The organism is Variovorax sp. SPNA7 (genome assembly GCF_033807855.1).
GTDB classification, from domain to species: Bacteria; Pseudomonadota; Gammaproteobacteria; order Burkholderiales; family Burkholderiaceae_C; genus Variovorax; species Variovorax beijingensis.
This window is the reverse complement of the sequence record NZ_CP138513.1, coordinates 1,739,534-1,851,108: the sequence shown is the minus strand read 5'-3', so window position 1 is coordinate 1,851,108 and position 111,575 is coordinate 1,739,534. Positions and strand designations below refer to the sequence as shown.

112 protein-coding genes and 1 other RNA gene (2 of these 113 running past the window's edge) are annotated in these 111,575 nt (G+C 66.7%); 66 read left to right on the top strand and 47 right to left on the bottom strand.

Annotated features, from left to right (window positions below; translation table 11 throughout):
* From gudD to RZE77_RS08520, 5 genes are all read right to left on the bottom strand, one after another.
* Positions 1–1,201: the 5' portion of a glucarate dehydratase gene (gudD, locus tag RZE77_RS08540; RefSeq protein WP_319441478.1), read on the bottom strand. Its footprint begins 155 nt before the window's first position; 1,201 of the gene's 1,356 nt are visible here — the first part of the coding sequence; its start codon is at positions 1,199–1,201; the stop codon falls past the left edge of the window.
* A gap of 31 nt (positions 1,202–1,232) precedes the next feature.
* On the bottom strand, positions 1,233–1,685 hold the full coding sequence (locus tag RZE77_RS08535) for a nuclear transport factor 2 family protein (RefSeq protein ID WP_319441477.1): 453 nt from the start codon (positions 1,683–1,685) through the stop codon (positions 1,233–1,235).
* A gap of 47 nt (positions 1,686–1,732) precedes the next feature.
* Complete coding sequence (kdgD, locus tag RZE77_RS08530; protein ID WP_319441476.1) at positions 1,733–2,644, bottom strand: 5-dehydro-4-deoxyglucarate dehydratase; 912 nt, start codon at positions 2,642–2,644, stop codon at positions 1,733–1,735.
* Between the two features lie 43 nt (positions 2,645–2,687).
* On the bottom strand, positions 2,688–3,662 hold the full coding sequence (locus RZE77_RS08525; protein WP_319431091.1) for a Bug family tripartite tricarboxylate transporter substrate binding protein: 975 nt from the start codon (positions 3,660–3,662) through the stop codon (positions 2,688–2,690).
* Between the two features lie 82 nt (positions 3,663–3,744).
* A complete protein-coding gene (locus tag RZE77_RS08520) occupies positions 3,745–4,566 on the bottom strand; it encodes a FadR/GntR family transcriptional regulator (RefSeq protein WP_145741960.1) in 822 nt (273 codons plus the stop codon).
* Positions 4,567–4,627: 61 nt separating this feature from the next.
* Between RZE77_RS08520 and RZE77_RS08515 the strand changes: the two genes are divergently transcribed.
* From RZE77_RS08515 to RZE77_RS08430, 18 genes are all read left to right on the top strand, one after another.
* On the top strand, positions 4,628–5,458 hold the full coding sequence (locus tag RZE77_RS08515; RefSeq protein WP_319441475.1) for an NAD-dependent epimerase/dehydratase family protein: 831 nt from the start codon (positions 4,628–4,630) through the stop codon (positions 5,456–5,458).
* A gap of 8 nt (positions 5,459–5,466) precedes the next feature.
* Entirely contained in the window at positions 5,467–6,366 is a 900-nt protein-coding gene (locus RZE77_RS08510; RefSeq protein ID WP_319441474.1) for an SMP-30/gluconolactonase/LRE family protein, read from the top strand.
* A 35-nt stretch (positions 6,367–6,401) separates the two neighbouring features.
* Entirely contained in the window at positions 6,402–7,370 is a 969-nt protein-coding gene (locus tag RZE77_RS08505) for a TRAP transporter substrate-binding protein (RefSeq protein WP_319441473.1), read from the top strand.
* A 198-nt stretch (positions 7,371–7,568) separates the two neighbouring features.
* Positions 7,569–8,015 (top strand): TRAP transporter small permease, encoded by a 447-nt coding sequence (locus RZE77_RS08500; protein ID WP_319432935.1) that lies wholly within the window; start codon positions 7,569–7,571, stop codon positions 8,013–8,015.
* The gene (locus RZE77_RS08495; protein WP_319431082.1) at positions 8,006–9,304 is read left to right on the top strand and encodes a TRAP transporter large permease; all 1,299 of its coding nucleotides are present in this window, start codon (positions 8,006–8,008) and stop codon (positions 9,302–9,304) included. Before RZE77_RS08500 ends, RZE77_RS08495 begins: the two co-directional genes overlap by 10 nt.
* A gap of 35 nt (positions 9,305–9,339) precedes the next feature.
* A complete protein-coding gene (garD, locus tag RZE77_RS08490) occupies positions 9,340–10,941 on the top strand; it encodes a galactarate dehydratase (protein ID WP_319442324.1) in 1,602 nt (533 codons plus the stop codon).
* Between the two features lie 25 nt (positions 10,942–10,966).
* Entirely contained in the window at positions 10,967–11,728 is a 762-nt protein-coding gene (locus RZE77_RS08485; protein WP_319441472.1) for an SDR family NAD(P)-dependent oxidoreductase, read from the top strand.
* Between the two features lie 61 nt (positions 11,729–11,789).
* Positions 11,790–12,884, top strand: a complete 1,095-nt coding sequence (locus RZE77_RS08480) for a lactonase family protein (protein ID WP_319441471.1) — start codon at positions 11,790–11,792, stop codon at positions 12,882–12,884.
* Between the two features lie 35 nt (positions 12,885–12,919).
* Complete coding sequence (locus RZE77_RS08475; protein WP_319441470.1) at positions 12,920–13,912, top strand: Bug family tripartite tricarboxylate transporter substrate binding protein; 993 nt, start codon at positions 12,920–12,922, stop codon at positions 13,910–13,912.
* A 115-nt stretch (positions 13,913–14,027) separates the two neighbouring features.
* Positions 14,028–14,879, top strand: a complete 852-nt coding sequence (gene asd / locus RZE77_RS08470; RefSeq protein ID WP_319441469.1) for an archaetidylserine decarboxylase — start codon at positions 14,028–14,030, stop codon at positions 14,877–14,879.
* 179 nt (positions 14,880–15,058) lie between these two features.
* Positions 15,059–15,517, top strand: a complete 459-nt coding sequence (locus RZE77_RS08465; RefSeq protein WP_319441468.1) for a winged helix-turn-helix transcriptional regulator — start codon at positions 15,059–15,061, stop codon at positions 15,515–15,517.
* A gap of 98 nt (positions 15,518–15,615) precedes the next feature.
* Positions 15,616–15,966 (top strand): FKBP-type peptidyl-prolyl cis-trans isomerase, encoded by a 351-nt coding sequence (locus RZE77_RS08460; RefSeq protein WP_012746856.1) that lies wholly within the window; start codon positions 15,616–15,618, stop codon positions 15,964–15,966.
* A gap of 194 nt (positions 15,967–16,160) precedes the next feature.
* A complete protein-coding gene (gene grpE, locus RZE77_RS08455) occupies positions 16,161–16,700 on the top strand; it encodes a nucleotide exchange factor GrpE (RefSeq protein ID WP_319441467.1) in 540 nt (179 codons plus the stop codon).
* Between the two features lie 112 nt (positions 16,701–16,812).
* On the top strand, positions 16,813–18,750 hold the full coding sequence (dnaK, locus tag RZE77_RS08450; RefSeq protein ID WP_319441466.1) for a molecular chaperone DnaK: 1,938 nt from the start codon (positions 16,813–16,815) through the stop codon (positions 18,748–18,750).
* A gap of 97 nt (positions 18,751–18,847) precedes the next feature.
* Complete coding sequence (gene dnaJ / locus RZE77_RS08445) at positions 18,848–19,984, top strand: molecular chaperone DnaJ (RefSeq protein ID WP_319441465.1); 1,137 nt, start codon at positions 18,848–18,850, stop codon at positions 19,982–19,984.
* A gap of 660 nt (positions 19,985–20,644) precedes the next feature.
* Complete coding sequence (locus RZE77_RS08440) at positions 20,645–22,567, top strand: PrkA family serine protein kinase (protein WP_012746852.1); 1,923 nt, start codon at positions 20,645–20,647, stop codon at positions 22,565–22,567.
* A gap of 66 nt (positions 22,568–22,633) precedes the next feature.
* Positions 22,634–23,926: a YeaH/YhbH family protein gene (locus tag RZE77_RS08435; protein WP_319441464.1), complete on the top strand. Its 1,293-nt coding sequence runs from the start codon at positions 22,634–22,636 to the stop codon at positions 23,924–23,926.
* On the top strand, positions 23,923–25,470 hold the full coding sequence (locus RZE77_RS08430) for a SpoVR family protein (RefSeq protein WP_319441463.1): 1,548 nt from the start codon (positions 23,923–23,925) through the stop codon (positions 25,468–25,470). The genes RZE77_RS08435 and RZE77_RS08430 overlap by 4 nt, the downstream gene beginning before the upstream one ends.
* 18 nt (positions 25,471–25,488) lie before the next feature.
* Here the strand turns inward: RZE77_RS08430 and aroQ are convergent, their stop codons facing one another.
* Positions 25,489–25,929: a type II 3-dehydroquinate dehydratase gene (gene aroQ / locus RZE77_RS08425; protein WP_319441462.1), complete on the bottom strand. Its 441-nt coding sequence runs from the start codon at positions 25,927–25,929 to the stop codon at positions 25,489–25,491.
* 56 nt (positions 25,930–25,985) lie between these two features.
* Between aroQ and RZE77_RS08420 the strand changes: the two genes are divergently transcribed.
* Genes RZE77_RS08420 through RZE77_RS08375 form a run of 10 tightly spaced genes read left to right on the top strand, consistent with a single transcriptional unit; the run spans position 25,986 to position 33,112 of the window.
* Positions 25,986–26,663: a Rieske 2Fe-2S domain-containing protein gene (locus tag RZE77_RS08420; RefSeq protein ID WP_319441461.1), complete on the top strand. Its 678-nt coding sequence runs from the start codon at positions 25,986–25,988 to the stop codon at positions 26,661–26,663.
* A gap of 13 nt (positions 26,664–26,676) precedes the next feature.
* On the top strand, positions 26,677–27,540 hold the full coding sequence (locus RZE77_RS08415) for an aromatic ring-hydroxylating dioxygenase subunit alpha (protein WP_319441460.1): 864 nt from the start codon (positions 26,677–26,679) through the stop codon (positions 27,538–27,540).
* Positions 27,537–28,175 (top strand): glutathione S-transferase family protein, encoded by a 639-nt coding sequence (locus RZE77_RS08410; protein WP_319441459.1) that lies wholly within the window; start codon positions 27,537–27,539, stop codon positions 28,173–28,175. The genes RZE77_RS08415 and RZE77_RS08410 overlap by 4 nt, the downstream gene beginning before the upstream one ends.
* 41 nt (positions 28,176–28,216) lie before the next feature.
* On the top strand, positions 28,217–29,323 hold the full coding sequence (locus tag RZE77_RS08405) for an S-(hydroxymethyl)glutathione dehydrogenase/class III alcohol dehydrogenase (protein WP_319431047.1): 1,107 nt from the start codon (positions 28,217–28,219) through the stop codon (positions 29,321–29,323).
* A gap of 20 nt (positions 29,324–29,343) precedes the next feature.
* Positions 29,344–30,270 carry an alpha/beta fold hydrolase gene (locus RZE77_RS08400; RefSeq protein WP_319441458.1) on the top strand — a complete coding sequence of 309 codons (927 nt, stop codon included), beginning with the start codon at positions 29,344–29,346 and terminating at the stop codon, positions 30,268–30,270.
* Positions 30,267–31,142: an S-formylglutathione hydrolase gene (gene fghA / locus RZE77_RS08395; protein ID WP_319431043.1), complete on the top strand. Its 876-nt coding sequence runs from the start codon at positions 30,267–30,269 to the stop codon at positions 31,140–31,142. The genes RZE77_RS08400 and fghA overlap by 4 nt, the downstream gene beginning before the upstream one ends.
* A gap of 36 nt (positions 31,143–31,178) precedes the next feature.
* Positions 31,179–31,682 (top strand): GNAT family N-acetyltransferase, encoded by a 504-nt coding sequence (locus RZE77_RS08390; RefSeq protein WP_223262442.1) that lies wholly within the window; start codon positions 31,179–31,181, stop codon positions 31,680–31,682.
* Between the two features lie 26 nt (positions 31,683–31,708).
* A complete protein-coding gene (locus tag RZE77_RS08385) occupies positions 31,709–32,098 on the top strand; it encodes a VOC family protein (RefSeq protein WP_319441457.1) in 390 nt (129 codons plus the stop codon).
* Positions 32,099–32,117: 19 nt separating this feature from the next.
* Positions 32,118–32,504, top strand: coding sequence for a TfoX/Sxy family protein (locus RZE77_RS08380; RefSeq protein WP_319441456.1), 387 nt, complete (start codon positions 32,118–32,120; stop codon positions 32,502–32,504).
* Positions 32,501–33,112 (top strand): 3'-5' exonuclease, encoded by a 612-nt coding sequence (locus RZE77_RS08375; protein WP_319441455.1) that lies wholly within the window; start codon positions 32,501–32,503, stop codon positions 33,110–33,112. The genes RZE77_RS08380 and RZE77_RS08375 overlap by 4 nt, the downstream gene beginning before the upstream one ends.
* Here RZE77_RS08375 and RZE77_RS08370 read toward each other — a convergent pair.
* Together RZE77_RS08370 and RZE77_RS08365 are read right to left on the bottom strand one after the other, a co-directional pair.
* Positions 33,109–33,837 (bottom strand): alpha/beta fold hydrolase, encoded by a 729-nt coding sequence (locus tag RZE77_RS08370; RefSeq protein WP_319441454.1) that lies wholly within the window; start codon positions 33,835–33,837, stop codon positions 33,109–33,111. The two genes, RZE77_RS08375 and RZE77_RS08370, sit on opposite strands and share 4 nt — an antisense overlap.
* 123 nt (positions 33,838–33,960) lie before the next feature.
* Positions 33,961–34,935, bottom strand: a complete 975-nt coding sequence (locus RZE77_RS08365) for an AraC-like ligand-binding domain-containing protein (RefSeq protein ID WP_319441453.1) — start codon at positions 34,933–34,935, stop codon at positions 33,961–33,963.
* 118 nt (positions 34,936–35,053) lie between these two features.
* Between RZE77_RS08365 and gnd the strand changes: the two genes are divergently transcribed.
* Complete coding sequence (gene gnd / locus RZE77_RS08360) at positions 35,054–36,478, top strand: decarboxylating NADP(+)-dependent phosphogluconate dehydrogenase (RefSeq protein ID WP_319441452.1); 1,425 nt, start codon at positions 35,054–35,056, stop codon at positions 36,476–36,478.
* Positions 36,479–36,489: 11 nt separating this feature from the next.
* On the opposite strand, the gene RZE77_RS08355 is transcribed toward gnd, so the two are convergent.
* Together RZE77_RS08355 and RZE77_RS08350 are read right to left on the bottom strand one after the other, a co-directional pair.
* Entirely contained in the window at positions 36,490–36,996 is a 507-nt protein-coding gene (locus RZE77_RS08355) for a gluconokinase (protein WP_319441451.1), read from the bottom strand.
* A 120-nt stretch (positions 36,997–37,116) separates the two neighbouring features.
* Positions 37,117–38,211 (bottom strand): PA0069 family radical SAM protein, encoded by a 1,095-nt coding sequence (locus tag RZE77_RS08350; protein WP_319441450.1) that lies wholly within the window; start codon positions 38,209–38,211, stop codon positions 37,117–37,119.
* A gap of 118 nt (positions 38,212–38,329) precedes the next feature.
* Here RZE77_RS08350 and RZE77_RS08345 point away from each other — a divergent pair, with 118 nt between their 5' ends.
* From RZE77_RS08345 to RZE77_RS08320, 6 genes are read left to right on the top strand one after another with little or no spacing between them, the layout of a single operon-like run.
* A complete protein-coding gene (locus tag RZE77_RS08345) occupies positions 38,330–38,935 on the top strand; it encodes a GbsR/MarR family transcriptional regulator (protein WP_319441449.1) in 606 nt (201 codons plus the stop codon).
* A 58-nt stretch (positions 38,936–38,993) separates the two neighbouring features.
* Positions 38,994–39,419, top strand: coding sequence for a thiol-disulfide oxidoreductase DCC family protein (locus tag RZE77_RS08340; protein ID WP_319441448.1), 426 nt, complete (start codon positions 38,994–38,996; stop codon positions 39,417–39,419).
* Between the two features lie 15 nt (positions 39,420–39,434).
* Positions 39,435–40,409 (top strand): SAM-dependent methyltransferase, encoded by a 975-nt coding sequence (locus RZE77_RS08335; protein ID WP_319441447.1) that lies wholly within the window; start codon positions 39,435–39,437, stop codon positions 40,407–40,409.
* Positions 40,406–41,446 carry an SRPBCC domain-containing protein gene (locus RZE77_RS08330; protein WP_319441446.1) on the top strand — a complete coding sequence of 347 codons (1,041 nt, stop codon included), beginning with the start codon at positions 40,406–40,408 and terminating at the stop codon, positions 41,444–41,446. Before RZE77_RS08335 ends, RZE77_RS08330 begins: the two co-directional genes overlap by 4 nt.
* Positions 41,443–42,069: a DUF4166 domain-containing protein gene (locus RZE77_RS08325; protein ID WP_319441445.1), complete on the top strand. Its 627-nt coding sequence runs from the start codon at positions 41,443–41,445 to the stop codon at positions 42,067–42,069. Before RZE77_RS08330 ends, RZE77_RS08325 begins: the two co-directional genes overlap by 4 nt.
* Before the next feature lie 7 nt (positions 42,070–42,076).
* Entirely contained in the window at positions 42,077–42,424 is a 348-nt protein-coding gene (locus tag RZE77_RS08320) for a DOPA 4,5-dioxygenase family protein (protein ID WP_319441444.1), read from the top strand.
* Positions 42,425–42,428: 4 nt separating this feature from the next.
* Here the strand turns inward: RZE77_RS08320 and RZE77_RS08315 are convergent, their stop codons facing one another.
* The gene (locus tag RZE77_RS08315) at positions 42,429–43,085 is read right to left on the bottom strand and encodes a glutathione S-transferase (RefSeq protein WP_319431011.1); all 657 of its coding nucleotides are present in this window, start codon (positions 43,083–43,085) and stop codon (positions 42,429–42,431) included.
* 98 nt (positions 43,086–43,183) lie between these two features.
* Between RZE77_RS08315 and RZE77_RS08310 the strand changes: the two genes are divergently transcribed.
* Positions 43,184–44,401, top strand: a complete 1,218-nt coding sequence (locus RZE77_RS08310; protein ID WP_319441443.1) for a polyhydroxyalkanoate depolymerase — start codon at positions 43,184–43,186, stop codon at positions 44,399–44,401.
* 23 nt (positions 44,402–44,424) lie between these two features.
* Here the strand turns inward: RZE77_RS08310 and RZE77_RS08305 are convergent, their stop codons facing one another.
* The gene (locus RZE77_RS08305; RefSeq protein ID WP_319441442.1) at positions 44,425–45,381 is read right to left on the bottom strand and encodes a LysR family transcriptional regulator; all 957 of its coding nucleotides are present in this window, start codon (positions 45,379–45,381) and stop codon (positions 44,425–44,427) included.
* An 84-nt stretch (positions 45,382–45,465) separates the two neighbouring features.
* Between RZE77_RS08305 and add the strand changes: the two genes are divergently transcribed.
* Positions 45,466–46,560, top strand: a complete 1,095-nt coding sequence (gene add, locus RZE77_RS08300; RefSeq protein WP_319441441.1) for an adenosine deaminase — start codon at positions 45,466–45,468, stop codon at positions 46,558–46,560.
* A gap of 8 nt (positions 46,561–46,568) precedes the next feature.
* Positions 46,569–47,549: a Bug family tripartite tricarboxylate transporter substrate binding protein gene (locus RZE77_RS08295; RefSeq protein ID WP_319441440.1), complete on the top strand. Its 981-nt coding sequence runs from the start codon at positions 46,569–46,571 to the stop codon at positions 47,547–47,549.
* A 30-nt stretch (positions 47,550–47,579) separates the two neighbouring features.
* Here RZE77_RS08295 and RZE77_RS08290 read toward each other — a convergent pair whose 3' ends face one another.
* Positions 47,580–48,020, bottom strand: coding sequence for a CBS domain-containing protein (locus RZE77_RS08290; RefSeq protein ID WP_055799807.1), 441 nt, complete (start codon positions 48,018–48,020; stop codon positions 47,580–47,582).
* Positions 48,021–48,163: 143 nt separating this feature from the next.
* On the opposite strand from RZE77_RS08290, the gene RZE77_RS08285 reads away from it, so the two are divergent.
* Together RZE77_RS08285 and RZE77_RS08280 are read left to right on the top strand one after the other, a co-directional pair.
* Positions 48,164–49,480: an O-acetylhomoserine aminocarboxypropyltransferase gene (locus tag RZE77_RS08285; RefSeq protein WP_319441439.1), complete on the top strand. Its 1,317-nt coding sequence runs from the start codon at positions 48,164–48,166 to the stop codon at positions 49,478–49,480.
* A 346-nt stretch (positions 49,481–49,826) separates the two neighbouring features.
* Positions 49,827–50,633 (top strand): alpha/beta fold hydrolase, encoded by an 807-nt coding sequence (locus RZE77_RS08280; RefSeq protein WP_319441438.1) that lies wholly within the window; start codon positions 49,827–49,829, stop codon positions 50,631–50,633.
* A gap of 1 nt (position 50,634) precedes the next feature.
* On the opposite strand, the gene RZE77_RS08275 is transcribed toward RZE77_RS08280, so the two are convergent.
* Positions 50,635–51,624, bottom strand: coding sequence for a Bug family tripartite tricarboxylate transporter substrate binding protein (locus RZE77_RS08275; protein WP_319441437.1), 990 nt, complete (start codon positions 51,622–51,624; stop codon positions 50,635–50,637).
* A 23-nt stretch (positions 51,625–51,647) separates the two neighbouring features.
* The gene (locus RZE77_RS08270) at positions 51,648–53,069 is read right to left on the bottom strand and encodes a M20 family metallopeptidase (RefSeq protein ID WP_319441436.1); all 1,422 of its coding nucleotides are present in this window, start codon (positions 53,067–53,069) and stop codon (positions 51,648–51,650) included.
* 111 nt (positions 53,070–53,180) lie between these two features.
* Between RZE77_RS08270 and RZE77_RS08265 the strand changes: the two genes are divergently transcribed.
* Positions 53,181–54,131 (top strand): LysR family transcriptional regulator, encoded by a 951-nt coding sequence (locus tag RZE77_RS08265; RefSeq protein ID WP_319441435.1) that lies wholly within the window; start codon positions 53,181–53,183, stop codon positions 54,129–54,131.
* 3 nt (positions 54,132–54,134) lie between these two features.
* On the opposite strand, the gene RZE77_RS08260 is transcribed toward RZE77_RS08265, so the two are convergent.
* Positions 54,135–54,800: an NAD-dependent epimerase/dehydratase family protein gene (locus tag RZE77_RS08260; RefSeq protein WP_319441434.1), complete on the bottom strand. Its 666-nt coding sequence runs from the start codon at positions 54,798–54,800 to the stop codon at positions 54,135–54,137.
* 14 nt (positions 54,801–54,814) lie between these two features.
* On the bottom strand, positions 54,815–55,198 hold the full coding sequence (locus RZE77_RS08255) for a thioredoxin family protein (protein WP_319441433.1): 384 nt from the start codon (positions 55,196–55,198) through the stop codon (positions 54,815–54,817).
* Positions 55,199–55,299: 101 nt separating this feature from the next.
* Between RZE77_RS08255 and RZE77_RS08250 the strand changes: the two genes are divergently transcribed.
* Positions 55,300–55,638, top strand: a complete 339-nt coding sequence (locus RZE77_RS08250) for an Mpo1-like protein (protein WP_319441432.1) — start codon at positions 55,300–55,302, stop codon at positions 55,636–55,638.
* A 6-nt stretch (positions 55,639–55,644) separates the two neighbouring features.
* Here RZE77_RS08250 and RZE77_RS08245 read toward each other — a convergent pair whose 3' ends face one another.
* Positions 55,645–56,856 (bottom strand): YihY family inner membrane protein, encoded by a 1,212-nt coding sequence (locus tag RZE77_RS08245; RefSeq protein WP_319441431.1) that lies wholly within the window; start codon positions 56,854–56,856, stop codon positions 55,645–55,647.
* A gap of 100 nt (positions 56,857–56,956) precedes the next feature.
* Between RZE77_RS08245 and RZE77_RS08240 the strand changes: the two genes are divergently transcribed.
* Positions 56,957–57,364, top strand: a complete 408-nt coding sequence (locus RZE77_RS08240; protein ID WP_319430983.1) for a DUF2069 domain-containing protein — start codon at positions 56,957–56,959, stop codon at positions 57,362–57,364.
* Positions 57,361–58,794 (top strand): FAD-binding oxidoreductase, encoded by a 1,434-nt coding sequence (locus tag RZE77_RS08235; RefSeq protein ID WP_319441430.1) that lies wholly within the window; start codon positions 57,361–57,363, stop codon positions 58,792–58,794. The genes RZE77_RS08240 and RZE77_RS08235 overlap by 4 nt, the downstream gene beginning before the upstream one ends.
* A gap of 137 nt (positions 58,795–58,931) precedes the next feature.
* On the opposite strand, the gene RZE77_RS08230 is transcribed toward RZE77_RS08235, so the two are convergent.
* Genes RZE77_RS08230 through nthA form a run of 3 tightly spaced genes read right to left on the bottom strand, consistent with a single transcriptional unit; the run spans position 58,932 to position 60,597 of the window.
* On the bottom strand, positions 58,932–59,309 hold the full coding sequence (locus RZE77_RS08230; protein ID WP_319441429.1) for a nitrile hydratase accessory protein: 378 nt from the start codon (positions 59,307–59,309) through the stop codon (positions 58,932–58,934).
* Positions 59,306–59,971, bottom strand: a complete 666-nt coding sequence (gene nthB, locus RZE77_RS08225; RefSeq protein ID WP_319441428.1) for a nitrile hydratase subunit beta — start codon at positions 59,969–59,971, stop codon at positions 59,306–59,308. The genes RZE77_RS08230 and nthB overlap by 4 nt, the downstream gene beginning before the upstream one ends.
* On the bottom strand, positions 59,968–60,597 hold the full coding sequence (gene nthA / locus RZE77_RS08220; protein ID WP_319441427.1) for a nitrile hydratase subunit alpha: 630 nt from the start codon (positions 60,595–60,597) through the stop codon (positions 59,968–59,970). Before nthA ends, nthB begins: the two co-directional genes overlap by 4 nt.
* Positions 60,598–60,633: 36 nt before the next feature.
* Here nthA and RZE77_RS08215 point away from each other — a divergent pair, with 36 nt between their 5' ends.
* The 5 genes from RZE77_RS08215 (at position 60,634) to RZE77_RS08195 (ending at position 64,217) form a co-directional block, all read left to right on the top strand.
* The gene (locus RZE77_RS08215; protein ID WP_018903061.1) at positions 60,634–61,473 is read left to right on the top strand and encodes a thymidylate synthase; all 840 of its coding nucleotides are present in this window, start codon (positions 60,634–60,636) and stop codon (positions 61,471–61,473) included.
* A 15-nt stretch (positions 61,474–61,488) separates the two neighbouring features.
* Positions 61,489–62,193: a cyclodeaminase/cyclohydrolase family protein gene (locus RZE77_RS08210; RefSeq protein WP_319441426.1), complete on the top strand. Its 705-nt coding sequence runs from the start codon at positions 61,489–61,491 to the stop codon at positions 62,191–62,193.
* The gene (locus tag RZE77_RS08205) at positions 62,180–62,695 is read left to right on the top strand and encodes a dihydrofolate reductase (RefSeq protein ID WP_319442323.1); all 516 of its coding nucleotides are present in this window, start codon (positions 62,180–62,182) and stop codon (positions 62,693–62,695) included. The genes RZE77_RS08210 and RZE77_RS08205 overlap by 14 nt, the downstream gene beginning before the upstream one ends.
* Positions 62,692–63,813 carry a phosphatidate phosphatase App1 family protein gene (locus tag RZE77_RS08200; protein WP_319441425.1) on the top strand — a complete coding sequence of 374 codons (1,122 nt, stop codon included), beginning with the start codon at positions 62,692–62,694 and terminating at the stop codon, positions 63,811–63,813. Before RZE77_RS08205 ends, RZE77_RS08200 begins: the two co-directional genes overlap by 4 nt.
* 164 nt (positions 63,814–63,977) lie before the next feature.
* Positions 63,978–64,217, top strand: coding sequence for a hypothetical protein (locus RZE77_RS08195; RefSeq protein WP_145741851.1), 240 nt, complete (start codon positions 63,978–63,980; stop codon positions 64,215–64,217).
* On the opposite strand, the gene ligD is transcribed toward RZE77_RS08195, so the two are convergent.
* The 8 genes from ligD to RZE77_RS08155 all read right to left on the bottom strand — a co-directional run bounded on the left by ligD (position 64,204) and on the right by RZE77_RS08155 (position 73,506).
* The gene (ligD, locus tag RZE77_RS08190) at positions 64,204–66,747 is read right to left on the bottom strand and encodes a DNA ligase D (protein WP_319441424.1); all 2,544 of its coding nucleotides are present in this window, start codon (positions 66,745–66,747) and stop codon (positions 64,204–64,206) included. The genes RZE77_RS08195 and ligD overlap by 14 nt on opposite strands.
* Complete coding sequence (locus tag RZE77_RS08185) at positions 66,726–67,742, bottom strand: lysylphosphatidylglycerol synthase domain-containing protein (protein ID WP_319441423.1); 1,017 nt, start codon at positions 67,740–67,742, stop codon at positions 66,726–66,728. Before RZE77_RS08185 ends, ligD begins: the two co-directional genes overlap by 22 nt.
* Positions 67,739–69,217, bottom strand: a complete 1,479-nt coding sequence (locus RZE77_RS08180) for a hybrid sensor histidine kinase/response regulator (protein ID WP_319441422.1) — start codon at positions 69,215–69,217, stop codon at positions 67,739–67,741. Before RZE77_RS08180 ends, RZE77_RS08185 begins: the two co-directional genes overlap by 4 nt.
* A gap of 65 nt (positions 69,218–69,282) precedes the next feature.
* Complete coding sequence (locus RZE77_RS08175) at positions 69,283–70,788, bottom strand: ATPase domain-containing protein (protein WP_319441421.1); 1,506 nt, start codon at positions 70,786–70,788, stop codon at positions 69,283–69,285.
* Positions 70,789–70,962: 174 nt separating this feature from the next.
* Positions 70,963–71,142, bottom strand: a complete 180-nt coding sequence (locus RZE77_RS08170; RefSeq protein ID WP_319441420.1) for a hypothetical protein — start codon at positions 71,140–71,142, stop codon at positions 70,963–70,965.
* Positions 71,143–71,221: 79 nt separating this feature from the next.
* Positions 71,222–72,178 carry a cation diffusion facilitator family transporter gene (locus RZE77_RS08165; protein ID WP_319441419.1) on the bottom strand — a complete coding sequence of 319 codons (957 nt, stop codon included), beginning with the start codon at positions 72,176–72,178 and terminating at the stop codon, positions 71,222–71,224.
* A gap of 52 nt (positions 72,179–72,230) precedes the next feature.
* Entirely contained in the window at positions 72,231–72,410 is a 180-nt protein-coding gene (locus RZE77_RS08160) for a DUF3606 domain-containing protein (RefSeq protein WP_012746796.1), read from the bottom strand.
* A 157-nt stretch (positions 72,411–72,567) separates the two neighbouring features.
* Positions 72,568–73,506, bottom strand: a complete 939-nt coding sequence (locus tag RZE77_RS08155) for a LysR substrate-binding domain-containing protein (protein WP_319441418.1) — start codon at positions 73,504–73,506, stop codon at positions 72,568–72,570.
* 99 nt (positions 73,507–73,605) lie between these two features.
* Here RZE77_RS08155 and RZE77_RS08150 point away from each other — a divergent pair, with 99 nt between their 5' ends.
* Positions 73,606–74,058, top strand: a complete 453-nt coding sequence (locus RZE77_RS08150; protein ID WP_319441417.1) for a hypothetical protein — start codon at positions 73,606–73,608, stop codon at positions 74,056–74,058.
* Between the two features lie 127 nt (positions 74,059–74,185).
* Here RZE77_RS08150 and RZE77_RS08145 read toward each other — a convergent pair whose 3' ends face one another.
* Complete coding sequence (locus RZE77_RS08145) at positions 74,186–74,965, bottom strand: metallophosphoesterase family protein (protein WP_319441416.1); 780 nt, start codon at positions 74,963–74,965, stop codon at positions 74,186–74,188.
* A 130-nt stretch (positions 74,966–75,095) separates the two neighbouring features.
* On the opposite strand from RZE77_RS08145, the gene RZE77_RS08140 reads away from it, so the two are divergent.
* Positions 75,096–75,965, top strand: a complete 870-nt coding sequence (locus RZE77_RS08140) for a nucleotidyltransferase (protein ID WP_319441415.1) — start codon at positions 75,096–75,098, stop codon at positions 75,963–75,965.
* Here RZE77_RS08140 and RZE77_RS08135 read toward each other — a convergent pair.
* A complete protein-coding gene (locus RZE77_RS08135; RefSeq protein WP_319441414.1) occupies positions 75,962–78,346 on the bottom strand; it encodes a DNA polymerase II in 2,385 nt (794 codons plus the stop codon). The genes RZE77_RS08140 and RZE77_RS08135 overlap by 4 nt on opposite strands.
* A gap of 208 nt (positions 78,347–78,554) precedes the next feature.
* On the opposite strand from RZE77_RS08135, the gene RZE77_RS08130 reads away from it, so the two are divergent.
* The 3 genes from RZE77_RS08130 to RZE77_RS08120 all read left to right on the top strand — a co-directional run bounded on the left by RZE77_RS08130 (position 78,555) and on the right by RZE77_RS08120 (position 81,650).
* Complete coding sequence (locus RZE77_RS08130; protein ID WP_319441413.1) at positions 78,555–80,159, top strand: GGDEF domain-containing protein; 1,605 nt, start codon at positions 78,555–78,557, stop codon at positions 80,157–80,159.
* A gap of 193 nt (positions 80,160–80,352) precedes the next feature.
* On the top strand, positions 80,353–81,138 hold the full coding sequence (xth, locus tag RZE77_RS08125) for an exodeoxyribonuclease III (RefSeq protein ID WP_145741827.1): 786 nt from the start codon (positions 80,353–80,355) through the stop codon (positions 81,136–81,138).
* Between the two features lie 5 nt (positions 81,139–81,143).
* Positions 81,144–81,650, top strand: a complete 507-nt coding sequence (locus RZE77_RS08120; protein ID WP_319441412.1) for a hypothetical protein — start codon at positions 81,144–81,146, stop codon at positions 81,648–81,650.
* 136 nt (positions 81,651–81,786) lie between these two features.
* Here the strand turns inward: RZE77_RS08120 and ntrC are convergent, their stop codons facing one another.
* The 16 genes from ntrC to ompA form a co-directional block, all read right to left on the bottom strand.
* A complete protein-coding gene (ntrC, locus tag RZE77_RS08115; protein WP_319441411.1) occupies positions 81,787–83,319 on the bottom strand; it encodes a nitrogen regulation protein NR(I) in 1,533 nt (510 codons plus the stop codon).
* 23 nt (positions 83,320–83,342) lie between these two features.
* Positions 83,343–84,422, bottom strand: a complete 1,080-nt coding sequence (glnL, locus tag RZE77_RS08110) for a nitrogen regulation protein NR(II) (protein WP_012746777.1) — start codon at positions 84,420–84,422, stop codon at positions 83,343–83,345.
* Between the two features lie 4 nt (positions 84,423–84,426).
* Positions 84,427–84,936: a hypothetical protein gene (locus tag RZE77_RS08105; RefSeq protein WP_319441410.1), complete on the bottom strand. Its 510-nt coding sequence runs from the start codon at positions 84,934–84,936 to the stop codon at positions 84,427–84,429.
* 211 nt (positions 84,937–85,147) lie between these two features.
* On the bottom strand, positions 85,148–86,563 hold the full coding sequence (gene glnA / locus RZE77_RS08100) for a type I glutamate--ammonia ligase (protein ID WP_012746775.1): 1,416 nt from the start codon (positions 86,561–86,563) through the stop codon (positions 85,148–85,150).
* Positions 86,564–86,709: 146 nt separating this feature from the next.
* Positions 86,710–87,510 carry a competence/damage-inducible protein A gene (locus tag RZE77_RS08095; protein ID WP_319441409.1) on the bottom strand — a complete coding sequence of 267 codons (801 nt, stop codon included), beginning with the start codon at positions 87,508–87,510 and terminating at the stop codon, positions 86,710–86,712.
* Positions 87,507–88,391: an EI24 domain-containing protein gene (locus RZE77_RS08090; RefSeq protein WP_319441408.1), complete on the bottom strand. Its 885-nt coding sequence runs from the start codon at positions 88,389–88,391 to the stop codon at positions 87,507–87,509. Before RZE77_RS08090 ends, RZE77_RS08095 begins: the two co-directional genes overlap by 4 nt.
* A gap of 38 nt (positions 88,392–88,429) precedes the next feature.
* Complete coding sequence (locus RZE77_RS08085) at positions 88,430–89,404, bottom strand: sterol desaturase family protein (protein WP_319441407.1); 975 nt, start codon at positions 89,402–89,404, stop codon at positions 88,430–88,432.
* 10 nt (positions 89,405–89,414) lie between these two features.
* On the bottom strand, positions 89,415–90,227 hold the full coding sequence (locus tag RZE77_RS08080; protein ID WP_319441406.1) for a polysaccharide deacetylase family protein: 813 nt from the start codon (positions 90,225–90,227) through the stop codon (positions 89,415–89,417).
* Entirely contained in the window at positions 90,211–91,218 is a 1,008-nt protein-coding gene (locus RZE77_RS08075) for a YncE family protein (RefSeq protein WP_319441405.1), read from the bottom strand. Before RZE77_RS08075 ends, RZE77_RS08080 begins: the two co-directional genes overlap by 17 nt.
* Positions 91,219–91,298: 80 nt before the next feature.
* Entirely contained in the window at positions 91,299–92,048 is a 750-nt protein-coding gene (locus RZE77_RS08070) for a pseudouridine synthase (RefSeq protein WP_319441404.1), read from the bottom strand.
* 54 nt (positions 92,049–92,102) lie between these two features.
* Positions 92,103–93,839 (bottom strand): gamma-glutamyltransferase, encoded by a 1,737-nt coding sequence (gene ggt, locus RZE77_RS08065; RefSeq protein ID WP_319441403.1) that lies wholly within the window; start codon positions 93,837–93,839, stop codon positions 92,103–92,105.
* A gap of 47 nt (positions 93,840–93,886) precedes the next feature.
* Positions 93,887–95,482 (bottom strand): methyltransferase regulatory domain-containing protein, encoded by a 1,596-nt coding sequence (locus RZE77_RS08060; protein WP_319441402.1) that lies wholly within the window; start codon positions 95,480–95,482, stop codon positions 93,887–93,889.
* A gap of 143 nt (positions 95,483–95,625) precedes the next feature.
* Positions 95,626–96,010, bottom strand: a transfer-messenger RNA (tmRNA) gene (ssrA, locus tag RZE77_RS08055).
* A gap of 12 nt (positions 96,011–96,022) precedes the next feature.
* A complete protein-coding gene (locus RZE77_RS08050; RefSeq protein WP_319441401.1) occupies positions 96,023–96,688 on the bottom strand; it encodes an HAD family hydrolase in 666 nt (221 codons plus the stop codon).
* Positions 96,688–97,416 (bottom strand): bifunctional 2-polyprenyl-6-hydroxyphenol methylase/3-demethylubiquinol 3-O-methyltransferase UbiG, encoded by a 729-nt coding sequence (gene ubiG, locus RZE77_RS08045; protein ID WP_319442322.1) that lies wholly within the window; start codon positions 97,414–97,416, stop codon positions 96,688–96,690. Before ubiG ends, RZE77_RS08050 begins: the two co-directional genes overlap by 1 nt.
* A 126-nt stretch (positions 97,417–97,542) precedes the next feature.
* Positions 97,543–98,199, bottom strand: a complete 657-nt coding sequence (gene ompA, locus RZE77_RS08040; RefSeq protein ID WP_319441400.1) for an outer membrane protein OmpA — start codon at positions 98,197–98,199, stop codon at positions 97,543–97,545.
* A gap of 225 nt (positions 98,200–98,424) precedes the next feature.
* Between ompA and gyrA the strand changes: the two genes are divergently transcribed.
* The 12 genes from gyrA to RZE77_RS07980 form a co-directional block, all read left to right on the top strand.
* On the top strand, positions 98,425–101,070 hold the full coding sequence (gene gyrA, locus RZE77_RS08035) for a DNA gyrase subunit A (protein WP_319441399.1): 2,646 nt from the start codon (positions 98,425–98,427) through the stop codon (positions 101,068–101,070).
* Complete coding sequence (locus RZE77_RS08030) at positions 101,067–101,654, top strand: DUF2059 domain-containing protein (RefSeq protein WP_319441398.1); 588 nt, start codon at positions 101,067–101,069, stop codon at positions 101,652–101,654. The genes gyrA and RZE77_RS08030 overlap by 4 nt, the downstream gene beginning before the upstream one ends.
* A 70-nt stretch (positions 101,655–101,724) precedes the next feature.
* A complete protein-coding gene (serC, locus tag RZE77_RS08025; protein ID WP_319442321.1) occupies positions 101,725–102,792 on the top strand; it encodes a 3-phosphoserine/phosphohydroxythreonine transaminase in 1,068 nt (355 codons plus the stop codon).
* Between the two features lie 24 nt (positions 102,793–102,816).
* Positions 102,817–103,938 (top strand): prephenate dehydratase, encoded by a 1,122-nt coding sequence (gene pheA, locus RZE77_RS08020; protein ID WP_319441397.1) that lies wholly within the window; start codon positions 102,817–102,819, stop codon positions 103,936–103,938.
* 14 nt (positions 103,939–103,952) lie between these two features.
* Entirely contained in the window at positions 103,953–104,834 is an 882-nt protein-coding gene (locus RZE77_RS08015) for a prephenate dehydrogenase (protein ID WP_319430892.1), read from the top strand.
* A gap of 1 nt (position 104,835) precedes the next feature.
* The gene (locus RZE77_RS08010; RefSeq protein ID WP_319441396.1) at positions 104,836–106,848 is read left to right on the top strand and encodes a bifunctional 3-phosphoshikimate 1-carboxyvinyltransferase/cytidylate kinase; all 2,013 of its coding nucleotides are present in this window, start codon (positions 104,836–104,838) and stop codon (positions 106,846–106,848) included.
* Between the two features lie 228 nt (positions 106,849–107,076).
* Positions 107,077–108,765, top strand: coding sequence for a 30S ribosomal protein S1 (gene rpsA, locus RZE77_RS08005; RefSeq protein ID WP_012746757.1), 1,689 nt, complete (start codon positions 107,077–107,079; stop codon positions 108,763–108,765).
* 71 nt (positions 108,766–108,836) lie between these two features.
* Positions 108,837–109,151 (top strand): integration host factor subunit beta, encoded by a 315-nt coding sequence (locus RZE77_RS08000; protein ID WP_012746756.1) that lies wholly within the window; start codon positions 108,837–108,839, stop codon positions 109,149–109,151.
* Positions 109,152–109,196: 45 nt separating this feature from the next.
* Complete coding sequence (locus RZE77_RS07995) at positions 109,197–109,535, top strand: LapA family protein (RefSeq protein WP_124956869.1); 339 nt, start codon at positions 109,197–109,199, stop codon at positions 109,533–109,535.
* Positions 109,525–110,703: a lipopolysaccharide assembly protein LapB gene (lapB, locus tag RZE77_RS07990; protein ID WP_319441395.1), complete on the top strand. Its 1,179-nt coding sequence runs from the start codon at positions 109,525–109,527 to the stop codon at positions 110,701–110,703. Before RZE77_RS07995 ends, lapB begins: the two co-directional genes overlap by 11 nt.
* Positions 110,704–110,853: 150 nt before the next feature.
* On the top strand, positions 110,854–111,195 hold the full coding sequence (locus RZE77_RS07985) for a ComEA family DNA-binding protein (RefSeq protein ID WP_319441394.1): 342 nt from the start codon (positions 110,854–110,856) through the stop codon (positions 111,193–111,195).
* 212 nt (positions 111,196–111,407) lie between these two features.
* Positions 111,408–111,575, top strand: partial view of a TRAP transporter substrate-binding protein gene (locus tag RZE77_RS07980; protein ID WP_319441393.1) — the beginning only. 801 nt of this gene lie beyond the right edge of the window; 168 of the gene's 969 nt are visible here — the first part of the coding sequence; the start codon lies at positions 111,408–111,410; its stop codon lies beyond the right edge, outside the window.

Here is a 111,575-nt window from a genome sequence, read left to right as displayed (position 1 = left end):
CGCGCGTGGGCACCGTCACGAAGCCGCCTTCGATCTGCAGCGGCGCCTTGGTCAGGCGCTGACCGTCCTGCCAGATCCAGTGCGTGTCGATGGCCGTGACCTTGCCCGGCGCGGCCGCGGCGACGTGCGTGAACATGGCCAGCGACACATCGAAGTGGTTGTTCGAATGCGAACCCCAGGTCAGGCCCCAGGCCTGGCACAGCTGCGCCACGCGCACCGAGCCCTGCATCGTCCAGAAATGCGGATCGGCCAGCGGAATGTCGACCGACTGCAGCGAGAGGCTGTGCACCATCTCGCGCCAGTCGGTGGCGACCATGTTGGTGGCGGTCGGGAGACCCGTGGCGCGGCGGAACTCGGCCATCACCTCGCGGCCGGAAAACACGCCTTCGGCGCCGCAGGGGTCTTCGGCATAGGCCATGACGCCGTGCAGGTCGCGGCAGAGGCGGATCGCATCCTGCAGCAGCCAGCCGCCGTTCGGGTCGAGCGTGACGCGCGCCTGCGGAAAGCGCTCGTGCAGCGCGCGGATGGCTTCGACTTCTTCCTCGCCGCGCAGCACGCCGCCCTTGAGCTTGAAGTCGGTGAAGCCGTAGCGCGCATGCGTGGCCTCGGCCAGGCGCACGATGGCTTCGGGCGTCATGGTTTCTTCGTGGCGCAGGCGAAACCAGTCGTCGGCGGCGCCGGGGTCGCTCTCGTAGGGCAGGTCGGTCTTCTTGCGGTCGCCCACGTAGAACAGGTAGCCGAGCATCTGCACCGCATCGCGCTGCTGGCCTTCGCCGAGCAGTGCGGCCACCGGCACTTCGAGATGCTGGCCCAGCAGGTCGAGCAATGCCGCCTCGACGGCGGTGACCGCATGGATGGTCACGCGCAGGTCGAAGGTCTGCTGGCCGCGCCCGCCGCTGTCGCGGTTGGCGAAGGCGCTGCGCAGGCTGTTGAGCACGGCGTTGTGGCGGCCGATGGGCTGGCCCACGATGAGGCCGCGCGCATCTTCGAGCGTCTGGCGGATCTTCTCGCCGCCCGGCACTTCGCCGACGCCGGTGTGGCCCGCGCTGTCGGTCAGGATCAGCAGGTTGCGCGTGAAGAACGGGCCGTGCGCGCCGCTCAGGTTCATGAGCATGCTGTCGTGGCCCGCGACGGGCACCACGCGCATGCCGGTGACCACGGGCGCGCCGGAGATGGGAGAAGCGGAGTCTGGAAGTGTCATTTTTTGCGCGAACCCTAAAAGGAAAGTGCTGCTAGATCCGGACGGCCTGGCGGGCCAGCATCTTCCACTCGCCGCCCTGCTTTTGCCAGATGCCGAGGATCTTGAGCGCCACCTTGCCGGGCTTGCCCGAATCGTTGGTGTCGGCTGCGAGCGTGTGGCGCACGATGGCCGTGCGGCCGTCGACCACCTTGATGGTCTGGTCGGTGATCGTGATGCTCACGAAGTCCGATTTGCGATCGACGAGGTCGCCGATGAAGCTGGCCTTGGTGTCGACCTTGCCGCTCGAATGGCCGTAGCTCAGCTCGTCGGCCACCAGCGCGCCAAGGGCGGCTGGCGTGGGGTCCACCATCGCAAGGCGCAGCCGCTCGGCGGCCGCGGCCACGGCTGCCGGCTCGGCCGATGCACCGCCGCCGGCGGGCGCCATCGCGCAGCCCGTGAACAGAACAGCCGATGCGGCAATGAGAAAGAACTTCTTGATGGACATGCCTTGTCTCCGTTGTTGTTTGTTGTCGTCGTTGCCGGCTCGGCCGCTTACTGCGGGCCGAGCGCGTCGATCAGCGCCTTGAGCTGTTCCATCTCGGCGGGCTTGAGGTCCGTGAGCGGCGTGCGCACCGGGCCGGCGTCGTGGCCGACGATCTTGGCACCGGCCTTGACGATGCTCACGGCATAGCCCGGCACGCGGTTGCGCAGATCGAGGTAGGGCATGAAGAAGTTCTTCAGCAGGCGGTGCTGCGTGGGCAGGTCGTCGGCAGCAACGGCCTTGTAGAAGTCCATCGCGGTCTTCGGGATGAAGTTGAAGACGGCCGACGAATACACCGGCGTGCCAAGCGCCTTGTAGGCCGCGGCATAGACCTCGGCCGTGGGCAGGCCGCCCAGGTAGGCGAAGCGGTCGCCCATGCGCTGGTAGATCGCGACCATGGCCTCGATGTCGCCCACGCCGTCCTTGAAGCCGACGAGGTTCGGGTTGCGCTCGGCCAGGGCGGCCAGCGTCTCGGGCTTGAGGCGGCTGGTGGCGCGGTTGTAGACGATCACGCCGAACTTCACGCTCTTGCACACGGCTTCCACGTGCGCGGCCAGGCCTTCCTGGCCGGCTTCGGTCAGGTAGTGCGGCAGCAGCAGGATGCCGTGCGCGCCGGCCTTCTCGGCCGCCTGCGCGCACTGGATCGCGAAGCGCGTGGGGCCGCCGGCACCCGCGATGATCGGCACCACGCCGCGGCAGGTGTCGACCGCGGTCTGGATGATGCCGGGGTACTCGTCGCCCGTCAGCGAGAAGAACTCACCGGTGCCGCCGGCCGCGAACAGCGCGCTCGCGCCGTAGGGAGCGAGCCATTCGAGACGCTGCTCGTAGCCCTTCTTGTTGAAGTCCCCGTTCGCGTCGAAGTCGGTCAACGGGAACGAGAGCAGGCCGGAGCCCATGATGGATTTGAGTTCTTGAGGGTTCATCGAGACACCAATGAGTGAGTTGAAAAATGGAGGCTGGGGGCGTTCAGTCCAGCTTGATGCCGGCGTCGGCGACGACCTTGGCCCAGCGCGCGCGTTCCTTGCCGAAGAACTGCTCTTCCTCGGCCGGCGCCATGGTCACGACCTCGGCGCCCTGCCCCGCAAGGCGCGAGCGGATGTCGGCCGAGCGGATGACGGTGATCAGTTCCTTGTTGAGGCGCTGCACGATGGCGTCGGGCGTGCCCTTGGCCACCCGCACGCCTTGCCAGGTGCCCGACTCGAAGCCGGCCACGCCCTGCTCCGCGATGGTGGGCACTTCGCCGATCAGCGGCATGCGCGTCGACTTCGAAACGCCGAGCACCTTGAGCTTGCCGCTCTGCACATGCGGCAGGGTGGCGAGCATGCCGTTCATCAGGATCTGCGTCTGGCCGGCGACCGTGTCCTGCACCGCCTGCACGCCGCCCTTGTAGGGCACGTACTGCCAGCGCGCTCCGCTCGCGCGCTCGAGCGCCACGCCGGCCAGGTGCGGCGCGCTGCCGGTGGCGGTCACGGCAAAATTGATGTCCGACTTCTTCGACAGCGCAATCAGTTCCTTCAGGTTGCTGGCCTGGACCGACGGATGAACCACCAGCAGGTGCGGCGAATAGGCCAGCATGGTCACGCCGCGCAGGTCTTTCGAAGGATCGAAAGGCAGCTTCGTATAAACAGAGGGGCTGATCGCGAGCGCGCCCACGTCGCACAGCAGCAGCGTGTAGCCGTCGGGCCTGGACTTGGCAACGTAGTCGGCGCCGAGATTGCCGTTGGCGCCGGGCTTGTTCTCGACGATGACCGGCTGGCCGAGCGCTTCCGACAGCTGCTGGCTGATGGAGCGGGCAATGATGTCGGACGAACCGCCCGGCGGGTACGGCACCACGATGCGCACGGGCTTGGACGGCCAGTTGTCGGCGGCATGCACGCCACCGGCCGCAAGCACCCCGCCGCCGAGGGCGCCAAGCATCAGATCACGTCGTTTCAAGCTCATTCTGAGTCTCCTGCTGGGTTGTGTTGTCAGTCATCGTACAACTAGGAATGACGCTTGTCCAGCGTCTGACCGAAATTTCTTCTCAGGAGGCCGCTGGCGGCGTCTTGGCGGCGGCCTGCTGGGCCGCTTCCTGCGCCACGCGCAGCCGCTCGCGGCTGTTGGTCAGGTGGATGCGCATGGCCGCGCGGGCCGATTCGGGATCGCGGCGCGCGATGGCCGCGTAGATTTCTTCGTGCTCGCGGTTCACGCGGCTCAGGTACTCGCCGCGCCGGTCGTAGTTGCGGATGGCGGTGATGCGCGTGCGCGGAATGATCGTGGTGCCCAGGTGGCTCATGATGTCCGCGAAGTACGGATTGCCGGTGGCCTGGGCGATCTGCAGGTGGAAGCGGAAGTCGGGCGCCACGGTGTCCCCCGCCACCGCCACGTTGCGCTCGAAATCGTCGAGCGCCTGGCGCATCGCGAGCAGTTGCTCCTCGGTGCGGCGCGTGGCGGCCAGCCCGGCGGATTCGGTTTCGAGGCTGATGCGCAGCTCGAGCACCGCCAGCACGTCCACCGAGGTGGCGATGTCGGCGGAATCGAGCCGGAACATGCCGGCCGCGCGCGGCTGCAGCACGAAGGTGCCGACACCATGGTGCGTTTCCACCAGCCCCGCGGCCTGCAGCTTGGACAGCGCCTCGCGCACCACGGTGCGGCTGACGCCGAAGGATTGCATGATGGCCGACTCGGTCGGCAGCTTGTCGCCCGGGCGCAGCTGCTGGCTGCGGATCTTCTCGCCCAGGTCCTCGACCAGCCCGTGGGCGAGCCCGCGTGCGCGCGGCCGCGGGCGCCCCACGAAGGGCGTGCCGGCGGCAACTTCTGTCGCCGCGTCGGAAATTGAGGGATTACCCGCAGTCGTCTGGACCATGGTCACGATAATAATCCCGCATTAGTTGTACGACAACAGATAACTTCTCAGGCCAGCAAAAATGTCGACGTCCCATCAAGCCCCCAACACCCCGCTCCACCGGATTCTGCTGACCGGCGCCGCCGGCGGATTGGGCAAGGTCCTGCGCGAACGCCTGCGCCCCTATGCCCGGATCTTGCGCCTGTCCGACATCGCCGCCCTCCCCCCTTCCGAGGGTGCGCACGAAGAAGTCGTGCCCTGTGATCTTTCGGACAAGGCCGCGGTCCACGCACTGGTCGAGGGCTGCAGCGCCATCGTGCACCTGGGCGGCGTTTCGGTCGAGCGCCCTTTCGAGGAAATTCTCGAGGCCAACATCAGGGGCGTCTTCAACGTCTACGAAGCCGCGCGCCGCCACGGCGTGAAGCGCGTGGTGTTCGCGAGCTCCAACCACGTGATCGGCTTCTACAAGCAGGCCGAGCACATCGACGCCCACGCCCAGCGCCGGCCCGACGGCTACTACGGCCTGTCGAAGTCCTTCGGCGAGGACATGGCGCAGTTCTATTTCGACCGCTGGGGCATCGAGACGGTGAGCATCCGCATCGGCTCGTCCTTTCCCGAGCCGCTCAACCGCCGGATGATGAGCACCTGGCTCAGCTACCGCGACCTGACCACGCTGATCGAGAAGTCGCTCTTCACGCCCGAAGTGAAGCACACGGTGGTCTACGGCATGTCCAACAACCGCGATGTCTGGTGGGACAACAGCGCTGCCGCCCACCTGGGCTTCGTGCCGCAGGACAGCTCCGAGGTGTTCCGCGACAAGGTCGAGGCGCAGCCGCCCGTGGCGCCGACCGATCCCAATGCCATCTACCAGGGCGGTGCCTTCACGGCACAGGGCCCGTTCGGCGACCAATGAGGCCCGGCATGCAGGCCGAACTCGTCCTCGACGCACGGTGCGCGACCGGCGAAAGCCCGGTCTGGCGCGCCGATGAACAGGCGCTCTACTGGGTCGACATTCCCGCAAGGCAGCTGCACCGCTGGAGCGCCGCAACCAGCACGCACGACTGCTGGACCGGCGGCGAGATGCTGGCCTGCATCGCCGCGCGCGCCGGCCATCCGGGCGAGTGGATCGCCGGCATGGAAAGCGGGCTGTTCGCCATTGCGGCGCGCGCCGACGGCACCCTGGCCGCGAGCCCCATTGCCGGCGCGGTCCATGCGGAACGCGACATGCGCTTCAACGACGGCCGCTGCGACCGCCAGGGCCGCTTCTGGGCCGGCACCATGCTGATGGACATGGCGGCGGGCCGGGACGTCGGCCGCGTCTACCGCTACCAGGGCGACGTGAATGCCGAAGTCGCGCTGCGCCTGCAGTTCGACCACCTGATCGTGCCGAACGGCCTGGCCTTCAGCCCCGACGGCAAGACCATGTACCTGTCGGACTCGCATCCGGACGTCCAGGCCATCTGGGCCTTCGACTACGACATTGCCACCGGCACGCCGCACGGACGCCGCCTGTTCGTCGACATGAAGCCGCTGCCCGGACGGCCCGACGGCGCCGCCGTCGACGCCGACGGCTGCTACTGGATCTGCGGCAACGACGCCGGGCTCGTCCACCGCTTCACGCCCGAGGGCCGGCTCGACCGCTCCCTTGCCGTGCCCGTGAAGAAACCCGCGATGTGCGCCTTCGGCGGCGCGCAGCTCGACACGCTCTATGTGACATCGATCCGCCCCGGCGGCGATCTGTCCGGCCAACCGCTGGCGGGCGGCGTTTTTGCACTGCGCCCCGGCATCCAGGGTCTGCCGGAACCCGAATGCCGTTTCTGACTGCTTTTTATCCACCAACCCGAAGAGGAAGACAAATGAAATACACCCGCCACCTGATCGCGCTGGCCGCCGGTGCCTGCGCCATGGCTGCGAATGCCGTCGAGTTCCGTTCGGCCGACGTGCACAACAGCGACGAGTACCCCACCGTCGCAGCCGTCAAGCACATGAGCGAACTGCTCGAAAAGCGCAGCAACGGCAAGTACAAGATCAAGGTGTTCAACAAGAGCGCGCTCGGCAGCGAGAAGGAAACGCTCGACCAGGTCAAGATCGGCGCGCTCGAAATGAACCGCGTCAACATCAGCGCGCTGAATTCGATCTGCCCGAAGACGCTGGTGCCGACGATGCCCTTCCTGTTCGACTCGATCGCGCACATGCGCAAGTCGCTCGACGGTCCCATCGGCGACGAGATCCTGCAGGGCTGCGAGAAGGAAGGCCTGGTCGGCCTGGCCTTCTACGACAGCGGCGCGCGTTCGATCTACGCCAAGAAGCCGGTGAAAACGCTGGCCGACGCCAAGGGCCTGAAGATCCGCGTGCAGCAATCCGACCTGTGGGTTGCGCTGGTGAGCGCCATGGGCGCCAACGCCACGCCCATGCCGGCCGGCGAAGTGTTCACCGCGCTCAAGACCGGGCTCATCGACGCGGCGGAAAACAACATTCCCTCCTACGACGGCTTCAAGCACTACGAGGCAGTGAAGTTCTATTCGCGCACCGAACATTCCATGGCACCTGAAATGCTCGTGATGTCGAAGGCGATCTACGACAAGCTCTCCAAGGCCGATCAGGAGCTGTTCCGCTCCACCGCCAAGGAATCGGTCGCCTTCCAGCGCAAGAAGTGGGACGAGCAGGAAGCCAAGTCGCTCGAGGTCGTGACCAAGGGCGGCGCCCAGATCGTTGCCGATGTGGACAAGGCCTCGTTCCGCTCGGCAATGACGCCGGTCTACGCCAAGTTCATCTCGACGCCCGACCTGCAGCGCCTCGTGAAGTCCGTCCAGGACAACAAGTAGCGCGCCCCGCCCTCCCCGCTGCCGGGGAGGGATCTACCCACATTCAGGGAATTGCCCATGACACTGACCGTCCCCGCGGCAGACACGATTGCGACCGGAGCGCCCATCGAGCTCGAAGACCTGGTCAACCCGAACGGCCGGCCTCCGTCCAATCACGCCTATTCGCGCTTCTGCGCGTTCCTGTCGAAGGCCAGCCTGATGCTGGCCGTCGCCATGCTCATCACCATCATCGTCTGCGTCCAGTACCAGGTGGTCGGACGCTACGTGTTCAACGACACGCCGACGTGGGCCGAAGGCCTCGCGCTGCAGCTCGTGCTGTATGTCACCGCGCTCGGCGTGGCCGTTGGCGTGCGGGATGCGGGCCACATCGGGCTCGACTCGCTGGTGGTGCTGCTTCCCGAATCCCTGCGCCTGAAGATCGAAATACTGATCCATGCGCTGGTCGCGCTGTTCGGCGCCATCATGGCCTGGAGCGGCTGGACCTGGACCACGCTCAAGTGGACCGACATCAAGCCCATGATGGGCGTCCCGGTGGGCCTGGACTACCTGGCGCTCGTGATCGCGGGCCTGCTGATCGTGCTTTTCTCGATTGAACATATCGTCGCCCTGCTGCGCGATGAAGAAGTGGTGCCCGCGTGGAACTGACAGTCCTTTCTCTCGTTTTCCTGGTGCTGCTGGTGCTGGGCGTGCCGGTCGCGTTCTCGATCGGCCTGGCTTCCGTCGCGACGGTGCTCTATGCGGGCCTGCCCGTGGCCGTGGTGTTCCAGAAGATGGTCGGCGGCATGCAGATCTTCTCGTTCCTGGCGATCCCGTTCTTCGTGTTCGCCGGCGAGCTGATGCTCTATGGCGGCATCGCGCAGCGCATCGTGCGCTTTGCCAACAGCCTGGTGGGCCACGTGCGCGGCGGCCTGGGCATGAGCAACGTGATCGGCTGTACGCTCTTCGGCGGCGTGGCCGGCTCGCCGGTGGCCGACGTCTCGGCCATGGGCTCGGTGATGATCCCGCTGATGAAGAAGGAAGGCTACGACGCCGACTACGCGGTCAACGTCACGACGCATGCCGCCCTGGTGGGCGCCCTGATGCCCACCTCGCACAACCTGATCATCTTCACGCTCGCAACCACCGGCATCGCGTCGGTGAGCGTGCTGAGCCTGATCCTCGCGGGCCTGATTCCCGCGCTGCTGCTCACGCTGTGCAACCTGGGCGCCGCCTACTACGTGGCCATCCGCCGCGGCTATCCGATCCGCGGCGCGTTTCCAGGCTGGGGCGAAGTGCTTGCCGCATTCATCGGCGCGCTGCCGGGCCTGATGATCGTCGCGATCATCCTGGTGGGCATCCTGTCGGGCGTGTTCACCGCCACCGAGTCGGCGGCAACCGCGGTGCTGTGGGCACTGGGCGTCACGGTGCTCGTCTACCGGTCCCTGAGCCGCAAGGACTTTTTCAAGGCCTGCGCCAAGGCCTGCAAGACGACCGGCGTGGTGCTGCTGCTGATCGGCATTTCCTCGGCCTTCGGCTACTTCATGGCCCTGTACGAAGTGCCGCAGAAGACCGGTGAGCTCATGACCAGCGTCTCGAGCGATCCGTGGGTCATCTTCCTGATGATCAACGTGCTGCTGTTCGTCCTCGGAACCTTCCTGGACATGGCCGCGACGATCCTGATCTGCACGCCCATCTTCCTGCCCATTGCCATGCAGTTCGGCATGAGCCCGGTGCAGTTCGGCATCGTCATGCTGATCAACTGCGCGCTCGGCCTCAACACGCCGCCGGTCGGCACCACGCAGTTCATAGGCTGTGCGATCGGAGGCGTGTCGGTCGGGCAGGTGATGCGGTCGATCTGGCCGTTCTACGGCGCCCTGCTGATCTGCCTGATGCTCGTGACCTACGTGCCGGCGTTCTCGATGTGGCTGCCTGACCTCGTCAACGCGGCCAAGTGACGGCAAAGACCAGCAACGCGGAGTTCTTCGTTCCCATGGCCGACTCATCCTCTTCCCCCGCGGTGCGCCCGCCACACCGCATCCACATGCATGCGGCGGACAACGTCGCCATCGTGGCCAACGACGGCGGCCTGAAGGCTGGCGCCACCTTCGCCGACGGCCTGGTGCTGGTGGACAACGTGCCGCAGGGCCACAAGGTCGCGCTCACCGACCTGGCCGAGGGCGACGCCGTCGTCCGCTACAACGTGGTGATCGGCTACGCGCTGAAAGCCATTGCGCGCGGCAGCTGGGTGCACGAACGCCTGCTGAAGATGCCCGCCGCGCGCGAGCTCGAAGGCCTGCCGATCGCCACCGTCAAGCCGCCCGCGCAACCGCCGCTCGAGGGCTACACCTTCGAGGGCTACCGCAACCTCGACGGCTCGGTGGGCACGCGCAACATCCTCGCCATCACGCAGACCGTGCAGTGCGTGGCAGGCGTGGTCGACTTCGCGGTGCAGCGCATCAAGGCCGAGCTGCTGCCGAAATATCCCAACGTCGACGACGTGGTGGGCCTCTCGCACAGCTACGGCTGCGGCGTGGCGATCGATGCGCCCGACGCCATCATCCCGATCCGCACGCTGCGCAACATCAGCCTCAACCCGAACTTCGGCGGCGAGGTGATGGTCATCAGCCTGGGATGCGAGAAGCTGCAGCCCGAGCGCCTGCTGCCGCCGGGCAGCATCGCGCTGGTGGACGAGCGCAGCGTGGCCGACGTCGGCACCACGGCCGACAGCAAGCTCGACGTGGTGTGCCTGCAGGACGATGCGCACGTCGGCTTCATGTCGATGGTCGACTCGATCCTGCGGCAGGCCGAAGAGCATCTGGAGCGGCTCAATGCCCGCCGGCGCGAGACCGTGCCCGCGAGCGAGCTGGTGGTGGGCGTGCAGTGCGGCGGCAGCGATGCGTTCTCGGGCGTCACCGCCAATCCGGCCGTGGGCTTTTGCACCGACCTGCTGGTGCGCGCCGGCGCCACCGTGATGTTCTCGGAAGTGACCGAGGTGCGCGACGGCATCGACCAGCTCACCTCGCGCGCAACCACGCCTGAAGTAGCCGAAGCCATGATCCGCGAGATGGCCTGGTACGACGCCTACCTGGACCGCGGCCGCGTCGACCGCAGCGCCAACACCACGCCGGGCAACAAGAAGGGCGGACTCTCGAACATCGTCGAAAAGGCGATGGGCTCGATCGTCAAGAGCGGCAGCGCGCCGATCTCGGGCGTGGTTTCGCCGGGCGAGAAGGCCAGGCAGAAGGGCCTGCTCTATGCCGCCACGCCCGCCAGCGACTTCATCTGCGGCACGCTGCAGCTGGCCGCCGGCATGAACCTGCACGTGTTCACCACCGGCCGCGGCACGCCCTACGGCCTGGCTGAGGTGCCGGTGATCAAGGTGGCCACGCGCAGCGACCTGGCGCGCCGCTGGCACGACCTGATGGACGTGAACGCGGGCCGCATCGCCGACGGCGACGCCACCATCGAGGACATCGGCTGGGAGATGTTCCGCCTGATGCTCGACGTGGCCAGCGGCCGCAAGAAAACCTGGGCCGAACAGTGGAAGCTGCACAACGCGCTGGTGCTGTTCAACCCGGCTCCCGTGACCTGAACCACCGACCTCGAAAGGAACACCCATGGAAGACCTCAAGGGCAAGACAGCGCTCGTCACCGGCGCCAGCACCGGCATCGGTGCCGCCGTGGCCATTGCGTTCGCCGCGCGCGGCATGCGCGTGGCGGTGCACTACAACAGCTCGGCCGACGCCGCCAACCAGGTCGTCGAGACCATCCGCAAGGCCGGCGGCGACGCCTTTGCGCTGCAGGCCGACGTGCGCGACACCGCCGCCATCCGCGAATGCGTCAAGCAGACGGCATCGCGCTTCGGCCGCATCGACGTGCTGGTGAACAACGCCGGCAGCCTGGTCAAGCGCGTGCCCATCGCCGAGTTCGACGATGCGCTGTTCGACGAAGTGATGCACATCAACGCACGCTCCGTGCTCGCTTTTGCGCGCGAGGTGGTGCCGCTGATGCGCACCCACGGCGGCGGCAACATCATCAACGTGACCTCGGTCGCGGCGCGCACCGGCGGCGGGCCCGGCGCCTACCTGTATGCGGGCTCCAAGGGCTTCGTGAGCACCGCGACGCACGGGCTCGCCCGGGAACTCGTCGGCGACAGGATCCGCGTGAACGCCGTGGCACCGGGCGTCATCCAGACGCCGTTCCAGGACCGCTTCTCGACGCCCGCAATGCTGGAAGCGTTCCGCACCGCCATCCCCATGGGCCGCATCGGCTCGCCTGACGAATGCGTGGGCGCCTTCCTCTACCTGGCTTCGGAGCAGCTCTCGGGCTACGTGACCGGCCAGGTGATCGAAGTGAACGGCGGGCAGTACATGCCCTGACGCGGAAACGCCCTCTTCTCGAGGCTTGCAACAACAAATCGACAACAGAGACAACACCCTGATGAAAAGAAAAACGTTGCTTGGCGTTCCCCGAGCGGTCCGCTTCGGCATCGCCCTGCTGTCTGCCGTTGCGGGCCACGCCTCGGCCGCCACCTGGGTCTACGTTTCCAACGCCGACAGCCAGGAGATCTCTGTGCTCGAGCTGGACCGCGCGCAAGGCGTGCTCAAGCCCGTGCAAGCGCTCAACGTCGGCGGCACGGTCATGCCGATGGCGGTGAGCCCCGACAAGCGCGTGCTGTATGCCGCGCTGCGCTCGCAGCCGTTCCGCGTGGTCAGCATGTCGATCGACGCGGCCACCGGCAAGCTGCAGAAACTCGGCGAGGCGCCGCTGGCCGACAGCATGGCCAACATCGGCCTTGACGCGAGCGGCAAGTGGCTCTTCGCGGCTTCCTACCAGGGCGGCAAGATCTCGGTCAACGCCATCGGCAAGGACGGCGCGGCGGGCGCCATCCAGCAGTTGGTGCAGACCGGGCCGAATGCGCATGCGGTCCGCGCCGATACGAGCAACCGCTTCGTGCTCGCCACCAGCCTGGGCGGCGACAACGTGTCGAGCTGGCGCTTCGATGCGGACAAAGGGCTGCTGTCGGCCAATGATCCGCCGCTGACCATGAGCACCGCCAAATCGGGGCCGCGCCACTTCGTCTGGGACAAGGCGCAGCGGCACGTCTACCTGCTGAACGAGCTCGATGCGAGCCTGCATGTGTACGCATGGGACGCCGCGCGCGGCACGCTCAAGCTCGAGCAAAGCACCACCGTGCTGCCGGCCGGCTTCACGGGCAAGCCGTGGGCGGCCGACCTGCACCTGACGCCCGATGGGCGCTACCTGTACGCCTCGGAGCGCACGTCGAGCACGCTTTCGGCCTTCCGGGTGGACGCGTCCACCGGACAGCTGAAGCCGCTCGGCCAGACGCCGACCGAGAAAACGCCGCGCGGCTTCGCGATCGATTCGAGCGGCCGCTATCTGATTGCCGCCGGGCAGGAGTCGCACAGCGCTGCGCTGTACGCCATCGACCCGGCCACCGGCGCACTGGGCAAGCCCTCGCGCATCAGCGTGGGCAAGAACCCGAACTGGATCGAAATCGTCGACGCACCGTGACGACGACCCGCAACATCATCAAAGGAGATATCGCCATGCAACGCCGCACACTGATTCGCACCGCCCTCGCCTCTTCGCTCGCCGCGGGCCTGCCCGCTTTCGCGCAGGGCCCCGGCAACTGGCCCACGGGCAAGGCCATCACCTACCTCGTGCCGTTTCCCGCGGGCGGCACCACCGACGTGCTGGCCCGCCTGATCGGCCAGAAGCTCGGCACCGCGCTGGGCACGAGCGTGATCATCGACAACAAGGGCGGTGCCGGCGGCAGCGTGGGCTCCGAGATCGGCTCGCGCGCGGCGCCCGACGGCTTCACGATGGTGGGCGGCACGATCAGCTCGCACGCGATCAACGTGAGCCTGTACCCGAAGCTCGGCTACGACCCGCAGAAATCGTTTGCCCCGGTGACGCTGATCGGCACCAACCCGCTGGTGCTGGTGGTGAACCAGGCCAGCCCCTACAAGACGCTGAAGGACGTGCTGGAAGCCAGCAAGACCAAGTCGGGCGGGCTCTCGTCGGCCTCGGCCGGCACGGGCACCTCGCAGCACCTGTCGCTCGAACTGCTGGCGTTCAAGTCGGGCGTGAAGTTCACGCACATTCCCTACAAGGGCAGCGGCCCGGCGATCCAGGACGTGATCGGCGGCCAGGTCGACATGATGTTCGACACCTCGGTGGTGGCAGGCCCGCACGTGCAGAGCGGCAAGCTGCGCGCCATTGCCGTGACCTCGGCCAAGCGCCTGGCCTCGATGCCCGACGTGCCGACGGTTGCGGAGTCCGGCATCGCGGGCCTGCAGGACTTCGAGGTGCTGTCGTGGCAGGCGATCTTCGTGCCCGCGGGCACGCCGGCGCCCGTCGTCGACCGGCTGCACACCGAGATCCGCAAGATCCTTGCAACGCCCGAGATGCAGGAAAAGCTCAAGGGCTTCGGCATGGAGCCGGCCGACCTCAGCACGGCAAAGATCGCGGCCTTCCAGAAGGCCGAGGTCGAAAAGTGGGCGCAGGTGATCAAGGCCGCGGGCATCAAGGCGGACTGACGCCAGCCGGGAAACGGCGCGCCGGATACAAGGGAAGCCTCCTACGTCCGGCCCGCCGGGCGCTTTATAGAATGCCCCTCCGATTCGCACTCCAGGCATTCCAGGCCTCCCACACGTGTCCGACCGCTCTGCCGTACTGCCCCAATACCTGTTCCCCAAGCAGGCCCTGACGAACTTCGCCGGCTGGGTCGCGGGCAAGGAACGCGGCGCCGTCACCACATGGATCATCCGGCGCTTCGTTGCCAAGTACGGCGTCGACATGGGCGAGGCGCTCGAATCCGACATCAACCACTACAAGAGCTTCAACCAGTTCTTCACGCGCGCGCTCAAGCCCGGCGTGCGGCCTCTTGCGCAGGCCGACCTCGTGTGCCCGGTGGACGGCGCAATCAGCCAGTTCGGAGCCATCGAGGGCGACCAGATCTTCCAGGCCAAGGGCCACAACTACAGCACCACCGCGCTGGTCGGCGGCGACGCGGTGCTCGCGGCGCGCTTCGCGCACGGCAGCTTCGCCACGCTGTACCTGAGCCCGAAGGACTACCACCGCATCCACATGCCCTGCGACGGGCGCCTGGTGCGCATGATCCACGTGCCCGGCGACCTGTTCTCGGTCAACCCGGTCACGGCGCGCGGCGTGCCCGGGCTGTTCGCGCGCAACGAGCGCGTGGTGTGCGTCTTCGAATCGGCGCACGGGCCCTTCGTGCTGGTGCTGGTGGGTGCCACCATCGTCGGCAGCATGGCCACCGTGTGGCACGGCGTGGTCAATCCGCCGCGCGGCGGCGAGCTGCGCGAATGGCACTACGCCGATCAGCAGATCGTGCTCGGGCAGGGCGAGGAGATGGGCCGCTTCCTGCTCGGCTCCACCGTCGTCATGCTGTTCCCGCCACCCCCGCTGGCCTTCAACGCCGACTGGGCACCCACCCGGCCGGTCCGGCTGGGCGAAGCCATGGCCAATTTCGCAAATTTGTGAAGCTTTGTCTCACGGCCCGCATGCAGCATGCACCCGTAGCTATAAAACTAGTAGCATCGTGATCCTTGCGCTATAGTCGCCGACGCAACGCGCGGTCCCTGATAGCGAGCCAACAAGAACGCGAGGCACCGGCCCTGCCCAGGACCGATGGCCCGCCCAGCCCCGAGGAGATGATGTCGATGAGTACCAAGGAAAACGCAGCCGTCAGCCAGCTGCTTGCGCTTCTCGAGGCCCGCTACGCGCTTCGCGTGCTCTGGGCGCTGCGCGACGGCCATGCCCAGACCTTCCGGCTGCTGCAGGACAGCGTCGGCAGCATCACCCCCAACACGCTCAACACCCGCATCAAGGAACTGCGCGAGGCCGGCCTCGTGAGCCACGGCGGCGATGGCTACAGCCTCACCGTGAGCGGGCAGGACCTCCTCAAGAGGCTCTCGGACCTGCAGGCCTTCGCGGGCAAATGGCAGCTGGGCCAGGTCAAGAAGGCCGCGGCACCTGCAGCACCGGCGCCTGCCGCGCCTTCATCGTCTTCGCCTTCGGCCCCTCCTTCTTCTTCCTCTTCCCCGGGCGCACCGCCCTCTGCCCCGCCTGCTGCGCCGTCCCCGCCCTCCTCCGTCCCGCCTCTTGACACTGGCAATTGAGCAGGCCGGCCGGGCCGCTGCCGGGCGTCGGTAAACTCCGCGCCTTCGGTCCGTTTATCCATCCACCTTCCATCCCATTGACGCAAGGAGCGTTCAACATGCCTACCACTCCCTCCGGCCTGCAATACGAAGACACCACCGTGGGCGACGGCGCAGAAGCCAAGGCCGGCCAGCACGTGCATGTGCACTACACCGGCTGGCTCTACAACGACGGCGTGCAAGGCGCCAAGTTCGACTCGAGCCGCGACCGCAACGACCCGTTCGCGTTCTCGCTGGGCGCAGGCCAGGTCATCAAGGGCTGGGACGAAGGCGTTGCCGGCATGAAGATCGGCGGCAAGCGCACGCTGATCATTCCCGCTTCGCTGGGCTACGGCGCACGCGGCGCGGGCGGCGTGATTCCCCCGAACGCCACCCTGAAGTTCGACGTCGAACTGCTCGACGCACACTGATCGTTCCCAAGCCAGGACTTGGCACGAAGGCCCGATTGCGGGCCTTTTTCATGCCTCCGCGGTCTCTTTTGCCGCATTTTTTCGCTTGAAAAGCCCCTGACCAGCCCCAAGTGGCTGGCTATCGTTTGTTTCCCGGCCCCCCGCCGGTTCTTTGAAAAATGTCTGACCCGCAACAATCCGCACAGAATTCGCAAATGCTGCAAGGCGAGCCAAGCCCCGAAGAACTGGAAGCCGCACAGGCTGCCAACGAAGCGGAGGCGCAGGACGCGCTGGCCGCGGCCCAGGGCGAACTCGCTGCCCTGCAGGCCAAGAACGCCGAACTGTCCGACCAGTACCTGCGCGCCCAGGCCGACGTGCAGAACGCCCGCCGCCGCGCCGACGACGAAATCACCAAGGCGCGCAAGTTCGCGGTCGAAGCCTTTGCCGAGAGCCTGCTGCCGGTGACCGACAGCCTCGAAGCCGGCCTGGCCATCAAGGACGCCACGCCCGAACAGATCCGCGAAGGCGCCGAAGCCACGCTGCGCCAGCTCAAGAGCGCGCTCGAGCGCAACAAGGTGATCGAGGTGGCCCCGGCCCCCGGCGCCAAGTTCGACCCGCACCAGCACCAGGCCATCTCGGTGGTGCCCGCTCCCGAGCAGGAACCCAACACCGTGGTGAGCGTGCTCCAGAAGGGCTACACCATCAACGACCGCGTGCTGCGCCCCGCGCTGGTCACGGTCAGCGCCCCCAGGTAAGCGGCGCCGTACACACGATTCCCACAGGAAATCCCCGCTTCATACCTTGAATCGCGCCGGGTTATCCACAAGTTCATAACAACATACTTTTCAGGCTTTCAGGAGTAAGAACATGGCAAAGATCATCGGCATCGACCTCGGCACCACCAACTCGTGCGTGTCGATCATGGAAGGCAACACCACGCGTGTGATCGAGAACTCGGAAGGTGCGCGCACCACGCCGTCGATCGTGGCCTACCAGGAAGACGGCGAAGTGCTGGTCGGTGCCTCGGCCAAGCGCCAGGCCGTGACCAATCCCAAGAACACGCTGTACGCGATCAAGCGCCTGATCGGCCGCAAGTTCGAGGAGAAGGAAGTCCAGAAGGACATCGACCTCATGCCCTACACCATCGCGAAGGCCGACAACGGCGACGCGTGGGTGGAAGTGCGCGGCAAGAAGATCGCGCCCCAGCAGGTCAGCGCCGACATCCTGCGCAAGATGAAGAAGACCGCCGAAGACTATCTCGGCGAAGCCGTGACCGAAGCCGTGATCACGGTGCCGGCCTACTTCAACGACGCGCAGCGCCAGGCCACCAAGGACGCCGGCCGCATTGCGGGCCTGGACGTCAAGCGCATCATCAACGAGCCCACCGCCGCGGCCCTGGCCTTTGGCCTGGACAAGCAGGACAAGGCCGACCGCAAGATCGCCGTGTATGACCTGGGCGGCGGCACCTTCGACGTGTCGATCATCGAAATCGCGGACGTCGACGGCGAGAAGCAGTTCGAAGTGCTGTCGACCAACGGCGACACCTTCCTGGGCGGCGAAGACTTCGACCAGCGCATCATCGACTACATCATTGCCGAGTTCAAGAAAGAGCAAGGCGTGGACCTGGGCAAGGACGTGCTCGCGCTGCAGCGCCTGAAGGAAGCCGCCGAAAAGGCCAAGATCGAGCTGTCGAACAGCGCGCAGACCGACATCAACCTGCCCTACATCACGGCCGACGCCTCGGGTCCGAAGCACCTGAACATCAAGCTCACGCGCGCCAAGCTCGAAAGCCTGGTCGACGAGCTGGTCGAGCGCACCATCGCGCCCTGCCGCCTGGCCATCAAGGACGCCGGCATCAGCGTGTCGGACATCAACGACGTGATCCTGGTCGGCGGCATGACCCGCATGCCCAAGGTGCAGGAAAAAGTGAAGGCCTTCTTCGGCAAGGAGCCGCGCAAGGACGTGAACCCCGATGAGGCCGTGGCCGTCGGCGCCGCCATCCAGGGCCAGGTGCTCTCGGGCGACCGCAAGGACGTGCTGCTGCTGGACGTGACCCCGCTGTCGCTGGGCATCGAGACCATGGGCGGCGTGATGACCAAGATGATCACGAAGAACACCACGATCCCGACGAAGTTCGCGCAGACCTTCTCCACCGCCGAGGACAACCAGCCGGCCGTGACCATCAAGGTGTTCCAGGGCGAGCGCGAGATCGCCTCGGGCAACAAGCTGCTCGGCGAATTCAACCTCGAAGGCATTCCGCCGGCCTCGCGCGGCACGCCGCAGATCGAGGTGAGCTTCGACATCGACGCCAACGGCATCCTGCACGTGGGCGCCAAGGACAAGGGCACCGGCAAGGAAAACAAGATCACCATCAAGGCGAACTCGGGCCTGTCGGAAGACGAGATCCAGAAGATGGTGAAGGACGCCGAGCTCAACGCGGCCGAGGACAAGAAGAAGGTCGAGCTCGTGCAGGCCCGCAACCAGGGCGAAGCCATGGTGCACAGCGTGAAGAAGTCGCTCGGCGAGCACGGCGCGAGCCTGGACGCCGGCGAGAAGGAAAAGATCGAAGCCGCGATCAAGGACCTGGAAGAAACCCTCAAGGGCGAGGACAAGGCCGCGATCGAGGAAAAGACCAACACGCTGATGACCGCCAGCCAGAAGCTCGGCGAAAAGATGTATGCCGATGCGCAGGCCGCGGCAGGCGCCGCCGGCGGCCCGGGTGCCGCTGCTGGCCCGGAAGCTGCAAGCGCCCCGGCCGACGACAACGTGGTCGACGCCGAGGTCAAGGAAGTCAAGAAGGGCTGATCCTCAGTCCTTCGAACGAGGCTGGACCACCTGACCGGGTGTTCCAGCCTTTCTCGCTTCAAGTTACGGCTTCCCGCCCGCCCCGACCGAACCAGCCATGGCCACAAAACGCGACTACTACGAAACCCTCGGCGTTCCCAAGAACGCGAGCGAGGAGGAAATCAAGAAGGCTTATCGCAAGCTTGCGATGAAGCACCACCCGGACCGCAACCACGGCGACACCACCAAGGACGCCGAGTCCAAGTTCAAGGAGGTCAAGGAAGCCTACGAAATGCTGTCCGACGCGCAAAAGCGCGCGGCCTACGACCAGTACGGCCACGCCGGCGTCGACCCCAACATGCGCGGCGGCCCCGGCGCTGAGGGCTTCGGCGGCTTTGCAGAGGCCTTTGGCGACATCTTCGGCGACGTGTTCGGCGGCGCGCGCGGGCGCACCAGCGGCGGGCGCCAGGTGTTCCGCGGCAGCGACCTGAGCTATGCGATGGAAGTCACGCTGGAAGAAGCGGCCGAAGGCAAGGAAGCGCAGATCCGCATCCCCAGCTGGGACGACTGCGGCACCTGCAAGGGCACCGGCGCCAAGCCCGGCACCAAGCCCATCACCTGCACCACCTGCCACGGCGCCGGCGCCGTGCAGATGCGCCAGGGCTTCTTCAGCGTGCAGCAGACCTGCCCCACCTGCCACGGCAGCGGCAAGATCATTCCCGAGCCCTGCACCGTGTGCCATGGCCAGGGCAAGATCAAGAACAACAAGACGCTCGAGGTCAAGATCCCGGCCGGCATCGACGACGGCATGCGCATCCGCAGCACCGGCAACGGCGAACCGGGCACCAACGGCGGACCGCCCGGCGACCTGTACATCGAGATCCGCCTCAAGAAGCACGAGCTGTTCGAGCGCGACGGCGACGACCTGCACTGTGTGGTGCCCGTCAGCGTGACCACCGCGGCGCTGGGCGGCGAGATCAGCGTGCCCACGCTCAAGGGCGCCGCCGCCATCGACATTCCCGATGGCACCCAGAGCGGCAAGCAGTTCCGCCTGCGCGGCAAGGGCATCAAGGGTGTGCGCTCCAGCTATCCGGGCGACCTGTACTGCCACGTGCGCGTCGAAACGCCGGTCAAGCTCACCGAGCACCAGCGCAAGCTGCTCAAGGAGCTCGACGAATCGCTCAAGAAGGGCGGCGACAAGCACAGCCCGACCGACAAGGGCTGGTTCGACAAGGCCAAGGAATTCTTCAGCTGAAGGCCCGGCGCTGCCGATTCCCCTGTCTTTTCAAGTAGTTAGAAAGCCGCGGCACGGACTCGCTTCGATGCCGCCCTGCTTCGCGCACGCGAACGGTGCCTGCCGACCCCGTTCGGTGCCGCGCACCATGACGACACCGCCTCGGAACCTCGCCGACCACGCCTTGGCGCGCTTTCCCACGCCCACATGCGCGAGGTGCCCATCAAAAGATGGCGCAAGGATTGCTTTTATATATTTTGCGATTGAGCAATAAACCTAAACACGACCTGGCGCGTTATTGGTGTGTAACCGTTTTGAGCCGCCGGGGGCTCATTAGGAGGTGCTTTCGCCGGAAAAGATGCAATGACTGCATATGCCGATCGCCATAGGTATTTTCACTGGGCGGCAGGGTGGCGCTGAGTTCGATAGCCCGAACCCTGAAATTTAGCTGGAATTGCCAAATGCTGCGGGTTTTTCTCAGGAACTTTACTCGGCACTGTGGTTCTGATTTAACAAAGAATTTTCCGGGTGCACTCTTTGCTTTATGCTGTTTGTGCAGATGGAGATTAAGGGAGTTTCGATGGCTTGCAGCCATGGGCGGTACACCTTTAAAAAGTTGCTACGCGTTGCGGCTGCTGGCTTCGGGTCCAATAAACCCGCAGACCTGATGGAGGCGTGACCATGGATGTGATCAGCAACTTTGCCGCCCGTTACGAGCGCACCCGCGAGGAAGTCCTCTCGCTGCAGGACTTCCTGGATATCTGCAAACGCGACCCCACCGCGTATGCCACCGCGTCCGAGCGGATGCTCAAGGCCATCGGCGAACCCGAGCTGGTCGACACGCGCAACGATTCCCGGCTTTCGCGGATCTTCGCGAACAAGGTCATCAAGATCTACCCCGCGTTCAAGGAGTTCTACGGCATGGAGGACGCCATCGAGCAGGTGGTGTCGTACTTCAGGCATGCCGCCCAGGGCCTCGAGGAAAAGAAACAGATCCTCTATCTGCTCGGCCCCGTCGGTGGCGGCAAGAGCTCGATCGCCGAGCGCCTGAAGCAGCTCATGGAGCATGTGCCCTTCTATGCCATCCAGGGTTCGCCGGTCAACGAGACGCCGCTGGGCCTCTTCGATGCCGCCGAAGACGGCGAGATCCTCGAGAAGGAATACGGCATCCCGCGGCGCTACCTGAACCGCATCCTCTCGCCCTGGGCCGTGAAGCGGCTCGAGGAGTACGGCGGCGACATCCGCCAGTTCAAGGTGGTCAAGCGCTACCCGTCGGTGCTGCGCCAGATCGCCGTGGCCAAGACCGAGCCGGGCGACGAGAACAACCAGGACATCTCCTCGCTGGTCGGCAAGATCGACATCCGCAAGCTCGAGACCTACGCCCAGGACGACCCCGACGCCTACGCCTATTCGGGCGGCCTCTGCCTGGCCAACCAGGGCCTGCTGGAGTTCGTGGAAATGTTCAAGGCGCCCATCAAGGTGCTGCACCCGCTGCTCACGGCCACGCAGGAAAGCAACTTCAAGGGCACCGAGGGCTTCGGTGCCATTCCGTTCGACGGCATCGTGCTGGCACACAGCAACGAGAGCGAATGGAAGGCTTTCCGCAACAACAAGAACAACGAGGCTTTCCTCGACCGCATCTACATCGTCAAGGTGCCCTACTGCCTGCGCGCCTCCGAAGAAATCAAGATCTACGAGAAGCTGGTGCGCAACTCGTCGCTCGCCAAGGCGCCCTGCGCCCCCGGCACGCTGCGCATGATGGCCCAGCTCTCGGTGCTCACGCGGCTGAAGGAGCCCGAGAACTCCAGCATCTACAGCAAGATGCAGGTCTACGACGGCGAGAACCTCAAGGACACCGACCCCAAGGCCAAGTCGATCCAGGAATACCGCGACTACGCCGGCGTCGACGAAGGCATGAGCGGCGTCTCGACCCGCTTCGCGTTCAAGATCATCTCGAAGGTGTTCAACTTCGACAGCTCCGAGGTGGCGGCCAACCCGGTGCACCTGATGTACGTGCTCGAGCAGCAGATCGAGCGCGAGCAGTTTCCGCCGGAAACCGAGCAGAAGTACATCAGCTACATCAAGGAGCTGCTGGCGCCGCGCTATGCCGAGTTCATCGGCAAGGAAATCCAGACCGCCTACCTGGAAAGCTACAGCGAGTACGGCCAGAACATCTTCGACCGCTACGTCACCTATGCCGACTACTGGATCCAGGACCAGGAGTTCCGCGACGTGGACACCGGCGAAGTGTTCGACCGCGCCTCGCTCAACGCCGAACTCGAGAAGATCGAGCGGCCCGCAGGCATCGGCAATCCGAAGGACTTCCGCAACGAGATCGTCAACTTCGTGCTGCGCGCGCGCGCCGGCAACGCCGGTCGCAATCCGGCATGGACCAGCTACGAGAAGCTGCGCGCGGTGATCGAGAAGAAGATGTTCTCCAACACCGAGGAACTCCTGCCGGTGATCAGCTTCAACACCAAGAGCAGCGCCGACGAGCAGAAGAAGCACGAGGACTTCGTGACCCGCATGGTCGAGAAAGGCTATACGGCCAAGCAGGTCCGCCTGCTCTGCGAGTGGTACCTGCGCGTGCGCAAGAGTTCATAGCGGCAGTTCACAGCGGCGGGGCCCCCAAGGCTTCGCCCCCTTTTTGCAAGGAGCTTTGACAACATCGTGGCCATCCTGCAGCAGATCATCGACCGCCGGCTTTCGGGCAAGAACAAGTCCATTGGCAACCGCGAGCGCTTCCTCAGGCGCTACCGAGGGCAGATCCAGGAGGCCGTGCGGCGCGCGGTCAGCGGGCGCAACATCCGCGAACTGGAGCAAGGCGAAGATGTCACCCTGCCGCGCCACGACGTGTCCGAACCCGTCTTCGGCCATGCGCGCGGCGGCGACCGCGAGTACGTGCATCCGGGCAACCAGGAATACCTGAAGGGCGATCGCATTGCGCGTCCGGAGGGGCAGGCCGGCGGCGGCTCGGGAAGCGGCGAGGCCGGAGACAGCGGCGAAGGCGAGGACGACTTCGTGTTCCGCCTCACGCGCGAGGAGTTCATGCGCGTGTTCTTCGACGACCTGGCGCTGCCGCACCTCATTCGCACCCAGATCGCCGAGGTGCCCGAATGGAAGAGCCACCGGGCCGGCTTCACGAGCGACGGATCGCCCAACAACCTGCACGTGGTGCGCTCGATGCGCGGCGCCCTGGCGCGGCGCATTGCGCTGGGCGGCGAGCCGCGCAAGGAGCTGCGCCGCCTGGAGACGCACCTGCTGCACCTGCGGCAGCATCCGCAGGCCGATCAGCCCCTGATCCAGAAGGAAATCCTCGAGACCGAGGAGCGGATCGCCGAACTGCGCCGAACCTCGCGCCATGTGCCCTACATCGACCCGATCGACCTGCGCTACCGCAACCGGGTAAAGACGCCCGTGCCCAGCGCCAAGGCCGTGATGTTCTGCCTCATGGACGTGTCGGGATCGATGGACGAGGCGCGCAAGGACATGGCCAAGCGCTTCTTCATGCTGCTCTACATGTTCCTCACGCGCCACTACGAGACCATCGACCTGGTGTTCCTGCGCCACCACACGCAGGCGCAGGAAGTCACCGAGGAAGAGTTCTTCCATGCCACCGAAACGGGCGGCACCGTGGTGTCGAGCGCGCTGGTGCTGATGGACGAGATCATCAAGGCGCGCTACCCGAGCGGCGAATGGAACGTCTACGGTGCGCAGGCGAGCGACGGCGACAACTGGCACCAGGACAGCGGGCGCTGCCGCGAGCTGCTGGTCGACCACATCCTTCCTGTGGTGCGCTACTACGCCTATGTGCAGGTGGCCGAGACCGAGCAGAACCTGTGGCAGGAATACGCACAGCTCGAAGGCATCGAGCCCAATTTTGCGATGCGCAAGGTATCGGACGCGCGGGACATCTATCCCGTCTTCCGCGACCTCTTCAAGAAGGAGGGAGTGCCCGCATGACCTCCGACCACCCTCCCCTCGAGCGCGGCACCGAGCGCCTGGAGCGCCTGCCCAGTCCGTCGGACTGGACCTTCGATCTCATCGAAACTTACCACACCGAGATCGCGAAAACGGCCAGGAGCTTCGGCCTGGACGTGTATCCCAACCAGCTCGAGGTGATCACCGCCGAGCAGATGATGGATGCCTACGCCAGCGTCGGCATGCCCATGATCTATCGCCACTGGTCGTACGGCAAGCAGTTCATCGCCACCGAGAAGAACTACCGCCGCGGCCACATGGGGCTGGCCTACGAGATCGTCATCAACTCGGACCCCTGCATTGCCTACCTGATGGAAGAGAACACCATGGCCATGCAGGCCCTGGTGATCGCGCATGCGGCCTATGGCCACAACAGCTTCTTCAAGGGCAACTACCTGTTCCGGATGTGGACCGATGCGTCCTCGATCATCGACTACCTCGTCTATGCGCGGCACTACATCGCCGAGTGCGAGGAACGGCACGGCCTCGATGCGGTGGAGCAGCTGCTCGACTCCTGCCATGCGCTGATGAACTACGGCGTCGACCGCTACCGCCGCCCGCAGAAGCGCTCGCTGGCGCAGGAAGGCACGCAGCGCGCCGAACGCGAGCGCTACATGCAGCAGCAGGTCAACGACCTCTGGCGCACCCTGCCGCGCAAGAGCGAACACACCACCGAGTCCGACTCGTCCCGCCGCTTCCCCTCGGAGCCGCAGGAGAACCTGCTCTACTTCATCGAGAAGAATGCCGCGCTGCTCGAGCCCTGGCAGCGCGAGGTGGTGCGCATCGTGCGCAAGATCGCGCAGTATTTCTATCCGCAGCGCCAGACCCAGGTCATGAACGAGGGCTGGGCCACGTTCTGGCACTACACCCTGCTGAACACCATGTACGACCGCGGCCAGCTCGCCGACGGCTTCATGATGGAGTGGCTCAGCTCGCACACCGGCGTGATCTTCCAGCCGCCCGTCGGGCATCGCGCCTACAGCGGCATCAATCCCTATGCGCTGGGCTTCTCGATGTTCACCGAGCTGCGGCGCATCTGCGAAAAGCCCACCGAGGAAGACCGCCGCTGGTTCCCCGACTTTGCAGGCACCGAATGGGTCAAGACGCTCGACTACGCCATGCGCAACTTCAAGGACGAAAGCTTTATCGGCCAGTTCCTGAGCCCCAAGACCATGCGCGATTTCAGGCTGTTCGCGATCCGCGACCACCAGAGCGAGCCCGAGCTCGAGGTGTCCGCCATCCACGACGACAGCGGCTACCACGCGCTGCGCGAATCGCTGTCACGCCAGTACGACATCAGCAGCAGGGAGCCCGACATCCAGGTGTGGAACGTCAACATGCGCGGCGACCGCGCGCTGACGCTGCGCCACACGCAGCGCAACAACCTGCCGTTGCACGACGATGCCGAAGAAGTGCTGAAGCACGTCGCGCGTCTGTGGGGCTTCGACGTGCACCTGGAAAGCGTCGACGCCCAGGGCCACATCAGCCGCAGCTGGAAGGCCGTCGCGCCGCGGCAAACCGACTGATCGGCCGCAGCACCGGGCTCAGGGCACCAGCGCCGCGATGGCCAACGCGTAGCCCTTCACGCCAAGACCCACGATGATGCCGCGCGCCGCGGGCGAGATGTACGAGCGGTGGCGGAACTCCTCGCGCGCGTGCACGTTGGAGATGTGCAGTTCGATCAGCGGCACGCTCGCGCCCTTGATGGCGTCGTGCAGCGCGATCGAGGTGTGGGTGTAGGCGCCCGGGTTCATCACCACGCCCAGCATGTGGCCCGCGGCCACCTCGCGGCCGGCCTCGTGGATCCAGTCGATCAGCACGCCCTCGTGGTTCGACTGGCGGCATTCGATCTCCACGCCGTGCTTCGCGCCGGCCTCCTGGCACAGGCGCTCGACGTCGGCCAGCGTGTCGCGTCCGTATTGCTCGGGCTCGCGGGTGCCGAGCAGGTTGAGATTGGGGCCGTTGAGGACGAGTATTTTCTTCATGGTGAATGAGCAACGTGCGATGCCGCCATTATGGTTGCGCTAAGGTGGCGCGCATCATGAGCACAGACAGCATTTCAACCTGGCACCCGGTGGCCGCCTCGGCCGAGCTGCGCCCCGGCGCCAACATCGTCGCGGGCTTTGCCGAAGGCCAGGAACTCGCCCTCTGGCGTTCGGCCAGCGGCGCCGCGCAGGCCTGGGAAAACCGCTGCCCGCACCGCAGCGTGCGCTTCACGCTGGGGCTGGTGGTGCAGGACCGCCTCGCCTGCGCGTACCACGGCTGGCAGTACGACGCCGGAAGCGGCCAGTGCGCGAGCATTCCCGCCCATCCCGGCATGCCGGCGCCGCGCAATGTGTGCGCGAAGCTGTTCCACGCCGCCGAGGCGGCCGGCATGCTGTGGGTGAGCCTCGCGGCCGCGGCGCCGCCTTCTCCGCCGCCGGGCAATGCCGTGCCGGCCGGCTGGTCGTTCTGCCGCATCCTCTGCGTGCGCGCCGGCGCGGCCCGCGTGCGCGATGCGCTCACGGCGCGCGGGTTCAGGGCAGAGGCGCCGCTTGCTTTGTGCGGCGCTCTCGGCGAGGTCGATGCCGCCGCACTGGTGCTCGATGCGCAGCCACGGCTGGCCTTCATTCACCTCTGGACGCCCGCCGCACCCGGCAGCGACGCCATGAAGAAGCTGCACGTCGCCGCGCGCGCCCTGCGCGGCGAAATCGAAGAACAACAGCAGCCGGAAGCCTGACCGGAAGAACCCCATGCCCTTCATCACCGATGACCCCAACATGCTCGACGACTGGCTGGTCGCCGGCCCCGCGGCCGCGCTCGCCGGCAGCTCCGAAGCGCGGCCCCGTGCGGTTCGCCTGCTCGGTGAGACGCTGCAGTTGTGGACCGATGCCGCCGGCATGCCGCAATGCCGGCTCGGCGCGCAGGCGCTCTCGGTCCAGGCGCGCCATGGCTATCTCTGGGTCTGCCCCGGTGGCCGACCCGCACGGCCGCTGTTCGACTTTCCCGAATACGGCGAACCCGGGCGCCGCATCGTCGATTGCGGCGCGATCGGCGTGGCGGTATCGGGCTTGCGCGTGATCGAGAACTTCCTCGACATGGCGCACTTCCCCTTCGTGCACGCCGGCTTCCTGGGCCAGGTGCCGCACACCGAGGTGGCGAAATACCAGGTGCAGGTCGATCCCGCCACGCACGAGATCTGGGCCACCGATTGCCGCTTCTGGCAGCCCCGCGCCTCGGCCGCCCACGGCAGCGGGAGCGAGGTGCTCTACAAGTACCGGGTGATGCAGCCGCTCTCGGCCATGCTCTACAAGTCGAGCGCGCGCGCCGACGAGCTCGATGCCATCGGCCTGTTCCTCCAGCCGCTGGACGACGAGCACGTGATCGCCCACACGCTGCTGGCCTGTTACGACGACACATCCACCGATGCCGAGCTCATCGCGTTCCAGCAGACGATCTTCGGGCAGGACAAGCCGATCCTGGAGAACCACGCCTTCAAGCGCATGCCACTCGAAGGCCGCGCCGAAACGCCGACGCGGGGCGACACCTCCTCCGTCACCTACCGGCGCTGGCTGCGCGAGCGCGGCATGCGCTTTGGCGTGAGGCAGGCGGCATGATCCGGCTCTACGACTACGCCCTGTCGGGCAACTGCTTCAAGGTGCGGCAGATGCTCGCCTGGCTCGGCATCGACCACCAGCGCGTGCCGGTCGACTTTCATCCGGGCCGCGAGCACCGGTCGGCCGCGTTCCTGGCGCACGTCAATCCGCTGGGCCAGCTTCCGGTGATCGACGACGAGGGCTTCGTGCTGCGCGACGCGCAGGCCATCCTCGTCTATCTCGCGAGCAAGCATGACGCCGAGGGCCGCTGGTACCCCGCCGATCCACAGCTGCGCGGCCAGGTCGCGATGTGGTTCGCGATTGCCGACGAGCTCACCCGCACCGCCTCGGCCGCGCGGCTGCACGATGCCTTCGGCTACGAGAACATCGACGTCGAGGCCTGCCGGCGCGGTGCGCATGCGATCTTCCGCCTGCTGGACGACCACCTGGCCGAGCGCGCCAGCGAGGGCCGGCAGTGGCTGGCCGGCCCGCATTCGACCGTGGCCGACCTGGCCTGCTTTCCCTATGCGGCGCTGGCCGGCGAAGGCGGCATTTCGCTGGACGAATACCCCGCCCTGCGACACTGGATCTGGAACTTCCGCCACCTGCCCGGCTTCATCGGAATGTCGGGTATCTTTGCCACCGGGGCGGCCTGAACGCCCGCCTCGCTATCCTTGTCCCTTTGCCCTGAAGCGCCATGAAAACCAAAGCTGCCGTCGCCTGGAAATCCGGAGCCCCGCTCACCATCGAAACCGTCGACCTCGAAGGACCGAAATTCGGCGAGGTGCTGGTCGAGATCAAGGCCACGGGCATCTGCCACACCGACTACTACACGCTCTCGGGCGCCGACCCCGAAGGCATCTTCCCGGCCATCCTCGGCCATGAGGGTGCGGGCATCGTGGTCGACGTAGGCCCCGGCGTCACCACGCTGAAAAAGGGCGACCACGTCATTCCGCTCTACACGCCCGAATGCCGCCAGTGCAAGTTCTGCCTGTCGCGCAAGACCAACCTCTGCCAGCTGATCCGCGGCACGCAGGGCAAGGGCCTGATGCCCGACGCCACCAGCCGCTTCAGCCTGGACGGCAAGCCCATCTTCCACTACATGGGCACCAGCACCTTCAGCAACTACACCGTCGCCCCCGAGATCTCGCTGGCCAAGATCCGCGAGGACGCGCCGTTCGACAAGGTCTGCTACATCGGCTGCGGCGTGACCACCGGCATCGGCGCGGTGATCTTCACGGCCAAGGTGGAAGCCGGCGCCAACGTGGTGGTGTTCGGCCTCGGCGGCATCGGCCTCAACGTGATCCAGGGCGCCAGGATGGTGGGCGCCGACAAGATCATCGGCGTCGACCTGAACCCCGAGCGCGAGGCCATGGCGCGCAAGTTCGGCATGACGCACTTCCTCAACCCGAAGGAGCACGAGAACATCGTCGATGCGATCGTGCAGCTGACCGACGGCGGCGCCGACTACAGCTTCGAGTGCATCGGCAACACCAAGGTGATGCGCCAGGCGCTCGAATGCACGCACAAGGGCTGGGGCCGCAGCATCATCATCGGCGTGGCCGAGGCCGGCGCGGAGATCAGCACGCGGCCGTTCCAGCTGGTCACGGGCCGCAAGTGGGAAGGCTCGGCCTTCGGCGGCGCGCGCGGGCGCACCGACGTGCCGAAGATCGTCGACTGGTACATGGAAGGCAAGATCAACATCGACGACCTGATCACCCACACCATGCCGCTCGAAGACATCAACAAGGGCTTCGACCTGATGAAGCGCGGCGAGTCGATCCGCGGCGTGGTGCTTTACTGAACTCGAGGAGAGCGCCCGCCATGAACCGCATGGAACCCCTGCGCAAGATCGAAGCGGGCGTCCTCGAGATCGCCTATTACGAAACGGGGCCTTCGGGCGGTCCGCCCGTGCTGCTGATGCATGGCTTTCCGTACGACATCCACACCTACGCGGAAGTCGCGCCGATGCTCGCCGCAGAGGGCTGCCGCGTGATCATCCCGTACATGCGCGGCTACGGTGCCACCCGCTTCCTCCGCGACGCCACGCCGCGCTCGGGCGAACAGGCGGCGTTCGGCGCCGACCTGCTCGCGCTGCTCGACGCGCTGGAGATCGAACGCGCGGTGCTCGCCGGCTACGACTGGGGCGGCCGCGCCGCCTGCGTGGTCGCGGCGCTGTGGCCCGAGCGCTGCGCGGGCCTGGTTTCGCTCAACAGCTACAACATCCAGAACATCGCCAGGGCGATGGAGCCGGACACGCCCGAAAACGAGCACAGCCTCTGGTACCAGTACTACTTCCACAGCGAGCGCGGCCGCGCCGGGCTCGCGAAGGACCGCAGGGCGCTCACGCGGCTGCTGTGGCGGCTCTGGTCGCCGACCTGGAAGTTCGACGAGGCCACCTTCGAGCGCAGCGCCGCGGCCTTCGACCATCCTGATTTCGTCGAGGTGGTGATCCACTCGTACCGGCATCGCTTCGGCCTGGTTGCAGGCGACCCGGCCTACGCGGACATCGAGCGCCGGCTGGCCGCGCAACCCACGATCACCGTGCCCGCCATCACCTTCGACGGCATCGACGACGGCGTGCGGCCGCCCGCCGATGCCTCGGCCCATGCGCAGCGCTTCAGCGGCCCGCGCTCGCACCGCCTGGTGCCCGGCGCGGGCCACAACCTGCCGCAGGAGGCGCCGCGCATCTTTGCCGACGCCGTGCTCGAACTCGTGCCCGCCTTGCTGCACCACAACACCTCCCGATGACCGACACCCTCAAGACCCTTTCCGAGCACCATGCCTTCGGCGGCGTGCAGAGCTTCCACGAGCATGCCTCGCACGAGATCGGCTTGCCGATGCGCTTTTCGGTCTACCTGCCGCCGCAGGCCGCGCAAGAGCGCGTGCCGGCCCTGCTCTACCTTGCGGGGCTGACCTGCAACGAGGAAACCTTTGCAGTGAAGGCCGGCGCGCAGCGCATGGCCGCCAGCCTGGGCCTGGCGCTGATCGCGCCCGACACCAGCCCGCGCGGCAGCATCGCCGAAAACCTGCCCGGCGCCACCGCCCACTGGGACTTCGGCGTTGGCGCGGGCTTTTACCTCGACGCCACCGAATCGCCCTGGTCCACCCACTGGCGCATGGAAAGCTGGATCGTGCATGAGCTGCTGCCATTGGTGGGGCGGCACTTTGCCATCGACGACCAGCACCTGGGCATCTTCGGCCATTCGATGGGCGGCCACGGCGCGCTCACGCTGGCGCTGCGGCATCCGGGGCGCTTCAAGTCGCTGTCGGCCTTTGCGCCCATCTGCGCGCCCACGCAATGCCCGTGGGGCCAGAAGGCGTTCGGCGGCTACCTGGGCGAGCCCGGCGGCGACCGTGCGCAATGGCTCGCGCACGACGCCAGCGCGCTCATGAAGTCGCAGACCGCCGCGCCCTATCCGCAAGGCATATTGATCGACCAGGGGCTGGCCGACAAATTCCTGGCCGAGCAGCTGTACCCCGAAGCCTTCGAGGCCGCCTGCTTTGCCGCCGGCCAGCCGCTCACGCTGCGCCGCCATGCGGGCTACGACCACGGCTACTACTTCATCCAGACCTTCATGGCGGACCACATCGCGCACCACGCGCAGACGCTGCGCGGCTGATCGACCGCCGCCCACGGGCGGCTTATCATGGGGCGCATGTCCGCAGCACAGATTCCCGCCTTCCAGTTGCGGTCCCGCGACGGCGCCGCCGAAGAGAGCCTGGCGCTGGCCGGCATCTGGCGCCGCGCCTGGATTGCGGCCAACCGGAATGCCGCCGTCATCGAGCCGATCACGCATTGGCTGCGGCGCGTGCAAACCGAATTCGTGCCGCCCGCCGACGTGGTGCTGGCCGAGCGCGAAGGCCAGGTGCTCGCCTTCATGGTGCTGCTGGTGCGGCGCGAATACGTGGCGCAGCTGTTCGTCGAGCCGCATCTTCGCAACCAGGGCCTCGGGCAGGCGCTGCTCGACGAAGCCAGCGTGCGCATGCCGCTCGGATGGAAGCTCCATGTGGCCACCAGCAACACCGCGGCGCAGCGCTTCTACGAACGCTACGGCCTGGTGCGCGGCGCGGTCGACCGGCACCCGGCCAGTGGGCGCGAACGGGTCGCCTACCATTGGTATCCGGCAAGCCCGCCGCGGCAGCCGCGTCGCACCGGCTGAGCGCCTTCTTTCCCTTCCCTTTCTCCATGCGCATCGATCACATCGCCCTCTGGACCACCGATCTCGAACGCTGCAAGCGCTTCTACGTCGACTATTTCGGTGCCACGGCCGGGGCGGGCTATGCCAATCCGGCCAAGGGCTTTGCCTCTTGCTTTCTGAGCCTGGGCGACGGTGCGCGCATCGAGGCCATGACCACCCGCACGCTCTCGCCGGTGCCCGCCGAACCCGGCGCCCAGCGCATGGGCTGGACGCACCTCGCCATCAGCGTGGGTTCGGAGGCTGCCGTCGATGAACTGACGCAGCGGCTCGAGTCGGACGGCTATCCGCTGCTCGACGGCCCGCGCCGCACCGGCGACGGCTACTACGAGAGCGTGGTGCTCGACCCCGACGGCAACCGCATCGAGATCACCGCATGAGCCGCACAAAGCCTGCCCGATGAGCGAATTCGTACAGAGCCTGCACGAAGTCTTCGAGCGCCTCGGCCGCATCGAAACGCGCCGCATGTTCGGCGGCCACGGCGTCTGGCACGAAGGCCGCATGATCGCGCTCGTTGCCAAGGACACGCTCTACCTCAAGTCCGATGCCGGCAGCGCCGAGCATTTCGACAAGCTGGACCTGCCGCCCTTCACCTATATGCGCGAAGGCAAGGCCATGCCGATGTCGTACCGGCTCGCGCCGGCCGATCTTTTCGAAGACCGCGAGGAAGCCGCGCTCTGGGGCCGCCGCGCCTACGAAGCCGCCCTGCGTTCGGGCCAGCCGCCGAAGAAGAAAACCGCAAAGAAAGCCCCAGTGAAGAAAAAAAAGAAAGCAGCCGCCTCGTGAGCGACAACCCTCCCGCGTTGCCGCCCCTTCCCGAACGCGAGCAGATCGCGCTGCTCGAACCCTTCGAGGGCCTGGGCCTGAAAGACATCGTGGTCGTTTCCACGCTGCAGGACGCCGAGCATGCTGCCGCCGAATTGCTTTCCGCCGGCATCGCGGGCTTCGACACCGAATCCAAGCCCACCTTCGCGAAGAACGAGGTCTCGGGCGGCCCGCACGTGGTGCAGTTCGCAACGCGCGAAACGGCCTGGCTGTTCCAGCTGCACCGCACCGAATGCAACCCGGTGGTTGCAACGCTGATTGCTTCCACCGAACTGCGCAAGGTCGGCTTCGGCCTTTCGACCGATCTCACGCTGATACGCAACCGCCTCAACATCGAGCCGAAGGCAGTGTTCGACATCGACAGCGAGTTCCGCCACCGCGGCTACCGCAAGTCGGTGGGCGTGAAAGCCGCCGTGGCGCTGGTCTTCAACCGGCGCTTCGTGAAGTCGCGCAAGGCGACCACCTCGAACTGGGCCAACAGGCAGCTGACCGAAGCGCAGATGCGCTACGCGGCCAACGACGCCTATGCATCGATCCGCGTGTTCGATGCGCTGTTCGCCAAGCCCTAGTCCCGCCCCGCCTCCAGGATCGCCTGCGCCAGCCGCTGCGGGTTCGAGAAGAACATCTCGTGGCTGCCGGGGCATTCCACCAGCCTGAACAAGCCGAGCCGCTCCGACAGGCGCGGATGCCACGGCAAGCCGTGCGGCATGGCCGTGTCCTGCAGGCAGTTGAGGTACGACTTGCCGATCTGCAGCGCCGCCAGCGGCTCGCGCAGCCGGATCTTGTCGGTGAAGGTGCGGTAGGGATGCGGGTTCAGCCGCTCGTAGCTGGCCTGCGCGAGCGGCAGGTCTGCATCGTTGATGAAGGCTTCGCGCCAGACCTCGAACGGCAGGCTCACCGCGTTGCCGTTGGCTGCGGCCACGGCGTCGAACATCGCGACATAGTGCGGGGGCACCATGTCGTTGAGCGATTCGCCATCGAGCGGCACAAAGGCATTGACGTAGACCAGGCGCCGCAGCCGCTGCGCGATGCGGTCCGCCACGCCCGAGATCACCATGCCGCCGTAGCTGTGGCCCACCAGGCGAACCTCCATCAGGTCCCGTTCCTCGATGAAGCGAACAGCCGAGTCGATCGCATCGGCCAGGCTGGTGCGCGAGCGGTCGTCGCCGGCGCGGTTGCCCGCGAGCGTGGGGCAATGCACGCGGTGGCCGGCCTCGCGCAGGCCGGCGGCCACCGCCTCCATCTCGGCCCCGGTGTGCCAGGCGCCATGGATCAGGACATAGGTGTCGGACATGGGTGTCTCCTTCTTTATCGTCGTCGTTGAACTGGGACGACTTTAGGAAACACGGGGCGGCGCGAATGGCCGCTCGCTGCCAGGCACATGGCCGATTTGCGCCTGCGCTGCCTTGCTTTTGCCTCAGCGCTGGCGCCGCAAGGCACCCGGCGTCATGCCGAGATGCCGGCTGAATTGGCGAACGAAGTGGGACGCGTCGGCGAGCCCGACGCGCAAGCCGATTTCCGCGATGCTCAGGCGATCGAAGCGCGCATCGCCGAGCATGCGCCGCGCCACCTGCATGCGAAAGCCGGTCAGCGCGGCGGCGAAGGTGGTCGCCCCTTCGCTCAGGCAGCGGTGCAGGCTGCGCTCCGAGATGCCCAGTCCGCGCGCCACGCTGGCAGCCGTCAGGCCGGGCTCGGCGTGGCGTTCGCGCGTGGCGTCGAGCACACGGCGGCGCAGCGCGGCACGGGCGCTTTCGCCGGGCGCGGCCGGCCCGCCCGCTTCGCACCCGCTGCCTGCGGCAAGTGCGAGCAGCCCGCCAAGATGATCGGTCAGCAACGCGGCGGGCAGCGGCGGCTTCAAGGCGCCCTGCGGAGAAAGCTGCTGCGCAAAACCGCTCAGCACGCGGCCCCAGCCGGACTGCCCGTCGATGCGCCGCGCCACCTGGCCGCCGGCATCGGGGAGCCACGACTCGACCCACGCGGTCGGCAGTTCGAGCGACAGCGTATCGGCGGACTGGAGCAGGTGAAGTTCATAGCAGCGCCGCGAATCGACCAGCACCAGGTCGCCCGGCAGCATGCGCGCCGAGCGGCCGTCCTGCACGGCGACCCAGGGCGAATCGGTCTTGCACAGCAGGTAGTAGTAGTTGCTGCGGCTCTGGGCAATGGCCCGGCGCCTGCGGTACACGTCCTGCGCGCTGCCGCGGACCCGGTTCACGCCAACGGCACCCAGCGGTGCAGATTCGAGCGTGGCGCCAAAGCTGCCGGCCAGGCAGCTGGTCACGTCCATCTCGAGAAAGCCTTCGCACACCGCGCCGATCCAGTAGTCCAGCCGCTGCGCCGGGGGCACCGCGTCGGTGGACCAGGTGTGGACCGCAGGCGAGGCATTTGCGTTCATCGCGCCAACATACCCAAGCCGCGCGCGCTTGCCAAGCGGGTATAGACGCCCTCCCACGCAGCGCCGCGGCGCCCCCGGCACAATGCCCGTCACATCCACCGCAGACGAAAGAAGGGCCATGAGCGACAACAAAAGCGATTTCGGATTGATCGGCCTGGCCGTGATGGGCCAGAACCTGGTGCTGAACGTGGAAAGCCGCGGCTTCCAGGTCAGCGTCTACAACCGCACCGAAGCCACCACCGAGGCCTTCGTGGCCGCCAACCCCGGCAAGAAGCTGGTCGGCGCGAAGACGCTGGAGGAATTCGTGCAGAGCCTGGCCCGGCCGCGCAAGATCCAGATCATGGTGAAGGCCGGCGCACCGGTCGACCAGGTCATCGAGCAGCTGATCCCGCTGCTCGACCAGGACGACATCGTGATCGACGGCGGCAACAGCCTCTACACCGACACCGAGCGCCGCGACGCCTATCTCCAGACCAAGGGCCTGCGCTTCATCGGCGCGGGCGTGTCGGGCGGCGAGGAAGGCGCGCGCAAGGGTCCGTCGATCATGCCGGGCGGCCCGCTCTCCACCTGGGAAGTGATGAAGCCGATCTTCGAGAGCATCGCGGCCAAGGTCGACGGCGAGCCCTGCGTGATCCACATCGGCCCCGGCGGCGCGGGCCACTACGTGAAGATGGTGCACAACGGCATCGAGTACGGCGACATGCAGCTGATCTGCGAGGCCTACAGCCTGTTCAAGGCGGCCGGCTTCAGCACCGACGAGATGGCCGCGGTCTTCAACGAATGGAACGAGGGCGAGCTGCAGAGCTACCTGATCCAGATCACCGCCAAGGCGCTCGAGCAGAAGGACCCGGAGACCGGCCAGCCGATCGTCGAGCTCATTCTCGACAAGGCCGGCCAGAAAGGCACGGGGCAGTGGACGCTCGTCAACGCGGCCGAGAACGCGGTGGTCATCAGCACCATCAACGCCGCCGTGGAGGCGCGCGTGCTGTCGTCGCAGAAGAAGGCGCGAATGGCGGCCAGCAAGCTGCTGCAGGGGCCGAAGGTCGAACTCTCGCTCGACAAGAAGGCGCTGGTCGCCAAGGTCCACGACGCGCTCTATGCCTCGAAGGTGGTCAGCTACACGCAGGGCTTCGACCTGATCCAGACCATGGGCGAGAAGAAGGAGTGGAAGCTCGACCTCGCCCGCATCGCGGCCATCTGGCGCGGCGGCTGCATCATCCGCGCGCGCTTCCTGAACCGCATCACCGACGCCTACCGCGCCGACCCGTCACTGGGCAACCTGATGCTCGACCCCTTCTTCAAGGACCTGCTCAACCGCACGCAGCAGAATTGGCGCGAGGTGGTGGCGCTGGCGGTGGGCAACGGCATTCCGGTGCCGGCGTTCAGCGCCTCGCTCGCCTACTACGACAGCTACCGCACCGAGCGGCTGCCCGCGAACCTGCTGCAGGCGCAGCGGGACTTCTTCGGGGCCCACACCTATGAGCGCGTGGACAAGCCGGCCGGCGAGTTCTTCCACACCAACTGGCCGGAAGTCATCGGCTGACTCTTTACAGATCAGCCTGCCGGCAACCAGGCCTTCACCTGCCCGACCAGCACCCCCAGCGGCTCGGTTGCGTCGACTGCGAGCACGCCCGGCTCGCCGACCGGTGACTCCAGCGTCGCAAACTGGTTGGCCACCAGGCTTGCGGGAAACGTGTGCTCGCCCGCGCCGGCCCGCGCGGCCACGCGGCGTTCGGATTCGGCGCGTTCGATCTCCATGAACACGAAGCGCAGGCCCGGCACGGCCGCGCGCAGCTGCTCCCGGTAGCTGCGCTTGAGCGCGGAGCAGGTCAGCACCGCGCCCTGCGGCGCAGCGGCCAGCTTCTGCCCGAGCGTCGCGAGCCAGCCGGCGCGGTCCGCGTCGGTCAGCGCGATGCCGCGGCTCATCTTCTCGACATTGGCCGGCGGGTGGTAGTCGTCGCCCTCGATCAGCGGCAGCCCGAACCCCACCGCCAGCGCGGCCCCGAGGCTCGATTTGCCGCAGCCCGAAACACCCATCACGACCAGCCATAGCCCGTTCATACATACCCTTCTTGATGAAATCGCGGAGATATTCTCCGCGCATCGGCGGAACTTGAATCCGCTTCCTCATGATTCAGCGCTTTTTCGCCGCCCGGGCAGGCACTACCCCCGCGACCGACCCTAGAACAGGCTGCCCTGCCCCGCTGCGCCAGGTGGCCGGAACGCGCCGAGGTCGAGTGCAATGCGCTCGCGGTTGAAGCCGATGCGGTTCGCCGCCTTCTCGAAGCGCTGGCGGATCAGGTCGGCCCAGAGGCCGGAGCCCTTCATGCGCGTGGCGAAGTCGGCGTCGTAGTCCTTGCCGCCGCGCATCTCGTGGATGCGCGCCATGATGCGGTCCGCGCGCTGCGGGTAGTGCAGCTCGAGCCATTGCTTGAAGAGCGGCGCCACCTCCCAGGGCAGCCGGATCACCGTGTAGAAGGCGTTGCGCGCACCGGCGGCCCAGGCGGCTTCGAGCACCTGTTCCATGTCTTCGTTGACGAAGGGAATCTGCGGCGCCACGCTCACGCCCACCGGCACGCCCGCCTCGGCCAGCGTGCGTATGGTGCGCAGCCGCCGGTGCGGCGCGGCGGCGCGCGGCTCCAGCTTGCGGGCCAGCTCGCCGTCGAGCGTGGTCACGGTGATGTACACCGCGGCCAGGTGCTCGGCGGCCATGGGCGCGATCAGGTCGAGGTCGCGCTCCACCGCGCTCGACTTCGTGACAAGCGCAAACGGATGCCGCGTTTCCTGCAGCAGCTCGATCACCGAACGGGTGAGCCGCAGTTCGCGCTCGATGGGCTGGTAGCAGTCGGTGGCGGTGCCGATCGCGATGTGGCTGGGCCGGTAGCTCCTGCGGCCGAGCTCGGCACGCAGCACCTCGACGATGTTGCGCTTGGCGATGAGCTTGGTCTCGAAGTCGAGCCCCGGCGAGAGATTGAGATAGCTGTGCGTGGGCCGTGCAAAGCAGTAGATGCAGCCATGCTCGCAGCCGCGGTAGGGGTTGAGCGAACGGTCGAAGGAAATATCGGGCGAGTCGTTTTCGTTGAGCACCGACTTCACGTCCTCGAAGCGCACTTCGGTGGCGAGCGGCGGCAGTTCCTCGGCTTCGGCCGCGCCTTCTTCGAGCGTGCCCCAGCCGTCGTCGAAGGCATTGCGCTCGTCGCGCGAAAAGCGGTGCGCGAGGTGCGTGGCCGCGCCGCGGCCCTTGATGGCATGGAGGGGGATCCGGGCGGCCGGCATGGCAGGTCCTTTCTCTCGAATACTGTATGTTTACACAGTATTCCAAAGCTTTTCCGCAGGCAAGCTGATTTTTAATTTCTCTCTTGACAGAAATTTCTAAAATCCTAGACTTCGAGGCATGGAACTCACCGACATCCAACGCAAGTTCGTTCTCCACTGGGGAGAAATGGGCTCCATGTGGGGCGTCAACCGCACGGTCTCGCAGATCCATGCGCTGCTGTTCGCGCATGGCAAGCCCATGCATGCGGAAGAGCTCTCCGACACGCTGGGCGTGGCCCGCTCCAACGTGAGCAACAGCCTGAAGGAACTGCAGGCCTGGAACCTCGTGCGCGTGACGCACATCCTGGGCGACCGGCGCGACTATTTCGAAACCAGCGTCGACGTCTGGGAGCTGTTCCGCACCGTGGTGCGCGAGCGCAAGGAGCGCGAGTTCGACCCGACCATCCGCGTGCTGCGCGAGATCGTCTCCAGCCCCGACTTCCAGAAGGAGCCCGCCGATGCGCAGGACCGCATCCGCTCCACCATGGACCTCATGAGCAAGCTCGCCACCTGGGCCGACGAAATGCTGCGGCTCTCTCCCGGCACGCTCGACAAGGTGCTGACGCTCGGGGCCAGCGTGCAGAAGTTCGTTCGCGGCGATGCGCCGCCGGCGCCAACTCCCGCGGCACCCAGGAAGGACGGCGATGACCCCGATGCCCACCACGCCAGCCTGCCGATGATCTGAGCCGCTCTTTTTTTGCCCCATCATTTCTGTTTTGACAGAAACAACGAAAACAAACCTCATGCCCGCCCTCGCCGCCTACCCGCTGACCGTCTACTTCGATGCCACCTGCGCCTTGTGCACGGCAGAAATGAACGCAATGAAGAGGCGCGATGCCGCGGCCCGCCTGAACCTCGTCGACTGCTCGCCCGCCGGCTTCGATGCCGGCCCGGCTCCGCGCGAGGCGCTGATGACCGCCATCCACGCCGTCGACGCCGGGGGGCAGCTGTTCGTGGGCGTTCCCGCCATCCGCGCCTGCCGCGATGCGGTCGGGCTGCCGAGCGGCAGCTTCCTGCTCGACCTGCCGCTGCTCGCGCCGCTGGCCGACCGCGCCTATGCGGTGCTCGCGCGCAACCGCTACCGGCTGCCGCGCTGGCTGGTGGCCCTGCTCGCGGGCAAGGCTGCGCGCTCATCCCGCACCTGCGCCGGCGGCAATTGCCGGATCTGAAAAAAAGGAGCTCTCGTGACCAAGGTCTTCCAGCCCGATTTCCGTCCCTCCGATGCCCGGACTGCGCCTCCGGCATCCGCGGCGCCCAAAGCCTCCATCACCAAGGCCGACACGCAGGACTATTTCACCGAGGTGGCCGACGACTACCGCGCATGGAGCCCCAGCTACAACATGCACTTCGGCTTCTGGCGGCTCGGGCTGAATCCGCTGCGGCGCGAAGGCATGCTGGTGGAAATGAACCGCGCCGTCGGCCGCGCGCTCAAGCTCGACCAGCCCCGGCCGGCGCACGAAAGCGCGCAGCGCCGCTGCGTCGTCGACCTCGGCTGCGGCGCCGGCGCCACCGCGCGCACGCTGGTGGGCGACGATCCGTCGCTGTTTGCCGTCACGGTCACCAACGTGGCCGTGCAGAACAGCATCGCCCTGCGGCTCGATGCCGGTGCCGGCGTGGCCGACCGCATGGCGCACATCGAAGCCGACTACACGCGCACCGGCCTGCCCACCGCACAGGCCGATGGCGCCTGGGCCGTGGAAAGCGCCTGCTACGCGAGCGGCACGGCCAAGGCCGATTTCGTGCGCGAGGCGGCCCGGCTGCTGAAGCCCGGCGCGCGGCTCGCGGTGATCGACGGCTTCCTGCTGCGCGAGAAGCCCGGCCGCAGCGCCGGCTGGCTGCACCGCCTGTGGGCCGACAGCTGGGCCGTGCCCACGCTGGCGGTGCGGGACGATTTCGTCGCCGCGCTGCGCGACCACGGCTTCGACGACATCGAGGTGCGGTCGCTGCGCTGGCGCGTGGCGCCCAGTGCGCTGCACATCCCGGTGCTGGCCACGCGCTTCGCGCTGGCCGAACTCTGGAAGGCGCGCGGGCGGCTCAGCCCCTGGCGCCGCAAGCACATCGTGGCCAGCTATTGCGCGCTGGTGCTGGGCCTTTTCTGGCGCGATTTCGACTACTGCATGGTGACGGCCAAGCGCAGCGAGGAGAAGCAATTTTCATGAGCAACGAATCCCGCCAAGCCACGCCCCACGAACTCCCGTCCACCGGCGCGCAGATGCGCGACATGCCCCGGCGCCGCATGCCTTTCGCGTGGTTCTGGCCCCTGCTCGCCGGCGCGGCGGCCGCGCTGGTGCTGCGCATTGCCTTCAGCGGCCTGCCGGGCCAGCGCTTCTCGGCCATGCTGGGTTCGTTCATCTACCTCGCTCCCGCGGTGTGCGGCGCGGTCACGGTCTACATGGCCGAGCGCATCGAGCGGCGCAGCTGGGGCTACTACATCTGGGCGCCGTGGGTCTCGACCGCGCTGTTCGTCGTCGGCACGCTGCTGGTCTTCATCGAAGGGATGATCTGCGCGGTGGTGATCGTTCCCCTCTTCAGCGTCATGGGCAGCCTCGGCGGGCTCGCGATGGGCATCGTCTGCCGCGTGACCGACTGGCCCAGGCCGGCGCTCTACGGCTTCGCGGTGCTGCCGCTCGCACTGGGCGCCGTCGAGCCACACTGGCCCAACCCCGAGCAGATCTCGGGCACCTCGCGCACGCTCTTCATTGCCGCGCCTGCCGAACGCGTGTGGCATGAGCTCAACAATGCGCAGGGCATCCGCCCGGGCGAAGTCGGCGATGCCTGGGCCTACCGCATCGGCGTGCCGATGCCGGTGGCGGGCGTGACCGAAGACACGCCCGAGGGCCGCGTGCGCAAGGTGCAATGGCAGAAGGACGTGCACTTCGACGAGATCATCACCGAGTGGCAGCCGCTGCAGCGCGTGAAGTGGCGCTACCGCTTCTCGCCCGACTCCTTTCCCGCCGGCGCGCTGGACGACCACGTGGTGATCGGCGGCCACTATTTCGACCTGCGCGACTCGGCCTACACGCTCACGCCGCGCGATGGCGGCACGGAGCTTCGCATCGATGTTTCCTGGCGCGTGAGCACGCGCTTCAACTGGTATGCCGACCGCGTGGCGCAGTTCCTGCTGGGCGACTTCTCCGAGCACATCCTGCGCTTCTACAAGGCGCGCAGCGAAACGGCAGCGGCGGCGGCCGCATGAAGGACACGCGTCCCGTCTTCCAGCAGGTGCTCGGCCCTGGCTGGGACCAGCTCGGCGACGTGATCCGCCGGCACTACGCCATGGCACCGTTCTCGAACGCCCACGTGTGCGTGCGCGGCACGATGGACGAAGTGCATCACGCACCCTGGGCGCGCCTGCTGATGCCGTTCGGCCGCCTGTTCGGCGCACTCGTCCCCTACACCGGCACCGGCGTACCGATCGAAGTGCACTACCGCTGCCGCCCCGGCAACGCGCTCCTGTACTGGGACCGCATCTTCAGCTTCGAGGGCCGCGCGCCGTTTCACTTCCGCTCGCACATGGCGCATGCGGCCAGGAGCGCCGGCGAGGTGATCGAGTACGTGCGCTTCGGCATCGGCATGCGCCTGGCCGTGAGCGCGGAAGAAGGCGCGCTGGTGTTCCGCGACCTCGGCTACATCTGGCGCCTTGGCAGGCTGCGCCTGCCGCTGCCGCTGCCGCTCGGCCTGCTGCTGGGCACCGCCTACGTCGAGGAGCGGCCCGACCCGCACGATGCCGACCGCTTCACCATGAAGATGGTGCTGCGCCACCGCTGGTTCGGCGACGTGTTCCGCTACAGCGGGCGCTTCCGGTTGGGTCCACAATGACCGGACCATGCCGCGCCGCCCCGAAAACCTCTATCCGCAATACCACGCCCACGTCTACTTCGGCCCCGCCACGGTGGCGCAGGCCCGGCAGCTGTGCGAAGAGGCGGGCCGCGAACTGATGGTGGTGGTCGGCCGCGTGCACGAACGGCTGGTGGGCCCCCACACGCGCTGGAGCTGCCAGCTGGCGTTCGACGCGGCGGAGTTCGACCAAGTGATCGAATGGCTCGAGGCGCATCGCAACGGCCTCGACATCTTCGTGCACGGCGTCACGGGCGACGACTTTGCCGACCACACGGCGCATGCGATGTGGCTCGGCGAGGAGAACCCCCTCGACCTGCGGATGTTCCGGCGTTAGGTGTTCAGAACTCCGCGTCGAGCTCGTCGATTTCCTCGGGCTCTTCCTTCGCGGCGGCCACCCACTCCTGCATGGCGGGCAGGTCCATCACGCGCTTGCAGTAGGCGGCGCAGGCGCTGTCGAGCGGCACGTCGTAGCTCAGGAAGCGCGTGACCACCGGCGCATACATCGCGTCGGCCATGCCCGGCTGCTTGCCGAACAGGAACGGGCCGCCGTAGGTCTTGAGGCATTCGCGCCAGATGGCGACGATCCGGTCGATGTCGGCCTGCGCGCGCGACCAGATCTTGAAGCCGCGAAAGTGGGCCTTGATGTTCATCGGCAATGCGCCGCGCATGGAGGCGAAGCCCGAATGCATCTCGCCGCAGATGGCGCGGCAGTGCGCGCGGGCCTGGATGTCGGCCGGCAGCAGCCCGCCCTTGGGCTTGATCTCGTTCAGGTATTCGCCGATGGCCAGCGTGTCCCACACCTTGACGCCGCCGTGCTGCAGCGAGGGCACCAGCATCGACGACGAGAGCAGCAGCATCTCGGCCTTCATGGCCGGATCGTCGGGCGGGATGATCTTCTCGCTGAAGTCGAGCCCGGCCAGCCTGCACATCAGCCAGCCGCGCAGTGCCCAGGCGCCGTAGTTCTTGCTGCTGATCGTGAGAACGGGTTTGGCCATCGTGGATCTCCTTGACGGGCTGCCGGTGCCGGTTGGCACCCATGGGGCGTGCAAGGCCTGTGCCACCGCTTGGCCCGCAACTTGCCTGTACTACTTTCATGTTGTACCGGGCCTACCAGAACCAAGCCGACCTGCTCTCGCCCTCCCGGCTCGCAGCCCAGTACCTCGGCCGGGCCCTCTGGAAGGACGGCACCGACCGCACCATGATGCGGCGCATGGCCGCACAGTTCGAAGTGTTTTCGCGCATGCGGCTGACCCATTCGCGCCCCGACTACGGCATTGCCAGCGTGCCGGTCGATGGCGTGGAAACCGCGGTGCACGAGGAAAAAACGCTGGTCTCGCCCTTCGGCACGCTGCTGCATTTCCGCAAGGACACGCAGGCCGTGCACCCGCCCGTGCTGCTGGTCGCACCACTGTCGGGCCATTTCGCGACGCTGCTGCGCGAAACCGTGCGCACCCTGCTGCGCGACCACGACGTGTACCTGACCGACTGGCACAACGCGCGCGACGTGCCGCTGTGGCATGGCGGCTTCAGCCTGGACGACTACACGCTGCAGCTCATCCGGTTTCTCGAAGCCGTCGGTCCCGGCGTGCACATGGTCGCGGTCTGCCAGCCCTGCGTGTCCGCGCTGGCGGCCACGGCGCTGATGGCCGAGGACGACAACCCCGCCACGCCGCGCAGCCTCACGCTCATGGCCGGCCCGGTCGATTGCCGCATCAACCCCACGGGGGTGAACGAGCTCGCCAACAGCAAGCCGATCGAGTGGTTCCGCCGCAACCTCATCAGCCATGTGCCGTGGCCGCATGCCGGCATGATGCGGCGCGTGTACCCGGGCTTCCTGCAGCTCACGGCCTTCCTGAGCATGAACCCCGAGCGCCACAAGAAACAGTTCCAGGACATGGTCCGCCACCTGGTCGAGGGCGACACCGAGAAGGCCCGCACCATCGGCACCTTCTACGACGAGTACCTGGCGGTGAACGACCTGCCGGCCGAGTTCTACCTGGAGACCGTGGAGCGCGTGTTCCAGACCTACGACCTGCCGCGCGGTGTGCTCACCGTGGGCGACCGCACGGTGAACCCGGCGGCCATCCGCCGCACCGCGCTGCTCACGGTGGAAGGCGAGCGCGATGACATCTGCTCGGTCGGCCAGACGGTGGCAGCGCAAGACCTCTGCACCGGCATCCGGCCCTACCTCAAGGCGCATCACCTGCAGGCCGGCGTGGGGCACTACGGCGTTTTCAGCGGCAGCAAGTGGAACGCGCAGATCTACCCGCGCGTGCGCGAGACCATCCACGCCGCGGCCGAGCTGCATTGAGCCTTCGGGTCGAATGCCCGGCTTCAGCGCCGGCTGCGCCGCTCCTTCGAGGCCACGCGCCGCACCGTCGCTTCGCCGGCCTGCGGCAGCCGCTCGCGCAGGAACGCGATCAGTTCCTGCGCCGCCACGTTGCGCATCGGCCCCGGCAAGTAGGCCAGCACCACGCGGCGCTCGACGCGCGGCTTCAAGAGCGGCAGCACCACCAGTTCGGGGTCGCGCAGCAGCGCGGTGTAGAGCCGCGGCATCAAGCCCAGCGCCTGGCCGCTGCGCACCAGCGCATAGAGCGTTTCGGAATAGCTCACGCGGTAGGGCTCGGGGCCTTGCTCGAACTGCGCGCGCGCCGGGTTGCCGAGCGCCGGCATGCTGCCGCTCTCGAACAGCACCAGCCGCTCCTTGCCGATGGCCTCCCAGCTCGCGTCCCCGGCCGCCGCCAGCGCATGACCGCGGCGCACCACCAGCACCAGCGGATCGCGGAACAGGTCGACGCAGGCCAGCCCGCCCGGTGGCTCGGTGATGGCGGCCAACGCCATGTCGAGCTGGCCGCTGCGCAGCTCGGCCAGCAAGGTGGTCGAAGGCGCATCGCGCCAGGCGATTTCGAGCTTGCGCTCGCCGGCCTGGAGGAACTCGCTGGCCGCGGCCGTCACGCGCGCACTGGCCGACGGAATCACGCCCACGCGCACGAAGGCCCGGCCGCGCTGCACGGTGCTTTCGATGTCGCGCAGCGCCACCTCGAAGGTGTTGACCAGGAAATCGGTGCGCGCCAGCACCTCGGCGCCCACCGGCGTGAGCTCGAGACGGTGGGTGGAGCGGGTCAGCAGCTCGGCGCCGAGCAGCTTCTCCATTTGCTTGATCGCGTTGCTCAGCGCCGGCTGGGTGATGGCCAGCCGGCGCGCGGCGCGGCCGAAGTGCCCTTCTTCCACCAGCACCGAGAAGAACTGAAGCTGGCGCAGGGTGAGCGCGCGGAGCGGCAAGGAGGCCATGGCGTTCTGGTTATCGATTCGATGAATCAAATTATAGAAATTCAAAATTTTGCTTATGAGGCGCCCTTGCCTAGACTGGCCGGCATGACCCGCCCCGCCTCGCCGCCCTTCACGCTGGAATCCATGCTGCAAGCGATTCCCAAGGTGGAGCTGCATTGCCACCTGTTCGGCACGGTGCGCCACGAAACCTTCAAGCAGCTCAACCATCGCGCCGGCTCGCCGCTCGCGGCCGAGGAGATCGAAGGCTTCTACACGCGCGGGGAAAAGCCGGTCGGCGTGCTGCGCGTGCTGCGCGCACTCGACGCGCAGCTGGTGCGCAGCCCCGGTGACCTCTACCAGCTGACGCGCGAATACCTCGAGGACGCGGCGGCCCACAACGTGCGCTACGCCGAATTCTTCTGGAATCCGACCGGCACGGTGCACGGCTCGGGCATCGCCTACCCGATGGCGCAGAGCGCGATCGTGCGCGCGATCCATGACGCGCAGCAGGAGTTCGGCATCACCGGCCGGCTCATCGCCGCCATCGACCGCGAGGCCAGCCCCGAGGCCGCCGTCGAGATGGTGGAGTGGGTCAAGGCGCACCGCTGCGACGAGGTGATCGGCATCGGCATCGACTACCGCGAAGTCGACCGGCCACCCGAACTCTTCGCCCAGGCCTACGCCGAGGCGCGGCGCGCGGGACTCAAGGCCACCGCGCATGCGGGCGAGTTCGGCATGCCGTGGACCAACGTGCGCACCGCGCTCGAGGTGCTGCAGGTGGACCGCATCGACCACGGCTACACGGTGGTCGACCAGCCCGATTTCGCGCGCCAGTGCGCCGAGCGCGGCGTGATCTTCACCGTGGTGCCTACCAATTCCTACTACCTGCGCACGCTGCCCCCGGAGCGCTGGGCGCTCGACCACCCCATCCGCCGCATGCCCGGCCTGGGCCTGCGCATCCATCCCAATACCGACGACCCGACGCTGCACAAGGTCACGCCCACCCAGGCCTGGCTGATGATGGCGCGCGACTTCGGCTTCGGGCTGGACGAGCTGCGCGGCTTCATGCACAACGGGCTCGACGGCGCATGGATCGACGATACGCAACGCCGCGCCTGGCGCACGCAATGGAGCCGCGAGTTCGACACGCTGCGCGCCGGCCTTGCGCCAGCGCCGCAGCATCCCGCCCACCCGCAATGAACCACGCCATGAACAACCCTCGCCGCCTTCTTCTTGCCGCCGCCCTCTGCTCGATGCTGCCGATTGCGGCCCTCGCACAGGGCGCCTGGCCCGCCGCCAAGCCGATCACGCTGATCGTTCCCTACACCGCGGGCGGCAGCGTGGACGTCAACGCGCGCCTCGTCGCCACGCGGCTGGGCGAGCGGCTGAAGCAGTCGGTCGTGATCGAGAACGTGAGCGGCGCGGGCGGCGCCATCGGCGTGGCCAAGGCCGTGAACGCGGCACCGGACGGCTACACGCTGGTGGTCGGGCCCGACAGCGCGATTGCCATCGGGCGGCTGGTCAACCCTTCGGCCTTCAAGTTCGATCCGCTCAAGGACCTGGCGCCGGTCGGCATGCTCAACACCGCGCCGATGGTGCTGGTGGCGCGGCCCGGCCTGGAGGCCCAGACCTATGCCGACTTCGTGAAGCTCGCCAAGGCCAAGCCCGGCGCCTACAACTACGCCACCTCAGGCGTGGGCACGGTGCTGCAGCTGGCGATGGAACTGCTCAAGCAGCGCAGCGGCGTCTTCGTGACCCATGTGCCCTACCGCGGCGGTGCCCAGATTGCCACCGACGTGATCGGCAACCAGGTCGACCTGGCGATGCTGGTCAGCACCAGCGCCATTCCGCACGTGAACGGCAACCGCCTGAAGGCGCTCGGCATCACCGGCAGCCAGCGCCTCGCCGCGCTGCCCAATGTGCCCACCTTCAGCGAGATGCCGGGCCTGAAGGGCTACGACATGGTGAGCTGGACCGGCATCTTCGCCCCCGCCCGCACGCCGCCGGCCGTCGTGGCCCGCCTCAACCAGGAATTGAACGCCGTGCTCGCCGAGGAGCAGGTGCGGGCCAAGCTCAACGAGCAGGGCGCCCTGCCCGGCAGCGGCACGCCCGAGCAGTTCGGCCAGTTCGTCCAGGCCGAATACGCCCGCAATCAGAAGATCGTGCAGTCGGCCAATATCAAGGAATAAGCCCGCCGGCTGGAGCCTGAGCGCGGCTGGTTACTGTTCTTCGGGCCAGTCGCGGATGTAGGCCTTGAGCATCTTGTTCTCGAAGTTCTGGCTGTCCACCACCGCCTTGGCCACGTCGTAGAAGCTGATCACGCCCATCAGCATGCGCTTGTCCATCACGGGCATGTAGCGCGCGTGGCGCTCCAGCATGATGCGGCGGATTTCGTCGAGGTCGGTTTCGAGCGTGCAGGTCACGGGCGCATCGTCCATGGCCTTGCGCACCAGCGTGCCGCCCACCTGGCCGCCGTTGTCGACGATGGCCAGGATCACTTCCCTGAAGGTGAGCATGCCGACCAGGTCGCCGTGTTCCATGACCACCAGGGAGCCGATGTCCTTTTCCGCCATGGTGTTGACGGCTTCGGCCAGCAGGTCGTCAGGCGTGATGGTGAAGAGCGTGTTGCCCTTGACGCGAAGGATGTCGCTGACTTTCATCGTGTGCTCCTCTCGGAAATCGTTCTCGGCGGCGGTGCCGATTTGAATATAGCCCACAATCGGCGCCGACTCCCACGCCCATGTTGCGCGCGCATGATTAGCAGACGTAACGGGGCATTGCGAACGAACCCAGAAAGGCTCCCATGCCCGGCTATTCCGACCCCGGCTTCGACACCCTGGCGCTGCATGCCGGCGCCGCGCCCGACCCCGCCACCGGCGCGCGGGCGGTGCCGATCCACCTCACCACCTCCTTCGTCTTCGAGTCGAGCGACCATGCGGCGGCGCTCTTCAACCTGGAGCGCGCGGGCCACGTCTACTCGCGCATCAGCAACCCGACCAACGCGGTGCTCGAACAGCGCGTCTCGGCGCTCGAAGGCGGCATCGGCGCCATTGCCACCGCCAGCGGCCAGGCCGCGCTGCACCTGTCGATCGCCACGCTCATGGGCGCGGGCTCCCACATCGTGGCCAGCACCGCGCTCTACGGCGGCTCGCAGAACCTGCTGCACTACACGATGCGGCGCTTCGGCATCGAGACCACCTTCGTGAAGCCCGGCGACCTGGATGGCTGGCGCGCCGCGATCCGGCCCGAAACCAAGCTCCTGTTCGGCGAAACCGTGGGCAACCCGGGCCTGGACGTGCTCGACATCCCGGCCGTGAGCGACATCGCCCACGCAGCCGGCGTGCCGCTGCTGGTCGATTCCACGCTCACCTCGCCCTATCTCATCAAGCCCTTCGACTGGGGTGCCGACCTGGTCTACCACTCGGCCACCAAGTTCCTTTCGGGCCATGGCACGGTGATTGGCGGGGTGGTGGTCGACGGCGGCAGCTTCGACTGGGAAAAATCGGGCAAATTCGCCGAACTGACCCAGGCCTACGACGGCTTTCACAACATGGTCTTCAGCGAGGAAAGCACAGTCGGCGCGTTCCTGCTGCGCGCGCGGCGCGAAGGGCTGCGCGACTTCGGCGCCTCGATGAGCCCGCACACCGCGTGGCTGATCCTGCAGGGCATCGAGACGCTGCCGCTGCGCATGGAGCGCCACATCGACAACACGCAGAAGGTGGTCGAGTTTCTCGCGAGCCACTCTTTCGTGTCGCGCGTGGGGCATCCGCTGATCGAATCGCATCCGAGCCATGCGCTGGCGCAGAAGCTGTTGCGCCACGGCGCACGCGGCGCCGGTGCGGTGTTCAGCTTCGACATCAAGGGCAGCCGCGCGCAGGGCAAGGCGTTCATCGAGGCGCTGAAGCTCTTCAGCCACCTGGCGAACGTGGGCGATTGCCGCAGCCTGGTGATCCATCCGGCGAGCACCACGCACTTCCGCATGACCGACGAGGCGCTGGCGGGGGCCGGAATTTCCCAGGGGACGATCCGTCTGTCGATCGGGCTCGAGGATCCGGCCGATTTGATCGACGACCTGAAGCGTGCGCTCAAGGCTGCGGAAAAGGCGGGGGCTTCGGCATGACGGCTTGCTTTTCTTTGCGTCGCGTTGTGTTTGACGTGTCTTGTTCAGGGCGCGCTCCCGCCGATGGGGTACCTTGCTCCGCGAATGTCCTCCGGCCTTCGGCCTCCCCCTTGATTTCGCTGCGCAAGGCACCCCATCGACGGGAGCGTTGGACAGAGCAGTCGTTGATCAGCGGTACACCAGCGGCGTGCCCAGGTGCACAGAGCATCGGGTGCACCCCGCAGCGAAATAAAGGAGGAGGCCGAAGGCCGGGGGACATTCGCGGAGGGGAGTACCCGGTGATCTGTGCACGCGCCCTGAACAAACAGCGCCAAGAACAAAAACACCGCCCCGTGGAGCAACTGACATGAACTACACCGTCAACAGCCACACCACCTACTGCTACACCGGCGGCAAGGCCTTCGATGCGAACAAGCCGACCGTGGTCTTCATCCACGGCGTGCTCAACGACCACAGCGTGTGGATCCTGCAGAGCCGCTGGTTCGCCAACCACGGCTGGAACGTGCTGGCCGTCGACCTGCCCGGCCACTGCAGGAGCGAAGGCCCACCGCCCGCGAGCGTGGAAGACGCGGCGCAGTTCGTCATCGCGCTGCTCGACGCGGCCGGCGTGCAGAAGGCCGCGCTCGTGGGCCACAGCTTCGGCTCGCTGATTGCGCTCGAGGCCGCCTCGCGTGCGCCCGAACGGGTGACGCATCTTGCGCTGGTGGGCACCGCCTACCCCATGACCGTGTCGCCCGCGCTGCTCGACGGCGCGCTCAATGATCCGCAGCGCGCCATCGCGATGGTCAACACCTTCTCGCATTCGCTGCTCGCGCCGCCGCCCTCTTCGCTCGGGCCCGGCACCTGGCTCTACGGCAGCTCGCGCGCGCTGATGCGGCGCGTGCTCGCGAGCAACCGTGACGCCAACGTGTTCCACATCGGCTTCAAGGCCTGCAACGACTATGCGAACGGCGAAAAAGCGATTGAAGCCGTGCAGTGCCCCGTGCTGTTCCTGCTCGGCGATGCCGACCAGATGACGCCGCCGCGCGCCACCAAGGCGCTCGTCGGCAAGGCCAGGCAGAGCAAGGTGGTGACCGTGCATGCGGGCCATTCGCTGATGAGCGAAGCGCCCGACGAAGTGCTGTTCGCGCTGCGCGACTTCGTGGCGGCCTGAGCTACTCCGCCACGATCCCCGCGCGGTGCGCGAGCGCACGGTAGCGCGAGATCTCGCCTTCCATCTGCGTGCGGAATGCCGCCGCACCGATCGCCACCGGCTCCATGCCCTGCGCGCGCAGCTGCGCCTGCAGGGCCGGGCTGCCCATCGTGGCCGTGACCGCGCGTGTGAGTTTGTCGAGCACCGGTGCCGGCGTGCGCGCCGGCGCGGCAAAGCCGTACCAGGCGTCGAAGGTGGCATCGGGCAGCCCCTGCTCGGCCAGGGTGCGCACCTCGGGCAGCATGCTCGAGCGCGCCGCACCCACGATGCCCAAAGCGCGCAGCTTGCCCGAGCGCACATGCGGCGCCACGGCCGCCACGGTGTCGATGCCGACCTCGATCTCGCCGCCGATCACCGCCATCGAACCCTGGCTGCTGCCCTTGTACGGAATGTCCTGCAACTGGATGCCCGCGGCCAGCGCGAGCAGTTCGCCCGCGAGGTGCGGCCCCGAGCCGGCGCCGAAGGTGGCGTAGCGGATGCTCTTCGGCTTGGCCTTGGCGGCGGCGATGAGTTCGGGCAGCGAGCGCCAGGGCGTGCCTGCCCCCACCACCAGCACCAGCGGCGTGTGCGCAACGATGGCAATGGGCGCGAGGTCGCGCACCGGGTCGTAGGGCAGCCTGGCGCGCAGCGCGGGGTTCACGCTGTAGCTGGTGGAGCCCGAGAGCAGCAGCGTGTAGCCGTCGGGCGCGGCCTTGGCGACGGCGTCGGTGCCGATGATGGTGGCGGCGCCCGGCTTGTTGTCGACGATCACGGGCTGGCCGAGCCGCTCCGACAGGCCCTGCCCCATCGCGCGCGCGACGATGTCGGTGCCACCGCCCGGCGGAAAGGGCACGACCAGCTTCACGGGTCTGTCGGGCCAGTTGGCCTGCGCGAGCGCGGGCGCATGGAAGGCGACGAGCGCCGAAGCGCAGACCAGCAGGCCACGGAGCCGATGGAAGAGAGCAGTTTTCATTGGGGTTCGTCCAGGAAGAAAAATCAGGCGGCCGCGGCGTGCGGTGTTTTACCGGCGGCCCACGGCGCGAGCCCCGGCTCGCCCAGGTCCCAGTAGAGGCCGGCCATGATCTGCAAGCCCTCGCGCGCCAGCGGCGCCAGCAGGTGCTCGTTGGGCGCGTGCTGCGCACAGGCCGGGTACGAATGCGGCACCCACAGCGTGGGCAGCCCGAGCAGATCGGCGAACACGTCGTTCGGCAGCGAGCCCGCGAGGTTCGGCAGCAGGTCGACGCGCTGGCCGCTGCTCTCCTCGATGGAGCGGCGGGCCCAGTCGACCCAGGGGTTTTCCACGTCGAGCCGCGTGGCCGCGCCTTCCAGCGTGACCTTCACTTCCACATCGCCGAAGCCATGCGCATCGAGGTGGGCGCGCACGATGCTCGCGAGCTCGCGCCACGGCGTTCCGACCACGAAGCGCAGTTGGCAATGCGCCACCGCCTCGGGCGGAATCGCATTGACGGGCCGCTGCGGCGAGCCGGCGCCGAGCGCGAGCACCTCGATCGTGTTCCACGCCACCAGCCGCTCGGCCGGGCTCAGGCCGGGCTCGCCCCAGTTTTCGTCGAGCGTGGGATCGTCCGTGCCGCCGCCGATCGCAATATTGACCAGCGCCTCGCGCACGCCCGGCGGAATTCCAGGCGGTCGCAAGGCCTCGACCAGGATGCGCCCGCGCGCGTCCACCAGCGACGCGACTGCATGGCTCAGCACGGTGCCCGGATTGGCAAGCACGCCGCCCCAGTTGCCCGAGTGGTAGCCCCGCGCCCTGGCGCGCAGCCGCAGGCTGAAGTTGACGGCACCGCGCGAGCCCAGGAACAGCGTGGGCCGCTCGGCGCTCACGCGCGGCCCGTCGCTGGCGATGAACAGGTCGGCGCGCAGCCGGTCGCGCTGCTGCTCGCACACCGCGTGCAGGCCCGGCGACGCGGCCTCTTCGCCGGTCTCGATGAGCCAGGTGATGTTGTAGCCCAGGCGCCCGCCGCGCGCGCGCAGCGCGGCCACCAGCCCGCCGAGTGCGATGCTGTGCTGGCCCTTGTTGTCGGCCGTGCCGCGCCCGTACCAGCGGTCGCCGCGCACGGTGAGCGCCCAGGGGCCGAGGCCTTCGTCCCAGTGCGCGTCCTGCCCGCTCACCACGTCGCCATGGCCGTAGCTCAGCACGGTGGGCAATGCAGGGTCTTCGATGCGGCGCGCGATCAGGAAGGGCCCGCCGCCGGCCGCCGGGTTCTCGACGATCTCGCATTCGAAACCCAGCGCGGCCAGCGGCGGCACCAGCTCGTCGCGCAGGTAGGCGCCGAGGGCGGGCGTGGCGGCGCCGGTGTCGCTCTCGGTGCGGAAGGCGACGCGCCGCTGCAGGTCGGCAAAGAAGCCGCCGTCGTCGAAATAGGCGGCGGCAGCGGCAAGGCTCTCGGTACGTTGCATGAGGGGATTTCCTGTTGGCGTGGGATGCAGCAAGTACAAGGCCTGCAGGGCAATGCTTCCAGCACCGATTTCGCAAGCTACCATTGCCTTCAAGGCAACGCTTCATCAGCCATGGCACCACCGCTCCTCAGCATTCCGATGCGCCATTTCCTCGAAGTGGCGCGCAGCGGCTCGGTCAGCCAGGCCGCGGCGCGGCTGTTCGTGGCCTCGTCGGCGGTCAGCCGGCAGATCGCCAAGCTCGAGGACAGCCTGGGCACGCCGCTGTTCGAGCGCCATGCCCGGGGCATGGCGCTCACCGCGGCAGGCGAGCGGCTCGCGGCGCACCTGCGCAATGCGCAGCTCGACATCGAGCAGGTCATCGAGCAGGTGCGCGACCTCGGCGGACGCAGCGCGCACCGCATCCGCATGGCCTGCACCGAGGGGTTCGCGGCGCACTTCATGCCGCAGGTCATGCGCAGCTTCGAGTCGGCACATCCGGGCACGCAGCTCGAGCTCCACGTGGGCTCGCCCGACGGCGTGAGCGCGCTGCTCGCGCGCGGCGAGGCGGACATCGCACTCAAGTACGTGGTGGCGCCCGAGCCCGGCCTGAAGATCGAGCATTCGGCCAATGCGCCGGTGTTCGCGGTGCTGCGCCCCGACCATCCGCTGGCGCGCCAGCGCGTGGTTTCCGTGGCGGACGCCGTGCGCTATCCGCTGGCCATGGGCGACAAGGGCGTGACCGCGCGGCAGCTGTTCGACCAGGCGTGCAGCCTGCAGGGCCTGCAGTACCGCGCGATCTTCGTCAGCAATTTTTCATCGGTGCTGCTGCCGCTCTTGCGCACGCCGGACGTGATGCTGTCGGGGCACCTCACGGTCACGCACCTGATCGACGCGGGCACGGTGGTGGCGCGCCCGTTCGCCGAGGCGCCGCTGCAGCAGCGGCAACTGCAGGTGCTGGCACTCGAAGGCCGCACGCTCACGCCGCTGGCGCAGGAGTTCGTGCGGCACCTGGTGCACGCCATTGCCAGCGCGGGCCGGCGCAAACTGGGCCGCGCGCGTTCCAGCTCGCCCGCGGCGGCCTGAGCCTCAGCGGCCCAGCGCGTTGATGTCGGCCGGGTCGAGCAGCACCTTCGGCGCGCCGTGCCGCGTCACGGCCAGCATGGCGCGGCCGACCTTCTCGGTGGTCGTCACCTTGCCGGGCCAGAGCCGGTAGGCCAGCCCGAGCACCGGCTTGAGCACCATGATCGCGGCCTGGTAGAGCGGCGTCTTCGAACGCACGCCATGCAGCGGCTGGATCATGCCGGGGCGGAACATGTAGGCGGCCCTGAACGGCAGCTTCAGCAAGGCGTTTTCGGTCGCGCCCTTCACGCGCGCCCACATGCGGCCTCCGCGCTCGCTGCTGTCGGTGCCCGCACCCGTCACGTAGGTGAAGGTCATGCCAGGGTTGAGCCGCGCGAGCACGGTGGCGGCGGCCATCGTGAGGTCGTAGGTGATGCGCTTGTAGTCGGCCTCCTTCATGCCGACCGCCGACACGCCGAGGCAGAAGAAGCAGGCATCGAAGCCCTGCAGTTGCAGCTCGACACCGCTGTAGTCGGTCATGTCCGGAATGACCAGGTCCTGCAGCTTCGGGTGCTGCTGCCCGGTGGCCCTGCGGCCGACCGCGACCACGCGGGCCACGTCGGGCGCAAGCAGGCATTCGCGCAGCACGCCCTGCCCCACCATGCCGGTGGCGCCGAAGATCAGGATGTTCATGGCGAAGGGCGCGGTCAGACCGCGAACTCGTCAGGACGCTTCTCGAGCACCGCCAGCAGCAGGTCGACGTCGAGGCTGGAAGGCTGCGGCGCCTGCAGCGCGCCGAGCATGCGCGAGAGCGTCTCGGCATGCGGCAGCAGCGGGCCCAGGAAGCGGGTGCCGTCGGCGCCGGCGATCAGCAGCGTGGGAAAGGTCTCGACGTCGAAGGCGTCGGCAATCTCGGCGTGGTCCTCGATATCGACCCAGGCGAAGCGGAACTGCGGATGCGCCCGCGCCACCTGCTCGAGCAGCGGCCGGTAGTCGCGGCAAGTGCCGCACCATTCGGCGCACAGGCACACGACCCACGGCGCATCGCTGGCCGGCTCGGCGGAAACGGGGGCGGCAGGAAGGGCGCTCAAGGTTGATGCGGTGGAGGTGTGAATACGAAGCCGCGGTGGTGCGGCCCAAAGGTCGTGGCTATTATGGACAAAGCGCCTCCGGCGTTCAGGAGACCCGCACGATGAACACCACGACTGCCCCGGAATCTGCTGTCGATCCGCGACGTTTCAAGAGTTTCGCGGAGTTCTATCCCTTCTACCTGAGCGAGCACGCCAACCGCACCTGCCGGCGCCTGCACTTCGCGGGCACGACGATCTCGCTGCTGTGCCTGGTGGCGCTGGCCGCCACGCTCAACCCGCTCTGGCTGCTGGCCGGGCTGGTCGCGGGCTACGGCTTTGCCTGGGTCGGGCACTTCGGCTTCGAGAAGAACAGGCCGGCCTCGTTCAAGCGCCCGCTCTACAGCTTCATGGGCGACTGGGCGATGTACCGCGACATCTGGCTGGGCAAGGTCAAGATCTGACGACTATCAAATCAGGAGCACGTCGCCCAGGCGCAGCGAGTGCAGCGGGCCTTTGCGCCAGAGGTCTTCGAGCGGTTCGGCGCGCGGCATCAGCAACTCCCTGAGCAGCGGCTCGATCGGCGTGGACGGATCGGCCAGCAGCACGTAGCGCGGATCTTCGTTGGCGGTTTCCTCGGCGAGCGGCGCGATCCAGTCCAGCGCCACCAGCGTTTCGAGCACCGGCACCACCTGCAGCGCATCGACCCGCATGCGCGTGACGAGTTCGATGGCGCCCATGCCCTTGGCCGGCGTGGCGCGCGCCCGCGCCAGGTGCTGCAGCACCTCCATGGCCAGCTGCAACGGCCAGCCGGCCCGCCCGCCCCGGCGCGCCACGCCGGTCAGCAGGCTCGGCAGGTAGGCCGCGATGACCGCGCCCAGCAGCACGATCACCCAGGCCACGTAGATCCACACCAGCAGGATCGGCACGGTGGCAAAGGCGCCGTAGAGCACCGAATAGGTCGGCACCAGGCTCAGGTAGTAGCCCAGCACACGCTTGGCGATCTCGATGGCGGCCGCCACGAAGATGCCGCCGGCCCAGGCATGCGACCAGCGCACGTTGGTGTTGGGCACGTAGTGATAGAGCGAGGCCATGCCGGCTGCGAGCAGCACGAATTCGAAGGTGTCGAAGAACAGCTTGAGGATGCTGCCGCCCACCACGTCGCGCGATGCCGCGAACACGTACGAGGTGGTCGAGAGGCTCACCGCCAGGATCAGCGGCCCGAGCGTGATCGCGGCCCAGTAGATCAGCACGCGCTGCGCAAAGGGCCGGGGCGAACGCACGCGCCAGATGTTGTTGAGCGTCTTGTCGATGGTGAGGATCAGCGCAATGGCGGTGATCAGGAGCACCACCAGGCCCGCGATGCCCAGGCCGCCCGCCTTGCTCGAGAACTGGTTCAGGTAGCCCAGCACCTGGCGCGCGATGTTGTCGGGAATCAGGCTCTCGATGAGCCAGCGCTGCAGCCGCCCCTGCAGCTTGGCGAACATCGGGAACACGGTGAAGAGCGCCAGCGCCACCGTGAAGAACGGCACCATCGCAATGGTGGTGGTGAAGGTGAGGCTGCTGGCCGTGAGGCCGAGCCGGTCTTCGCGGAAACGCTCGCCCAGCACCGCCGCGGTGTTGCCCCACGGAAAGCGCGAAAGATCCCTCCAGAGCTGACGACGATTCATGGCCGGTATCATAAGAACCCGAATCCTTCCCTCGTCTTCGCGCACTTCGTGTCGCCGTGGTCTCCGCTCGAAAAAGCCGGCCCGGCCAACCCGGTTCCGCGGTGTTCTGCCCATGACAACCATCACGCCGCAAGCCTCTTCTTCCGTCAGCGCCACCCGCTGGCTTGCCGTGGGCAGCCTTGCCGGCCTGATCGTGCTGGGCCTGGCCTGGGAGCTGTGGCTCGCGCCGCTGCGGCCGGGTGGCTCGCTGCTGGCGCTCAAGGTGCTGCCGCTGGTCATTCCGCTCGCGGGGCTCTACAAGAACCGCATGTACACCTACCGCTGGGTCAGCCTGATGATCTGGCTCTATTTCACCGAGGGCGTGGTGCGCGCCTGGAGCGACACCAATGGCGTGGGGCAGGTGCTCGCGCTCGTCGAGGTGCTGCTGTGCCTCGCGCTCTTCACGGCCTGCGCATTGCACGTCAGGCTGCGCCTGCGCAACGCCAAGGCGGCCCGCCAACTGGAGGTTTCCAACCCATGACGATTTCTTCTTCCGCTCCCTTGATCGAACAGCTGCGTGCCATCGTCGGTGCGCAGCACGTGCTGAACGAGGGCGACCTCACGGCCTACGAACAAGACTGGCGCAAGCGCGCGCGCGGCAAGTCGCTGGCCGTGGTGCGGCCGGCCAATGCGCAGCAGGTGGCCGACGTGGTCAAGGCCTGCGCCGCAGCCGGCACGGCCATCGTGCCGCAGGGCGGCAACACCGGCCTGGCCGTGGGCTCCATTCCCGACGACAGCGGCACGCAGGTGGTGCTGAGCCTGCAGCGGCTGAACGCCATCCGCACCATCGACGCCGCCAACCTCACGATGACGGTGGAAGCCGGCTGTATCCTGCAGACGCTGCAGGAGGCGGCCGAGAAGCAGGGCTTCCTGTTCCCGCTGAGCCTTGCGGCCGAGGGCAGCTGCACCATCGGCGGCAACCTTGCGACCAATGCCGGCGGCACGCAGGTGGTGCGCTACGGCAACACGCGCGAGCTGTGCCTGGGCCTCGAAGTGGTCACGCCGCAGGGCGAGATCTGGGAAGGCACCAGCGGCCTGCGCAAGGACAACACCGGCTACGACCTGCGCGACCTGATGATCGGCAGCGAAGGCACGCTGGGCATCATCACCGCGGCCACCATGAAGCTCTACCCGCTGCCCGCCGCGCAGCTCACGGCCTGGGCCGCGGTGCCCTCGCTCGACCACGCGGTCACGCTGCTGGGCCTTGCGCACAAACAGCTGGGCTCGGGCCTCACGGGCTTCGAGGTGATGGGCCGGTTTGCATTGAGCCTGGTCGACAAGCACATGCCGCAGCTGCGCGTGCCCTTCATCGGCGACGAGGCCGTGCCGTACTGTGTGCTGCTCGAGAACTCCGACAGCGAATCCGAAGACCATGCGCGTTCGCGCTTCGAGGCGCTGCTCGAAACGGCTTTCGAAGACGGCTGCGTGACCGACGCGGTGGTGGCCGAGAACCTCGCGCAGGCGCACCAGCTCTGGCACATCCGCGAGAGCATTCCGCTCGCGCAGGCCGAAGAAGGCCTGAACATCAAGCACGACATCTCGATTCCCGTGTCGCGCATTCCGGCCTTCGTGGCGGAAACCGACGCGCTGCTGGCGCGCGAGATTGCCGGCGTGCGGTTGGTGAACTTCGGCCACCTGGGCGACGGCAACCTGCACTACAACGTGCAGGCGCCCGAGAACATCGACACCAAGGCCTTCCTGAAGAACGAGGAAGAGCGCATCAACACACTGGTGTACGACGCGGTCGAGAAGTTCGGCGGCTCGTTCTCGGCCGAGCATGGCGTGGGTTCGCTCAAGGTCGACAAGCTCGAGAAGCACAAGTCGCCGGTGGCGCTGGAGATGATGCGCGCGATCAAGCGCGGGCTCGATCCGAAGAACATCCTGAACCCCGGCCGCGTGATCCGCGTCTAGGCATTTGTATTTCTCCCTCCCCTCCCGGGGGAGGGCCGGGGTGGGGGCACGCGGCCTTCGATTCAGCGCTGCTCCGAATGCGGGCGCAGCCCCCATCCCCGCCTTCCTCCAGAGGGGGAAGGAGCAAGACAAAAAACTCAGCCCGAAAAGTCCTCGCCGCGCAGCTCGATCGGCTGCCCGTGCGGCGTGCGGTCCGCGGCGTGGTCCCAGGCGTGGCGGTAGCGCGCAAGTTCGTCTTCGGAGCTGGCGCCCTTGCGTGCGACCAGGCTTTCGAGCGCGGCGAGCCAGTGGCGGTAATAGGTGTTGCCGTTGTCCGGGTCGCCCGCGGCCTGCGCGGCCGCAATCTGCGCGGCAAGCACTTCGGCCCATTCAACCCAGGTGAACAGGCCGCGCTCGTGCAGCGCCAGCGTCATCGCGAAAGCCTGGGCCTCCCACGGTGCGTTGAACACCGGCCCGTCGGCATCGCGCGGCATGCCGGGGGCGATCGCGAGCGGTGGTGGCATGCAGCTCTTCATGCGGCGGGCTCCAGGTAGCTTTCCCAGGCGTCGACCGACACCGCCAGGTTCTGGCGCGGCGCGCCTTCGCCCCAGAGCTCGGCCTCGTCGAAGACCACGGTGTAGAGCCACTGCGGCTGCTCGCCCAGGCCCTGCGCATGGGCGTCGGCGAACACATGCGCGCCATGCACATGCTCGATCACGCCGCGCTTGCCCTGCACGTAGCCCGGCAGCCGCGTGTGGTGGTCGACCTTGCCGGGGCGCATGCGCACCGGCTGGCCGACGGCAAAGCGCGCCGGCGCCGGCTCGGGACGCTGGGTGGGCGAGCCCTTGGCCAGTGCGGACTGAACGCTGGCGGCCTGCAGCACACGCGCGACCGGTGCCGCGGGATGGCGCATCTCGCCGGATGCGAGCTCATCCGGAGCGACCTGTCCGCGCTGCAGCATCAGCTGCTCCAGTGCACCGAGCCAGATCTGGTAGTAACTCAGGTTTCCGTAGTTGGGCAAGGTCTCGCGCACGGCGCGGCTCGCATCGATGTTCCAGGAGCCGGTCGCGCCCATGGCAAGCGTGAGCGCCAGCGCACGTGGCTCCCACGCGGCATGGAACAGCTCGCCCTCGGGTTCGGGCGTGACCGGGCCGAAACCGGGCTGGCCGCCAAGGTCGGCATGCGTGACATAGCTCATGCGGCACTCCCTGGCATTGCGGGTGCTTCCACCCGCCGCGTGCCGATCATCGAATCGCGCGTGACCAGCGCGGCAAGCTCTTCTTCGCTCAGGCCTTCGGTGCCTTGCGGGCGCTGCGGGATCACCAGGTAGCGCACCTCGGCGGTCGAATCCCAGACCCGGATGCGCGTCGATTCGGGCAGCACCGTGCCGAAATCGGCCAGCACGCCGCGCGGGTCCTTCACGGCCCGCGAGCGGTACGGCGCGCTCTTGTACCACGTGGGCGGCAGGCCGAGCACCGGCCAGGGATAGCAGCTGCACAGGGTGCAAACGACCATGTGGTGCTGCTCGGCGGTGTTCTCCACCGCCACCATGTGTTCGCCTTGGCGGCCGGTGTAGCCCAGCGAGGCGATGGCGGCCGTGGCATCCTTCAGCAGCCAGTCGTGGAACGCTTGGTCGACCCAGGCCCTGGCCACCACGCGCGCGCCGTTGCGCGGGCCGATGCGGGTCTGGTAGGTATCGATCAGCACGTCGAGCGCGGCCGGATCGATGTAGCCCTTGTGGGTGAGCACGCTCTCGAGCGCCCGCACGCGCAGGTCCATTTCGCCGAGTTCGCTGTGTTCGTGGGAGTGGTCATGGCCGGTCATCGGCCAATGCTAGCGCCGCCCCGTAAAATTCCCAACATGACCTCGCCCGCCCGCCCCGTCCGCTCCCAGTACGAAGACTTCATGCGCCATGTCGATACCCATGGCGTCCACAAGAGCGACCGCACCGGCACGGGCACCAAGAGCGTGTTCGGCCACCAGATGCGCTTCGACCTGAACGAAGGCTTCCCGCTGGTGACCACCAAGAAGGTGCACCTGCGGTCCATCATCCAGGAACTGCTGTGGTTCCTGACCGGCTCCAGCAACAACAACTGGCTCAAGGAGCGCGGCGTCACCATCTGGGACGAGTGGGCGCGCGAGGACGGCGACCTGGGCCCGGTGTACGGCGTGCAGTGGCGCAGCTGGCCCACGCCGGACGGCGGCCACATCGACCAGATCTCCGAAGTCATCAAGACCCTGAAGACCAACCCCGATTCGCGCCGCATCATCGTGAGCGCATGGAACGTGGCCGAACTCTCGAAGATGGCGCTCATGCCCTGCCATGCCTTCTTCCAGTTCTACGTAGCGCCGCCGCAGGCACCGGGCGAGCGCGGCAAGCTGAGCTGCCAGCTCTACCAGCGCAGCGCCGACATCTTCCTGGGCGTGCCCTTCAACATCGCGAGCTACGCGCTGCTCACGCACATGGTGGCGCAGCAGTGCGATCTCGACGTGGGCGACTTCATCTGGACCGGCGGCGACTGCCACATCTACAGCAACCATGCCGAGCAGGTGGCGCTGCAGCTCAGCCGCACGCCCTACCCGTATCCCACGCTCCACATCAAGCGCAAGCCGGCCTCGATCTTCGACTACCAGTACGAAGACTTCGAGGTGCTCGACTACCGGCACCACGATCCCATCAAGGCGCCCGTGGCGGTGTAGAGTGAGCGAAAAAGAATGGTCCAGGAAAACCTGCTACTACTACCGACTCGGCAGCTACTGGATCAATTCGGAGCCGGAAATCCGACTCCGGGATCGGGATCTGCCGCAGCGCTAAGTGGACTCCTCGGGTGCAAGCTAGGGCAAACAGTCTGTTCAATCTCGCTTAAAAAGCCAGAACTCCAGCCAGACTGGCCAACGCTGAAATACCTGCACGACCGACTGACGAATGAGTTCGAGCCGACCTTAGCTGAGTTTTTTCAGAAGGACTCTGAGCTCTTCGATCAGCTCATAAGTCTCCGTCGCCTTAGAGATCAAGAAGTCGATCCCGTGAAAAAGAGGCGCTACAGAGATGACGCACTTGCGAAGCAGCGGGATTCAACAGAGGCGGCACTAAGCATTGCCGGAACCTGCATCACACTTGCAGAAATAAATCTCCAAGTCTTTCAGACTGGATGGAAAACCGTTCGTGGCGACTCCGGTGCAGCAATCAGCTGCGCCTTGTCAGGAGTTTCCGCATCATTGTTCGCTTCCTATTTGAACCTGAAAGATTTTCGAGATAGTGAATGGCTGCGAAACACAAAACAGAATGCAGACGACCTGTTCACGCGATTTCGCGAAACACAAACTAAGCTGGTGACCTTGGCATTCGGACTTCAAGAGGAAGCCGAACGAACACTGGCATCGGATCAACTTTCCCTACCCCTTGATGACGAGAGTTAACCTCATTCTTGCGCGTGCAACCAATGGCGTCATTGGCCACAAGGGCATGCTGCCATGGCATCTGCCTGAGGATCTTGCGCACTTTAGGCAGCAGACCATGGGTGCTCCTGTGATCATGGGCCGCAAAACATGGGACTCATTGCCGCCGCGCTTTCGCCCGCTACCGGGCCGGCAGAACATAGTGGTAACGCGGCAGATCGACTTCCAGGCCGAGGGGGCACTCCTCGCAGGGAGCCTACGCGAAGCGGTAGCGCTGTGCGAGGCATTAAAACACCCCGAGGTGTGGGTGATCGGCGGCGCGCAGATCTACGCTGAAGCCGAACCGCTCGCGCAGCGCGCGGTCGTGACCGAGCTCGCGCACGACTACGAAGGCGATGCGCATGCGCCGGAACTCTCCCCCACCGCCTGGCGCGAAACCAAGCGCGAATCGCATGTCTCGGCGAAGGAGGGCCTCAACTACAGCTTCGTGACCTACGAACGCATCGCGCCATCGAAGGCATGAACGCAGACGAGCCGCGCGCCACTGCCCCGCCGCTGCGGCGCCGCTCCCTCGTGGCCGGCGCCGCATTGCTTTGCGGGCTTGCACCTGTGCAGGCGCTGCGGGCGGCCGAGCGGCTCGACCCCGACGAGGAAGCGCTCTTCATTCCCGGCACCGCGCGCCCTACCGCCGATGGCCGGCTCGAAGTCGACATCCACGCCTGGGTCTACGAACCCGAGCGCCGCTGGGGCCTGAATGCCGCGTTCGCGCACTACCTGGGCCTCAACCTGAAGAAGCTCTCGCCCGCGGCGCGGCTGCGCTTCAACCAGCACACCGCGCTGTTCCACGCCGAGTCGGAAGAAGGCAAGGTGTTCGAACTCGACTTCGACGACAGCGCCGCGCGCGTGGCCACGCCGCCTTCGGGCGCAGACGGCCGCATGAACATGCGCATCGTCATCGACGCGCCCCGCATCTCGCCTTCGGACGAGTGGCTGAAGTTCCATGCCGTGACCGGGCCCGGCGAACTGCTGCATCGCTTCAGGGGCGAGGCACTGATCGTTCCCGCGCAGGGCCTGTCGATCATTTCGGACATCGACGACACCATCAAGCGCACCCAGGTGCGCGACCGGCGCGAGATGCTGCTGAACACGTTTGCGCGGCGCTTCGAGGCGGCACCCGGCATGGCGGCGTACTACCGCGCGCTGGCCAAGGCGCCCGACACGCGCTTCCACTATCTTTCGGCCAGCCCGATACAGCTGTACCGCGCGCTCGCCGATTTCCTTCGCGATGCGGACTTTCCCTTGGGCAGCATGCACCTGCGCGAAAGCACGACCTGGCGCACGCTCATTCCCGGCGATCAGGATTCGCGCACGCACAAGCTCGGCGTGATCGAGCGCCTGCTGGCCGACTTTCCGCAGCGCCGATTCATGCTGGTGGGCGATTCGGGCGAGAGCGATCCCGAGATCTACGGGCAGGTCGTTCGCGCCCATCCCGGCCGCATCGACAGCATCGCGATACGCGACGTGACCGGCGAGGACAGCCGCGCCGAGCGCTATGCGGCCGCCTTCGAAGGCGTGGCGCCCGGCCTCTGGCAGATTCTTTCCCCCGACCGGCCCCCGGCACCGATCCAGCTGGCAAGGTGAGCGCCCGGCGCCGAAACATCATCGGCACCTTGGTTTCCAGCACAGGAGACAAAAGAACACTTAGGTACACATTGGAAAGTCGTGCGCATCGCAGGGATTAGGCAGAACTGTGATTTTTTCCGCAGAATGTTTGCTCCACACCATCCCAGACAAGGAGACGGCCCATGTCCATGGAGTTTCTTCGAGTCATCGCCGAGCAGAAATTGCCATACGTCGTCCACACGCCAGCCGACATCGACAGGCTGCGCGTGCTGCGTGCGGCCGAGCTGGTGACCGCTTTCATTCCGCCGTCCAGCCACGCGCCGGACGACCGGGCGATACGCCAGCTCGCCCAGGTGGAATCGATCACCGCCAAGGGCAAGCTGGCGCTGAACAAGGCCACCTCGGCCTTCATCGAACTCTGAACCCCAGCAGCTTCATCGCGGCCCCCGGACTCTTTGCAGCCTTGGCGTACCCGACCCACGGATCGTTGCCGCGGTCGAGCCGGGCATGGATGTTCCGCAGGGTCCACTGCGCGCCGCTCGCGAGCGTGGGAACCTCCTGCCATTCCACCGGCACCGACACGCCCATGCCGGGGCGCGCCCGCACCGACCAGGCGCAGATGGTGGTCGCGCCGAAGCCGTTGCGCAGGTAGTCGATGAAGATGCGGCCGACGCGGTTGCTCGGCCCGCTCTTGGCGACGAACATCTGCGGCAGGGTGCGCGCCATGTGCCGCACGATGGCCTGCGAGAAATCCTTGATGGTGTCCCAGTCGTACTGCCGCCTGAGCGGCACCACCACGTGCAGCCCCTTGCCGCCGCTGGTCTTGCAGAACGGCGCCAGGCCCAGTTCGTCGAGCACCACGCGCATCAGCTCCGCCGCCTGCAGCACCATGGGCCAGCCGACGCCCTCGCCCGGGTCGAGGTCGAAGGTCATGCGGTCGGGCTTGCCGATGAGCGTCTTCACGCCGTTCCAGGTATGGAATTCGACGACGTTCATCTGCGCCGCACTCAGCAGCCCGAGCGGCCCCGCCACCTCGATCAGCTCGGGGTGCTCCGGCCACAGCGCCGCATCGAGCTGCCGCACGCCGGCCATCTGCCCCAGCTCGAGATGCTTCTGGAAGAACAGCTGCCCCTTGATGCCCTGCGGCGCGCGCACGAACGACACGGGCCGGCCCTTCAGGTGCGGCATCATCAGCGGCGCGACCAGGCCGTAGAAGCGCACCACCTCCACCTTGGTGATGCCGGTCGACGGATCGACCACGCGGTCGGCATGCGAGACCTTGAAGTTGGCGGGCATGGTGGCGGCGGGCTCGGGCTCGGGCTCCGTTTCGCGGTCGGTGCCCGCCTGGTGAACCGGCTTCTCGCGGACGATGGCTTTGGCGGGCTTGTCCGAACGCACGCTGTGGAACACCGGATGCCGCACGTGCCCATCCTTCGTCCATTCGGAAAACGTGACCTCGGCCAGCAGCACCGGCTTGACCCAGTGCGCGCGTCGGTCGTTTTCGGTCGGGTTCTTGAACGGCCGCTCGTCGATGCCGAGCGGCTTGAGCCTCTCGAGCATGTCGGCGAGCGTCCGGCCGTTGAAGCCCGCGCCCACCGCGCCTGCGTAGAAGAGGTCGCCCTTGTCGTCGTGCACGCCGATCAGCAGTGCGCCGATGCCCACGCGCGAGCCCTTGGGATCGGTATAGCCGCCGATGACGAACTCCTGCCGCTGCGAGCACTTGAGCTTGATCCAGTCGGGCGAGCGGCGCGAGGCATAGGTGCTGTTCTTGCGCTTTCCGATCACGCCTTCGAGCCCGATCTTGCAGGCCGAGGCGACGATGTCCTCGGGCGGCGCATCGAAGATTTCGCTGAAGCGGATTTCGGGCGGCGCCTTGGCAAGCAGTGCCTGCAGCAGGCCGCGCCGCTCCACCAGCGGCACGCCGGTGAGATCGAAGCCGCCGTAGTACGGCAGGTCGAACAGGAAGTAGACGATGTGGCGCGTGTTCTCGCTGTCGAAGGCGTTCTGCAGGGCCTGGAAGTCCGTGCCGCCGGACTCGTTGAGCACCACGATCTCGCCATCGAGCCAGCCCGGCGCGAGCTTCATGCGCTCGATCGCGCGCACCAGGTGCGGCATGCGGCCGCTCCAGTCATGGCCGTTGCGCGTGACGAGCTGCACGCCGCCTTTCGCATCGATGCGCGCGAGCAAGCGGTAGCCGTCGAACTTGATCTCGTAGAACCAGTTCTCGGGATCGGGCGGCGGGCCATCGACCAGCGTGGCGAGCAGCGGCGAGAGCTTGGCGGGCATGGCGGCCTTCACCGCATCGGCGGGCATGCCGCGGGCCGATGCCTTGCCGCCGCGCTTTTTGGCCGGCGCGGCCGGCGCCTCGGCGGGCGCCGAGACCGCCGCAGCGGGCATCGGCATCTGGGCCACGCTGTCCGGGAACTGGTCGACCACGCTGAACTCCGCGGCCGGGCGGGCGTACTCGTCGTGCTCCTTGATCAAGAGCCACGCGTCCTGCTTGCCATCGGCCTTGCCGTGCATGCGTACCAGCGTCCACTTGCCGCGCAGCTTGTAGCCATGCAACTCGAACTTGAGGCGCCCCGCCTTGTAGCCCTTGCGCGGGTCGCCGATGGGCGTCCAGCTGCCCTTGTCCCAGATGATCACCTTGCCCGCGCCGTACTGCCGGGGCGGTATCTCGCCCTCGAACTGGTTGTAGGCAATGGGATGGTCTTCCACATGCACGGCCATGCGCTTGTCGTGCGTGTCGTAGCTCGGGCCCTTGGGCACTGCCCAGCTTTTCATGGTGCCATCGAGCTCGATGCGGAAGTCGTAGTGCAGCCGCGTGGCCCAGTGCTTCTGCACCACGAACTGCAGCACGCCGGGCGCCGATGCGCCGCCTTCCGCGGGCTCGGGTGTGGCGCCGAAGTTGCGCTTTTCCTTGTAGCGCTTCAGGGGGTTTGCGCGCGCCATGGTGTGTCGGCCTCCGTGTCCAGCGGATGGCTTGCCGCGTAGCGTTCGAGCAACAGGTAGAGCACCAGGCCGCCGATCAGCGGCAGCAGGTAGTAGAGCGCGCGGTAGGCCAGCACGGCCCCCATCAGCGCGCCCTGGCGCACGGTGCCTGAGAGCAGCGCCAGGTAGACGGCCTCGAGCACGCCGAGCCCGGCCGGAATCGGCGTGATCACGCCGACGATGGACGCGGCCAGCAGCACGCTCAGCGTGGTGGCGTACGGCACCTGCCGGCCCAGCAGCAGGTACATCGCGCAGCCCATCAGTGCCCAGTTGACGGTGGAGAGCGTGAGCTGGACGACCGCAAGCTGCGCCGAGGGGAGCCTCACCCGCCGCCCCCTCAGCTGCCACTGCCGCCCGCGCGAAAAAGCGCAGGCCAGCACGTACGCCGCCGCGAGAAGAATCATCAGCACGCCCAGCGCGCGCAGCGCGTCCGCCCCGATGTTCGCCTGGCGCGGCGGCGTGATGATGCCCGCGGCGAACAGGCCGCCGGCCAGCAGCCCGTAGCCGAGCCAGTTGGTGGCCAGGCTCACGCCGACCACCTGCGCCACCACGGCTTCGTCGAGGCCGGCGCGCGCATAGAGCCGGGCACGCATCGCAATCCCGCCGACCAGCGAACCCAGGTTGAGGTTGAAGGCATAGCTCGTCACCGCAATGGCCCAGGTGCGCCAGCGCGGCACCCGGTGGCGCGTGTGCCGTCGGCCGATGAGGTCGAAGCATCCGTAGAGCGCATGGCTCGCGGTTGCGATGGCCCAGACCCCCAGCAGCAGCATCGCCGGATAGCGCTGCAGCGCCTCCCATGCGCCGGCCCAGTCGACCTTGTGCGCATGCGACAGCAGCAGGCCGAGCACCGCGAGCCCCAGCAGCGGCAGCAGCCAACGGCGGCAGCGGCGCCAGAGCGACGGCTTGCCGGCCGGCGGGTCCGCCGCCGAAAGCGTGGTCGACGCGTCGTGGTTCATGGCGGCACCAGGGTGGAAATCAGTGCCGGCAGGTCAAGCGGCTTGAGCAGATGGTGGTCGAACCCGGCCATCGCGATGCGCTCCTTGTCGCCGTGCTGGCCCCAGCCGGTCAGTGCGACGAGGACCAAGCCGGCCAGCGCGGGATCGGCGCGCAGCCGCGTTGCAAGCTCGCAGCCGTCCATGCCCGGCATGCCGATGTCGAGGATCGCGAGCCCGGGCGCCGGACCCTCGGCCACCATGCGCAGCGCAGCATCGCCGCTGTAGGCCACGCGCGTCGTGGCGCCCATCGAGCGCAGCAGCTCGCCCAGCGCATCGGCCGCGTCCCGGTTGTCGTCGACGATCAGCACCGTGCCCGGCAACGAGGCCGGCCAGCCGCGAACGGCCGGTGCCGGCGACGCGGGCACGCCGCCCTCGACGTGGGCGAGCGGCAGGCGCACGCAGAACATCGCGCCCTGGCCCAGGCCCGCGCTGGTTGCCTCGACGCTGCCGCCATGGAGTTCGACCAGGCTCTTCACCAGCGTGAGGCCGATGCCCAGGCCGCCCTGCGCTGCCTTGGAGGTGCCGCTCACCTGCACGAACATCTCGAAGATCGACTTCAGCATGTCCGGTGCAATGCCGGTGCCGTTGTCCCAGACCTCGACCACGGCGTCTCGCCCTTCCTGGCGCAGCACGATGCGGATCTTTCCGCCGGGCGCGGTGTACTTGGCCGCGTTGTTGAGCAGGTTGGAGAACACCTGCGTCAGGCGAACACCGTCGCCGCGCACGACGATCGGCTCGCTGCACAGCTGCGTGCTCAGCGTGTGCCTGGCGCCTTCGAGCAGCGGCCGGCTCAGCTCGATGGCGTCCTCGATCACCGCTTCGAGCGCCACCGTCTCCATGCGCAGCTCGATCTTGCCGCGCGTGATGCGCGAGACCTCCATCAGGTCGTTCACGAGCCGCACCATGTGGTCGATCTGCCGCCCCATGAGCTCGTAGTAGCGCCGGGCCTCCGCCGGTTCGTGCGGCTTGCGCGTCAGGAGCGTGAGCGCGGTGCTCATCGGCGCGAGCGGGTTGCGCAACTCGTGCGCCAGCGTTGCAAGGAACTCGGTCTTGCGCTGGTCCGATTCGCGCAGGCCATCGAGCAGCTCGCGCAGCTGGTACTGCCGGTTGCGCGCCCTGAGCGCCGTGCGGACCGTGCTGATCAGCGAGGCCACGCGCATCGGCCGTTCGATCACGGTGACGTTCGCGAGCCGGTCCATGGCCTTGACGATGACGGGCGAGTCCGCGCCCTGGCGCGCAAGAACGAGCACCGGCAGATCGGACCACGGCGGCTGCGAGCCCAGCGCTTCGGCCAGCGCGGCCGCGGCCGGATCGGCCAGCACTTCTTCGGCCAGCATGATGGCGCCGGCGCCTCCCTCGAGCCCCCGCACGAGCTCGCACAGGCTGTCGCAGGTGTGGGCCGCAATCTGTGCGCGGGCCAGTACGGCGCTTGCCATGAGGGCGTCCCTGGAGGTTGCGGTTCGCAACAGGATGCGCTGCTCGGCGGATGCGGCGGGCGGGCTCACGATGCGTGCTGCGCGCCGTCGGTGGGAACGGGGATGCCCGTCAGGATGCCCCTGAAATGACGCAGCGGCTCGCCCACTTTGAGGCCCGTGGCGGTCATCGAGAAATCGCGGATGCTGCGCTCGTGCGCGCCGCCGCGCTTCTTCAGCACCGAGATCGCCTGGCGCACTTCGCCCTCCAGCTCGAAGTAGCGAAGCAGCACCACCGCGTCCGCCAGGTAGCTCGCATCCACGGGCGTCTTCATCTGCATGCCGATGAGGCCATGCTGCGCGCCCACCAGCAGCGTGGCAACGCCGGCCTGGCCCAGATAGGAAAGCAGCTCGTGCAGTTGCACGATCAGGAAGCGCTCGTCGGGCATGGCGTTGAGGTAGCCGTTGAGGCTGTCGATCACCACCACCGCCGCACCGCACTCCACCACCGCCAGCCGGATCAGGTGCACGAACTCGCCGGGCGAGAGCTCGGCGGGATCGACCTGCCGCACCTTGATGCGGCCGGATTCGATGTATGGCCCCAGGTCCATGCCCATGCTTTCGCAGCGCGTGCGCAGCGTGTGGATGCTCTCGTCGAAGATGAAGAGGGCCGCGCATTCGCCGCGCTGCGCCGCGGCCAGCGCGAACTGCACCGCCACCGTCGATTTTCCCGTGCCCGGCGCGCCGACGAACAGCGTGCTGGTGCCGCGTTCCAGGCCGCCTCCCAGCAGCGTGTCGAGCGCCTCCAGGCCGCTGGGAATGCGCGCCGGCGCCACTGCCGGGGCCGAAGGATGCTCGGAAGCGACCAGGCGCGGAAAGACGCGCAGGCCGCCGCGCTCGATGCGGTAGTCGTGGTAGCCGCCGCGGAACTGCTGGCCGCGGTATTTGCTGACCACCAGCCGGCGCCGCGCGGCGCCGTAGTCGGAGCTGATCTGCTCGAGCCGGATCACCGCATGGGCAATGCTCTGCACCTGCAGGTCGTGCTTCATGGCGGTCATGTCGTCCAGCAGCAGCACCGTGCACTGGCGGCCCGCGAAGAACTGCTTGAGCGCGAGGATCTGCCGCCGGTAGCGCAGCGAGCTGCCGGCCAGCAGGCGCAGTTCGGACAGCGAGTCGAACACCACGCGCGAAGGCTTGAGCACATCGACGTCCGAGAGGATGCGGAGGGTCGTCTCGCTGAGCTCGACCTCGGACGGATGGAACATCGTGTATTGCTCGTCGGGCTCGAGCGCGGCCTCGGACGGAAGCATCTCGCGCACCTCGATGCCGCTCAGGTCCCAGCCATGGGAACGCGCCACGCCCCTGAGCTCCTGCGCGGTTTCCGACAAGGTGACATACAGCACCGACTCGCCGCGCTTCACGCCTTCGATCAGGAATTGAAGCGCGATGGTGGTCTTGCCGGCGCCCGGCGTGCCCTCGACCAGGTAGAGGCGGTTGGACGTGAGCCCGCCGCCAAGAACATCGTCGAGGCCGGGAACACCGACTTTCATCAGGCCGTCCTGGGTGGACGGCACGGCCGTACCGTCGAGCTTCATTTCTTCTTCCTCCATCGTTGGGCAGACAGTCCTTTCTGCCCTGTTCTGCTTGCGATCTGCTGGCGCAAGGATTTTTATCAAGAGGCGCGGCCCCAGGGTTGTAGGGCATCACCCTTCTTCGGGACAAGACAACGCCACTGCGCCGCGGCTGCCGCGCGCGGGCCGCGGAAGGCCTCAGGACTTGTCGGGCGTCTTGCGTTCGGCATCACCCGGCTCCTCGAGCTTCTTGTTGTCGACCTTCTTCATCAGTTCCTCGCCCTCGGTGTCCTTGCCGTCGGTGGGCACGGATTCCTCCTGGGTGATCTCCGGTTCGTCGTGGGAGCGCTCGCGGCGCTTCGGCGGTGGCTTGTTCATGGCTGGCAACCTCCTGGATGAGCCCCGACAGTGGAGTGCCTGCCGCACGGGAGTGCTCAGGCAATGGCGGCAGCGGTCGTCAGCCAACGCCGACGATCCCGCCTGCCCGCGCGGAAGCCGCGTCTTCTTCCACGGGCGCCTCGCTCGCCTCGATGAAGAGCCGCCTGATCATCGGGAAGCGCCCGCGCACCTGCTGCTCGATCGCCGCGATGGCATCGGCCGCGTCACCGGTAGCCGTGCCTTCCCTGAAATTGAGGTCGACCACGACCAGAACTTCGTCGGGGCCGATGTACATCGACAGCACATGGCCGACGTCCTGCACGCTGGGCTGTTCCATGGCCAGGCTGCGGATGGCCCGCGCGGTCTCCGGGCGGATGCCCTCGCCGATCAGCAGCCCGCGGGCCTGGCCGATCAGCAACACCGCCACGCCGGCCAGCAGCAGCCCGATCACCACCGAGGCCGCGCCGTCGAGCGCCGGCATGCCGAGCCGGTGGCTGAAGTAGATGCCCAGCGCCGCCACCGCCAGCCCGGCCAGCGCCGCCGAATCCTCGGCCAGCACGGTGTAGGTGGTGGGATCCTTGCTCCGCCCGAGCGCGCGCCAGAACGGAGCCCCGCGCGACTGGGCGCGGAACTGCCGCAGCGCAACCAGGAAGCTCGCGCCTTCGAACAATGCGGCAAGGCCCAGCACCACGTAGTTCCAGCCCGGATCGCGCATCGGCTCCGGCTTGCGGATGTGCTGGATGCCCTCGTAGAACGACACGCCGCCGCCCAGCCCGAAGATCAGCACCGCGACGATCAGGCTCCAGAAGTACAGCTCCTTGCCGTGGCCGAAGGGATGCTCGGGTGTCGCGGGCCGCTGGCTCAGCCGGATGCCCACCAGCAGCAGAACGCCGTTGAAGGTGTCGACCGCCGAATGGATGCCTTCGGACAGCATGGCCGAACTGCCGGTGATGCCGGCCACCGTGAACTTGGTGGCGGCAATGGCCACATTGGCCGCGATGGCGCCGTAGATCGCAAGCTTCGATTCGGCGGCCATCAGGGGTTCGGACGGCGGTGCGCCGCTCGGCCCTTGCGTTCAGCCCCGGCCTTCAGGGAAGGCCAAGGTAGATCCGCAGATCGTCCTTCATGGTCCCCGCCGACGCGACCGCCATGCGCAGGCGGGCCTCGCTGACGCCGAAGCACTTCGTCCAGTAGTCGACCTCTTTCAGGTCGGTGATGTCGATTCGCTCGTCGTCCTGTGGGACGCGGATCTCCATGTCGTCCGGCATCGCGGGATCTCCAGGTGGGTTGGAGACGGAAGTTTCACCGCCCGGGGAAGCCGCCATGCCAGCCGGAAGCCATGGCTGATGCAGGACATGTTCTACATGCTGTCGTCTGCCGCGGTTTCGGGATGTTTCATGAACGCGCGAGCTGCCGCGCTGCCGATCACTCCCTGGCGCGGGGCTTGAGCAGATTTGCGAGTGCCTTCTGGTCTTCGGCCAGTTGCATGCGCATGAGCTGGAGCACTCGCAAGGCGAGGCCGGACAGCGGCTGTCCGGGCGGCAGCACCAGCACGCCCGCAAAGGAAACCTCCAGCGACAGCGGGCGGACGACCAGGCCGCGCTGCGCGTACTCGAGTGCGGTGACCGGGTTCACGACACCGATGCCCATGCCACTCAGCGCCATCTCGCACACGCTCGCCGCGTAGGGGGTTTCGACCAGCACGCTCAGTCCCACGTTGCGCTCCGCCAGCGCTCGCTCGAGCCGCCGCCGCGATGCGTCCTCCGGGTTGAGCGCAAGGAACGGCTCTTCCGCGAGCTGATGCGGCTGGATCGTCCTGGCCTTGGTCAGCCGGTGCTTCGCATGCATGACCACCACGCCGGGAAAGCGCGCGAACTCGGAATGCTCCAGGCCGGTGGTGGGCATCTCGTCGGCCATCAGTCCGAAGTCGACCTGGCGGCCCAGCACGGCCTCGTGCACCTCCCGCGAGCTGAGCACCTGCAGCGAGATCTGGGGACGGTCTTCGGAATCGCGGCGCTCGGACACCAGCCGCGAGAGCACGCGGGGCACGAAGCTCAGGCCGAAGGCCGGATAGACCGCCATGCGCAGCGTGTTGACGCCGAAGCGCTTGAGGCTGCGCATGCGGTGCTCGATGCTGCTCAGCCCCACGAAGACGCGCTCGACCTCGGTCAGCAAGGCCTGCGCTTCGGGCGTCGGATGCAGGCGGCCGCGCAGCCGGCGGAACAGCGCGAATCCGGCCGCTTCCTCGAGCCTGCGCAGCGACTGGCTGATGGCGGGCTGCGTCACGCCCAGGAGCGCGGCCGCCTTGCTCGCCGAGCCGACGGACATCACGGAGCGGAAGACCTCGATCTCGCGGAGCAACATATAACGACCGCTTATGGACAAAGAATTTCAGGCGTGATCCGGATTATCTCCTTCGTCCTAGAGTTGCTCACTTCAGCCACCCCCTCCTGGAGAAGCGACATGAAACTTCCAACCGTTCTCGCGTTGACCGCGCTGGTCCTGGCCCTGCCCGCGTCGGCACACGATTTTTCGGCTGACATCGGCAAGTTCAACACCATCTCGGCGACCCGCAAGCCCGACAGCGAGCAGGCCCTCGCCGCAAAGCTCGCATTCGAGCGCGCGCAGGCCGAGATGGAGCAGTCGGACGTGAAGATGCTGCTGCGCATCCGCTCGATGACCAACGCGGGCCTGCGCGCGCTCGGCGAGCAGCCGGCCCTGCTCACCAGCGAATACAAGCGCCTCGAGGCCGCGCTGGCCCATCCGAAGACGAACGATCCGGCCAAGATCGCCGCGGCCAGGGAAAGCTTCGCCCGGCTGTCCGCGGAGATGAAGGTCTACACCGACCTCGAGAACATGGCCGTCGACCAGATGAAGCAGGCCCTGCGGCTCATCGAATCCGCGCCGGCGCACTGACCTCGCCGGCGCCGCAAGGACGCTGCCCGGCCGCTGCGCGCGCTGTCTGTCCACGGTGTAGATCGGCCGCTTGGATCGGCGTCGGCCTCGACTCCCGTCGATGCGGCAGGTGGAGCGAAACCGCGGCCTATGTCGCCGCCAGTTCCGCTTCTTCCCCGGCCGGCTCGCGCGGCAGCTCGTACAGGAAGAAAGGCGGCGCGTCGGGCCGGCGGCGCTGCAGCAGGGGCTTGGCAACGTTGTAGACCGGCACGCCGTTGATGGTTCGCCCCTCCAGCGTGCCGCGGTGCGCGTGGCCGTGGAACACCGCATCCATCGGATAGCGCAGCAACGGCTCCTCCAGGCGGCTGCTGCCCAGGAACGGAAAGATCTCCACCGGCTCGCCCTGCACGGTGCCAGCGATCGGCGCGTAGTGCAGCAATGCAATGCGGCGCCGGGTGCGCAGCTTGGCCAGTGCCGATTCCAGCTTCATCGCCTCGTTGAGCGCCTCCTGCACGAACAGCTTGATCGCCGGTTCGCCCCAGGCCCCCAGCGAACCGCGTCCGAAGCCGCCGGCAAAGCCCTTGGCACCGGCAATGCCCACGCCTTCGATCTCGCAGGCCCCTCCATCGAGCACGCTCACGCCTGCATGCGTGAGCGCCTCGGTCACCAGTTCGGGCGTGCCGGATTCGTAGTCGTGGTTGCCCAGGACGGCGACGATGGGGATGGGAACGGCCCCCAGCTCTTCGGCCAGGACCTTGGCTTCCTCCGCGGTGCCGTAGTCGGTGAGATCGCCGCACAGCAGCAGCGCGTCGGCCTCGTCGGCGGCCTGCGCGAAGAAGCTGCGCAGCGTGCCTGCCGCGTCCTTGTGGACATGGATGTCGCCGACCGCGGCGAACCGGACATGGGAAGAAGATTTCGGATTGGGCATCGCAAGAAGGCTGCGCCCGGATGCCGCTGGCCGTGATCGGCCTCATCCTGCGACGGCTGTAGGCGCTTGCCGACGACCGGTGGGGCCGTTTGCTCCGAGCCCGCCTGCGGGCCGGCTCTACATTGCCTGAATGAAGCCCACGACCGACCTCGCGCTTTCGCTGGAAGAAGCAGAAGAAGTCGAACCCCGCGTGGCCGACTTCTACCGGCACACGCTGCGCGCACTGAACGATGCGGGCATTCCTTTCCTGGTCGGGGGCGCCTTCGCGCATGCCTGCCACACCGGCATCCGCCGATCGACCAAGGACCTGGACCTGTTCATCCGCCGCGCGGATTACGAACGCATCGCGCAGCTGATGCGGCAGCACGGCCGGCGCACCGAGATGAGCTACCCGCACTGGCTGGCCAAGGTGCACGACGGGCAGGAGTTCATCGACCTGATCTTCAACTCCGGCAACGGTCTCATGCCTGTGGACGAGCGCTGGTTCCGCGACAACCGCCGCACCGAGATCCTGGGCGTGCCGGTGCTCATTGCCAATGTGGAAGACAGCCTGCTGACCAAGGCCTTCATCATGGAGCGCGAGCGCTACGACGGCGGCGACATCGCCCACCTGCTGCAGGCCAACGCCGAGCAGCTGGACTGGTCCAGCCTGCTGGAGCGCTTTGGCCCGCATTGGCGGGTGCTGCTGGCCCATCTGACGTTGTTCGGCTACATCTACCCCCGCGAGCGGCAGCGCATTCCCGGCTGGGTGCTGGAGCGGCTGATGGCACGCCTGGCCGAAGAAATGCGAGAGCCGGCGGCCCTGAACGAGAACATATGCGCCGGCACCCTCTTGTCGCGCGAGCAGTACCTTCACGACGTCGAGCAATTGGGCTACGTGGACGGCCGCCTCACCTCCGCCAGCACCATGACGGCCGAAGACGTGGCCGCCTGGACCGAGGCCATCCCGGCCGGAAGATCGCAGGAAGACCAGGCGCTCGGAAGGCCTGACCCGGTCTAGAAGAGTCCGCGCTGCGAAGTCGTCAAGGCCATGAAGCTCTCTCCAATGGGCAGAAGAATGGCGTCGGCAATCGGCTGGAGCTGCCGGGTGAGATAGTGTTCGTAGTCGATGCGCGAATGGCGGGTTTCCAGCGGTTCCGGCCCGTTCTGCGTCATCACGTATTGGATCCAGCCGCCTTTCTGATACTGCTTGGGCCGGCCGACCCGCCCGTTGTGTTCGTCGGCGATGCGGGCGGCCCGGACCTGCGGCGGCACGTTGACCAGGTAGGCGTCGAGCCGATGGCGCAGGCGCTTGCGGTAGATGAGCAGGTCGTCCTTGGCGCCCGCCAGTGTCGACCTTGCATAGTCGGTCACGAACTCCTTGTAGGGCTCGCCCTGGAAGATGCGTGAAAGCAGGCCCTCCTGGAACTGCCGCGCGAGCGGGGTCCAGTCGCTGCGCGCCATTTCCAGGCCGCGGTACACCATCTCCTCCTTGCCGGCGGCATCGGCACTGAGGCCGGCGTAGCGTTTCTTGCTGCCGACCTCCGAGCCGCGGATTGTGGGCATGAAGAACTTCCTGTAGTGGGTGTCGACCTCGATCTCGAGAAAGCTCTCCAGGCCCTGCTCGTCGCGCAGCGTGCGCGTCCACCAACCGTTGATGTCGGCTGCCAGGCTGGCCGCGACGGCGTGCGCCTCCTCGTTGGTGTGGGTGCGCTTGAGCCAGATGAAGATGGAGTCGGTGTCGCCATAGATGGCCTCGTAGCCCCGCTGCTCCACGAATTCGCGCGTGAGCTTCATCATCTCGTGCCCGCGAAGGGTGATGGCGGACACCAGCTTGGGGTTGAAGAACCGGCACTCGGCCGCGCCCAGCACGCCGGCGAAGGAGTTCATGAGCAGCTTCAGTGCTTGCGACAGCGGTTCGTTCTTCGCTCGCTTGGCCTCGTCCCGGGCGCGCCAGAGGGTGGTCACGATCGCGGGCAGGCAGTGCCTGTCGCGCGAAAAGACGGTGCCTTGGGGTCCCTTGACGAGCGTCGCCGGTTCGCCAGTGTTCGAGCCCTCGACGAGCCCCACCGGATCGACCAGGAAGGTCCGGATGATCGAAGGGTAGAGGCTCTTGTAGTCCAGCACCACGACGGAGTCGTAGAACCCCGGCTTCGAGTCCATCACGTAGCCGCCGGGATAGGCCTTGCTCGGAATCTCTCCCACATTCGGCGCCACGTAGCCGAGGCGATGCATCCGCGGCAGGTAGTGGTGGCTGAACGCGGCAATGGAGCCGCCGAAGTGGTCGGCCTGCAGGCCCGTGGTCTGAGCGCGCTCCATCACGAACTGCAGCAGCCTGGCCTTGTCGAAGATGCGCAGGACCAGCTCGCAGTCCCGGATGTTGTAGAGCGCGAGCGCGGGCTTGTCTTGCTGGTAGCGCCGCTCGATCTCGGCCATCTTGTCGTACTCGTCGCCGATGGCCTTGCCTTCTCCGAGCAGCGCTTGCGAGACGGTCTCGAGGCTGAAGGACGGAAAGCTCCACACCGCGGCCCTGAGCGCGTCAATGCCGTCGATGACGACCCGGCCCGGCGTAGGCGCGAACAGGTAGCCCTGCTTGCCCGGATGGGTTCGCCATTCGATGGGGCGGCGTTCCCGCCCCAGGAGCAGCGGCACGCCACAGTCATTGGCTGTCTTCTGCAGCACGCGCAGGTCGAACTGGATCACGTTCCAGCCGATGATGACGTCGGGGTCGTTCCGCTCGAACCAATCGTTGAGCTTCTCGATCATGGCCTGGCGGGACGGGCAATAGATGAGCGAGAAAGCCGCGGGCTCACTCGGTTCAGGGGACGCGTCCGATGGCGGCTCGCCCAGCATGAAGACGACACGCTCCGGCGTGCCGTCCAGCGCGATGGAATAGAGCGCTTCGTCCTGGCTCGTCTCGATGTCCAGCGACACAAGCTTCAGCACGGGCCGGAATTCCGGCGCGGGCTTGAGTTTGCAGTCGACGATGGCAGCGCGCTCTGCCCGCCCTCCTTCCACCCGCACGCCGGCGGTGATGAAGCGTTCCATCAGGTAGCGGTCGTGCGGGCGCACGTCGGCTTCGAGCAGGGGAATGTCCTGTGCCTGGAGGGCGCGTGCCAGCCGGCCAAGCTGGCGGAAGTGCTTCGCATAGACACCGAGGACCGCTTCCTGCTGGAAGGTCTTGAGCTCGAGTTCGCGCAGCTGCACACCCGGCATGGCCGCAAGGTGGGCTTCGACCGCCGCCCTGTGCCGGGCGGCGACGAACGCGACGCTGCTGCGGGAGGTCAGGACCACTTTCCTCGGTCCCGAATCGGTCGCCAGCCAGTACTCGATCTCTGTGCCGGCAGGCGCGTCACGCCAGTGGCGCGTGAGGATGAAGCCCTTGAGTTCGGTGGATGTCACGAGAGCTTGAAAGAATCGGGCAAGGTGGGAGGGCGGACTTGGGCACTGGCGATTTTCCCCTGGCGTGATCGATGTTGCGCACGGGGTCCGCGCGTCTGCAGGCAACGGACCATCGGCTACAGTTGGCACGCAGCTGCATGCGGCCGGAACCCATCGAACCGCTGCCAGCGCCAACCGTCTTCCCGGACCACGTGAAGTCAGGTCTTCGATGAAAAAGGTCATGTCGCCCACCTCGCCCGAGACTGCTCCGGATACTTCCACTGATCCATGGCCGGCGACCGACGCGAACGCTCTTGCGCGCAAAACGGACGCGCAAAGAAGTCGCGTCATCTACGGTACTACTTTGTTTGTAGTCTTTGTGTGCGTGGCATTGCTGGTCATGAACGCATGGCTGGTCGTTCGCGCGCGCACGGCGGAAAACGAGCAGATCGCGCGGGCGAATTCCAACCTCGCACGCGCGGTCAGCCAGCAGGTCGACAGCACTGTGGCCCTGGCCGAGCACATCATCTCGGGCATCGTCTTCGAACTCGAGCGCGCGGACATCACGCCCGACGCGCTGCAGCGCCTTCAACCGGTCCTCGTGAACCATGCCTCCGAAGTCCAGGCCATCAAGGGGCTCTTCATCTACGACGAGCAAGGCCGCTGGCTGGTCTATTCCGATGCATCTCCGGCGGGTACTCGAAACAACTCGGACCGCGAGTATTTCATTCACCACAAGACCAACCCAAGCGTACGCACGCTGATCAGCGGCCCGATCGTGAGCCGCTCTTCGGGCGAGTGGGTGATTCCGGTGTCGCGGAGGATCAATGATCCGGACGGCAACTTCGCCGGCGTGGTGCTGGTCACGCTCAGCGTCAAGCACCTGCTGAGCGTCCTGGACCGCTTTCAGATTGGCGAGCAAGGAGCGATTGCGCTGTTCGGGACGGATCAGCTCCTGGTTCGCAGGCCCTTCAGGGAAGCCGACCTGGGCAGGCGCAATACGGACACGCCGTTGCAGCAGCGTTTCCGGGCCGCGCGCTCGGGCACCGTCGAGGGGAGATCAGCGATCGATGGCGTGACACGGATCATCAGCTTCGAGCACTTGCTGGACTATCCGCTCTTCGTCACGGTTGCCGTGGGCGAGGACGAGGCGCTGCGGGAATGGAAATCCGCATCGATCTATCAAACGGCCTGGGTGGTTCTCTTGTGCCTGGTCGTCGGCGTGTCGGGCCGCTATCTGATTCGCTCGATGCGCAGACGGCTGGTCGCCGAGCTGCATTTGCGAAATGCCCGGGACGCCTTGACGGAAGCGAATGAGCGGCTGGAGCATCTTGCGCAGGAAGACGGGCTGACGGGCCTGGCCAACCGCCGCTACTTCGACGCCCGCCTGGTGCTCAACTTTCAACAGGCGCTGGCAAGCCAAACGGCACTGGCGGTCGTCATGGTCGACGTCGACGAATTCAAGAAATACAACGATCTGTACGGCCACCTGGAAGGCGACGACTGCTTGCAGCGGGTCGCACAGGCACTGCGCTCGGCCGTGTGGCGCTCGGGCGATCTTGTCGCACGCTACGGGGGCGAGGAAATGGTTTTGCTGTTGCCCGCGACGGACGCCGAAGGTGCGCTCGAGGTTGCGCAAAGGGCGCGGCTGGCCGTGGTCGACTTGCAAATTCTGCATGCGGCATCAGCGCTGGGTACCGTGTCCGTGAGCCTTGGCGTGGCAGCCGGGGTTCCACAGCCCGGCAGCACGCCGTTTGAACTGCTGAGAGCCGCGGACGAAGCGCTCTACCTTGCCAAGCAAGAGGGGCGAAACACGGTCAGGGTGCACGATTGACCGGTTAGCGGCTGCGTCGCCGCCAGATACCTCGACTGATCGACGAGCGGCGAGAGGAGTTCGACGCTTTTGCTAAGCTGGTCAGCTCTGTGCCCCCCGGCAAAAGCGCAGCGAAGCATAAGACGGATACGCACCGAAACGGCGCCGAGAGCACGGGAAAAAGCCTTTTAAAATCAACAGCTTAGAATATTTCATGAAAATTGCCACCTGGAATGTCAACTCCCTGACTGCCCGCCTGCAGCATGTGCTCGACTGGCTGATTGCCAACCCGGTCGACGTGCTGTGCCTGCAGGAGCTCAAGATGAGCGACGACAAATTCCCGCTCGACGTGCTCAAGTCGGCCGGCTACGAGGCCGCCGTGTTCGGGCAGAAAACCTACAACGGCGTCGCCATCCTGAGCCTCGCGCCGATGCGCGACGTGGCAAGGAACATCGGCGGCTTCACCGACGACCAGTCCCGCGTGATCGCCGCCACCGTCGAGACGCCGGCGGGTCCGCTGCGCATCGTGAACGGCTACTTCGTCAATGGGCAGGCGCCGGGCACCGACAAGTTCGAATACAAGATGGGATGGCTGCGCGCCCTGCGCGAATGGCTGCGTGCGGAAATGGCCGCCCATCCGAACCTGGTGCTTCTGGGCGACTTCAACATCGCGCCGGAAGACCGTGACAGCTTCGACCCCGTGGGCCTGGCGGAAACCATCCATCACACGACCGAGGAGCGCGAGCATTTCAAGGCCCTGCTCCAGCTGGGCCTGGTCGACAGCTTCCGCCTTTTCGAGCAGCCCGAGAAAAGCTTTTCGTGGTGGGACTACCGGATGCTCGGTTACCAGAAGAACCGCGGCCTGCGCATCGACCACATCCTGGTGAGCGAGCCGCTGGTGCCGCGCGCCAAGGGCTGCATCATCGACCGCGTGCCGCGCAAGTGGGAAAAGCCGAGCGACCACGCCCCGGTGGTGCTCGATCTCGACCAGGGAATTTGATGACCATGACCATCCGCACACTCACGATCATTGCGGCGGCGCTCGCGCTCACCGCCTGTTCCGCATTCAAGACCGCGGACAAGGCCGGCGACGGCAAGTCGTCCACCTCCGCCACCGACGAGGTGCCCGGCACCCGGGGCGACGTGCCCACCGTGCGGCTGATCACCGCGCAGACGCCTGCCGTGCGGGCCTATCGCAAGACCGGGGCGCGCCAGATCTACAAGGCCTACCCGCAGCGCATCTACAAGGGAAAGATTCCCCCGCTGGTCTATGCGGTGGTGGTGGTCGAGACCGACCTCGATGCCGAAGGCAACGTCAGGAACGTCACCTTCAGCCGCGTGCCGGGCCATGCGCCCGAGGTGCCCGGAAAGATTGCGGAACTCATCAAGGCGGCGTCGCCGCTGCCGAGCCCCGGGCGCCTGGGCGGCCACACCTATGTGGACACCTGGCTCTGGGACAAGAGCGGCAACTTCCAGCTCGACTCGCTGACGCTGGGGCAGCGCAGCCGGTAAATAGGCTCACCCCCAGTCTTCGCGCACTTCGTGTCGCTGCGCCAACCCCCTACCGGGGGCAACACCGGCGGCCCGGCCAAGCCGGTTCCGCGGTGTTCCTGGAAGGGGCCCAGCCGCCCTCTCTGTCTGAGGCCGCCTACTCGATCCCGAGTTCCTGGATCTTGCGGGTAATGGTGTTGCGGCCGATGCCCAGCTTCTGAGCGGCTTCGATCCGGCGGCCGCGTGTGTTGGCCAGCGCCGTGAGGATCAGCCGCGATTCGAAGCGGCGCGACAGTACGTCCCAGACGTCGGTGCGCCCGGCCGCGAGCAGCGCCTGGGCTTCGATCTCCAGGCCGCTCTCCCAGCTGCTCGCGCCCACCAGGCCTTCAGTGGCTTCCGGTGCAGCGCCGCTCGCCGGTGCCGCTTCGCGCTCGAAGCTGGGCGATGGCTGCACCGCGGCTTGCATGGGGGGCGCCGCCGCGGCGGTCGTTTCCGCGGCCTGCGCGGGCGCGCCGGCGGCCGCGGCCATGACTTCGGGCGGCAGGTCCTTGGCCTCGATCAATTGGGCCGGTGCCATCACGGTCAGCCAATGGCAGATGTTCTCGAGCTGGCGCACGTTGCCCGGAAAGCTGAACGAAGCCAGCTTGGCCAGGGCCGCATCTGAAATGCGCTTGGGTTCGACGCCGAGCTGGCGCGCGCTCACCTGCAGAAAGTGGCGCGTGAGCGCCGGCACGTCTTCGCCGCGCTCGCGCAGCGCCGGCAGGCGCAGGCGAATCACGTTGAGGCGGTGGAACAGGTCTTCGCGGAAGCCGCCGAGCTTCACGCGCTGCTCGAGGTCCTGGTGCGTGGCCGCGATCACGCGCACGTTGGCCTTGACCGAGTTGTGGCCGCCCACGCGATAGAAGTGCCCGTCGCTCAGCACGCGCAAGAGGCGCGTCTGCAGGTCGAAGGGCATGTCGCCGATCTCGTCGAGAAAGAGCGTACCGCCCTCGGCCTGTTCGAAGCGGCCGCGCCGCATGGTCTGCGCGCCGGTGAAGGCGCCGCGCTCATGGCCGAAGAGCTCGCTCTCGAGCAGGTCCTTGGGGATGGCCGCGGTGTTGATGGCCACGAAGGGGCCGTTGGCGCGCGGCGAATGCTTGTGCAGCGCGCGCGCCACCAGTTCCTTGCCCGAGCCCGATTCGCCGGTGATGAGCACCGTGACGTTGCTTTGCGAGAGCCGGCCGATGGCGCGGAACACGTCCTGCATGGCGGGCGCCTGGCCCAGCATTTCGGGCGCGGCGACCATGCGCTCCTCGGCCACTTCCTCGCGCTGGCTTTCGTCGACGGCGCGGCGGATCAGCTCGACGGCGCGCGGCAGGTCGAAGGGCTTGGGCAGGTATTCGAAGGCACCGCCCTGGAACGCCGAGACGGCGCTGTCGAGGTCGGAAAACGCCGTCATGATGATGACGGGCAGGCCCGGGTGCTTGGCCTTGATCTTGTCGAGCAGGTCGAGCCCGGAACCGCCGGGCATGCGGATGTCGCTCACCAGGACCTGGGGGCCCTGCTGTTCGTCGTCGTCGGCGAGTTCGAGGGCGGCCAGCACCTCGCGCGTGTTGGTGAAGCTGCGCGTGGGCAGGTCTTCGCGCAAAAGGGCCTTCTCCAGCACGAAGCGGATCGATTGGTCGTCATCAACTATCCAGATCGGCTTCATGCATCTCCTTGTTGCCGTGGCTGCTAGGGCAGCGGTATCAATATCTTGAAATCGGTTCGGCCCGGGACGCTGTCGCACTCGATCACGCCGTGATGCTGTTGCACAAAAGTTTGCGCAAGCGTCAACCCAAGCCCTGTCCCGCCTTCCCTGCCCGATACGAGCGGATAGAAGATGCGGTCCTTGATCGTGTCCGGCACACCCGGTCCATTGTCGATGACATGCAATTCCAGTGCCAATCGATACCACTGCTTGTTGAATATCACCTGCCGGGCGATGCGGGTCTTGAAAGTGATCTGCGCATCGCCCGCGGCGCGGCGCTCGGCCAGGGCCTGCGCCGCGTTGTGCACGATGTTGAGCGTGGCCTGGATGAGCTGCTCGCGGTCGCCGCGGAATTCGGGAATCGACACGTCGAAGTCGCGCTCGATGTGCAGGTCGCGCGGAAACTCCGCAAGAATGACCGAGCGCACGCGCTCGCAGACTTCGTGGATGTTCACGTCGCCCACCACGTGCGGGCGCCGGTGCGGTGCCAGCAGCCGGTCGACCAGCGTCTGCAGCCGATCGGCTTCGTGGATGATGACCTGGGTGTATTCGATGAGGTCGCGCGACTCGACCTCCATCTGCAGCAATTGCGCCGCGCCGCGGATGCCGCCAAGGGGGTTCTTGATCTCGTGCGCGAGATTGCGGATGAGCTCCTTGTTGGCCTGCGCCTGGTCGAGCAGGCGCTCCTCGCGGTCCTGGCGCACCTGCTGCTCGAGCGGCGACATCTCGATGATGAGCTCGCCCGTCTTGTCGCCCTGCGCCAGAGTGACCTGCACCGGCATCAGTTCATGATTGACGCGGCGCAGAAAGGCCTCGTAGCGCAGCGTGGCGAAGTCGTTGCTGCGCGCACCGTCGATGGCGGTGCGAAGCACGTGCGGCTCGTGAAAGCAGGCACCGAACTGAGAGCCTTCGAGCGTGCGGCGCGACGTGCCCAGCGCATCTTCGAGGGCCGCATTGGCAAACAGCACCGAACCGTTGGTGCTGACCACCGCGATCAGCGTGGACAGCAGGTCGAAGGACTGAAAGCGCGGAGTGGCGCCGGCCGCCTTCTTCCCGAACGCCATGGCTCTACTGCTTGGCCGGCAGGCGGCCGAGTTCGCGGCGGATGCCCGCGATGTCGCTCTCGTTGCGGGCCAGCTCTGCCTTCATTTCGGCCACGCGATCGAGATACTTCTGGTAGTTGCGGCCTTCGCTGCCCTGCTTCTCGGGCTCGCCGTTGTTGTATTCCTTCTTGAGCTCGGCCTGTCGCGCCTCGGCCTTCTTGAGCTCGGATTCGAGCACCGAGCGGGCTTCGCCGTCGCGTGCGCGCTGGTCGACGCCCTCGACGCGCGGACTGCCCGCAGGCGCACGGGAGGCAGCCGGAGCCGAACTGCCGCCGGCCGAACCACCGCCCGACGGCTTGGTGGTGCCCTGCACGACCGTGACGTTGCCGCCTTCCATGACCTTGCAGCCCTTTTGCTGGGCGATGGTCGAATTGTTGGTGTATTCATTGCCACAGCGCCACACGCGCTCCTGGGCGAGCGCGGGCAAGGCGACCAACAATGAACCGGCCAGGAAAATGAGGGAAGCAGTCTTCATGAGAATCGATGATGGCGCAACAAAGGTGCATTTTCCTGCAATTCGACGCCACTGGTGACAAGATGTTCCGAGCCAAGCAAAAAGGACGGCCAAGCCGTCCTTTTCGATTCCCTTCCAGCAACACCGCGGAACCGGCTCTGCCGGGCCGCCGGTGTTGCCCCCTAGAGGGGGAGGCGGCTACACGAAGTGAGCCGCTTCGGGGGTGGGCCAATTACAGCGAGTAGTACATGTCGAACTCGACCGGATGGGTCGCCATGCGGAAGCGCGTGACTTCCTGCATCTTCAGTTCGATGTACGCGTCGATGTACGCATCGGTGAACACGCCACCCTTGGTCAGGAACGCACGGTCCTTGTCGAGGTATTCCAGGGCCTGGTCGAGGCTGTGGCACACGGTCGGGATCAGCGCGTCTTCTTCCGGCGGCAGGTGGTACAGGTCCTTGCTGGCGGCTTCGCCCGGATGGATCTTGTTTTCCACGCCGTCGAGGCCGGCCATCAGAAGCGCCGCGAAACCGAGGTACGGGTTCATCAGCGGATCGGGGAAGCGCGCTTCGACGCGGCGACCCTTCGGGTTGGCCACGAACGGGATGCGAATCGAGGCCGAGCGATTCTTGGCCGAGTAGGCCAGCTTCACCGGGGCTTCGAAGCCGGGCACCAGGCGCTTGTAGCTGTTGGTGCCGGGGTTCGTGATGGCGTTCAGGGCACGGGCGTGCTTGATGATGCCGCCGATGTAGTGCAGCGCGAAGTCCGACAGGCCTGCATAGCCGTCGCCGGCGAACAGGTTCTTGCCGTCCTTCCAGACCGACTGGTGCACGTGCATGCCGGAGCCGTTGTCGCCGACGATGGGCTTGGGCATGAAGGTGGCGGTCTTGCCGTAGGCGTGGGCCACGTTGTGGATCACGTACTTCTGCAGCTGGACCCAGTCGGCGCGCTGCACCAGCGTGCTGAACTTGGTGCCCAGTTCCATCTGGCCGGCGTTGGCCACTTCATGGTGATGCACTTCGACCGGGATGCCGAGCGATTCGAGCACCAGGCACATTTCCGAGCGCATGTCCTGGAAGCTGTCGACCGGGGGAACCGGGAAATAGCCGCCCTTGACGGCCGGACGATGGCCGGTGTTGCCGTGCTCGTATTCCTTGTCGGTGTTCCACGAGGCTTCTTCGGAGTCGATCTTCACGAAGCAGCCCGACATGTCGTTCTTCCAGCGCACGCCGTCGAACACGAAGAATTCGGGTTCCGGACCGAAGTAGGCGGTGTCGCCCAGGCCCGAGGCCTTCATGTAGGCCTCGGCGCGCTTGGCGAGCGAGCGCGGATCGCGCTCGTAGGCCTTGCCGTCGGCGGGGTCGATCACGTCGCAGGTCAGGATCAGCGTCGTTTCTTCGAAGAAGGGGTCGATGTTGGCGGTGTTCGGGTCGGGCATGAGCTGCATGTCCGAAGCCTCGATTCCCTTCCAGCCAGCGATGGACGAGCCGTCGAAAGCGTGGCCCGAAGTGAATTTGTCTTCATCGAAAGCCGAGACGGGCACGGTCACGTGCTGCTCTTTGCCGCGGGTGTCGGTGAAGCGGAAGTCGATGAACTTGACCTCGTTTTCCTTGACGAGCTTGAGTACATCGGCGACGGTCTTTGCCATCAGTTTCTCCTGAGTTGGATGGTGGTTAGGAATACAGGGACGGAGGATGCAGTTTCTATGCCATTGTCGCCGCTCACGCAGAGGCTTCGACGGCGGGCGCAAACCCCAAAAAAAGGCGAATAATCACCAAATTGGTGCAATAAAAACTATCGCACCAATTCCGGGCCAAGCCTCGCATCATAGGCGTGCAGGCCCTCGATGAGTTGCGCGTAGGCGGCATCCAGGCGAACGGGGTCGCCTTTCACGCCAAGTTCGATGTGGCGGCCGTATTCGGGATGGTCGACGCTCGGCAGGCTGAAGACCTTGATGCCGGCGTGCGCCGCTTCGATGGCCTGCATCAGCGGCGTGAGCGTTGCCTCCATGGCACCAAAGACGATGACCGACTTCTCGGCCGACTGCCCGCTGGTGAACATGTGCGCATAGCGGCTGTCGAGCACCGATTCGATCATCGGCCAGGCCATGACCGGAAAGCCCGGCACGAAATGGACGTGCTCGACGCTGAAGCCCGGAATCTTGTTGTACGGATTGCGGATGATCGCAGCGCCCTTCGGGAACACGCCCATGTTAAGGCGGTGAACGTTGTCGGGCCGGTCGGGTTCGTAGGCAATGCCCTGCTCGCGCGCGGTGTCCTGCATGCGCTCGCGGATCAGCAGTTCGGCTTCGGGGTGCAGCTCCAGCGGCACCCGCAGGGCCTGCGCGGCGCACTGCCGCGTGTGGTCGTCCGGCGTGGCGCCGATGCCGCCGGTCGAAAAGACGATGTCGCCCGAGCTGAAGGCCCGGCCGAGGGCGGCGGTGATGCGCGTGGGCTCGTCGCCGACGTACTCGGCCCAGCCGAGCTGCAGGCCGCGTGCCGCGAGCAGTTCGATGACCTTGGGCATGTGCTTGTCAGCACGCTTGCCCGACAAGATTTCGTCGCCGACGACGATCAGGCCGAATGCACGGGTCATGGGGATTTCCATTGGGAGAGAAGGGCCTGGTCGGCCTCGGTCGCGGGTGGGCCGTCGGATGGGCCGGAAGAAGCATCGGCGGCGCCGCGCTGCGCCCGCAGTTGCGCCAGCGCATCAAGGCAGTAATGGCCGAACCAGAGCGCCGAGAACGCAAACACCAGCGTGTAGATCCAGATCGCGAGCGGCACCAGCACGAAGAAGGCGGCGGCAAACAGCAGGCCGGAGGCCCAGACGATGCTGGGCGCCGCGCCCAGGTAGCCGCACAGCACGCCGATGCACAGCAGCGGCAGCCGGTGCGTGCGCAGGAGCGCGGCGCGCTCTTCGGGGCTTGCGTGGTCGGCCAGCGCGTCGAAGCTCATCACCCGGTAGGTGAGCCAGCCCCAGATCAGCGGAGGCAGGATCAGCACGAGCGGAGGAATGAGCCAGAGCGGCATCGACACCACGAGCGCGAGCAGCGCCAGCAGCGTGAGGCCGAGCGATCGCGCCACGCTGCCGAAGAAGGACGCGCCCTTCTTGCGTTCGAGCGCGGGAAAGCGGCGGTGCGCCACCAGCGCCGTGAGCGGGGGCGCCATGAGGCCGGCCACGATCAGCAGCGAAACCACCACGATCAGCGGCGTGGCGGCAAACACCACCACCAGCGGCGCCAGCACGGCCGTGACATCGCCTGAAAAGAGCCGCCCGATCCAGCCCCAGAAGCTCGACAGCAGGGGCCAGGCGTCGAGCGCCTCACGGGTCCACGCAACGGTCGCGTCCCAGTAGAAATAGCCGAAGCCTGCGGCCAGCAGCACCATCAGGCCCAGCGGCAGCAGCGAGAGCACGATCACGCGCGGCAGCATGCAATAGGCGACCGCGCGCCAGAAGGAATCGAGGAGCAGGCGCATTGGGTGCGAGGATAACCGGCCCGGTTCGGCCCCGGCGCTCAGCCGCGGCCGACCATCCGCCTCAGCCCGAGCCATTGCTGGGTCCAGAAGCCGCGCCCGTAGTCGCGCAGCCGGCCGTCCGCGCCGGGCTCGACCTGGTCGCGGATGCCGGTGGGGTCGTAGCGCTCCTCGAAGTTCGCGGTGCGAAAGAGCATGTCCCACCACGGCAGCAGGACGCCGAAATTGCACCCGCCCAGCGTGTGCGCGCCCCGCGATTCATGGCCCAGCCCGATGCTGTGGTGCAGCCTGTGGAAGCGCGGGCTGATCCACAGCCGCTCGCCGATGGCACCGAAACCGAGCTTCAGGTTGGCGTGCTGCAGGCTTTCGCTGAGCTGCGTGAACGCCACGAAGGCGATGAACTGCCCCGGCGCCACGCCGATCAGCTGCGCGACGATGACGATGAGCGTGTCATGGACGATGTCGTCGAGCAGGTGGTTGCGGTCGTCGCTCCACATCGTCATCTGGCGCTGCGAATGGTGCAGCGAATGCAGGCCCCACCACCACCTGAACTGGTGCTGGCCGCGATGGATCCAGTAGCCCACGAAGTCGAGCACCACGAGATAGATCGCAAAAGCCACCCACGGCACGTCGGTGACGCCGGGCCAGGCCTCGTCGAGATGGAAAGTGCCCCAGCCCGCAATGCGCAGAACACCGATGGCCTCGTCGAAGAGCGGCTCGAGCGTGAAGAACATCGCCAGCCGGAACAGGCCCAGCCGATGGATCAGCGTGTAGAGCACGTCGATGCGGATCGCGCGGCGGTCGGTGACGGGCTCGACGGCGCGCCAGCGCTGCAGCGGACCGATGACCGCGAGCAGCACCACGACCTGGATCAGCCCGACCAGCAGCCAGCCGGTGGCGTCGAAGGCGTCTTCGGTCCAGCCGCCCAGGCCCGCCGCAAACACCAGCGGCTGGACCAGTGTCTCGAAGAACCAGCCCTGCAGCGCGGAAAAAGCGTCCGTCAACCGATCGATCACGGTGGCAGCCTCAGGGGTGGGACGCGATCCAGGCGCGGTATTGCGGATGCTGGCGCAGCGTCTCGAAGCAGAAGCCCTTGGCCTTGAGGCCGACGATCAGCGGTTCGAGGTTGGCCGGCGCCCACGGATCCTTGCGCGACCAGATGCCCAGGTGCGCGAGCAGGATGTCGCCGGGGCGGATGGTTTCCAGCGCCTGCGAAAGGAGCTTCTCATTGCTGAACTTCTCGCTCGGCAGCTCGTCGCCCAGGAAACCGGCCGGCGACCATCCCACGTGCTCGAAGCCGCAGGCCTTGGCCGCCGCGAGCAGCCGGGGCGAGGTCTTGCCGCCTGGCGCGCGGAACAGCGGCAGCGGCTTCTTGCCGGTAATGAGGGCCAGCCGCTCGGAAGCCTTGCTGATGTTGGCGCAGTATTCGGCCGCGCTCCAGGTGAACTCGCGTCCGGCCAATGCGCCCGCCGAAGGCTTGATGCGGAAGCTCGGCGCCACGCCCTTGAGGTCGCCGCGCCAGTACGCGTGGTCGTAGGTGTGCGAGGCGAATTCGTTGCCTTCGGCCGCCCTCGCCTTCCACCACGGCGCCCAATGGCTGTCGAGGCTGTCGCCGTCGGTCTGGGTGCGCTCGGCGGCGGCAAAGAAGGTGACGCGGACGTTCTGGCGCTTGAGCACATCGGCCACCAGCGGGGCCACGCCCATGTGGCCGGTGTCGAAGGTCAGGTAGACCGGCTTCTCGCAGGACGCCCCCTGCTGCGCCCAGGCAGCCGGCACCGCCGCCAGGGCGATCGCCAGCAGGGCCGCGGCCCGGCTGGCGCGGCTAGATGCGCTTGGCATGGTCCAGCGTCCAGACGCCGTGCGGCGAGCGGCCGACGTTGACCTGGCGCACGAGCTTGTTGTTCACCAGGTCCACCACGCTGAGCTTCTTGGCCCAGCGCGAGGTGACATACAGCGTCTTGCCGTCGGCCGACACGTCCATGCAGTCGGGACCGCCGGGCACCGGGTAGACGGCGCCGACCTTCAGCGTCGCCAGGTCGATCCGGCTGATGGTGTTGGCCACCCGGTTGCTCACGAACACGCTCTTGCCGTCGCCGGCCGAGCGGAAGGCATGGGCGCCCTTGCCGGTCGGGATCTTGCCGACCAGCTTGGGCTCGGCGCCGGCCACGTCGAACACCTGCACGCCGTCGCTGCCGGTCAGGCCCACGAGCAGGGTCTTGTCGTTGTGGATGCCGAAGATGTCGGCCGGCATGGCGCCGGTGGCCACGCGCCAGCGGATCGTCTGCGTGGGCAGGTCGATGGCGATCAGCTCGTCGCTGTCCTGCATGGTCACGTAGGCGATGGTGCTGGTGTTGTCGATCCAGATGTGGCTGGGCGTCTTGCCCGATGCGATGCGCTTGGCGAGCTTCAGGTCCTTGCCGTCCCAGCGGTAGATGTCGACGTGGTTCAGGCGGTTGGCCGCGGTGACGAACCACTTCATGTCGCGCGAAAACTGCAGCTGGTAGGGATCGATGATGCCGTAGACCACGCGCTGCACTTCGGCCGTCCTGGGGTTCAGGAAAGTGAGCGAATCACCCGCCGAATTGGCCACGATGACCGACTTTTCGTCGGGCGTCATGTAGATGTGATGCGGCTCCTTGCCGGTGGCGATGCGCTGCTTTTCGGTCCAGTCGGTCGGACTGATCACGCTGACGCTGGCGTCCAGCGAATTGAGCACGAAGATCGGCGGGGCTTCGGGCGGCGCGGCGGTGGCGGCTTGCGCCAGCCAGACCGTGAGGCATGAAAACAGGAAGGCCGGAAAGCGGCCATTCGGTCGGGCAGGAAATCGCAAGGGAAGGTTCCGAGAGAGAGCTGGGAATCTTAACGGCCGCGCCTGAAGACTGGCTGACCGGGAAGACGCGCTTTCTGCCCTTATTTCGGCGCTTTCGGAGGCTTGGCGGGTGCCCGCAGCGCCGCGACCTGCTCGGCCGTGAGCCAGCGCCACTGGCCGGCCGCCAGGTCGCCTGGCAGCGCCAGGTCGCCGATGCGGGAGCGGTGCAGGCCCTCGACCCGGTTGCCGACCGCCGCCAGCATGCGCTTGACCTGGTGGTACTTGCCCTCGGTCAGCGTCAGCCGCAGGTGCAGCGGGCTGTCGGACTCGCAGGCGGCCGCGCGCACCGGTTTCGGATCGTCGTCGAGCACCACGCCGGCCAGCAGCTTCTCGATCTGGGCCGCGTCCACCGGGTGCTTGGCCGTGACCTCGTAGACCTTGGGCACATGGTGCTTGGGCGAGCCCATCTTGTGGATGAACTGGCCGTCGTCCGTCAGCAGCAGCAGCCCCGTGGTGTCCTGGTCGAGCCGGCCGATGGCCTGCACGCCCTGCACCGCGCCCTTGTTGGGCCGAAGCCGCAGCGGCGACGGCAGCAGCGTGTAGATGCTCGGGTAGGTCGAGGGCTTCTGCGAGCACTCGGTGCCCGCGGGCTTGTGCAGCATCAGGTAGGCCTTCTCGTGATAGGCCCACTCGGTGCCCTGCACGGTGAACAGCAGGCCTTCGGGATCGAGGTCGGCAAAGGGGTCGGTCACGGCCGCGCCGGCAATGCTCACGTGGCCTTGCTGGACCAGGCCCGCGCACACGCGGCGGGTGCCGAAACCCTGGGAATAAAGAATGTCTTGCAGGTGCATGGAAAAGAAAAAGGCGGCCGCGCCAGAGTAGCGCGACCGCCCGAGTGTGCAGGATCAGTAGCCGGCAGCCAGGCCCGTGTTGCGGCGCGGATCGTTCGCGCCGTAGAAGCGGTTGGCGCCCACCGGCTTGCCGCCCAGCGATGGCGCGCCGACGATGATCGCCGCCATGTGGTTGGCCGGCTGCGGCACGCCGAGGTTGTGGCCCATGTCGGTCAGGATCTTGCGAGTGTCGGGGCTGATCGCGAAGGTCTCGACGTTGGTCACGTCAGGCAGCCATTGCTGGTGGAAGCGCGGCGCATCGACGGCTTCCTGCACGTTCATGCCGTAGTCGACCACGTTCAGGATGGTGTGCAGCACCGCCGTGATGATGCGGCTGCCGCCGGGCGTGCCGACCACGAACACCGGCTTGCCGTCCTTCGAGACGATGGTCGGGCTCATCGAGCTCAGCGGACGCTTGCCCGGAGCGATGGCATTGGCCTCGCCCTGCACCAGGCCGTACATGTTGGGCACGCCGATCTTCGCGGTGAAGTCGTCCATCTCGTTGTTCAGCAGCACGCCGGTCTTGTCGGCCGTGACCTTGGCGCCGAACCAGTCGTTGAGCGTGTAGGTGACCGACACCGCGTTGCCCTGCTGGTCGGTGATCGAATAGTGCGTCGTATTGCTGCCTTCGTGCGGCGCGACGCCGGGCTTGATGTCCTTGGAGACGCCGGCCTTCTTCGGGTCGATGGCGGCGCGGATCTTCTCGGCGTAGCCCTTATCGAGCAGGCGCTCGAGCGGGTTCTTCACGAAGTCCGGGTCGCCCAGGTAGCTGTTGCGGTCCACGTAGGCATGGCGCATGGCCTCGATCTGGTAGTGCACCGCCTCGGCGGAGCGAAAGCCCAGATCCTTGAGCGGATAGCCCTCGAGGATGTTGAGCATCTCGCAGATGATCACGCCGCCCGAGCTCGGCGGCGGCGCCGACACCACGCGATAGCCGCGGTAGTCGCACTCCACCGGCGCGAGCTCGCGCGTCTTGTACTGGTCGAGGTCGGCCTGCGTGATGATGCCCTTGCCGGCCTGGCTCGATGCCACGATCGCCTGCCCGACCCAGCCCTTGTAGAACCCGTCGACGCCCTTGGCACTGACTGCGCGCAACGTCTTGGCAAGGTCTTTCTGCACCAGCTTCTGGCCGACCGCGAAGGGCTCGCCCTTGTTCAGGAAGATGGCGCCGGAAACCGGGTCCTTCTTGAAATCGTTGGTGGAGGTGCGCAGCATGTCGACATCGCCCTGCTCCAGCGCAAAGCCCTTTTCGGCCAGCTGGATCGAGGGCGCGATCAGCTCGGCCCGTTTCATGGTGCCGTATTTCTCGCGCGCGTATTCCATGCCCGACACCGTGCCCGGCACGCCGACGGCAAGATGGCCGTTGGTGCTCAGGCCCTTGATGACGTTGCCGTCCTTGTCGAGGTACATGTTGGCCGTGGCGGCCAGCGGGGCCTTCTCGCGGAAGTCGAGGAAAGTCTTGCGGCCATCGGCCAGCTGCACGGTCATGAAGCCGCCGCCGCCCAGGTTGCCTGCCGCCGGGTAGACCACCGCCAGCGCGTAGCCCACGGCCACCGCCGCATCGACGGCATTGCCGCCGCGCTTGAGCACATCGACGCCGACCTTGGTGGCCAGGTGCTGCGCGCTCACGACCATGCCGTGCTCGGCCGCGACCGGCGCCTGCGACGCGGCATTCGAGGCGCTTGCGCCCGCGAGCAGGAGCGCCGCAGCTACCGCAGCGCGCAGGGTCGGAGTCCAGTGGAGATTGCGCATGGGTGGATTTCCTCTTTTGAGTTCGATGGGAACGGTAACGGTAACGGTCACGCGACGAGCAGCGCCTTGCGCCGCAAGGCCGCCAGGCCAAGCACCACCTGCTGGAGCGCGAATTCCTTCAGCGCCGAAGCTTCAGCCAGCGGCTTGTCGTTCTGGATGAAACGCAGGCGGCCGGCGCCCACTTCGTCCGCCAGGTGGTCGGCCAGCATGCCGTGCGAATGCGCGCCATCGAGCAGCGGCAGCAGGCAGCGCTCGAGCGCGGAAAGCCCCACGGGTTCGTGCCACTGGTTGCAGACATTGGCCGAGCTTCCGGCCGACAACGCCAGGCCGGGCGCATTGCGCACTGACGGCAGCGCCCGCGGCAGGGCAGAGACCTCCGCGGCGGCGTGCACCGGCGCGCGCCGGACGCGCACGGCGCCGAGGATCACCAGTTCCTCGAGCATCGACAGCACCGCCGGCTCGACCGACGAACGCGGCCCGCCCAGCAGCGCGAGTACCGCGGCCACCAGCCGCTCGAACGGCACGCTGGCCGGGTAATGCGCTTCGAGCACCTGCGCCAGGGCCTTGTGCACCGGCAGCCGCAGCGTCACCGTCAGGTTGCGCAGCGCATTGCATGGCTGCTCGCGCGCATCGAGCGTCAGCGCGCTGCCGTCTGCAGCGGAGAACACGCCGGCAAACTCGAAGCCGCGAATGCGGGCCGGGTCGAGCCGGTAGCGGATGTCCCCGGCCCGGCCCTGCTTCACCAGCAGGGTCTGGCGGAACGTGCGATTGACCAGGAAGTCGAGATACTGCTCCATCAGGATCTGGCTGCCGCCGCATTCGCGCAGCAGCGGCTCGCGAACCTTCTCGCCGTAGTTCTGGACGAACATCGTCGATGGTTCCGCCTCTGCCAGGTAGCTGAGGCCATTCGCCTCGGCGCGCGCCGCGAACTCCTTGAAATAGCAAGGCGCGTTGCAGGGCTCGAGAAACTCGTGCAGCAGGTAGGAGCCGTTGGCACCGCGCACGATCGGCATCGTTTCCTCGAGCGTCTTGCCGAGCACGCTGCCGGGACGGGCCGACTGCTCGAGGAATTCGAGCATGCCGCGCGCATAGGACAGCTTTTCTTCCGGCGTGTCGCGCGGGCCGCCGCGCAGGATCATCGCGTCTCGCACGATCTCCCTCGCCTTCCAGCCCGGGTACACGTTGTAGCTGACATAGGCGACGCCATCGGGCGCCAGGTTCTCCGAGCACACGCGCAGGATCGCGTCCTGCACCGGCCCGGGCACCCAGCTGTAGACGCCGTGGCAGATGATGTAGTCGAACTGGCCGAACGATGCATCGACCTCCGCCAGATTGAAGGCCCGCAGTTCGACATTCGGCAGCCCGGCGCGCGCGATGGCTTCGCGGCCCTGCTCGACCTGTACCGTCGACAGATCGAGGCCCAGGGCGCTGGCTTCGGGGTGGCGCGCCGCAAACGGAATCAGGTTGCCGCCGGCCGCGCAGCCGAGCTCCAGCACGCGCGCCGTGGACGGCGCCGGTGCCTCGAGGCCGAACAGGAAGGCAATGGCCTCCAGGTGCTCGACGGTAGTTTGCGGGAATGGGTGCGACTCATAAGGCACCGCGTCGTAGTAGCTCGTGAGCGTGGAAGTCAGTGAATCGGGCACGGCGTCCTTTGGGAATCGAGGCCGGCCGCAGCACCCTTTTGCCAAGGGGAAGCAGCGGCCATGGTGTGTCGGTTCCCGCTGACTATAGCCTCGCGCCGGGCAAAAAAAAGCCAACCCGTCGAAGGTTGGCTTTTTGCGGTGGATGGTGGAGCTGGGGGGATTTGAACCCCCGTCCGCAAGCCTTCATCGCGCAGTTCTACATGTTTAGTGATCTGATTTGAGTCTCGCTTCCGGAGTCGCGCAGTCACACGCTAAACCGGACGCCAGCACCCTATTTTCTCGCCCCGACCCAAGGTACCCGGATCGGAGCCAGCCCATGTAATTATCCTTGCAGCCGGGAGGTCAGGATTGCTCCAGACCCCCTTGCCCAGCCCATCGGCCAACTGTTGCAAGGCTCACTGGCAATTAAGCAGCGAGTGCGAAACGTTCGTCGTTTGCAGTTAGTTTGTTTGAATCTGTTTTACGAGCGCATTCAGCTCGACATGCCCCGCTGCGACTCCGAACCCACGTCGAAACCAGTGCAGCCCCAAGCACACCATTTTAGGCCGGGTTGAGGAATTGCAAGAGCTCCAGGGGCGAAGTAATTGCGGCATCGGCCTCCCAGAGCGTGGCGTCCGCCTGCGGCCCCATGTAACCATAGGTAGCCGCAATGGTCCGCATGCCGGCGGCCCGGCCCGCGATGATGTCGCGTTCGTCGTCTCCCACGTAGATGCAGGCGCCGGACGGAATTCCAAGCCGGCGCGCCGCTTCATGCAGGGGTTCGGGGTGCGGCTTGGCGTACGGCGTGGTGTCGCCGCTCACGATGGCGCCGGCACTGCCGAACAGCGGAATGGCGCGCGTCAGCGGATCGGTGAAGCGCGCCGACTTGTTGGTGACCACGCCCCAGGCCAGGCCGCGCGCGCGGATGGCCTCGATGAGCGGCTGCACCCCGTCGAACACCTGCGTATTGAGCAGCATGCGGTTTTCGTAGGCAACGAAGAACTCTTCCCTCAACGCAGGAAATTCCGGTGCCTCGGGCGTGATGCCGAAGGCCACGCCGAGCATGCCACGGGCACCGGCTCCCGCCATGAACCGATAGCGTTCCAGTGGGTACGACTCGAGCCCGCGATCCGTGCGCATCTTGTCGGCCGCGGCGCCGAGATCGGGTGCGCTGTCGATCAGCGTGCCGTCCAGATCGAACAGCACCGCCTGAATTGCTGCTGCCATCACGTTGGCGAACCCGGCAAGGCCGGCTTCTGCGTGGCGAACATGTAGTTGACACTGGTGTCGGCACTGAGCCAGTACCGCCGCGTCAGCGGGTTGTGCTCCATGCCGCGGGTGTGCCGCAGGTCGAGGCCGGCGGCACGGCAGTGGGCCGCCAGTTCGCTGGGGCGCAGCAGCTTCGCGTATTCATGCGTGCCGCGCGGCAGCATGCCCAGAACGTATTCGGCGCCGACGATCGCAAGCATGAACGACTTCAGGTTGCGGTTGATGGTGGAGAAGAACACCCAGCCGCCCGGCTTGACGAGCGTGGCACAGGCCTGGACGATCGAAGCTGGCTCGGGCACATGCTCGAGCATTTCCATGCAGGTGACGACGTCGAAACTGCCCGGCTGCTCCGCGGCCAGCGCCTCCGCGCTGACTTCCCGGTACTTGACGCCCTGGGTTCCGGCTTCGAGCGCATGCAGGCGCGCCACCTTGAGCGCCTTGCTCGCCAGGTCGATGCCGAGCACGTCGGCGCCCTTTCGGGCCATCGAATCGGCCAGAATGCCGCCGCCACAGCCGATATCGAGCACCCGGCGCTGCGAAATCGGCGCAATACCGTCAATCCATTCCAGGCGCAATGGATTGATTTCATGGAGCGGGCGGAATTCGCTGTCCAAATCCCACCAGCGATGGGCAAGCTCCGAAAACTTGGCGAGTTCCGCCGGATCGGCATTCACGTTATCTGTCATGCCGTGATTATGAAACGGGGAATGCGCCATCGGACATCGACGCGCACTTGGCGCCCGCCGGAAGGAATTCGGCAGGCATAAAAAAACCCCGCCGAGGCGGGGTTTTCTTTTAGCGATTCAATCGAATCAGCGGGTGGCGCGGGTGCCGACCACTTCGATTTCCACGCGGCGGTTCTTGGCGCGGCCTTCCTTGGTGCGGTTGTCCGCAACAGGCTGCTTCTCGCCCTTGCCTTCGGTGTAGACGCGGTTGCGTTCGATGCCCTTCGAGACCAGGAAGGCCTTGACGGCTTCGGCGCGGCGCACCGACAGACGCTGGTTGTAGGCGTCCGAACCGATCGAGTCGGTGTGGCCCACGGCGATGATCACTTCGAGGTTGACGTCGCGGATCTTCGAAACCAGGTCGGTCAGCTTGGCGCGACCTTCAGGCTTGAGGACCGACTTGTCGAAGTCGAAGAATGCGTCGGCAGCGAAGGTGACCTTCGAGGCTGCGACGGCCGGCGGAGCAGCAGGACGCGCAGGAGCTGCGGGAGCGGGCGTAGCGGCAGCAGGAGCCGGCGGAACCAGAGCACCGTCGCAACCGGCGGCGGCAGTAGCCGGCGTCCAGTTGGCATCACGCCAGCACAGTTCGTTCGTGCCGTTCTTCCAAACCAGTTCGCCGGTGCCGTTTTGCCAGTTGTCGATCGTAGGACCGCCGTTCGCAGCGGTGACACGGGTCTGCGCGCCGGCGGCAGTGGCGAGCGCAGCGACTGCAAACATCATCGCCACTTTATTCAGTTTCTTCATGGTTCTCCTCTTGGGGAAAAAGCCGCAGCCGCGCTGCGAATCAAGGACGCTTTAAGTGACCACCACCCAAAACGTTGAGGCGATTGTGCCATAGGGTCTTTGGCAAACAGGCCGCTGGGCACCCCGGAAGCGTAGGACGGAGGCGGAATAGCGGCCTTGTGTTGCGGCGGTGCGACACCCCTCACAGCGTAAAATTTCGCCTTCCTGCCGCCAGCCTCTTGCTCAATGACCTCCTTCGCCAAAGAAACCCTGCCCATCAGTCTCGAAGAGGAAATGCGCAGCAGCTATCTCGATTACGCCATGAGCGTGATCGTGGGCCGGGCGCTTCCCGATGCGCGCGACGGCCTCAAGCCCGTGCACCGGCGCGTGCTATATGCCATGCACGAGCTCAACAACGACTGGAACCGGGCCTACAAGAAATCCGCCCGCATCGTGGGCGACGTGATCGGCAAGTACCACCCGCACGGCGATCAATCCGTCTACGACACCATCGTGCGGCTGGCGCAGGACTTTTCCATGCGCCATATGCTGGTCGACGGCCAGGGCAACTTCGGGTCGGTCGACGGAGACAACGCGGCCGCAATGCGGTATACGGAAATCCGCCTGGCCAAAATTGCGCACGAAATGCTGGCCGATATCGACAAGGAAACTGTCGATTTCCAGGACAATTACGACGGCTCCGAAAAAGAACCAAAGGTTCTTCCAAGCAAACTGCCGAATTTGCTGGTGAATGGCTCGGGCGGTATTGCGGTTGGCATGGCCACCAATATTCCGCCGCACAATCTCAATGAGGTGGTGGATGCCTGCCTGCACCTGCTGCGCAATCCGCAGGCCACCATCGACGAACTGATGGAAATCGTGCCGGCGCCCGACTTCCCGACGGCCGGCATCATTTACGGCATCAATGGCGTGCGGGACGGCTACCGCACCGGCCGCGGCAAGGTCGTGATGCGCGCCAAGTGCCATTTCGAGGACATCGACCGCGGCCAGCGCCAGGCGATCATCGTCGACGAGCTCCCCTACCAGGTCAACAAGAAGACGCTGCAGGAGCGCATGGCCGAGCTGGTGCACGAAAAGAAGATCGAAGGCATCAGCCACATCCAGGACGAGTCCGACAAGTCGGGCATGCGCCTGGTCATCGAGCTCAAGCGCGGCGAAGTGCCCGAGGTGGTGCTCAACAACCTGTACAAGCAGACCCAGCTGCAGGACACCTTCGGCATCAACATGGTGGCGCTGGTCGACGGCCAGCCCAAGCTGTGCAACCTGAAGGACCTGATCGAGGTCTTCCTGCAGCACCGCCGCGAAGTGGTCACGCGCCGCACCGTCTTCACGCTGCGCAAGGCGCGCGAACGCGGCCACGTGCTCGAAGGCCTGGCGGTGGCGCTGGCCAACATCGACGAGTTCATCCGCATCATCCGCGAGTCGCCCACCCCGCCAGTTGCCAAGGCCGAGCTGATGACCCGCAGCTGGGACAGCAAGCTGGTGCGCGAGATGCTGACGCGTTCGCGCGCGGACGGCGGCGTGGTCAATGCCGACGACTACCGCCCCGAGGGCCTGGAGCGCGAGTTCGGCATGGGCTCGGACGGCCTCTACCGCCTGTCGGAGACGCAGGCGCAGGAAATTCTGCAGATGCGCCTGCAGCGCCTGACCGGCCTCGAGCAGGACAAGATCGTTGCCGAGTACAAGGAGGTCATGGCCGAGATCGACGACCTGCTCGACATCCTGGCCAAGCCCGAGCGGGTCTCGGTCATCATTGGCGAAGAACTCGGCACCATCAAGCACGAGTTCGGCCAGTCCAAGCTCGGCGCGCGCCGCAGCCTGGTGGAGCACAGCGCCTACGACCTCTCGACCGAAGACCTGATCACGCCCACCGACATGGTGGTGACGCTTTCGCACAGCGGCTACATCAAGAGCCAGCCGCTGAACGAGTACCGCGCGCAAAAACGGGGCGGACGCGGCAAGCAGGCCACCGTCACCAAGGAAGACGACTGGATCGACCAGCTCTTCATCGCCAACACGCACGACTACATCCTGTGCTTCTCCAACCGCGGCCGGCTGTACTGGCTCAAGGTGTGGGAAGTGCCCGCGGGTTCGCGCGGCTCGCGCGGCCGGCCCATCGTCAACATGTTCCCGCTGCAGGAAGGCGAGAAGATCAACGTGGCGCTCGCGCTGACCGGCGAGAAGCGCAACTTCCCGGCCGACCAGTACGTGTTCATGGCCACCTCGATGGGCACGGTCAAGAAGACCACGCTCGACGAATTCAACAACCCGCGCAAGGGCGGCATCATTGCAGTGAACCTCGACGAGGGCGACTACCTCATCGGCGCCGCCCTGACCGACGGCAAGCACGACGTGATGCTGTTCAGCGACGGCGGCAAGGCCGTGCGCTTCGACGAGGAAGACGTGCGCCCGCTCGGCCGCAATGCACGCGGCGTGCGCGGCATGTCGCTTGATCCGGGGCAAGGCGTCATCGCGATGCTGGTGGCCGAGGACGAGCAGCAAAGCGTGCTCACCGCCACGGAAAATGGTTACGGAAAGCGCACAAGCATTACCGAGTACACGCGTCATGGCCGCGGAACCAAAGGCATGATTGCGATTCAACAGAGTGAGCGCAACGGCAAGGTCGTTGCCGCCACCCTCGTGCATGCGGACGATGAGATCATGCTCATCACCGACAAGGGCGTGCTCGTGCGCACCCGGGTAGCCGAGATTCGTGAGCTGGGTCGCGCAACGCAAGGCGTTACGCTGATCGGGCTCGACGAAGGCGCCAAACTCAGCGGGCTACAACGTATCGTCGAAAACGACGCCAACGGCGAGAGTGAGCCTGGCGCAGACGATACTTCCTCATCTTCAACGGAGAATCCTCAGTGAAAAAATTCAAGCTCGCACTTCTGACCGTCGCCCTGGCCGGCAGCTCGATGGCCGCCATGGCGCAGGACAAGGCTGCGCTCATCAAGCAGTTCATCGACGTGCAGCGCCCCGGCATCGAATCGCTGGCCCGCGGCCTGGTCGAGCAATCGAGCGCCCCCATCGCGCAAGCCGGCTCGCAGTACCTGCAGACGCAAGTGCCCGAAGCCAAGCGCGAATCGGCCGCCAAGGCTGCCGACGCCGAACTCAAGAAGTACTTCGACGAGGCCTACCCGATCGTGCGCGACAAGGCCGTGCAACTGGCACCCGGCGCCCTGACCCCGCTGCTCGAGCAGAACTTCAGCGAAGACGAACTCAAGCAGCTGCTGGCCTGGATCAACTCGCCGCTCAGCAAGAAGTACCAGGACCTCAATCCGAAGATGCAGACCGCGCTGACCGAAAAGCTCGTGAGCGACACGCGCGCCACCATCGAGCCGAAGATGCGCGCGCTCGACGAGAACGTGGCCAAGGCCCTGGGTGCACCGACCGGCGGCTCGCAAGGCGCCGCTCCCGCCAAGGCACCGTCCAAGGCTCCCGCCAAGAAGTGACGTGACCCAGCAGCAGCAGCCCCAGCCGGCCGGCACGCGCCCGTACAACTTTTCCGCCGGCCCGGCCGCCATGCCGGAGGCGGTGCTGCAACGCGCCGCCGCCGAAATGCTCGACTGGCAGGGCAGCGGGATGAGCGTGATGGAAATGAGCCATCGCGGCAAGGAATTCGGCGCGATCTGCACCCAGGCCGAAGCCGACATCCGCACGCTGCTGGCCGTGCCGGAGCACTTCCACATCCTCTTCATGCAGGGCGGCGGCCTTGGCGAAAACGCCATCGTGCCGATGAACCTGTCGCGCGGCACCACCGCCGACTTCGTCATCACCGGCAGCTGGAGCATCAAGTCGCAGAAGGAAGCGCAGCGCTACTGCACGGCGAACATCGCCGCGAGCAACGTCGGCGACCACCACACGCGGCTGCCCGATCCCTCGACCTGGCAACTGAGCAAGGACGCCTCGTACGTGCACCTGTGCACCAACGAGACCATCAACGGTATCGAGTTCCAGCAGCTGCCCGACCTCGCGGCCCTTGGCAGCAATGCGCCACTGGTCATCGACTTTTCGTCGCACGTGGCCTCGCGCAGCGTCGACTGGCGCCGTGTCGGCCTTGCGTTCGGTGGTGCCCAGAAGAACCTCGGGCCGGCCGGGCTCACCCTGGTGATCGTGCGCGACGACCTGCTCGGGCATGCGCTCGAGATCTGCCCCAGCGCGTTCAACTACAAGATCGTGGCCGACAACAAGTCCATGTACAACACCCCGCCGACCTGGGGCATCTACATGGCCGGGCTGACGTTCCAGTGGCTGCTGCAGCAGACCGAGGGCGCGCTCACGGGCGTGGCCGCCATGGAGCAGCGCAACATCGCCAAGGCCAGGCTGCTGTACGACTTCATCGACGCCTCTTCGTTGTACCTCAACAAGATCGACCCGGGCTGCCGTTCGCGCATGAACGTGCCGTTCTTCCTGGCGGATGAAAGCCGCAACGACGCCTTCCTGGCCGGTGCGCGCGAAGCCGGCCTGCTGCAGCTCAAGGGCCACAAGTCGGTCGGCGGGATGCGCGCGAGCATCTACAACGCCATGCCGCTGGAAGGCGTACAGGCACTCGTGAGCTACATGCGAGAATTCGAGCGATCGCATGCCTAGGCGCATGCCCAGCTGCTCGCACCGATGACCGCCTCCGCTCCAACACCGCCCTCCTCTCCCGACAACTCCGAAAGCCTTGCCGATCTGCGCGTGCAGATCGACTCGCTCGACCAGCAACTGCTCGGCCTGCTCAATGAGCGGGCCCACGTGGCAGAGTTGGTCGGCGAGGTCAAGAAGCGCGAAGGCACCCCGTATTTCCGCCCCGACCGCGTGGCCCAGGTCATCGAGAAGATGCAAAAGAGCAATGCGGGCCCGCTCAAGGACCTGCATGTGGCCGCCATCTGGCGCGAAATCATGTCGGCCTGCCTGGCGCTCGAATCGCCGCAGCGGGTCGCCGTGCTCGGCCCCGAGGGCACCTTCTGCGAGCAGGCTGCCATCGAGTACTTCGGCGGCGCGGCCGACCTGATCTACTGCGCCAGCTTCGACGAGGTGTTCCACGCCACGGCGGCCGGCAGCGCCCAGTACGGCGTGGTGGGCGTCGAAAACTCGACCGAAGGCGTGGTCACGCGTTCGCTCGACCTGTTCCTGCATTCGCCGACCCATGTGGTGGGCGAAGTCAGCCTGCTGGTGCGCCACCATCTGCTGCGCAGCAGCAATACGCTCGATGGCGTCGAGGCTGTGCTGGCCCACCCGCAGGCGCTGGCGCAGTGCCAGACCTGGCTGTCGAAGCACCTGCCCAACGCCGAGCGGCGTGCCGTTTCGAGCAACGCCGAAGGCGCGCGTCTCGCAGCCACCAACCCGGCCTGGGCCGCGCTGGCCGGCGAACGCGCCGCCACGCGCTTCGGCCTGCACATCGTGGCGCATGCGATCCAGGACGATTCGTACAACCGCACCCGCTTCTCCGTGATCTGCCTGCCGCAGACGCTGGCCATGCCTCCGGCCTCGGGGCGCGACTGCACGAGCCTGATCGTCTCCGTGCCGAACCGTCCCGGCGCCGTGCACGACCTGCTGGTGCCGCTGAAGGTCAACAACGTGTCCATGACGCGGTTCGAGTCGCGCCCGGCGCGCACCGGCCAGTGGGAGTACTACTTCTACATCGACCTGGACGGCCATCCCTCGCAGCCCAACGTGGCTGCGGCACTGGCCGAACTGCGCGGCCTCTGCGCGTTCTACAAGGTGCTGGGCGCCTACCCCGTCAAAGCCTGAGCCGGACAAGCACCATGTTCGAGCAATTGGGATTGATCGGCTGCGGCCTCATGGGCGGCTCCTTCGCGCTCGCGCTCAAGCGCGCGAAGCTCGTGAAACGCGTGGTCGGCTACAGCAAGTCGCCCTCCACCACCGAGCGGGCGCGCCAGCTCGGCGTGATCGACGTGGCGGCGCCTTCCGCGCTGCTGGCGGTCTCGGGCTCCGACCTCGTGCTGCTGGCGGTGCCGGTGGCGGCGTCGGAAGCCACCTTCAAGGCCATTCGCCATGGCATTTCGAGCGATACGCTGGTGATGGACGTGGGCTCGACCAAGGGCGACGTCATCGAAGCCGCACGCAACGGCCTGCAGGACCAGTTCGCCCACTTCGTTCCGGCCCATCCGATCGCCGGCAAGGAAGTGTCCGGCATCGAGCATGCCGAGGCTTCGCTCTACACCGGCCGCAAGGTCGTGCTGACTCCCGTCAAGGCCACGCTGCGCTCGAACGTGCAGCGCGCCTCGCAGATCTGGAGCGGCATCGGCGCCAACGTCGTCACCATGACGCACGAGGAGCACGACAGCGCCTTCGCGGCCGTGAGCCACCTGCCGCATTTGCTGGCCTTTGCCTATCTCAACGCACTGATCGCACAGCCGAAGAGCGACGATTTCCTGCGCCTCGCAGGGCCTGGGTTTCGCGATTTTTCGCGGATTGCGGCCAGCGATCCGGTCATGTGGCGCGACGTGCTGCTCGCCAACCGCGAGCAGGTGCTGCTGCAATCGCAGGCCTTCCGCAAGGCGCTGCTCGATCTGGAAGCGCTGATCACGGCCGGCGACGCCCAGGCGCTGGAGCACTCGATTGCCGCCGCCAGCAAGGTCCGCGCCGCCTGGCAGCCCAACACCGACGCGTCCCAGGACTCCTGACATGTTCTCGACGGCATTCCTCGATATTCCTGCGCTGGCCGGGGCTTCGGGCACCGTGCGGCTGCCGGGCTCCAAGAGCATTTCGAACCGCGTGCTGCTGCTGGCCGCGCTGGCGAGCGGAACCACCACCGTCCACGACCTGCTCGATTCCGACGACACCCGCGTGATGCTCGATGCGCTGCGCGCGCTCGGCTGCGGCATCGATGCGGCGGGCAGCACGCTGCGCATCACCGGCATCGGCGGCCAGCTGAAGCCGGGCGGGCCGCTGCTGCCGCTTTTCCTCGGCAACGCCGGCACCGCGATGCGTCCGCTGACCGCCGCGCTGTCGCTGCTCGGCGGCGATTTCGAACTCAGCGGCGTGCCGCGCATGCACGAGCGGCCGATCGGCGACCTGGTCGATGCGCTGACCCAGCTCGGCTGCCGCATCGACTATCTGGGCAACCCCGGCTATCCGCCGCTGCGCATCCGCCCGGTCGATCACGCCGCACTGGTGCTCGACGCGCCGATCCGGGTGCGCGGCGACGTCTCGAGCCAGTTCCTGACCGCGCTGCTGCTGGCGCTGCCTCTCGCCGCCCGCAAGGACATCGTGATCGAGGTGGTCGGCGAGCTGATCTCCAAGCCCTACATCGAAATCACGCTCAATCTGCTGGCGCGCTTCGGCATTGCCGTGCGGCGCGAGGGCTGGGAACGCTTCACCATTCCCGCCGGCAGCCGCTACAGCTCGCCGGGCGACATCCATGTCGAGGCCGACGCCTCTTCTGCTAGTTATTTCATAGCACTTGGCGCCATTGCCACGGGCGCTTCCGGCCAGGACAGCATCCGGATCGAAGGCGTGGGCGCCGATTCGATCCAGGGCGACATCCGCTTCATCGAGGCGGCGCGGCAAATGGGCGCGCAGGTCGACAGCGGCCCGAACTGGCTCGACGTGCGCCGCGGCGCCTGGCCGCTCAAGGCCATCGACCTGGACGCCAACCACATCCCCGATGCCGCGATGACGCTGGCCGTGATGGCGCTGTACGCCGACGGCCCGAGCACCCTGCGCAACATCGCCAGCTGGCGGGTCAAGGAAACCGACCGCATCGACGCCATGGCCAACGAGTTCAGGAAACTCGGCGCCACGGTCGACTCCGGTCCCGATTTCATCCGGGTCCATCCACTGGAACGCTCGGGCTGGCAGGCGGCAAGTATCCGCACCTACGACGACCATCGCGTGGCCATGTGCTTTTCGCTCGCGGCGTTCAATCCGGCGGGCTTGCCGGTGCGCATCCTGGAGCCGCACTGCGTTGCCAAGACCTTCCCGGACTATTTCGAAACGCTGTTCTCGGTGGCCGAGGCGCCCGAGGTGCCGGTGATCTGCATCGACGGCCCCACCGCCTCGGGCAAGGGCACGCTCGCGGCCGAAGTGGCACGCCTGCTGGGCTACCACTACCTCGATTCGGGTTCGCTCTACCGCGTGACCGGCCTGGCCATGCGGCGCGCCGGGCTCAGCGCCGAGCCCCAGCACGAGGCGCAGATCGCCGCCCTGGCGGCCGCCCTGCCCCTGCATTTCACCGAGGGCAAGGTGCTGCTGGCCGGCGAGGACGTGAGCGACGAAATCCGCACCGAAGCCGCCGGCATGGATGCCTCCCGCGTCTCCACGCTTCCCGCGGTGCGCGAGGCGCTCCTGGCCCTGCAGCAGCGCTTTAGGCAGCTCCCGGGCCTGGTGGCCGACGGCCGCGACATGGGCACCGTGATCTTCCCCGACGCGGCGCTCAAGGTCTTCCTGACGGCCAGCGCCGCCCAGAGGGCTGAACGCCGGCATAAGCAGTTGATTTCAAAGGGTATTTCAACTACACTTGACAGTCTTCGCTCCGACTTGGAAGCGCGCGACGCCAGGGATTCGTCCCGCAGCGTCGCTCCCCTCAAGCCGGCGCAGGATGCCCGCCACCTCGACAACTCCCAGCTGTCCATCGAGCAATCGATCGACCAGGTGTTGAACTGGTGGCAGGAAGTACAGCCGTTCAAGCCCGCTTGAGCGGTTGAAGTTACAACCTTTCAGGTCCGCCTGAAAGGCTCGCGCCAACCGGACTCCGGGGCAGCGCATACCGCTCCAGCAGGCTCTTCTCGCGCGACAGCGCACCGGCCTGCTGGTTGTTCAACCAACCGGGCACCAGCCCACAAAACCGCCGTCTCCAGACTCACAGCAGCCGCACGCAATTTCGCATGAGCGCCTGCCAACCCTGCCTGACGGAAGGAACCATAAATGTCTGAATCTTTTGCCGACCTATTCGAAGAGTCCCTGAAGCGTTCCGAAATGCGCACCGGCGAGGTCATCACGGCCGAAGTCGTGCGCGTCGAACACAACCACGTGGTGGTCAACGCCGGCCTGAAGTCCGAAGCGTATGTGCCGATCGAGGAGTTCAAGAACGACAAGGGCGAACTCGAAGTCCAGGCCGGCGATTTCGTTTCCGTTGCCATCGGCAGCGTTGAAAACGGCTACGGCGACACCATCCTCTCGCGCGACACCGCCAAGCGCCTCGCTTCGTGGCTCGCCCTGGAGAAGGCCCTGGAATCGGGCGACTTCGTCACCGGCACCACCAGCGGCAAGGTCAAGGGCGGCCTCACGGTGCTCGTCAACGGCATCCGCGCGTTCCTGCCGGGCTCGCTGATCGACACGCGTCCGATCAAGGACCTGACCCCGTACGAGAACAAGACCCTCGAATTCAAGGTCATCAAGCTCGACCGCAAGCGCAACAACGTCGTGCTGTCGCGCCGTGCCGTGGTCGAAGCCAGCATGGGCGAAGAGCGCGCCAAGCTGATGGAAACCCTGAAGGAAGGCGCTGTTGTCCGCGGCGTGGTCAAGAACATCACCGAATACGGTGCGTTCGTGGACCTCGGCGGCATCGACGGCCTGCTGCACATCACCGACATGGCATGGCGCCGTGTTCGCCACCCGAGCGAAGTCGTTCAGGCCGGCCAGGAAATCACCGCCAAGATCCTCAAGTTCGACACCGAGAAGAACCGTGTCTCGCTGGGTCTGAAGCAAATGGGCGACGATCCGTGGATGGGCGTTTCGCGCCGCTACCCGCAATCGACCCGCCTGTTCGGCAAGGTCACGAACATTGCCGACTACGGCGCGTTCGTCGAACTCGAACCCGGCATCGAAGGCCTGGTGCACGTCTCCGAAATGGACTGGACCAACAAGAACATTGCCCCGAACAAGATCGTCTCGCTGGGCGACGAAGTCGAAGTCATGGTCCTGGAAATCGACGAAGACAAGCGCCGCATCAGCCTGGGCATGAAGCAGTGCAAGGCCAACCCGTGGCAAGAGTTCGCTCAAAACACGAAGCGTGGCGACCGCGTCAAGGGCCCGATCAAGTCGATCACCGACTTCGGCGTGTTCGTGGGCCTGGCTGCCGGCATCGACGGCCTGGTGCACCTCTCGGACCTCTCGTGGAACGAAGCCGGCGAAACCGCCGTTCGCAACTACAAGAAGGGCCAGGAAGTCGAAGCGATCGTGCTGGCCGTCGACGTGGACCGCGAGCGCATCAGCCTGGGCATCAAGCAGCTCGACAGCGACCCGTTCACCACCTTCACCACGGTGAACGACAAGGGCCAGATCGTGACCGGCAAGGTCAAGACCGTGGACGCCCGCGGCGCTGAAATCGACCTCGGCGAAGACATCATCGGCTACCTGCGTGCTTCGGAAATCTCGCGCGACCGCGTCGAAGATGCCCGCAACGTGCTGAAGGAAGGCGACGAAGTCACCGCCATCGTCGTGAACGTGGATCGCAAGACCCGCAACATCCAGCTGTCCATCAAGCAGAAGGACATGGTCGACGAACAAGGCGCCATGGCCAACCTGAGCCAGCAGTCGGCACGCGAAAACGCGGGCACGACGAGCCTGGGCGCCCTGCTGCGCGCCAAGCTCGACAACAACGACAGCAAGTAAGCTGTCTGCGAAGACAGAGCAGGCCCTGGGGCCGCTCTGTCTTTTTTTTCGTCCACGTTTTTGTTTGGCCTATGACCCGCTCTGACCTCGTCGAAGAACTCGCAGCGCGCTTCGCGCAGCTGACGCACCGCGATGCCGAATACGCCGTCAAGACCATCCTCGACGCGATGAGCGACGCGCTGGTGCGCGGGCACCGCATCGAGATCCGTGGCTTCGGCAGCTTCTCGGTCACCCGGCGTCCGCCGCGCATCGGCCGCAACCCGCGTTCGGGCGAGAGCGTTCAGATTCCCGAAAAGCGGGTGCCTCATTTCAAGCCGGGCAAGGCATTGCGCGAGGCCGTCGATGCCAAGACCGCCGAGCTCGACGCCAAGGGCCGCAAGGCCTGAGCGCATGGATGCAAACGTAGAATGCTCCCGGCAACGGGAACGGCTATGAAATACCTCCTGTGGCTGCTCAAGGCAGCCATTTTTTTTACGCTTTTTGCTTTCGCGCTGAACAACCAGCACGACGCGACCGTCTATTTCTTCTTCGGCACGCACTGGCGCGCGCCCCTGGTGCTCGTCGTGCTCGCGGCTTTCGCCGGCGGCCTCGTGGTGGGTGCGCTCGGCATGCTGCCCGGATGGTGGAAGCACCGTGCGGCGGCGGCCCAGGTCCCGGCCACGCGCGGCGACGAAGCCGCCGCGCCCGCGCCTTCCACGCCTGCTCCGGCAGCGGCGCCGTCGTCCATTTCTGCCACCGATCTACCCACCGTACGCCAACATGGACTTTGATCCCAGCTGGCTGCTGATCAGCCTGCCCGTTGCCTTCGTGCTGGGCTGGCTCGCCTCGCGCTTCGACATCCGGCAGCTCAAGCTCGAGAACCGGCAAGCCCCCAAGGCGTATTTCCGCGGCCTCAACTTTCTTCTCAACGAGCAGCAGGACCAGGCCATCGATGCCTTCATCGAGGCCGTGCAGAACGACCCCGACACGCAGGAGCTGCACTTCGCGCTCGGCAACCTGTTTCGCCGGCGCGGCGAATACCAGCGCGCGGTGCGCGTGCACGAGCATCTGCTGGGGCGCGGCGACCTGAGCCGCAGCGACCGCGAACGCGCCCAGCACGCGCTGGCGCAGGATTTCCTGCGCGCCGGGCTGCTCGATCGCGCCGAAGCCGCGCTGCAAAAACTCGAGGGCACGCGCTACGAGAACGAGGCGCGGCTTTCGCTGCTGGCCATCTACGAGCGTTCGCGCGAATGGGCCCAGGCCGCCGCGGTGGCGCAGAAGCTCGACGAGTCCGACCAGGCCAGCTACAGCACGCGCCGGGCCCACCACCTCTGCGAGCAGGCCTCCGAGCAGGTGGCGGCCGGCGACCTGGCCGCGGCCGGCCGGCTGCTCTCCGAGGCTGTCGCGCTGGCCCCGCAGGCGCCCCGCCCCGCCATCGATTCCGCCACGCTGCAACTGCGCAATGGCGACGGCGCCAAGGCCTTCGACACCCTCGTCGCGCTGAGCGACACCGCCCCCCTCGCCCTGCCGCTGTATGCCGCTGCGCTGCAGCAGGCCGCGGTGGCTGCCCACCGCGAGGGCGAAGCGCTCGCGCTGCTGCAAAGGCACTATGACGATTCGCCCTCGATCGACGGGCTCGAAGCGCTGATCGCGCTCGGCGGCTCGCCGACCAGTGCGATTCCGGCGGCCAACGGCCAGCCGCTCGCTCCGCGCGACGGCTACATCGCACACCTCGCCCAGCAGCCCTCGCTGGTGGCCGCCTCGCGCTGGCTTGCGGGCGAGCGCTTCGAGCACGAGCAGTTTCACCCGCAAGTGCAGCGCGCCCTCGACCAGGCCACCCGGCCGCTGATGCGCTACCGCTGCGCCGCATGCGGCTTCGAGGCGCACCAGCATTTCTGGCACTGCCCCGGATGCCAGGCCTGGGACAGCTATCCGCCGCGGCGCGTCGAAGAGCTCTGAGCCACATTCCGAACACGTTTCGGAACAATGGTGAACGCGGCCCCTGCGGCGCGCCGGGCCGTCAACGCGCCTTTCCCTGAATCGTTGAACGCGAGCCGGCGTCTTCTGCCGGCGAACTGTGATCTCAACAAATCAGGGAGTTTGAAAATCATGCTGAAGAAAATCCTGGCCGTGATGGCCATGCTGTTTGCGGCTGTCTCGTTCGCCGCGGTCGACGTCAACAAGGGCACGGCGGCCGATCTCGATGGCATCAAGGGCGTCGGTCCTGCAATGTCCAAGCGCATCCTCGACGCACGCAAGGAAGGCGAGTTCAAGGACTGGCCCGACTTCATGCAGCGCGTGAAGGGCGTGAAGGAAAAGAAGGCCGAGAAGCTGTCGGCCGAAGGGCTCACGGTCAACGGCAAGGCCTTCGGCGGCCACGCAGGCGAAGCAGCTGCGCTCAAGGCAGACAAGCCCACCAAGGCAGCCGCCGCCAAGCCGGCCAAGCCCTGATCGAAACGCTCGGGGCCAGCAGGCCGACGCCGCGCTCGCGGCATGCCCGCAACCCAGTGGAAAGCCGCCGCCATGGCGGCTTTTTTGCGTGCGCCGCAGCAGCAAGGCAGGCCGCTGCGCAGCGCGGCGTGGCAGGGAAATGCCTCAGAAGTGGCCCGGAATTTGCACGTATGCTCGCTTTCGTTTTCACTTTCATACGTTCCGGAGCGCTCATGAATCACAAGTTCGGCATTGCCCTCGCTGGCCTCACCCTCGGCGCCGCAGCCTTCGCGCAAACCAAGTGGGACCTGCCCACGGCCTACCCGGCCAGCAACTACCACACCGAAAACATCACGCAATTTGCCAGCGACGTGGAAAAGGCGTCCGCCGGTAAGCTCAAG

Coding starts and splice junctions, on each gene's coding strand:
- RZE77_RS07985 (WP_319441394.1), top strand. CDS start 110,854: ATGCTGAAGAAAATCCTGGCCGTGATGGCCATGCTGTTTGCGGCTGTC.
- ligD (WP_319441424.1), bottom strand. CDS start 66,747: ATGGCGCGCGCAAACCCCCTGAAGCGCTACAAGGAAAAGCGCAACTTC.
- nthB (WP_319441428.1), bottom strand. CDS start 59,971: ATGAGCTATGTCACGCATGCCGACCTTGGCGGCCAGCCCGGTTTCGGC.
- RZE77_RS08145 (WP_319441416.1), bottom strand. CDS start 74,965: ATGCCCAATCCGAAATCTTCTTCCCATGTCCGGTTCGCCGCGGTCGGC.
- RZE77_RS08095 (WP_319441409.1), bottom strand. CDS start 87,510: ATGACCCGTGCATTCGGCCTGATCGTCGTCGGCGACGAAATCTTGTCG.
- lapB (WP_319441395.1), top strand. CDS start 109,525: ATGGACTTTGATCCCAGCTGGCTGCTGATCAGCCTGCCCGTTGCCTTC.
- RZE77_RS07995 (WP_124956869.1), top strand. CDS start 109,197: ATGAAATACCTCCTGTGGCTGCTCAAGGCAGCCATTTTTTTTACGCTT.
- RZE77_RS08050 (WP_319441401.1), bottom strand. CDS start 96,688: ATGGCAGCAGCAATTCAGGCGGTGCTGTTCGATCTGGACGGCACGCTG.
- RZE77_RS08070 (WP_319441404.1), bottom strand. CDS start 92,048: ATGCACCTGCAAGACATTCTTTATTCCCAGGGTTTCGGCACCCGCCGC.
- RZE77_RS08285 (WP_319441439.1), top strand. CDS start 48,164: ATGCCCGGCTATTCCGACCCCGGCTTCGACACCCTGGCGCTGCATGCC.
- RZE77_RS08280 (WP_319441438.1), top strand. CDS start 49,827: ATGAACTACACCGTCAACAGCCACACCACCTACTGCTACACCGGCGGC.
- RZE77_RS08240 (WP_319430983.1), top strand. CDS start 56,957: ATGACAACCATCACGCCGCAAGCCTCTTCTTCCGTCAGCGCCACCCGC.
- RZE77_RS08340 (WP_319441448.1), top strand. CDS start 38,994: ATGCCCGCCCTCGCCGCCTACCCGCTGACCGTCTACTTCGATGCCACC.
- RZE77_RS08210 (WP_319441426.1), top strand. CDS start 61,489: ATGGTCCAGGAAAACCTGCTACTACTACCGACTCGGCAGCTACTGGAT.
- glnL (WP_012746777.1), bottom strand. CDS start 84,422: ATGGCGTTCGGGAAGAAGGCGGCCGGCGCCACTCCGCGCTTTCAGTCC.
- RZE77_RS08325 (WP_319441445.1), top strand. CDS start 41,443: ATGAAGGACACGCGTCCCGTCTTCCAGCAGGTGCTCGGCCCTGGCTGG.
- gnd (WP_319441452.1), top strand. CDS start 35,054: ATGAGCGACAACAAAAGCGATTTCGGATTGATCGGCCTGGCCGTGATG.
- RZE77_RS08440 (WP_012746852.1), top strand. CDS start 20,645: ATGGATGTGATCAGCAACTTTGCCGCCCGTTACGAGCGCACCCGCGAG.
- RZE77_RS08235 (WP_319441430.1), top strand. CDS start 57,361: ATGACGATTTCTTCTTCCGCTCCCTTGATCGAACAGCTGCGTGCCATC.
- RZE77_RS08150 (WP_319441417.1), top strand. CDS start 73,606: ATGAAACTTCCAACCGTTCTCGCGTTGACCGCGCTGGTCCTGGCCCTG.
- RZE77_RS08215 (WP_018903061.1), top strand. CDS start 60,634: ATGACCTCGCCCGCCCGCCCCGTCCGCTCCCAGTACGAAGACTTCATG.
- RZE77_RS08120 (WP_319441412.1), top strand. CDS start 81,144: ATGACCATCCGCACACTCACGATCATTGCGGCGGCGCTCGCGCTCACC.
- RZE77_RS08200 (WP_319441425.1), top strand. CDS start 62,692: ATGAACGCAGACGAGCCGCGCGCCACTGCCCCGCCGCTGCGGCGCCGC.
- RZE77_RS08405 (WP_319431047.1), top strand. CDS start 28,217: ATGAAAACCAAAGCTGCCGTCGCCTGGAAATCCGGAGCCCCGCTCACC.
- RZE77_RS08290 (WP_055799807.1), bottom strand. CDS start 48,020: ATGAAAGTCAGCGACATCCTTCGCGTCAAGGGCAACACGCTCTTCACC.
- nthA (WP_319441427.1), bottom strand. CDS start 60,597: ATGACCGGCCATGACCACTCCCACGAACACAGCGAACTCGGCGAAATG.
- rpsA (WP_012746757.1), top strand. CDS start 107,077: ATGTCTGAATCTTTTGCCGACCTATTCGAAGAGTCCCTGAAGCGTTCC.
- RZE77_RS08355 (WP_319441451.1), bottom strand. CDS start 36,996: ATGAACGGGCTATGGCTGGTCGTGATGGGTGTTTCGGGCTGCGGCAAA.
- RZE77_RS08345 (WP_319441449.1), top strand. CDS start 38,330: ATGGAACTCACCGACATCCAACGCAAGTTCGTTCTCCACTGGGGAGAA.
- pheA (WP_319441397.1), top strand. CDS start 102,817: ATGACCGCCTCCGCTCCAACACCGCCCTCCTCTCCCGACAACTCCGAA.
- RZE77_RS08140 (WP_319441415.1), top strand. CDS start 75,096: ATGAAGCCCACGACCGACCTCGCGCTTTCGCTGGAAGAAGCAGAAGAA.
- RZE77_RS08330 (WP_319441446.1), top strand. CDS start 40,406: ATGAGCAACGAATCCCGCCAAGCCACGCCCCACGAACTCCCGTCCACC.
- RZE77_RS08365 (WP_319441453.1), bottom strand. CDS start 34,935: ATGAACGCAAATGCCTCGCCTGCGGTCCACACCTGGTCCACCGACGCG.
- RZE77_RS08380 (WP_319441456.1), top strand. CDS start 32,118: ATGAGCGAATTCGTACAGAGCCTGCACGAAGTCTTCGAGCGCCTCGGC.
- RZE77_RS08205 (WP_319442323.1), top strand. CDS start 62,180: ATGACGAGAGTTAACCTCATTCTTGCGCGTGCAACCAATGGCGTCATT.
- fghA (WP_319431043.1), top strand. CDS start 30,267: ATGACCGACACCCTCAAGACCCTTTCCGAGCACCATGCCTTCGGCGGC.
- RZE77_RS08370 (WP_319441454.1), bottom strand. CDS start 33,837: ATGTCCGACACCTATGTCCTGATCCATGGCGCCTGGCACACCGGGGCC.
- RZE77_RS08260 (WP_319441434.1), bottom strand. CDS start 54,800: ATGAACATCCTGATCTTCGGCGCCACCGGCATGGTGGGGCAGGGCGTG.
- RZE77_RS08105 (WP_319441410.1), bottom strand. CDS start 84,936: ATGAAGACTGCTTCCCTCATTTTCCTGGCCGGTTCATTGTTGGTCGCC.
- RZE77_RS08400 (WP_319441458.1), top strand. CDS start 29,344: ATGAACCGCATGGAACCCCTGCGCAAGATCGAAGCGGGCGTCCTCGAG.
- RZE77_RS08275 (WP_319441437.1), bottom strand. CDS start 51,624: ATGAAAACTGCTCTCTTCCATCGGCTCCGTGGCCTGCTGGTCTGCGCT.
- RZE77_RS08505 (WP_319441473.1), top strand. CDS start 6,402: ATGAAATACACCCGCCACCTGATCGCGCTGGCCGCCGGTGCCTGCGCC.
- RZE77_RS08305 (WP_319441442.1), bottom strand. CDS start 45,381: ATGGCCTCCTTGCCGCTCCGCGCGCTCACCCTGCGCCAGCTTCAGTTC.
- RZE77_RS08500 (WP_319432935.1), top strand. CDS start 7,569: ATGCTGGCCGTCGCCATGCTCATCACCATCATCGTCTGCGTCCAGTAC.
- ntrC (WP_319441411.1), bottom strand. CDS start 83,319: ATGAAGCCGATCTGGATAGTTGATGACGACCAATCGATCCGCTTCGTG.
- grpE (WP_319441467.1), top strand. CDS start 16,161: ATGCTGCAAGGCGAGCCAAGCCCCGAAGAACTGGAAGCCGCACAGGCT.
- RZE77_RS08165 (WP_319441419.1), bottom strand. CDS start 72,178: ATGGCCGCCGAATCGAAGCTTGCGATCTACGGCGCCATCGCGGCCAAT.
- RZE77_RS08480 (WP_319441471.1), top strand. CDS start 11,790: ATGAAAAGAAAAACGTTGCTTGGCGTTCCCCGAGCGGTCCGCTTCGGC.
- RZE77_RS08160 (WP_012746796.1), bottom strand. CDS start 72,410: ATGCCGGACGACATGGAGATCCGCGTCCCACAGGACGACGAGCGAATC.
- RZE77_RS08420 (WP_319441461.1), top strand. CDS start 25,986: ATGAGCACAGACAGCATTTCAACCTGGCACCCGGTGGCCGCCTCGGCC.
- RZE77_RS08350 (WP_319441450.1), bottom strand. CDS start 38,211: ATGCCGGCCGCCCGGATCCCCCTCCATGCCATCAAGGGCCGCGGCGCG.
- RZE77_RS08270 (WP_319441436.1), bottom strand. CDS start 53,069: ATGCAACGTACCGAGAGCCTTGCCGCTGCCGCCGCCTATTTCGACGAC.
- RZE77_RS08185 (WP_319441423.1), bottom strand. CDS start 67,742: ATGAACCACGACGCGTCGACCACGCTTTCGGCGGCGGACCCGCCGGCC.
- RZE77_RS08230 (WP_319441429.1), bottom strand. CDS start 59,309: ATGAAGAGCTGCATGCCACCACCGCTCGCGATCGCCCCCGGCATGCCG.
- gyrA (WP_319441399.1), top strand. CDS start 98,425: ATGACCTCCTTCGCCAAAGAAACCCTGCCCATCAGTCTCGAAGAGGAA.
- ompA (WP_319441400.1), bottom strand. CDS start 98,199: ATGAAGAAACTGAATAAAGTGGCGATGATGTTTGCAGTCGCTGCGCTC.
- RZE77_RS08385 (WP_319441457.1), top strand. CDS start 31,709: ATGCGCATCGATCACATCGCCCTCTGGACCACCGATCTCGAACGCTGC.
- xth (WP_145741827.1), top strand. CDS start 80,353: ATGAAAATTGCCACCTGGAATGTCAACTCCCTGACTGCCCGCCTGCAG.
- glnA (WP_012746775.1), bottom strand. CDS start 86,563: ATGGCAAAGACCGTCGCCGATGTACTCAAGCTCGTCAAGGAAAACGAG.
- RZE77_RS08090 (WP_319441408.1), bottom strand. CDS start 88,391: ATGCGCCTGCTCCTCGATTCCTTCTGGCGCGCGGTCGCCTATTGCATG.
- RZE77_RS08310 (WP_319441443.1), top strand. CDS start 43,184: ATGTTGTACCGGGCCTACCAGAACCAAGCCGACCTGCTCTCGCCCTCC.
- RZE77_RS08295 (WP_319441440.1), top strand. CDS start 46,569: ATGAACAACCCTCGCCGCCTTCTTCTTGCCGCCGCCCTCTGCTCGATG.
- RZE77_RS08410 (WP_319441459.1), top strand. CDS start 27,537: ATGATCCGGCTCTACGACTACGCCCTGTCGGGCAACTGCTTCAAGGTG.
- RZE77_RS08245 (WP_319441431.1), bottom strand. CDS start 56,856: ATGATACCGGCCATGAATCGTCGTCAGCTCTGGAGGGATCTTTCGCGC.
- dnaJ (WP_319441465.1), top strand. CDS start 18,848: ATGGCCACAAAACGCGACTACTACGAAACCCTCGGCGTTCCCAAGAAC.
- RZE77_RS08430 (WP_319441463.1), top strand. CDS start 23,923: ATGACCTCCGACCACCCTCCCCTCGAGCGCGGCACCGAGCGCCTGGAG.
- RZE77_RS08080 (WP_319441406.1), bottom strand. CDS start 90,227: ATGCCAAGCGCATCTAGCCGCGCCAGCCGGGCCGCGGCCCTGCTGGCG.
- RZE77_RS08265 (WP_319441435.1), top strand. CDS start 53,181: ATGGCACCACCGCTCCTCAGCATTCCGATGCGCCATTTCCTCGAAGTG.
- RZE77_RS08320 (WP_319441444.1), top strand. CDS start 42,077: ATGCCGCGCCGCCCCGAAAACCTCTATCCGCAATACCACGCCCACGTC.
- RZE77_RS08170 (WP_319441420.1), bottom strand. CDS start 71,142: ATGAACAAGCCACCGCCGAAGCGCCGCGAGCGCTCCCACGACGAACCG.
- RZE77_RS08250 (WP_319441432.1), top strand. CDS start 55,300: ATGAACACCACGACTGCCCCGGAATCTGCTGTCGATCCGCGACGTTTC.
- RZE77_RS08465 (WP_319441468.1), top strand. CDS start 15,059: ATGAGTACCAAGGAAAACGCAGCCGTCAGCCAGCTGCTTGCGCTTCTC.
- RZE77_RS08390 (WP_223262442.1), top strand. CDS start 31,179: ATGTCCGCAGCACAGATTCCCGCCTTCCAGTTGCGGTCCCGCGACGGC.
- RZE77_RS08315 (WP_319431011.1), bottom strand. CDS start 43,085: ATGGCCAAACCCGTTCTCACGATCAGCAGCAAGAACTACGGCGCCTGG.
- RZE77_RS08535 (WP_319441477.1), bottom strand. CDS start 1,685: ATGTCCATCAAGAAGTTCTTTCTCATTGCCGCATCGGCTGTTCTGTTC.
- ubiG (WP_319442322.1), bottom strand. CDS start 97,416: ATGACAGATAACGTGAATGCCGATCCGGCGGAACTCGCCAAGTTTTCG.
- RZE77_RS08180 (WP_319441422.1), bottom strand. CDS start 69,217: ATGGCAAGCGCCGTACTGGCCCGCGCACAGATTGCGGCCCACACCTGC.
- RZE77_RS08175 (WP_319441421.1), bottom strand. CDS start 70,788: ATGAAGCTCGACGGTACGGCCGTGCCGTCCACCCAGGACGGCCTGATG.
- RZE77_RS08525 (WP_319431091.1), bottom strand. CDS start 3,662: ATGAGCTTGAAACGACGTGATCTGATGCTTGGCGCCCTCGGCGGCGGG.
- RZE77_RS08195 (WP_145741851.1), top strand. CDS start 63,978: ATGTCCATGGAGTTTCTTCGAGTCATCGCCGAGCAGAAATTGCCATAC.
- garD (WP_319442324.1), top strand. CDS start 9,340: ATGGCCGACTCATCCTCTTCCCCCGCGGTGCGCCCGCCACACCGCATC.
- aroQ (WP_319441462.1), bottom strand. CDS start 25,929: ATGAAGAAAATACTCGTCCTCAACGGCCCCAATCTCAACCTGCTCGGC.
- RZE77_RS08155 (WP_319441418.1), bottom strand. CDS start 73,506: ATGTTGCTCCGCGAGATCGAGGTCTTCCGCTCCGTGATGTCCGTCGGC.
- RZE77_RS08460 (WP_012746856.1), top strand. CDS start 15,616: ATGCCTACCACTCCCTCCGGCCTGCAATACGAAGACACCACCGTGGGC.
- RZE77_RS08520 (WP_145741960.1), bottom strand. CDS start 4,566: ATGGTCCAGACGACTGCGGGTAATCCCTCAATTTCCGACGCGGCGACA.
- RZE77_RS08000 (WP_012746756.1), top strand. CDS start 108,837: ATGACCCGCTCTGACCTCGTCGAAGAACTCGCAGCGCGCTTCGCGCAG.
- add (WP_319441441.1), top strand. CDS start 45,466: ATGACCCGCCCCGCCTCGCCGCCCTTCACGCTGGAATCCATGCTGCAA.
- RZE77_RS08515 (WP_319441475.1), top strand. CDS start 4,628: ATGTCGACGTCCCATCAAGCCCCCAACACCCCGCTCCACCGGATTCTG.
- RZE77_RS08510 (WP_319441474.1), top strand. CDS start 5,467: ATGCAGGCCGAACTCGTCCTCGACGCACGGTGCGCGACCGGCGAAAGC.
- kdgD (WP_319441476.1), bottom strand. CDS start 2,644: ATGAACCCTCAAGAACTCAAATCCATCATGGGCTCCGGCCTGCTCTCG.
- RZE77_RS08475 (WP_319441470.1), top strand. CDS start 12,920: ATGCAACGCCGCACACTGATTCGCACCGCCCTCGCCTCTTCGCTCGCC.
- dnaK (WP_319441466.1), top strand. CDS start 16,813: ATGGCAAAGATCATCGGCATCGACCTCGGCACCACCAACTCGTGCGTG.
- RZE77_RS08130 (WP_319441413.1), top strand. CDS start 78,555: ATGAAAAAGGTCATGTCGCCCACCTCGCCCGAGACTGCTCCGGATACT.
- RZE77_RS08010 (WP_319441396.1), top strand. CDS start 104,836: ATGTTCTCGACGGCATTCCTCGATATTCCTGCGCTGGCCGGGGCTTCG.
- ggt (WP_319441403.1), bottom strand. CDS start 93,839: ATGCGCAATCTCCACTGGACTCCGACCCTGCGCGCTGCGGTAGCTGCG.
- RZE77_RS08415 (WP_319441460.1), top strand. CDS start 26,677: ATGCCCTTCATCACCGATGACCCCAACATGCTCGACGACTGGCTGGTC.
- serC (WP_319442321.1), top strand. CDS start 101,725: ATGCCGGAGGCGGTGCTGCAACGCGCCGCCGCCGAAATGCTCGACTGG.
- RZE77_RS08485 (WP_319441472.1), top strand. CDS start 10,967: ATGGAAGACCTCAAGGGCAAGACAGCGCTCGTCACCGGCGCCAGCACC.
- RZE77_RS08015 (WP_319430892.1), top strand. CDS start 103,953: ATGTTCGAGCAATTGGGATTGATCGGCTGCGGCCTCATGGGCGGCTCC.